This is a genomic window from Enterobacter sp. MF024 (assembly GCF_005843915.1).
In the GTDB taxonomy this organism is placed as follows: Bacteria; Pseudomonadota; Gammaproteobacteria; order Enterobacterales; family Enterobacteriaceae; genus Enterobacter; species Enterobacter barmai.
In genome coordinates this window covers 1-114,124 of record NZ_VCBB01000009.1, presented here as the reverse complement: position 1 = coordinate 114,124, position 114,124 = coordinate 1, and the positions used below count along the sequence as shown (strand labels likewise).

Sequence of the window (114,124 nt, the reverse complement as noted above, 5' to 3'; positions counted from 1 at the left end):
CCGCTTCTTTCAGCACCTCTTCTTTCAGTCGCGTCACACGCATCAGTGAACGGAAGTCGTGGTTGGCCAGCAGATCCAGATGTTCGCTGATGATAAGCCGGGCCTCTTCCAGCCACGGGGTCTCTTTCACAAACTGCGAAAGCTGAATCAGCAGACAATCGCGCAAATCGCGCGCCGCGACGCCGATTGGGTCGAAACGCTGCACGCGTTTCAGAACCGCTTCGACCTCTTCAAGCTCAATCTCATCGTCGCCAATGCTCTCCAGGATGTCGTCCAGCGACACGGTCAAATAGCCGGTCTCATCGACGGCATCCACAATGGAGGTGGCAATGGCGCGATCGGTATCGGAAAACGGCGTCAGCTCCACCTGCCACATCAGGTAATCCTGCAGCGACTGGGTGGTTTCACCCTGATACACCGGTAACTCGTCATCCTGATAGTCTGCCCGCGTGCCGGATGGGGTTCCGGCGGTGTAGATCTCATCCCAGCTGGCATCGAGCGGGAGTTCGTCAGGCATCTCTTTCTGCTCTAACGCATCAACCGTGTCGAGGGTTTCGTTATCCTGGGTTTGCTGAGTTTCTACCTCGTCGTGAAGATCGGTTTGCTCGAGCAGGGGGTTACTGTCCAGCGCTTGCTGGAGCTCCTGCTGAAGTTCCAGCGTCGACAGCTGCAACAGACGAATGGCCTGTTGTAACTGCGGCGTCATGGCCAGCTGTTGGCTGAGCCTTAATTGCAAACCTTGCTTCATGTTCAGAGCATTTTTCTCCGTTTACGCGAGACTTAGCTTCTACCCTATCAGAGTCTGAAGTCTTCCCCAAGGTACACGCGCTTAACATGATCGTCTTCGAGGATCTGCTGCGGGGTACCGTGGGCGATAAGATGGCCCTGGCTGACGATATAAGCACGCTCACACACCGCCAGCGTTTCGCGCACGTTGTGGTCGGTGATAAGAACGCCAAGACCACTGTCCCGCAGATGCTCAATAATACGTTTGATATCAATAACCGAAATAGGGTCAACGCCCGCAAAAGGTTCATCGAGCAGAATAAATTTCGGATTGGCTGCCAGCGCGCGGGCAATTTCCACACGGCGGCGTTCACCACCGGAAAGCGCCTGACCCAGGCTGTCGCGCAGATGCTCGATATGGAACTCTTCCATCAGCTCGTTGGCGCGATCCTGACGCTGCTCAGAGGTCAAATCATCGCGGATCTGCAGTACGGCCATCAGGTTGTCGTAAACGCTCAGACGGCGAAAAATCGAGGCTTCCTGCGGCAGATAGCCGATGCCGCGACGCGCACGCGCGTGCAGGGGCAGCAGGCTGATATCTTCATCATCAATGATGATGTTACCCGCATCGCGCGGCACAATGCCCACAACCATGTAAAACGTGGTGGTTTTACCCGCACCGTTAGGACCCAACAGGCCGACAATCTCGCCGGAGTTAACGGTCAAACTGACATCTTCCACTACGCGGCGGCCCTTATAGGCTTTGGCGAGATTCTTTGCAGTTAATGTTGCCATAACGAATTAGTTACTCTTTTTCTGTGCCGGGGCCTGAGTGCTGTTTTTGTCCTGCAGCTGCGATGGAACCAGTACGGTAGTCACGCGTTTGCCTTTTTCACTGAAGGCCTGCATTTTTTGTTCTTTAACCAGGTAAGTGATCTTGTCGCCCGTGATGTTGCTGTCGAGCTGCTCCAGGTACGCATTACCGGTAAGAATCACAAAATCTTTCGCCAGCTCGTAGTGCATCTGGGAAGCGTGGCCTTTCACCGGCTTACCGTTATCCTGCATCTGGTAGAAGGTGGCCGGGTTGCCATAGCCATCGATAATCTCTTTTCCGTCCTCACCGCCAGGACGCGTCACCACGACTTTATCGGCGTTGATTTTGATGGTGCCCTGAGTCACGACCACATTGCCGGTAAAGGTCACCACGTTGCCCTGCATATCGAGTGATTGCGTGTCAGATTCGATATGGATCGGCTGCTCGGTATCACCCGTCACAGCAAGCGCAGGAAGGCTGAGGGCCAGCAGCGCGCCGGCTATAACACTATTAAGGCTGAGTTTGTTTGCTTGGAATTTCATAGGAGGTTCTAACCTTTTCAATCAGCTCTGCGTTCTTGCTGCGTAAGTTCCCGCGCATTCTCAGACCGCTGGAATTAAATGTTGTGCCGTATAACGTAACCAGATCCTGCGAGGTTACATCCTGCGTCACAAGGTTTATCTGTGCGTTATCGGTTGTGATTTTGCGCAGCTGCGAATCGGCGGTCAGCGCATTCACTTCAACATGACCATACAGATAAAGCATACGGTCATTCGTCAGTTTTGCCCGGTCTGATTTAATCGACCATGTCGGGATCTTATTGGTATCAAACGTGGTCATCACCGGTTGGGTAAACCACGAGACGCCCTGTTCGGAAAAATACTCAACGTGCTGAGCGATAAGGCGGTAATTCAGCGCCCCTTCGGGGCTGTAAACGACGGTATCGCTGTGATCGCTTTTATACGTCGGATCGTTCGTGTTGACCGTCGGCGCTTGTTCGTCGTCCCGGTCAGCGAGATTCACGCCAATCAGTACCAGTGCGACAAGCGTTAGCAGAATAATAACCCAACGTCTGGTTTTACTCATATCGATTGCCCTTTGGCCTCATCAAGCTTACCTTGCGCCAGCAGCAACAGGTCGCAGACTTCTCGTACTGCGCCACGGCCACCGTTGATACGGGTGACATAGTCAGCGCGCGGGATCAAAAGCGGATGGGCATCGGCCACGGCGATGCTGAGTCCCACTTCTGCCATTACTGGCCAGTCAATAAGATCGTCTCCGACATAGGCGATATTTTCCGGCGCAATGGCAAGTTTACCAAGTAAGTCCCTGAAAGCGACCATCTTATCGGATTGCCCCTGATAGAGATGTGTAATGCCCAGCGTTTCGCACCGATCTTCTACCAGTTTAGCCTTACGTCCGGTAATGATGGCAACTTCTATGCCAGACGTCAGGGCACAGCGAATGCCGTAGCCATCACGTACGTTGAACGCTTTCAGCTCTTCGCCATCATTGCCCATATAAACCAGACCATCAGAGAGCACGCCATCCACATCCAGGACCAGCAGGCGAATCTTTTCAGCCTGCGACATCATTTGCGCACTTACCGGGCCATAACAGGTTGCAAGGGAGGCACCCGTATTAATCATTGTCTTATCCTTCATTACACTACGCCTGCGCGCAGAAGATCATGCATATGTACCACACCCAGCAACTGGTCGCCATCTGCAACCATAACGGAGGTGATATGGCGGGACTGCATCAGGTTCAGCACTTCGACGGCAAGCGTGCCGGAACGCACCCGAATGCCGCCTGTGGTCATGACATCGGCGATACCCAGCTTGCGGACATCCACGCCCATATCAAATACCCGACGCAAATCCCCGTCGGTGAAGATCCCGTCAATCTTCCACTGGTCATTGCAGATGACGGTCATGCCCAGGTTTTTGCGGGTAATTTCCAGCAGCGCATCGCGCAGGGAGGCATCTTTACTGACGTGCGGAATTTCATCGCCAGTATGCATGATGTCATTCACGCGCAGCAGCAATTTACGCCCCAGCGCACCGCCCGGGTGGGAGAGGGCGAAATCTTCAGCGGTAAAGCCGCGCGCTTCAAGCAGGGCGACGGCCAGCGCATCACCCATGACCAGCGCGGCAGTGGTGCTGGAGGTCGGCGCCAGCCCCAGGGGGCAGGCTTCTTTTGGGACTTTGACGCACAGGTGAATATCCGCGGCGCGCGCCATGCTGCTCTCGGGGCGGCTGGTGATGCAGATCAGCGGGACCTGCAGGCGCTTTAGCACCGGGATCAGCGCCAGGATCTCATTCGATTCGCCCGAGTTGGATAACGCAATGACGATATCCTGGGATGAAACCATGCCCAGATCGCCGTGCGCCGCTTCGCCAGGGTGAACGAAAAACGCGGTCGTACCGGTACTGGCGAAGGTAGCGGCCATTTTACGGCCAATGTGGCCGGATTTGCCCATCCCCATCACCACGACTTTACCGGTGCAGTGGAAAAGTTTCTCACACGCCAGGCTAAAGTCATGATTAATATATTGATCTAACTGCGCCAGACCTTCACGTTCAATCTCCAGAACCTGTTTTCCTGCTTTCTGAAAGTCAAAACCCGGCTGCAATTCTATTTGCGACATAATGCGTTTCCGTTTACCCAGAGAGAAGCGGCGAGAGCCAGTACAGCATCGCCATCCATACGACAAATCCCACCGTCAGCAGCGCGCCAGCACCCTGACCAATCTGCCTTTTTCGCCGCCAGCAGAGCAGGGCGAAGATTGCGCTGACGACCACCATTACCCCGTAGTCTCGGCTGAACGCGAGCGGATTGAACGCGCCAGGGGCAATCAGGGCAGGCAGGCCAAGCACAATGGCAATATTGAAAATATTGGCGCCGATGATATTGCCAATCGCCATGTCGTCCTCGCCCTTACGCGCCCCGGCGATAGCCGTCGCGAGTTCGGGGAGACTGGTGCCAATGGCAATCACCGTCAGGCCGATAGTCAATTCGCTCATGGCGAAATAGTTGGCCAGCACCGTGGCGTTATCAACAATCATCTGCGTCGCCATGGGCATGATGATTAATGCCACGCCCAGCCAGAGCAGCGCGACGGGTAAATTTCCCTCACGCGGCAACTCTGCTACCTGTTCGCGGGTTAAGGTGTCACTGCCTTGCTTTTCTGCCGCCCGGGCAAGCTTGACGATATACAACAGCCAGATGACCGCCAGCGCCAGCAAGAAAATGCCGTCGCTAAAGGTTAACTGCCCGTCATATAACACGTAACCCGCCAGCAGGCTGACAATTAACATTAGCGGCAATTCACGCCGCAGAACATCAGAATGCACGCGAAATGGATGCAGTAGCGCAGCAAGGCCCAGGATGAGCAAAATGTTGACGATATTGGAGCCAATAGCCGTTCCCACGGCAAGATCGACCTGATCGTGCATCGAGGCGGCGGCAGAGACAATGATCTCCGGCAGGGAGGTGCCGACGCTGACCACCGTCATCCCAATAATTAGCGGGGGAACGCCCAATAAACGACAGAGTATTGATGCGGAGAACACCAGACGGTCGGCACTGTAGACCACCAAAAGTAAACCAATTATTAACAGTGCCGTTGCAAGAAGCATCAAAAGTCCTTTCTTCAGGTATACTCGCCGGTCCACCGAGAAAAAAATCTCTGCCGCTGCATACTGTCTGTGGGCGTAACGAATTCCTAATTTTGACTTTATGCGCTGTAAAAGTAAAACAAATGCCAGCTTTCGCTTACCCCCAGAGGTAATATTCTGTAAAAATGTTGGGTTTGCGGCGAAATCAGGCATCAAGCCGATCCTGAACCGGCAACAGAAAGGAAATGTACATGAGCCTGAATGAGGCGAATTTAGTCGATGTCCGTGGCGTCAGCTTCACGCGCAGCAGCCGGGTCATTTTTGACAATATCTCTCTCACCGTGCCACGCGGTAAAATTACCGCCATCATGGGCCCGTCCGGCATTGGTAAAACGACATTATTGCGCCTGATTGGTGGTCAGATCCCGCCAGCGCAGGGCGAAATCCTCTTTGATGGCGAAAATATCCCGGCGATGTCGCGCTCGCGCCTTTATACCGTGCGTAAACGCATGAGCATGCTGTTTCAGTCCGGCGCGCTATTTACTGACATGAACGTCTTCGATAATGTCGCCTACCCGCTGCGTGAACATACGCACCTGCCGCCGGAGCTGTTAAAAAGCACCGTCATGATGAAGCTCGAGGCCGTAGGTCTGCGCGGCGCGGCGAAACTGATGCCTTCCGAACTCTCTGGCGGGATGGCCCGTCGTGCGGCCCTGGCGCGCGCCATTGCGCTGGAACCCGATTTGATCATGTTCGACGAGCCGTTCGTCGGGCAAGATCCCATCACCATGGGCGTGCTGGTCAAACTGATCTCTGAGCTGAACAGCGCGCTGGGTGTAACCTGTATCGTAGTCTCTCACGACGTACCCGAAGTGCTGAGCATTGCCGACTACGCCTATATCGTAGCGGATAAGAAAATAGTGGCGCACGGTAGCGCCCAGTCATTGCAGACCAACAGCGATGCGCGAGTCCGTCAGTTCCTTGACGGCATTGCAGATGGCCCGGTGCCGTTCCGTTATCCGGCGGGTGATTATCATAAAGATTTATTGGGAATAGGGAGTTAAGCCACTCATGCTGTTAAATGCGTTGGCCGCTCTCGGACACCGTGGCATAAAAACCATCAGGACGTTCGGGCGTGCCGGGTTGATGTTATTCAATGCGCTGGTCGGGAAACCGGAATTCCGCAAACATGCCCCTTTGCTGGTACGCCAGCTGTATAATGTCGGCGTGCTGTCGATGCTCATTATCATTGTTTCCGGGGTCTTCATCGGCATGGTGCTGGGGCTGCAGGGCTATCTGGTTCTCACCACCTACAGCGCGGAAACCAGCCTCGGTATGCTGGTGGCGCTCTCCCTGCTGCGCGAGCTGGGGCCGGTGGTCGCTGCGCTGCTGTTCGCAGGGCGTGCCGGTTCGGCGCTGACGGCGGAAATCGGCCTGATGCGGGCCACCGAGCAGCTCTCCAGTATGGAGATGATGGCCGTGGATCCGCTGCGCCGGGTGATCTCACCGCGCTTCTGGGCGGGCATGATCTCCCTGCCGTTGTTGACTATCCTCTTTGTCGCGGTCGGGATCTGGGGCGGCTCGATGGTGGGCGTCCAGTGGAAAGGGATTGATGCCGGTTTCTTCTGGTCAGCAATGCAGGGTGCCGTTGACTGGCGTCTGGATCTGGTTAACTGCCTGATTAAAAGCGCGGTATTTGCCGTGACGATCACCTGGATTGCGCTGTTCAACGGCTACGATGCGATCCCGACGTCTGCCGGTATCAGCCGTGCAACCACTCGCACCGTTGTTCATTCGTCGCTGGCCATACTGGCACTGGATTTTGTGCTCACCGCACTGATGTTTGGGAAATGAGTTCATGCAAACGAAAAAAGTAGAAATTTGGGTAGGCGTATTTGTATTGCTGGCACTGCTGGCAGCGCTGTTTTTAAGCTTTAAAGTGGCCGATGTGACGACCATCCGTACCGAGCCGACATACCGCGTTTATGCCACTTTCGATAATATCGGTGGCCTGAAGAGCCGTTCACCGGTGCGTATTGGCGGGGTGGTAGTAGGGCGCGTTGCCGATATCACGCTGGATGAGAAAACCTACCTGCCGCGCGTCGCGCTGGATATCGAAGAGCGCTACAACCATATCCCGGATACCAGCTCCCTTTCTATCCGTACATCCGGCCTGTTAGGTGAACAATATCTGGCCCTGAACATCGGTTTTGAAGATCCCGAGCTGGGAACGACTATCCTGAAAGACGGTGGAATCATTCAGGATACGAAATCAGCCATGGTGCTGGAAGATATGATTGGTCAGTTCCTTTACAACAGTAACAGTAAAGGGGGTGACGAGAATCAGGCTGCGCAAACCCCTGCGCAGAGTGACATTACGCCGCCTGTTGGCACGACGAATTCATCTCAGGAGAAGTAATTCATGATTAAACGACTGTTAATGGTTGCCATGTTGATGATTGCCCCTCTGACTGCAGCTAACGCAGCCGATCAGAGCAATCCTTATCAACAGATGAATGAGGCAGCAAAGAAAACCTTCGATCGCCTCAAAAACGAGCAGCCTAAGATCCGTTCCAACCCCGATTACCTGCGTGACGTGGTCGATCAGGAGCTGCTGCCGTATGTGCAGGTGAAATATGCCGGTGCACTGGTGCTGGGCCGTTACTACAAAGACGCCACGCCAGCACAGCGTGAAGCCTATTTCACTGCATTCCGTGAATATCTGAAGCAGGCTTACGGCCAGGCACTGGCGATGTACCACGGCCAGACGTATCAGATCGCGCCGGAACAGCCGCTGGGTTCCGCTACTATCCTGCCTATCCGTGTGACCATCGTCGATCCGAACGGTCGTCCGCCAGTGCGTCTGGATTTCCAGTGGCGTAAGAACACCCAGACCGGTAACTGGCAGGCATACGACATGATTGCAGAAGGCGTCAGCATGATTACCACCAAGCAGAACGAATGGAGCGATCTGCTGCGTACCAAGGGTATCGATGGTCTGACTGCACAGCTGAACAGCATCGCACGTCAGAAAATTACCCTGGAAGGGAACAAGTAATATGTCGCAGCTGAGCTGGACCCGTGAGGGTGAGACGTTACTCCTCTCAGGCGAGCTGGATCAGGATTATCTGAATCCTCTCTGGGATGCGCGTGAAGATGCCATGAAGGGTGTTTCCCGTATCGACCTGAGCGGTATCTCTCGCGTGGATACGGCGGGTGTGGCGCTGCTGGTTCACCTGGTGTCAACGGGCAAGCGGCAGGGCGCACAGGTGACGCTTTCGGGCGTCAGCGACAACGTCGTCACGCTGGCCCAGCTCTATAATCTGCCGGAAGACGTATTGCCTCGCTAATTTTTTCAGTACGTTACTATCAAAAGCCCTGACAGTTTCATCGTCGGGGCTTTTTGCTTGTTTAAGACCGCGTCACTTTGCTCTAAGATGTTGGGCTTGTTTTCACTACCAGATGATATAGAACCCATGGAAAATCATGAAATCCAGACAGTGCTGATGAACGCACTCGCCCTTCAGGAAGCCCACGTCTCCGGCGACGGCAGCCATTTTCAGGTTATTGCTGTGGGTGAGATTTTTGACGGCATGAGCCGCGTGAAGAAGCAGCAGGCTGTCTATGCGCCGCTGATGGAATATATCGCGGATAATCGTATCCATGCCCTGTCGATCAAAGCGTTCACCCCGACTGAGTGGGCACGCGATCGCAAACTAAACGGTTTTTGAGCTGAGGGTGGTTTGCCCGCAGCACGGTTGAATTCATACAGAGAGTAATCACATGGACAAATTTCGTGTTCAGGGGCCAACGCGCCTCCAGGGCGAAGTCACAATTTCCGGCGCCAAAAACGCCGCGCTGCCAATCCTCTTCGCCGCACTGCTCGCGGAAGAGCCGGTAGAGATCCAGAACGTACCCAAGCTGAAAGACATTGATACCACCATGAAGCTGCTCGGCCAGCTGGGTACCAAGGTTGAGCGTAATGGATCCGTGTGGATCGATGCCAGCAACGTGAACAATTTCTCTGCGCCGTACGACCTGGTGAAGACTATGCGCGCCTCTATCTGGGCGCTGGGTCCGCTGGTGGCACGTTTTGGCCAGGGTCAGGTCTCTCTGCCGGGCGGTTGCGCTATTGGCGCGCGTCCGGTCGATCTGCACATTTTTGGCCTGGAGAAGCTGGGCGCAGAAATTAAGCTGGAAGAGGGCTACGTTAAGGCGTCCGTGAACGGCCGTCTGAAGGGCGCGCACATCGTGATGGACAAGATAAGCGTTGGCGCTACCGTCACCATCATGTCTGCGGCCACGCTGGCTGAAGGTACCACCATCATCGAGAACGCCGCGCGCGAGCCGGAGATCGTGGATACCGCAAACTTCCTGAACACGCTCGGAGCGAAGATCACCGGCCAGGGCACCGACCGTATCACCATTGAAGGCGTTGCACGCCTGGGTGGCGGCGTGTATCGCGTCCTGCCTGACCGTATCGAAACCGGGACCTTCCTGGTCGCTGCAGCTATCTCCGGCGGTAAAATCGTCTGCCGTAACGCCCAGCCTGATACTCTTGATGCGGTTCTGGCCAAGCTGCGTGAAGCGGGTGCCGATGTTGAAACCGGCGAAGACTGGATCAGCCTGGATATGCACGGTAAGCGTCCGAAGGCCGTCAACGTGCGTACTTCTCCGCATCCGGCATTCCCAACCGATATGCAGGCGCAGTTCACTCTGCTGAACCTGGTGGCGGAAGGGACGGGTGTGATCACCGAAACGATCTTTGAAAACCGCTTTATGCACGTGCCGGAACTGATCCGTATGGGCGCGCACGCTGAGATCGAAAGCAACACCGTGATTTGTCATGGCGTTGAAAAACTGTCCGGTGCTCAGGTGATGGCAACGGATCTGCGTGCATCTGCGAGCCTGGTGCTGGCGGGTTGTATTGCGGAAGGTACTACGCTGGTGGATCGTATTTATCACATCGATCGCGGCTATGAACGCATCGAAGATAAACTGCGCGCACTGGGTGCCAACATTGAGCGTGTGAAGGGCGAGTAATCGTCCTGGCAGCCCCCTGCCGTATCGACCGGGGGGTTGCTATTCCCGTCTAACAGAGCGTCACTCCTGGCGCTCTTTGTCTTCTCTTTTCTGCCGCATCATGCGCGTTCTGTCGACAAATTCGTGGGTGAGCGGATCGTGGTAGCGCGATGGCCAGATGATCCAGGGGTCGGTGCCGAGTGCCGTGGCAATGATCAGTTCTCCCTTCGGCCAGGGACGCGTCAGCGCATTAGCCAGGGTAGAAGAACTAAGCCCATTTCGGCGGGATTCTGCAGCCAGTGATGTTCCCTTTTTACGCAGCGCGGCGATAATATCAGCCGAGTGCCAGTCGGTAAATTTCTTATCCATTCAGCAATCCCTCTGTTCTGGTATGAGTACGTCATTTCCTCTTAAATGACAGTGTTACTATACCTACTTCGAACATCGGTTCTAAAAAGTTCGCATTACACGAAGCCACATTCGGATTTTGCCAGGGCTTTATTCATGCGGTCTGTAAGCGAATTATTTAACAATTTACCGGAATAAGATTTGGAACTTATTAGAACTCTCTTTTCACGTAAAAGAGAGTTCATGGGTAATTATCGATCGCGCTGAACAGCGATATGCGCGAGGCCAATCAGGGCATCTCGCCATGGACTGTCAGGGATAACCTGAAGGGCGGCAATGGCTTTATCAGCCTCTTCCTCTGCACGCTGGCGCGTCCACTCCAGAGAACCACAGGTTGCCATTGCTTCCAGTACAGGTTCCAGAAGGTGTCTGCCGTTTCCTTGCTCAATGGCTTCGCGGATGAGCTTTGCCTGCTCAGGGGTGCCGTTACGCATGGCATGCAGCAGCGGCAGCGTCGGTTTACCTTCGTTGAGGTCATCACCAACGTTTTTGCCGAGCGTCTCGCCATCGGCGCTGTAGTCGAGCAGATCGTCAATCAGCTGGAAGGCGGTGCCAAGGTAGCGCCCGTAATCCTGCAGCCCACGTTCCTGCTCGTCAGTACAGCCAGCAAGAATACCGGAGCACTGCGCAGCGGCCTCGAACAGACGCGCGGTTTTGCTGTAGATCACCCGCATGTAGTTCTCTTCGGTGATGTCCGGATCGTTGACGTTCATCAGCTGCAGAACTTCGCCTTCCGCGATAACGTTCACCGCTTTGGACATCACTTCAAGGATCTTCAACGATCCCAGGCTGGTCATCATCTGGAAGGCACGCGTATAGATAAAATCGCCTACCAACACGCTGGCGGCATTACCAAACGCGGCGTTGGCGGTGGCCTTGCCACGACGCATGTCGGACTCATCGACGACGTCATCATGCAGCAACGTGGCGGTATGAATAAATTCGATCAGCGCCGCGATCGTGACGTGGGCATTGTCCTGATAGCCGACCGCGCGAGCGGCCAGCACAGCGATCATCGGACGGATGCGTTTGCCCCCGCCGCTGACGATGTAATAGCCCAACTGATTGATTAGGGAAACGTCAGAATCGAGCTGTTCCAGGATTGCTGCATTCACACCCGCCATATCTTGCGCGGTTAACTCATTGATTTTTTCTAAATTCATCGCAAAAGCCGGGCTTGTAGTCCTGTTTACCACATATCAAATGGGCTAACGAAGGGTTCGGTTTATCAATAGTAGCGCTGATTGTACTGAAAAAACGCGGCAGATAAACGTTACCGTACGCGTTGTGTTTTTTTTCTTCATGTATTGACTGTAGCACTTGTCAAAGGCTCGCGTTTTGCGTAATATTCGCGCCCTATTGTGAATATTTATAGCGCACTCTGAATCACACGAGGATGTGCGCGGAAGCGGAGTTTATATGTACGCGGTTTTCCAAAGTGGTGGTAAACAACACCGAGTAAGCGAAGGTCAGACCGTTCGCCTGGAAAAGCTGGACATCGCAACTGGCGAATCTGTTGAATTCGCTGAAGTTCTGATGATCGCAAACGGTGAAGAAGTCAAAATCGGCGTTCCTTTCGTTGATGGCGGCGTTATCAAAGCTGAAGTTGTTGCTCATGGTCGTGGCGAGAAAGTTAAAATCGTTAAGTTTCGTCGTCGTAAACACTACCGTAAGCAGCAGGGCCACCGTCAGTGGTTCACTGATGTGAAAATTACTGGCATCAGCGCCTAAGACCTGAGGAGAGATTTAAATGGCACATAAAAAGGCTGGCGGCTCCACACGTAACGGTCGCGATTCAGAAGCTAAACGCCTTGGCGTTAAGCGTTTCGGTGGCGAAACCGTTCTGGCGGGTAGCATCATCGTTCGTCAGCGTGGCACCAAATTCCACGCTGGTAACAACGTAGGTTGCGGTCGTGACCACACTCTGTTTGCTAAAGCAGACGGTAAAGTGAAATTTGAAGTTAAAGGCCCGAACAACCGTAAATACATCAGCATTGTTGCTGAGTAAGGTTTTCTCGGTCCGGTAACGGATTAAAGCCCCGCAACCTGTTGCGGGGCTTTTTACATTGGAAACCCGGTAATTTTTTCTGTAGGGAAAACGGGCATGAAGCAGCAGGCCGGCATTGGTATTCTTTTGGCGCTCACGACCGCAATGTGCTGGGGTGCGCTGCCAATTGCAATGAAGCAGGTACTGGAAGTGATGGAGCCGCCAACGGTGGTGTTCTACCGCTTCCTGATGGCCGGCATTGGGTTGGGGATTATCCTGGCGATAAAAGGTAAGCTTCCCCCTCTGCGCATCTTTCGTAAGCCACGCTGGCTGGTAATGCTGGCGATTGCGACGGGCGGCCTGTTTGGCAACTTCATTTTGTTCAGCTCTTCCCTGCAGTACCTCAGTCCCACGGCCTCGCAGGTTATTGGTCAGCTTTCACCGGTAGGCATGATGGTTGCCAGCGTCTTCATCCTTAAAGAGAAGATGCGCGGCACGCAGATTATCGGGGCGCTGATGCTTCTCTGCGGTCTGGTGTTGTTCTTCAATACCAGCCTGATAGAAATTTTTACCCGTCTGACGGATTACACCTGGGGTGTGATTTTCGGCGTGGGTGCGGCGGCGGTGTGGGTGAGTTATGGCGTCGCGCAAAAGGTGTTATTGCGCCGTCTGGCGTCACAGCAGATCCTGTTTTTGCTGTACACTTTATGTACAATTGCACTGTTGCCGCTGGCGAAGCCGGGTGTGATTACCCAGCTTAGCGACTGGCAGCTGGCGTGTCTGATCTTCTGTGGTCTTAACACGTTAGTGGGCTATGGTGCCCTGGCAGAAGCGATGGCGCGCTGGCAGGCAGCGCAGGTGAGCGCGCTGATTACCCTGACGCCACTGTTTACACTGTTATTTTCAGATTTATTATCAATGGCCTGGCCCGATTTCTTCGTCAAACCGATGTTAAACCTGTTGGCTTATCTCGGTGCGTTTGTCGTGGTTGCGGGCGCGATGTATTCCGCCATTGGTCATCGTCTTTGGGGACGTTGGCGCAAAAGTGAAGCGGTCGTAGTGTCCCCCGCTCAGGCGAATGATTTACGGAGAGTAAAATGAAGTTTGTTGATGAAGCAACGATCCTGGTCGTGGCAGGTGATGGCGGTAATGGTTGCGTTAGCTTCCGCCGTGAAAAATACATTCCGCGTGGCGGCCCTGACGGCGGCGACGGCGGTGACGGCGGTGACGTATGGCTTGAAGCTGACGAGAACCTCAACACCCTGATCGATTATCGTTTTGAAAAATCTTTCCGTGCTGAGCGTGGCCAGAACGGCCAGAGTCGTGACTGTACCGGTAAACGTGGTAAAGACGTTACGGTTAAAGTTCCTGTCGGTACGCGCGTCATCGATCAGGGCACTGGCGAAACCATGGGTGACATGACCAAACACGGTCAGCGCCTGATGGTTGCTAAAGGCGGCTGGCACGGTCTGGGCAATACCCGTTTCAAATCTTCCGTTAACCGTACTCCGCGTCAGAAAACGATGGGTACGCCGGGTGACAAGCGCGATCTGCAGCTGGAGCTGATGCTGCTGGCTGACGTCGGTATGCTGGGGATGCCGAATGCGGGTAAATCTACCTTCATCCGCGCCGTCTCTGCAGCTAAACCGAAAGTGGCTGACTATCCGTTTACGACCCTGGTACCAAGCCTCGGCGTGGTGCGTATGGACAACGAGAAGAGCTTCGTGGTGGCCGACATCCCGGGCCTGATCGAAGGCGCTGCCGAAGGGGCGGGCTTAGGTATTCGCTTCCTGAAGCACCTTGAGCGTTGCCGCGTTCTGCTGCATCTCATCGATATCGATCCGATCGACGGTTCCGATCCGGTAGAAAACGCCCGTATCATTATTGGCGAGCTGGAAAAATACAGCGATAAACTGGCTGCCAAGCCGCGCTGGCTGGTCTTCAACAAGATTGACCTGATGGACAAAGCTGAAGCCGAAGCGAAGGCGAAAGCCATTGCTGAAGCGATGGGCTGGGAAGATAAGTACTATCTCATCTCTGCGGCAAGCCAGATGGGCGTAAAAGACCTGTGCTGGGATGTGATGACCTTTATCATCGAGAACCCGGTTACCCAGGCAGAAGAAGCGAAACAACCTGAAAAAGTCGAATTCATGTGGGATGACTACCACCGCGAGCAGCTCGAAGAGCAGGCGGAAGCAGAAGACGACGAAGACTGGGATGACGACTGGGATGAAGACGACGAAGAAGGCGTCGAGTTCATCTATAAGCGTTAAGACGGTCATGAGCCCCCTTATCAAGGGGGCTTTTTTTTAGTTCAGTTTTTCCGGTAGCCAGCAGGCGACAATTAATCCACCTTCAGGTCGATTCTCCAGCGTCAGCCTGCCGCGGTGCAGCTGCACGATACGCTGAACAATGCTCAATCCCAGTCCGCTACCGCCATAGCGTTGATCGATACGACGGAACGGCTCGGTAATTGACTGGCGATGGGCTTCCTCAATGCCAGGCCCCTGATCGCAGACACTCACCCACGTACCGCCGTCGACTTCCTGCATTCCCACTTCAATGGTGGTTCCTGCCGGGCTGTATCGCACCGCATTTTCCAGCAAATTGCGCAGCATCAGTCGCAGCAAGGTGGCGTCACCCTGCACGCTCTGCGGGCCCGCCTGCGGCCAGATGAGGGTATGGCTTTTCGCCTCATTCTCCAGCGCCAGCGGTGCAAAAATCGCTTCACTCCAGTTAACCGTGTCGTAGTGCCCACTGGCCAGAGCCTGGCCTGCGCGGGCGAGCATCAGCAACTGCTCCACGGTATGCATCAACTGGTCGATGCGGGCAACCAGCGTCGTCGCCTGAGGCGAGCCTGACTGCGCCATCAGTTCCAGATGCAGGCGTATGCCCGCCAATGGCGTGCGCAGCTCGTGCGCGGCGTCAGCGGTGAACAGACGCTCTTGCTGAATGGTTTGATCCAGCCGGGCAAGGAGTTGATTTAATGAGGTGGTGACGGCACCAATCTCTTCCATGTCGGAGTACATCGGCAGCGGGGTGAGATTGTCGGCAGATCGGTTTGCCAGGCTGGTGCGTAGCTGATTGAGCGGACGGGTGATCCAGCTGACGGCCCAGAAGGAGAACAGCAGCGTAAAGCCGACCATCACCAGCGAAGGGACCAGCAACGAGGCGATCGCCTCCCGGATCTCTTTCTCGACATGCTGATTACGGGCTTTTGCGGAGAGCGTCTCGCTCACCAGGAAGCTGATCTGCTCCCGGCTCTCATGCCACAGCCAGATGACGCTGACCAGTTGAAAGAACAGCAGAATGACTGCCAACAGCACCATCAGACGACGGCGCATGCTGTTCATTTTTGACTCTCAAGGCGATATCCCACGCCGCGCACCGTTTTGATCCGGTCTTTACCCAGCTTACGCCGCAGATTATGGATATGCACCTCCAGCGTGTTGGAGCCCGGATCGTCCTGCCAGGAGTAGATATCCTGCTGTAAGGTTTCCCGGTGGACGGTCTGTCCGGTACGCATGATCAGCCGCGTCAGCAGGGCGAACTCTTTCGGGGTGACTTCAACCGGCCGGGAGTGCTGTAAAACCTGCTGCGTTTGCAGATTCAGCGTGAGATCGCCATCGCTGAGCAGGTTGTCACTGTGCCCCTGATAGCGGCGTATCAACGCTCTGGCGCGCGCCTGAAGTTCTGCCAGCGCAAAGGGCTTAACCAGATAATCGTCGGCGCCGGAGTCCAGGCCGTTAATCCGGTCTTCCAGCGCGTCGCGGGCGGTCAGGATCAGTACGGGATTATCAAATCCCCGACGGCGCCACTGGCTCAGCAGGGTCGCTCCGTCTTTATCCGGCAGGCCAAGATCGAGGATCACCAGGCTGTACTCGCCGCTCTGGATAAGACCATCAGCCTCGGCGGCGGTGCCCGCACAATCAAGCGTGTAGCCCTCGGCCGAGAGCGCCAGGGCCAGCCCTTCCTGTAGCAGCAGATCGTCTTCAACAATGAGTAATTTCATCGCTAGTTATTCTGATAAATGTCCTTGTAAAGCCGGCTTTCAAAGCGCACCAGCGGGATACGGCGGTTACGTTGGTCAGCAGGTTCAACCGCATAGCCAGAAAGGTACTGCACGAATGCCATTCGCTGTCCGCTGGCGGTGGTGATAAACCCGGCCAGGTTATACACCCCTTGCAGGGAACCCGTTTTGGCAGAGACTTTGCCATCGACGCCCGCAGCGTGCAGGCCCGCACGGTACTGCAGGGAGCCGTCATAACCGGCAAGCGGCAGCATTGAGATGAAGTTTAGTTCAGTGTCGTGCTGAGCAATGTACTGTAGCACCTGCATCATGGTGGCAGGGGAGATCAGGTTATGACGCGACAGACCTGAACCATCCACCGCGATGGTATTGCCGAGATCGATGCCGGCCTGCTGGCGGAGGATCTGACGCACCGCATCTGAACCGGCACGCCAGGTGCCAGGTACGCCGAAGCGGGCATGGCCAATCATACGAAATACGGTATCGGCGATCATGTTGTCCGATTTTTTCAGCATGATTTTGAGCAGATCGTGCAGCGGTGCCGATTGCTTACTGGCAATCACGGTGCCGGGCTCGTTGCTCTGCGTCTGGCGCAGCAGGGTACCGCTGTAGGTAATGTTGGCCTGCTTCAGCTCATCTTTGAGGATCGCCCCCGCATAGCTTGCGCCGTCCTGAATAGCGAAGGCCAGCGGCAGCGGATCGGCACGCTGGGACAGGCAACCGGTCAGGGTAAAGCGGTTCAGATCGCCCGGGACTACATCCAGTTCGCAGTACTGCGCTTCCGGTGAGCCTTTCGCCAGCGTACGCACCTGGCTGAACATGTTGACCGGATAGTAAGACGCCACCCGAATAAAGGCTAAATCGTTGGGTTTTGGTGCGCTGTACAACGAAATGGAGAAGCAGTTGCGATCGACAATCGCTGCCGCAGGCGGGGCGCTGAAGCACTGGGTCATATCATTCCACGGCCAGCCGGGCGCTTTATCATGGCTGGCGAAAATGGACGTATCAATGAGCACATTACCTTCAATGCGCTGGACGCCAGACTTCTTCAACACGGCGACCATGTTGCGAATATCCTGACGCTTAAAGGTCGGATCGCCGCCAAAGCGGGCGATAAGATCGCCTTTCAGTACGCCACTCTCGATGTTGCCTTTGCTTTCAAGCGTGGTCGTGAAACGAAAATCAGGTCCCAGCTGCAGCAGGGCAGCCAGCGCCGTGATCACCTTTTGCGTACTGGCGGGCAGAGCCATCTGCTGGCTGTGATAATCAATTTCAGGCGCCTGGGCCCCCACCTTTTGCACGACCAGAGCAAGATTGGCGCCATCGGGCAGCTGATTAATATACTCGTCGACGTTCGCTGCCTGGACAGTGAACGCTATAGTGGTGGTCAATCCGATGATAAATCTGGAAAATCGCATAATCTCGCGCTAACAACCCGGAAACAAACCGCCATACTACGGCCCAACGCCCTGTAAAGTAAACGATGACCCATACTGAACTTCGCGGTAAAATGCGTATCAAATTGAAAAATTGCTGCTGACCTGGGAGTTTGCTTCCGGGTCAGTTTTCTTTTGCTTCTGACCTGTGCCAGGCTGTGATGCCTGCGGGGCCAGTCGTCGGGTCGGTTACCCGTACCCAACAGGAATGTCAAAGAGGTATAACAAATGCAAGCTATTCCGATGACCTTACGTGGCGCTGAAAAACTGCGTGAAGAACTGGATTTCCTGAAATCTGTTCGCCGCCCTGAAATCATTGCTGCGATCGCTGATGCGCGTGAGCATGGCGATCTGAAAGAGAATGCTGAGTATCACGCTGCGCGTGAACAGCAGGGGTTCTGCGAAGGGCGTATTAAAGATATCGAAGCCAAGCTGTCGAATGCACAGGTGATTGATATCACAAAAATGCCAAATAACGGGCGTGTGATTTTTGGTTCAACCGTCACCGTGATCAATCTGGATACCGATGAAGAGGTCTCCTACCGCATCGTGGGTGATGACGAAGCTGACTTTAAGCAGAATCTGATCTCGGTAAACTCACCAATCGCACGCGGCCTGGTGGGTAAAGAGCAGGACGATGTTGTCACCATCCGCACCCCAGGTGGCGAAGTGGAATTCGAAATTACCAAGGTTGATTACCTGTAATTCGCATCCACGGGCAGATGTTGATACATTGTAAAGATAGGAAAAAGGCCGCATAGCGGCCTTTTATCAACTCAAGGAGCATGGCATTTTGCTCACCTGCTAAAGAAAAACCCCTCGTTTTACACAGTAACTGTGTTCAATTCAGGATAATCTTAGCGTGGCAGCGAGATTTTACGCTCTTTAGATGGGCGGTAGAGCACCAGCGTTTTACCGATGACCTGTACATTACAGGCGCCGGTCTCGCGCACGATTGCTTCCACGATCAAGGTCTTGGTGTCTCTGTCTTCAGAGGCAATTTTCACCTTGATTAATTCGTGGTGCTCCAGCGCTTGTTCAATCTCGGCCAGTACCCCTTCGGTCAAACCATTGTTGCCAAGCATAACTACAGGCTTGAGCGGATGTGCCAGACCTTTAAGGTGCTGTTTTTGTTTAGTACTCAGATTCATCGTATATTTTTGCTTACGTTGGGATTGAAAACGGTTCATTCTACCGCCATCTCCCTAATATCGCCAAATTGCTGAGTGGAAATTTACACCACAGGCTACGATGAACCAGGACGGAAAGTTAAATGACAGGTAAAAAGCGTTCTGCTAGCTCGAGCCGCTGGCTCCAGGAACACTTTAGCGATAAATATGTTCAACAGGCACAGAAAAAGGGGTTACGTTCCCGTGCCTGGTTTAAACTTGATGAAATACAGCAAAGTGACAAACTCTTTAAGCCGGGGATGACGATTGTCGACCTCGGTGCAGCGCCCGGTGGATGGTCGCAGTATGCGGTAACACAAATCGGCGGAACTGGCCGAATTATCGCCTGCGATCTTTTACCTATGGATCCCATCGTTGGTGTGGACTTCCTTCAGGGCGATTTTCGTGATGAATTAGTACTGAAAGCGTTACTTGAACGGGTAGGTGACAGTAAAGTTCAGGTTGTCATGTCCGATATGGCGCCAAATATGTGCGGAACACCGGCGGTGGATATCCCTCGCTCCATGTATCTGGTAGAACTGGCGTTAGAAATGTGTCGTGATGTATTAGCGCCGGGTGGTAGTTTTTTAGTGAAGGTGTTCCAGGGCGAAGGTTTCGAGGAGTATCTGAAGGAAATTCGCTCCCTGTTTACGAAGGTTAAAGTTCGTAAGCCGGACTCTTCGCGTGCGCGTTCACGTGAAGTGTATATTGTAGCGACCGGGCGAAAATGATAGCCGGTGAATTTCAGGCGAAAGTTTGAAATAAATCGGATACAGAGTATCCTGACGCTGTTTTTAACACAGTTGTAATAAGAGGTTAATCCCTTGAGTGACATGGCGAAAAACCTAATACTCTGGCTGGTCATTGCCGTTGTGCTGATGTCAGTATTCCAGAGCTTTGGGCCCAGCGAGTCTAATGGCCGCAAGGTGGACTACTCTACCTTCCTGCAAGAGGTCAACCAGGATCAGGTTCGCGAAGCGCGTATCAACGGACGTGAGATCAACGTTACCAAGAAAGATAGTAACCGTTACACGACTTACATTCCGGTGAACGATCCTAAGCTGCTTGATAACCTTCTGACTAAAAACGTCAAGGTGGTCGGTGAGCCGCCGGAAGAGCCAAGCCTGCTGGCTTCTATCTTCATTTCCTGGTTCCCGATGCTGCTGCTTATCGGCGTCTGGATCTTCTTTATGCGTCAGATGCAGGGCGGCGGTGGCAAAGGCGCCATGTCGTTCGGTAAGAGCAAGGCGCGTATGTTGACGGAAGACCAGATCAAAACCACTTTTGCTGACGTGGCAGGTTGCGACGAAGCAAAAGAAGAGGTAGGTGAACTGGTCGAGTACCTGCGCGAGCCGAGCCGCTTCCAGAAACTGGGCGGTAAGATCCCGAAAGGCGTCCTGATGGTCGGCCCTCCGGGTACCGGTAAAACCCTGCTGGCGAAAGCCATCGCAGGTGAAGCGAAGGTGCCATTCTTTACCATTTCAGGTTCTGACTTCGTGGAAATGTTCGTGGGTGTCGGTGCATCTCGTGTGCGTGACATGTTCGAACAGGCCAAGAAAGCGGCACCGTGCATCATCTTTATCGATGAAATCGACGCCGTAGGCCGCCAGCGTGGCGCGGGTCTGGGTGGCGGTCACGATGAACGTGAACAGACGCTGAACCAGATGCTGGTTGAGATGGATGGCTTCGAAGGTAACGAAGGTATCATCGTTATCGCGGCGACTAACCGTCCGGACGTTCTTGACCCTGCGCTGCTGCGTCCAGGCCGTTTTGACCGTCAGGTTGTAGTGGGTCTGCCAGACGTTCGTGGTCGTGAGCAGATCCTGAAAGTGCATATGCGTCGCGTACCGCTGTCTCCGGACATCGATGCGGCAATCATTGCGCGCGGTACACCGGGCTTCTCCGGTGCCGATCTGGCTAACCTGGTGAACGAAGCTGCGCTGTTTGCTGCCCGCGGCAACAAGCGTGTGGTTTCCATGGTGGAGTTCGAGAAAGCGAAAGACAAAATCATGATGGGTGCGGAACGTCGCTCCATGGTGATGACGGAAGCGCAGAAAGAGTCCACGGCTTACCACGAAGCAGGTCATGCGATTATCGGTCGCCTGGTACCGGAACACGATCCGGTGCATAAAGTGACGATTATCCCTCGTGGCCGTGCGCTTGGCGTGACGTTCTTCCTGCCGGAAGGCGATGCTATCAGCGCCAGCCGCCAGAAACTGGAAAGCCAGATTTCGACCCTTTACGGCGGTCGTCTGGCAGAAGAGATTATCTACGGTGTGGAACATGTTTCGACCGGTGCGTCTAACGACATTAAAGTCGCGACAAACCTGGCGCGTAACATGGTGACCCAGTGGGGCTTCTCCGACAAACTTGGTCCGCTGCTGTATGCGGAAGAAGAAGGCGAAGTGTTCCTCGGCCGCAGCGTGGCGAAAGCGAAACATATGTCCGATGAAACAGCACGTATCATCGACCAGGAAGTGAAAGCGCTGATTGAACGTAACTACGGTCGCGCCCGTCAGATCCTGAATGACAATATGGATATCCTGCACGCCATGAAAGATGCGCTCATGAAATATGAGACCATCGATGCGCCGCAGATCGACGACCTGATGGCACGCCGTGATGTTCGTCCACCGGCGGGCTGGGAAGATCCAGGCGCTTCCAACAACTCTGACAACAACGGTACGCCACGTGCGCCGCGTCCGGTCGATGAACCGCGTACGCCGAACCCGGGCAACACCATGTCAGAACAGTTGGGCGACAAATAAGTCACCGCTGTAAATGAAGTTCTCTTTACCTGAAACCCTGGGGCTTGCCCCGGGGTTTTTCTTGTCTGCTTAACCAAAAAATCAGGGACTTGCCATGAAACTCTTCGCCCAGGATTCTTATCTCGATCTTTCTCATCCGCATGTGATGGGGATCCTGAACGTCACGCCAGACTCTTTTTCAGATGGCGGCACGCATAACTCGCTTATTGATGCGGTCAGGCATGCGAATCTGATGATAAATGCCGGCGCGACGATTATCGATGTAGGTGGAGAGTCGACGCGTCCAGGGGCGGCGGATGTCAGCGTTGATGAGGAGTTGTCGCGCGTCATTCCGGTGGTGGAGGCAATTGCCCAGCGTTTCGAAGTCTGGATCTCGGTAGATACTTCAAAGCCAGAGGTGATCCGCGAATCGGCCAGAGTGGGTGCTCACATAATTAATGACATTCGCTCCCTCACCGAACCCGGCGCGCTTGAGGCGGCTGCCGAGACCGGGTTGCCGGTCTGCCTGATGCATATGCAGGGTCAGCCGAAAACCATGCAGGATGCACCGAAATACAGTGACGTGTTTGCAGACGTGAACCGCTACTTCAAAGAGCATATTGCGCGCTGTGAACGTGCCGGTATCGCAAAAGAGAAATTGCTGCTCGACCCGGGCTTCGGTTTCGGTAAAAATCTCTCTCATAACTACGAACTTCTTGCTCGCTTATCTGAGTTTCACCATTTTGGCCTGCCGCTGCTGGTCGGAATGTCGAGAAAATCCATGATAGGGCAACTGCTTAATGTTGGGCCATCAGAGCGCCTGAGTGGTAGTCTGGCCTGTGCGGTGATTGCAGCGATGCAGGGAGCAAATATAATTCGCGTTCATGACGTAAAAGAAACAGCAGAAGCCATGCGAGTGGTGGAAGCCACACTGGCAGCTAAGGAAAACTCCCGCTATGAGTAATCGTAAATTTTTTGGTACCGACGGCATTCGTGGACGCGTGGGCGATGCGCCAATTACGCCTGAGTTTGTGCTGAAGTTAGGCTGGGCGGCTGGCAAGGTGCTGGCAAGCCACGGCTCGCGCAAAATCATTATCGGTAAAGACACCCGTATTTCCGGCTATATGCTCGAATCTGCGCTGGAAGCGGGTCTGTCAGCTGCCGGGCTGTCGGCCTCTTTCACCGGCCCAATGCCAACGCCGGCAGTTGCTTACCTCACCCGCGCTTTCCGTGCGGAAGCGGGCATTGTTATCTCTGCGTCGCATAACCCGTTCTACGATAACGGTATCAAATTCTTCTCCATTGACGGCACCAAGCTGCCGGATGATGTTGAAGAAGCGATTGAAGCGGAAATGGAAAAAGAGCTTACCTGCGTTGACTCCGCTGAGCTGGGTAAAGCCAGCCGTATCGTCGATGCTGCGGGTCGCTACATTGAATTCTGCAAAGGTACCTTCCCGAACGAGCTGAGCCTGGGTCATCTGAAAATTGTGGTCGATTGCGCGAACGGTGCCACCTACCACATCGCGCCTAATGTGTTCCGTGAGCTGGGCGCGCAGGTTGTGGCTATCGGTTGCGAACCAAACGGGCTGAACATCAATGCCGAAGTGGGCGCAACGGATGTCCGCGCCCTGCAGGCGCGCGTGCTGGCAGAAAAGGCCGATCTGGGTATCGCTTACGACGGCGACGGCGACCGCGTCATCATGGTCGACCACGAAGGCAATAAAGTCGACGGCGATCAGATCCTCTATATCATTGCCCGCGAAGGTCTGCGCCAGGGGCAACTGCGCGGCGGCGCCGTCGGTACCCTGATGAGCAACATGGGCCTCGAGCTGGCGCTCAAGCAGCTGGGCATCCCGTTTGTGCGCGCGAAAGTGGGCGATCGCTACGTACTGGAAAAACTTCAGGAGAAAGGCTGGCGCATTGGGGCCGAAAACTCCGGCCACGTGATCCTGCTCGACAAAACCACTACCGGTGACGGTATTGTCGCAAGCCTGCAGGTAGTAGCGGCGATGGTGCGTAACCATATGTCCCTGCACGATCTGTGCAGTGGTATGAAAATGTTCCCGCAGATCCTGGTTAACGTCCGCTTTACCGCAGGTAAGGGCGACCCGCTGGAAAACGAGAATGTGAAGGCGGTAATGGCCGAGGTGGAAGCGGCGCTGGGCTCCCGTGGGCGCGTCCTGCTGCGTAAGTCAGGTACAGAACCGCTGATCCGCGTAATGGTGGAAGGGGAAGACGAAGCGCAGGTCACCGAATTTGCCCATCGTATCGCTGATGCGGTCAAAGCAGCGTAAATCCGGTTAAGTGCTTAAAAAGGCGGCCTGTGCCGCCTTTGTTTTGTACAGTTGTGGCGGTTTTGCTGTTTTTTTCCGCACTTGATACAATGAGCCGAAATTGCCCTTGCGAAGGTCATTCGCTTTGGTTAGTATTCACACCCGCTTCAGTGGGAAAGCAAATTTCCTGCTTATTGGTTGAAGCATTGGTATGCGGCAAATCCGCAAGGAACAGGTTGATTATGTACGAAGCTCTTTTGGTAGTTTTCCTTATTGTAGCCATCGCTCTGGTAGCGCTGATCATGCTGCAGCAAGGTAAAGGCGCTGATATGGGGGCCTCCTTTGGAGCAGGCGCTTCTGGTACGCTGTTCGGTTCAAGTGGTTCTGGTAACTTCATGACCCGCGCAACGGCGATTCTGGCAACGCTGTTTTTCATCATCAGTCTGGCGCTTGGCAATATCAATAGCAACAAGATCAACAAAGGAAGCGAGTGGGACAATCTGAGCGCGCCAGCGAAATCTGAGCAGACTCAGCCAGCTGCACCGGCTAAGCCGACCAGCGATATCCCGCAGTAAGAGAAGTATCCGTGCTGAGGTGGTGGAATTGGTAGACACGCTACCTTGAGGTGGTAGTGCCCTAACGGGCTTGTGGGTTCGAGTCCCATCCTCAGTACCAATATTCCGAAAGAAAGACGTCGAAAGACGTCTTTTTTTTCGTCTGAAGTTTATGGTTTTGTCCGGCGGCGCGATGCTTGCCGGGCCTACGAAAACAGAAATAGCAGACATTAAAAAAGGCGCCCTCAGGCGCCTTTTGTCTTTGTTAATTCGCGATTACTTTTCCAGATTCTCAACCTGCGGCAGACCATTGCCGGTGGATACGGAAAGCAGACCGTTCTCGGTATAGGTGAACAGCTTGGCGCGAGTATCGGTGATATCCAGGTTACGCATGGTCAGTTGACCAATACGATCGTCCGGAGAGAAGACGGACTCGCCTTTTTCCATGGTCAGACGTTCTGCCTGGTAGGTCAGGTTGTCAGAGACGGTATTCAGGATCGAGTAGTCGTTGCCGCGACGCAGTTCCAGGGTCACTTCACCGGTAATGGCGCTTGCCACCCAACGCTGGAGGGCATCACGCAGCATCAGCGCCTGCGGGTCGAACCAACGGCCCTGATACAGCAGTTTACCCAACTGACGACCGTGAGAGTGATACTGCTCGATGGTATCTTCGTTATGGATACCGGTCAGCAGGCGCTCGTAAGCGATGTGCAGCAGCGCCATCCCCGGAGCTTCGTAGATGCCACGGCTTTTCGCTTCAATGATACGGTTTTCAATCTGATCGCTCATACCCAGGCCGTGACGGCCGCCGATGCGGTTAGCTTCCAGCATCAGCTCCACGTCGTCAGAGAAGGTCTGGCCGTTCAGGGCAACCGGGTGGCCGCGCTCGAAACGTACGGTCACTTCTTCTGCCTGGATTTTGACGTTTTCGTCCCAGAACTTCACGCCCATGATCGGGTTCACGATCTTCACGCTGGAGTTCAGGAACTCGAGGTCTTTTGCTTCGTGCGTGGCACCCAGCATGTTGGAGTCGGTGGAGTAGGCTTTCTCGACTGACATTTTGTAGTCAAAGCCACAGGCGATCATAAATTCAGACATTTCGTGACGGCCGCCGAGTTCATCGATGAAGTCAGTATCCAGCCACGGCTTGTAGATCTGCAGTTCAGCGTTGGTCAGCAGACCGTAACGGTAGAAACGTTCGATGTCGTTGCCTTTATAGGTACTGCCATCGCCCCAGATGTTAACACCATCTTCTTTCATGGCGGCAACCAGCATGGTGCCGGTAACTGCGCGGCCGAGCGGAGTGGTGTTGAAATAGGTCAGGCCACCGGTGGTGTTGTGGAAAGCACCGCACTGAATGGCAGCGATACCTTCGGCAACCAGCTGCTTACGGCAGTCAATCAGGCGAGCATTCTCTGCACCATACTCCATGGCACGACGAGGGATCGCGTCATAATCGTCCTCATCCGGCTGACCCAGGTTCGCAGTATATGCATACGGAACCGCTCCCTTCTGGCGCATCCACAGCAGTGCAGCGCTGGTATCCAGGCCGCCTGAAAAAGCGATGCCAATACGTTGTCCTTGCGGAAGATGCTTGAGAATCGTCGTCATAAAATAAAACCCTGCTTGATTGACTGATGAGTGATCGCTTCACCCTAAAATGCATTTTTATGCAGAATAAGTGAGTTTTCATTTAATCATCTTTTGGCAAGTACCGAAAGAGATTCGTGTATTTTTTGTAAAAATTTCCCGTCTGAATCGCTGCGGTTCACAGGGTTGACAGGGGGCCTACGCTATCAATATACTGTATGCCGATTTTACGTCCCGTCCTCGGTACCAAATCCCAGCATTATTTGCATTTTTTACCCACAGCGAGTAGAATTTGCCACGTTTCAGGCGCGGGGTGGAGCAGCCTGGTAGCTCGTCGGGCTCATAACCCGAAGGTCGTCGGTTCAAATCCGGCCCCCGCAACCACTTTCCTATAAAGTCCTTTTTCAAATATACTGTGAAGACTTAGCGCCTTCGTAGCTGGATTTGAAAAAATTCTTTTTGAAAGTGCTCCAGGCCACAGTTGTGGCTATAGGGTTCAGTTATCTAAAGCCCCGATTTATCGGGGTTTTTTGTTATCTGACTACAGAATAACTGGGCTTTATGCCCTTTTTTTACGTCTTGGGGGTGGGCTTGTCCACATTAGACCAAAAATTAACAGAGATGATTAAAGCGCCAGTCGAAGCACTGGGCTACGAACTGGTCGGCATCGAATTCATTCGCAGCCGTACATCCACGCTGCGCATCTATATTGATAGTGAAGATGGCATCAATGTTGATGATTGTGCTGATGTTAGCCACCAGGTGAGTGCGGTTCTTGATGTTGAAGATCCTATTACCGTCGCCTATAACCTGGAAGTTTCCTCGCCTGGTCTGCATCGCCCGCTGTTCACTGCTGAACACTACACGCACTACATTGGTGAAGAAGCGGCTATCGTTCTGCGCATGGCTGTACAAAACCGCCGTAAATGGCAGGGCGTTATTAAGGCCGTTGATGGTGAGATGATCACAGTAACAGTCGAAGGCAAAGATGAAGTGTTCGCGCTGAGTAATATCCAGAAGGCGAACCTGGTTCCCCACTTTTAACAGTCTGGATGAGGTGAAAAGCCCGCGATGAACAAAGAAATTTTGGCTGTTGTTGAAGCCGTCTCCAACGAAAAATCACTGCCGCGCGAGAAGATTTTTGAAGCGCTGGAAAGTGCACTGGCTACGGCAACCAAGAAAAAATACGAACAAGAGATTGATGTTCGCGTAAGCATCGATCGTAAGAGCGGCGATTTCGATACTTTCCGTCGTTGGGTTATCGTTGAAGAAGTGACTCAGCCAACGAAAGAGATCACTCTGGAAGCGGCACGTTTCGAAGATGAGAGCCTGAACGTTGACGATTACGTTGAAGATCAGATCGAATCCGTCACCTTCGACCGTATCACCACCCAGACTGCTAAACAGGTTATCGTCCAGAAAGTACGTGAAGCTGAGCGCGCTATGGTCGTTGACCAGTTCCGCGATCAGGAAGGCGAAATCGTCACTGGTGTGGTGAAAAAAGTTAACCGCGACAACATCTCTCTGGAGATCAAATCTGAAGGGCTGGCCGGTAACGCTGAAGCCGTTATCCTGCGTGAAGACATGCTGCCGCGTGAAAACTTCCGTCCGGGCGACCGTATCCGCGGCGTTCTGTACGCTGTGCGTCCAGAAGCGCGTGGTGCTCAGCTGTTCGTGACCCGTTCTAAACCTGAAATGCTGATCGAACTGTTCCGCATTGAAGTGCCAGAAATTGGCGAAGAAGTGATCGAGATTAAAGCCGCTGCCCGCGATCCGGGTTCTCGTGCGAAAATTGCGGTGAAAACCAACGACAAGCGTATCGATCCGGTCGGTGCTTGCGTCGGTATGCGTGGCGCGCGTGTTCAGGCCGTTTCGACTGAACTCGGTGGCGAGCGTATTGATATCGTTCTGTGGGACGACAACCCGGCGCAGTTCGTGATTAACGCGATGGCTCCGGCTGACGTTGCCTCTATCGTTGTAGACGAAGACAAGCACACCATGGATATCGCCGTCGAAGCAGGTAACCTGGCACAGGCTATCGGCCGTAACGGTCAGAACGTCCGTCTGGCTTCGCAGCTGAGCGGCTGGGAACTCAACGTAATGACTGTTGACGACCTGCAGGCTAAGCACCAGGCTGAAGCCCATGCAGCTATTGATACCTTCACTAAATACCTGGACATTGACGAAGACTTCGCCACCGTTCTGGTTGAAGAAGGTTTCTCAACGCTGGAAGAACTGGCCTACGTGCCAATGAAAGAACTGCTGGAAATTGACGGTCTGGACGAAGCAACCGTTGAAGCCCTGCGTGACCGCGCTAAAAACGCACTGACCACCCTGGCACTGGCTCAGGAAGAAAGCCTTGGTGATAACAAGCCGGCTGATGACCTGCTGAATCTGGAAGGTCTTGATCGTGCGATCGCGTTCAAGCTGGCTGCCCGTGGTGTTTGTACGCTGGAAGATCTCGCTGAACAAGGCGTTGATGACCTGGCTGATATCGACGGTTTAACCGACGAGAAAGCCGGCGAGCTCATCATGGCCGCACGTAATATCTGCTGGTTCGGCGACGAAGCGTAATAAACTGTAGCAGGAAGGAACAGCATGACTGATGTAACTGTAAAAACGCTGGCTGCTGAGATTCAGACTTCCGTGGACCGCCTGGTACAGCAATTTGCTGATGCAGGGATCCCTAAGTCTGCTGATGACTCAGTGACCGCGCAAGAAAAACAAACCTTATTATCGCACCTGAACCGTGAGCACGGCTCAGCGCCTGATAAACTGACGTTACAGCGTAAAACGCGTAGTACGTTAAATGTTCCAGGTACCGGTGGAAAAAGCAAATCGGTACAAATCGAAGTCCGCAAGACGCGCACCTTTGTAAAACGTGATCCGCAAGAGGCTGAACGCCTTGCAGCGGAAGAGCAGGCACAGCGTGAAGCGGAAGAACAAGCTCAGCGTGAGGCGGAATTAGCCGCCAAACGTGAGGCAGAATTAAAAGCTGAACGTGAGGCCGCAGAAAAAGCGAAGCGCGATGCCAGTGATAAAGCGAAGCGTGACGCGGCGGAAAAAGACAAAGTGAGCAATCAACAGACTGACGAAATGACCAAAACAGCCCAGACGGAAAAAGCCCGTCGTGAAAATGAAGCTGCCGAACTGAAGCGTAAAGCGGAAGAAGAAGCACGCCGTAAGCTGGAAGAAGACGCACGTCGTGTTGCTGAAGAAGCGCGCCGTATGGCAGAAGAAAACGAGAAGAACGGCGTGAATACCGCTGAACCGTCTGAAGACAACAGCGATTACCACGTAACTACTTCTCAGCACGCGCGTCAGGCAGAAGACGAAAACGACCGTGAGGTTGAAGGTGGCCGTGGCCGTACCCGCACCGCATCCAAAACTGCGCGTCCTCAGAAGAAAGGCAACAAGCACGCTGAATCCAAAGCCGATCGCGAAGAAGCGCGTGCAGCGGGTCGCGGTGGTAAAGGTGGCAAGCGTAAAGGTTCCGCGCTGCAGCAGGGCTTCCAGAAGCCAGCTCAGGCCGTTAACCGTGACGTTATCATCGGCGAAACCATCACCGTTGGCGATCTGGCGAACAAGATGGCCGTTAAAGGCTCTCAGGTCATCAAAGCAATGATGAAGCTGGGCGCTATGGCGACCATCAACCAGGTCATCGACCAGGAAACCGCACAGCTGGTTGCCGAAGAGATGGGCCACAAAGTTATCCTGCGTCGTGAAAACGAGCTGGAAGAAGCGGTAATGAGCGACCGTGACACTGGCGCAGCAGCTGAGCCGCGTGCTCCAGTTGTGACCATCATGGGTCACGTTGACCACGGTAAAACCTCTCTGCTGGACTACATTCGTTCCACCAAAGTCGCCTCTGGCGAAGCAGGCGGCATTACCCAGCACATCGGTGCATACCATGTAGAAACCGATAACGGGATGATCACCTTCCTGGATACCCCGGGCCACGCCGCGTTTACCTCTATGCGTGCTCGTGGTGCTCAGGCAACGGATATCGTTGTTCTGGTGGTTGCGGCAGACGATGGCGTGATGCCACAGACCATCGAAGCTATCCAGCACGCGAAAGCGGCGCAGGTGCCTCTGGTTGTTGCTGTGAACAAAATCGATAAGCCAGAAGCGGACATGGATCGCGTTAAAAACGAACTGTCCCAGTACGGTGTTATGCCGGAAGAGTGGGGCGGTGAGTCTCAGTTCATCCCGGTTTCTGCAAAAGTCGGTACCGGTATCGATGACCTGCTGAACGCAATCCTGCTGCAGGCTGAAGTTCTGGAGCTGAAAGCGATTCGCAACGGTATGGCGAGCGGCGCGGTAATTGAATCCTTCCTGGATAAAGGCCGTGGCCCGGTGGCTACCGTTCTGGTCCGTGAAGGTACCCTGAACAAAGGCGACATCGTTCTGTGTGGCTTCGAATATGGCCGTGTTCGTGCAATGCGTGACGAACTGGGTCGTGAAGTGCTGGAAGCGGGTCCATCCATTCCTGTGGAAATCCTCGGTCTGTCCGGTGTTCCGGCTGCCGGTGATGAAGTGACCGTTGTTCGTGACGAGAAGAAAGCGCGTGAAGTTGCGCTGTACCGTCAGGGCAAATTCCGTGAAGTTAAACTGGCTCGTCAGCAGAAATCTAAACTCGAGAACATGTTCGCCAACATGACCGAAGGCGAAGTTCACGAAGTGAACGTCGTTCTGAAGGCAGACGTTCAGGGTTCTGTGGAAGCGATCTCCGACTCTTTACTGAAACTGTCTACCGACGAAGTGAAAGTGAAGATCATCGGTTCCGGCGTAGGTGGTATCACCGAAACCGACGCAACCCTGGCAGCAGCGTCCAACGCAATTCTGGTTGGCTTCAACGTTCGTGCCGATGCTTCTGCGCGTCGCGTGATCGAAGCGGAAAGCCTGGATCTGCGTTACTACTCCGTCATCTATCACCTGATCGACGAAGTGAAAGCAGCGATGAGCGGTATGCTGTCTCCGGAACTGAAACAGCAGATCATCGGTCTGGCTGAAGTTCGTGACGTGTTCAAATCACCGAAATTCGGTGCGATCGCGGGCTGTATGGTTACCGAAGGTAACATCAAGCGTCACAACCCAATCCGCGTATTGCGTGACAACGTGGTTATCTACGAAGGCGAGCTGGAATCCCTGCGCCGCTTCAAAGATGACGTTAACGAAGTCCGTAACGGTATGGAATGTGGTATCGGCGTGAAGAACTACAACGACGTTCGCGTTGGCGATATGATCGAAGTGTTCGAGATCATCGAAATTCAGCGTACCATCGCGTAATCTTTGTGGGCTTTTGGGCCGCAACTGCGTAGGCCGGGTAAGCGAAGCGCCACCCGGCAATAATTTTAAAAAGGGGCTTTAGCCCCTTTTTTGTCTGGAGAATTTATTATGGCGAAAGAATTTGGTCGCCCTCAGCGCGTAGCGCAGGAAATGCAAAAAGAGATCGCAATCATCCTGCAGCGCGAAATTAAAGACCCACGTCTGGGCATGATGACCACCGTATCCGGTGTCGAAGTCTCCCGCGATCTTGCCTATGCCAAAGTGTTTGTCACCTTCCTGAACGATCAGGATGAAGCGGCGGTTAAGCTGGGTATCAAAGCACTGCAGGATGCATCCGGTTTTATCCGTTCCCTGTTGGGCAAAGCTATGCGTCTGCGTATCGTGCCGGAACTGACCTTCTTCTACGACAACTCACTGGTTGAAGGGATGCGCATGTCCAACCTGGTCACCAGCGTGGTGAAGCAGGATGATGAGCGTCGTGTGAACCCGGACGATAAAAAGGAGGACTGATGAGTCGTCCTCGTCGTCGCGGTCGCGACGTGCACGGCGTGCTGCTGCTGGATAAACCTCAGGGGGCTTCCAGCAACGACGTGCTGCAAAAAGTAAAACGTCTCTACAATGCTAACCGTGCTGGACATACCGGTGCGCTGGATCCGCTGGCGACCGGTATGCTGCCGATTTGCCTGGGTGAAGCGACGAAGTTTTCCCAGTATCTGCTGGATTCGGACAAACGCTACCGCGTGATTGCAAAGCTGGGCCAGCGTACGGACACCTCCGATGCGGATGGTCAGGTTGTTGAAGAGCGTCCGGTGACGTTCAGCGCTGAGCAGCTTGAGGCTGCGCTGGAGAGCTTCCGTGGCGATACCCAGCAGGTGCCGTCAATGTATTCGGCGCTGAAGTACCAGGGCAAAAAGCTCTATGAGTATGCGCGTCAGGGGATTGAAGTACCTCGCGAGGCCCGTCCGATTACGGTGTATGAGCTGCTGTTCATCCGTCACGAAGGTGATGAGCTGGAGCTGGAAGTGCACTGCTCAAAAGGCACCTACATCCGCACCATCATCGACGATCTGGGTGAAAAGTTGGGCTGTGGCGCACACGTCATTTATCTGCGTCGTCTGGCGGTCAGCAAATACCCGGCTGAGCGGATGGTGACGCTGGAGCAGCTGCAGGCGCTGGTAGATCAGGCGCAGGCGCAGGACGCTGAAGTCGCGGATTTGCTGGACCCTTTACTGATGCCGATGGACAGTCCTGCTTCGGACTATCCGGTGGTGAATCTGCCGTTAACCTCCTCCGTTTACTTTAAAAATGGCAACCCGGTGCGTACGGCGAGTGTGCCTGCGCAGGGGCTGGTACGCGTAACGGAAGGGGATGAGAACACCTTTATCGGTATGGGTGAAATCGACGACGAAGGTCGCGTCGCACCACGTCGTCTGGTGGTTGAATATCCGGCATAAGCTGACGCCTCACCTTGCGATAAGCAGGGGAGGCGGGTAGAATATTGCGGCTTAACGTCTGGAAAATTGTTTAACAATTGACATGCGTTATACATGGGAAAGCTGAATTAGAGATCGGCTTCCTTTCATTCTTTATATTTTGGAGTTTTAAAATGTCTCTAAGCGTTGAAGCTAAAGCTAAAATCGTTTCTGAGTTTGGTCGTGATGCTAACGACAGCGGTTCTACCGAAGTTCAGGTTGCACTGCTGACTGCACAGATTAACCACCTGCAGGGTCACTTTGCAGAGCACAAAAAAGATCACCACAGCCGTCGTGGTCTGCTGCGTATGGTTTCTCAGCGTCGTAAACTGCTCGACTACCTGAAACGTAAAGATGTTGCACGCTACACCGCGCTGATCGAGCGTCTGGGTCTGCGTCGCTAAGTCTTGCGAGTTTCAGAAAAGGGGGCCTTATGGCCCCTTTTTTCAACCAGACCGCAGCAATTCACTGGAAACTAATGTATTGTTGCTATAAATGATCTTCATTGCAGAGGTTCGCGCGGCTAATGAGAGGCTTCACCCATGAGGGTGTCGGTTGTCATTAGTCGCGAGGATGCGAAGAAGGTCCGGTAAAAGTCAGCACGCCTCTGGTGTGCTGTCATTCATTTAAGAAAGGACAGAATCTTGCTGAATCCGATTGTTCGTAAATTCCAGTACGGTCAACATACCGTTACGCTGGAAACCGGCATGATGGCGCGTCAGGCTACTGCTGCCGTTATGGTAAGCATGGATGACACCGCGGTATTCGTAACCGTAGTTGGCCAGAAAAAAGCAAAACCAGGTCAGGACTTCTTCCCACTGACCGTAAACTACCAGGAGCGTACCTACGCTGCCGGTAAAATCCCGGGTGGTTTCTTCCGTCGTGAAGGCCGTCCAAGCGAAGGCGAAACCCTGATTGCGCGTCTGATTGACCGCCCGGTTCGTCCGCTGTTCCCGGAAGGCTTCGTGAACGAAGTCCAGGTTATCGCCACCGTTGTTTCCGTTAACCCACAGGTTAACCCGGACATCGTTGCGATGATCGGCGCATCTGCAGCCCTGTCCCTGTCTGGTATTCCATTCAACGGTCCTATCGGTGCTGCGCGCGTTGGTTACATCAACGACCAGTACGTTCTGAACCCAACTCAGGACGAGCTGAAAGAGAGCAAGCTGGACCTGGTAGTTGCCGGTACAGAAGCTGCGGTACTGATGGTTGAATCCGAAGCAGAACTGCTGAGCGAAGACCAGATGCTGGGCGCTGTGGTATTTGGCCACGACCAGCAGCAGATCGTTATCCAGAACATCAACGACCTGGTGAAAGAAGCCGGTAAACCACGTTGGGACTGGCAGCCAGAAGCAGTAAACGACGCGCTGAATGCACGCGTTGCAGCCCTGGCAGAAGCACGTCTGAGCGATGCTTACCGCATCACCGACAAGCAGGAACGTTATGCTCAGGTTGACGTCATCAAATCTGAAACCATCGCTACGCTGGTTGCAGAAGATGAATCCCTGGACGCTAACGAGCTGAGCGAAATTCTGCACGCTATTGAGAAAAACGTTGTTCGTAGCCGCGTTCTGGCAGGCGAGCCGCGTATTGATGGTCGTGAAAAAGACATGATCCGTGGTCTGGATGTGCGTACTGGCGTTCTGCCACGTACTCACGGTTCCGCACTGTTCACCCGTGGTGAAACGCAGGCGCTGGTTACCGCGACCCTGGGTACTGCCCGTGACGCACAGAACATCGATGAACTGATGGGCGAGCGCACTGACAGCTTCCTGTTCCACTACAACTTCCCTCCGTACTCCGTAGGTGAAACCGGTATGGTTGGCTCGCCGAAGCGTCGTGAAATTGGTCACGGTCGTCTGGCGAAGCGCGGCGTACTGGCTGTAATGCCAGATGATGATAAATTCCCGTACACCGTTCGCGTGGTTTCAGAAATCACCGAATCTAACGGTTCTTCTTCCATGGCTTCCGTGTGTGGTGCTTCTCTGGCACTGATGGACGCGGGTGTTCCTGTGAAAGCAGCCGTTGCGGGTATCGCGATGGGTCTGGTGAAAGAAGGCGACAACTACGTTGTTCTGTCTGACATCCTGGGCGACGAAGATCACCTGGGTGATATGGACTTCAAAGTTGCGGGTTCCCGCGAAGGTATCTCTGCCCTGCAGATGGATATCAAAATTGAAGGCATCACCAAAGAGATCATGCATGCTGCGCTGAACCAGGCGAAAGGTGCACGTCTGCACATCCTGAGCGTAATGGAACAGGCGATTAATGCGCCGCGTGGCGACATTTCTCAGTTCGCACCACGTATCCACACCATCAAGATCAGCCCGGACAAGATCAAAGACGTTATCGGTAAAGGCGGTTCTGTTATCCGTGCTCTGACCGAAGAGACCGGCACCACCATCGAAATCGAAGATGACGGTACTGTGAAGATCGCAGCGACCGACGGCGAGAAAGCGAAATTCGCTATTCGTCGTATCGAAGAGATCACTGCAGAGATCGAAGTGGGCCGTATCTACAGCGGTAAAGTGACCCGTATCGTTGACTTTGGCGCATTCGTTGCCATCGGTGGCGGTAAAGAAGGTCTGGTTCACATCTCTCAGATCGCTGACAAGCGCGTTGAGAAAGTGACCGATTACCTGCAGATGGGTCAGGAAGTTCCGGTTAAAGTTCTGGAAGTTGACCGCCAGGGCCGTATCCGTCTGAGCATTAAAGAAGCGACCGAGCAATCCTCTGCCGCTGCGCCGGAAGCTCCGGCAGCAGAACAGGGCGAGTAAGGTTGCCTTTTGCCCTCCGCGCAAGCGGGGGGCTTGTTATCAGGCAGGACGCCTTGTTGAGCCGCCGGGGGACAGGACGTTCATCCAATAGTTGTCTTCGGGAGTGGGAAATGAAGCCTTTTCTGCGCTGGTGTTTCGTTGCGACAGCTTTGACGCTGGCAGGATGCAGCAACTCTGCCTGGCGTAAAAGTGAAGTCCTCGCAGTGCCACTGCAACCGACTTTGCAGCAGGAAGTGATTCTGGCACGCATGGAACAAATTCTTGCCAGTCGGGCTTTAACCGATGACGAACGCGCACAGCTTTTATATGAGCGCGGAGTGTTGTATGATAGTCTCGGTCTGAGGGCACTGGCGCGAAATGATTTTTCACAAGCGTTGGCGATCCGACCGGATATGCCTGAAGTATTCAATTACTTAGGCATTTATTTAACGCAGGCAGGCAATTTTGATGCTGCCTATGAAGCGTTTGATTCTGTACTTGAGCTTGATCCAACTTACAACTACGCGCACTTGAATCGCGGGATCGCCCTGTATTACGGCGGTCGTGACAAGTTAGCGCAAGATGATCTGCTGGCGTTTTATCAAGACGATCCTAACGATCCTTTCCGTAGCCTGTGGCTTTTCATTGTTGAGCAGAAGCTCGACGAAAAGCAGGCTAAAGACGCGTTAAAGCAACGCTTCGAAAAATCGGACAAGGAACAGTGGGGATGGAATATTGTCGAGTTCTACCTGGGCAACATCAGCGAAGCAACGCTGATGGAAAGGCTCAAGGCAGACGCAACGGATAACACCTCGCTCGCTGAGCATCTCAGTGAAACCAACTTCTATTTAGGTAAGTACTACCTAAGTCTGGGGGATATGGACAGCGCCACGGCACTGTTCAAATTAGCGGTCGCTAATAACGTACACAACTACGTTGAGCACCGTTATGCATTGTTGGAATTATCGCTCTTGGGCCAGGAGCATGACGACCTGGCAGAATCGGACCAGCAATAGCTGACGACATAAACATCAGCCCGTAATCATTTTTTTGATTGCCATCATCTTAACGGGTGAGGGCGTTGTTGTTCGTCAATACACCTACTTTGAGCCGGTTCACACTTTTAATGAAAATTACCGAAAATTTTCACGACGAGTTATGTAGACTGGCCGCCATTGACATTGAGGCACTCGTACTACATGGCTGAATTCGAAACCACTTTTGCAGATCTGGGCCTGAAGGCTCCTATCCTTGAAGCCCTTAACGATCTGGGTTACGAAAAACCATCTCCGATCCAGGCAGAATGTATCCCACATCTGCTCTCTGGTCGTGACGTGCTGGGCATGGCCCAGACTGGTAGCGGTAAAACTGCAGCATTCTCGCTGCCGCTGCTTAACAACATCGATCCGGACCTGCGCGCACCGCAGATCCTTGTACTGGCTCCGACCCGTGAACTGGCTGTTCAGGTTGCGGAAGCTATGACTGAATTCTCTAAACATATGCGTGGCGTAAACGTGGTTGCCCTGTACGGCGGCCAGCGTTACGACGTGCAGTTACGCGCCCTGCGTCAGGGCCCACAGATCGTCGTCGGTACGCCGGGTCGTCTGCTGGATCACCTGAAGCGCGGTACGCTGGATCTCTCTAAACTGAGCGGTCTGGTTCTGGATGAAGCTGACGAAATGCTCCGCATGGGCTTCATCGAAGACGTAGAAACGATTATGGCGCAGATCCCGGAAGGTCATCAGACCGCTCTGTTCTCTGCAACCATGCCGGAAGCGATCCGTCGCATTACCCGCCGCTTCATGAAAGAGCCGCAGGAAGTGCGCATCCAGTCCAGCGTGACTACTCGCCCGGATATCAGCCAGAGCTACTGGTCTGTATACGGCATGCGTAAAAACGAAGCGCTGGTGCGTTTCCTGGAAGCAGAAGATTTTGATGCGGCGATCATCTTCGTTCGTACCAAAAATGCGACCCTGGAAGTGGCTGAAGCCCTGGAACGTAGTGGCTACAACAGCGCCGCGCTGAACGGCGACATGAACCAGGCCCTGCGTGAGCAGACTCTGGAGCGTCTGAAAGACGGTCGTCTGGATATCCTGATTGCAACCGACGTGGCAGCACGTGGTCTGGACGTAGAACGTATCAGCCTGGTTGTTAACTACGACATCCCAATGGACTCCGAGTCTTACGTTCACCGTATCGGCCGTACCGGTCGTGCAGGTCGTGCGGGCCGTGCGCTGCTGTTCGTTGAGAACCGCGAGCGTCGTCTGCTGCGTAACATCGAACGCACCATGAAACTGACCATTCCAGAAGCTGACCTGCCAAACGCAGATCTGCTGGGCAAACGCCGTCTGGAAAAATTCGCCGCTAAAGTACAGCAGCAGCTGGAAAGCAGCGATCTGGATCAGTACCGTGCGCTGCTGGCGCAGATTCAGCCGACCGCCGAAGGCGAAGAGCTGGATGTCGAAACGCTGGCCGCTGCACTGCTGAAGATGGCGCAGGGCGAACGTTCTCTGATCGTACCGCCAGATGCACCGATGCGTCCTAAGCGTGAATTCCGTGACCGTGACGATCGTTTCGAACGTCGTGGCGACCGTAACGATCGTGGCCCACGTGGCGACCGTCCAGAGCGTGGTGGTGAAGACCGTCCACGTCGCGAACGTCGTGATGCTGGCGAAATGGAACTGTACCGCATTGAAGTGGGCCGTGATGATGGTGTTGAAGTTCGTCATATCGTTGGCGCGATCGCTAACGAAGGCGACATCAGCAGCCGTTACATCGGTAACATCAAGCTGTTCGGTACTCACTCTACCATCGAGCTGCCAAAAGGCATGCCGGGCGAGGTTCTGCAGCACTTTACCCGTACCCGCATCCTGAACAAGCCGATGAACATGCAGCTGCTGGGTGATGCTCAGCCGCGTCCGGACCGTGGTCCGCGTCGTGATGGCGATCGTCCTGCTGGCCGTGGTTTCGGCGGTGAGCGTCGTGAAGGCGGTCGTGGTCCTCGTCGTGAAGGCGCTGCACCGGGTGCAGGTCGTTTCAGCGGTGAGCGTCGCGAAAGCCGTGGCCCACGCCGCGAAGATGGCCCAAGCCGTCGCCGTGACGCGTAAGCCTTACGCTTCAGTCGTAAAGTAAAATATACAGCCCCGATATTCTTATCGGGGCTTTTTTTTATTCCCTTTGTACTATTGTACTGGTACAGTGCAGCACATTAAAATGCAGGTCCCAAATTATTGACTGGAGAAAAGGCTGTATGGCGACACTAACCACCACCCAAACGTCACCCTCACTGCTCGGCGGTGTGGTGATTATCGGCGGCACCATCATAGGCGCGGGGATGTTCTCTCTGCCGGTGGTCATGTCCGGGGCGTGGTTCTTCTGGTCGCTGGCAGCGCTGGTCTTCACCTGGTTCTGCATGCTGCACTCCGGCCTGATGATCCTTGAGGCTAACCTCAACTACCGCATTGGTTCGAGCTTCGACACCATCACCCGCGACCTGCTGGGCAAACGCTGGAATGTCGTCAACGGCATCTCCATTGCCTTCGTGCTTTATATCCTGACCTACGCCTATATCTCGGCGAGCGGTTCGATTCTGCATCACACCTTCTCAGAGATGTCGCTGGATGTGCCGGCGCGCGTGGCGGGGTTGTGCTTTGCCCTTGGCGTGGCGTTTATCGTCTGGATGAGCACCAAAGCGGTGAGCCGGATGACGGCCATTGTGCTGGGCGCGAAGGTCATCACCTTTTTCCTGACCTTTGGCAGCCTGCTGGGACACGTTACGCCAGCGACCCTGTTTAACGTGGCACAGAGCAACACCTCATACTCCCCGTATCTGCTGATGACCCTGCCGTTCTGTCTGGCCTCGTTTGGCTACCACGGCAACGTCCCAAGCCTGATGAAGTATTACGGCAAAGATCCGCGCACCATCACCCGCTGCCTGGTCTATGGCACGCTGCTGGCGCTGGGGCTGTATGTGATTTGGCTACTGGGGACAATGGGCAACATCCCACGTCCGGAATTCATCGGCATTGCGCAGAAGGGCGGTAACATTGATGTGCTGGTGCAGGCGCTGAGCGGGGTGCTGAACAGCCGTAGCCTGGATCTGCTGCTGGTGATCTTCTCCAACTTCGCCGTGGCGAGCTCATTCCTCGGCGTGACCCTGGGCCTGTTTGACTATCTGGCCGACCTGTGTGGTTTTGATGATTCAGCCCTGGGCCGTCTGAAAACCGCGCTGCTGACCTTCCTGCCGCCGGTGATCGGTGGCCTGCTGTGGCCAAACGGTTTCCTGTATGCCATTGGCTATGCCGGGCTGGCGGCGACCGTCTGGGCGGCGATTGTCCCGGCGCTGCTGGCACGCAAATCACGTAAGCGCTTCGGTAGCCCAAAATTCCGCGTCTGGGGCGGTAAGCCGATGATTGCGCTGATTCTGGTGTTCGGCATTGGCAACGCAGTGGTCCACGTGCTGTCGAGCTTTAATCTGTTGCCTGTTTACCAGTAAACACATTGCCCGGTGGCGCTTCGCTTACCGGGCCTACATGGAGCGCGTAGGCCGGATAAGGCGAAGCCGCCATCCGGCAAAAAGGCTACCCCACCAACTCTTCTTTCACCTGCATTGCCAGATCGAACGAATGCAGGCGCGCCTGATGATCGAAAATCTGCCCGTTCGCCATGATCTCATCGGCCTGCGTCTCGCGCAGCACCGCTTCAAGCCCGTGACGCACCTTCGCTTTGTCCCCCACCAGCGACATGCTTAACGCCTGCTGGACGCCATACTGCTCTGAGGCCGACCACAGCTGATGGATATTCTCCACCGGTGGTGGTAGCTGCCCCGTCTCGCCGCGACGCAGCTTCATAAAGGCCTGCTGCATGGAGGTAAACAGGAATTCCGCATCGCGATTGCTGTCGGCCGCAATGATGTTGATGCACACCATCGCGTACGGTTTTTCCAGACGCGCCGAGGGCTTAAAGTTGGTGCGATAAAGATGCAGCGCCTGATGCAGCATGTCCGGCGCAAAGTGTGAGGCGAAAGCAAACGGCAGGCCCAGCTGTGCGGCCAGCTGCGCGCTGTAGAGGCTGGAGCCTAAAAGCCAGACCGGGATCTGCTCGCCGTAGCCCGGCACCGGACGCACCTGAGGGTTCGGGTCGTGGGCGTCAAACCAGTCCACCAGCTCTGCCACGTCGCGCGGGAAGTTATCGATATCCCCGCTCATATGGCGACGCAACGCGCGCATGGTCGGCTGATCGCTGCCCGGCGCACGGCCCAGACCCAAATCGATGCGGCCCGGGTAAAGGGTGTTGAGGGTGCCAAACTGCTCGGCAATCACCAGCGGGGAGTGGTTAGGCAACATCACGCCGCCAGAGCCTAAATGCAGCGTGGTGGTATTCGCCGCCAGATAGCCGAGCAGCACCGAGGTGGCCGCACTGGCGATACCGACCATATTGTGATGCTCCGCCAGCCAGTAGCGATGGTAGCCGCGCTGTTCAGCCAGGCGGGCGAGATCAAGAGAGTGTGAAAAGGCTTCCCGTGCCGAGGAGCCTTCAGGGATCGGCGCCAGGTCCAGCACCGAAAACGGAATGGATTTATCAGTCATAACAGCTCACTTTGTCGACGGTGAATCTTTAATAGTGCATTAAAATTTCACAGTCATTGTTAACAAAGTGAGCTTTTTTTAGTCCTGCAGCTCCAGCCCGGCCAGACGTCGCCAGTAGCCGTTACATTCGTTGTTCGCAGTCAGCGGCAGCGGGGCAGTACCATTTTCATTGGCGCGGAAGGCGTCAATCATCGCAAAGGTGTCAGTGCCCAGCGGCGACAGACGCACCATATCTACCAGCCCTTTCATCGAAGCCAGCTCGTTGCCGAGGTTGTAAACGTAGCCGCTCATGGTCTGAATACCGTTCAGGACAAACACCTGCTGGTTCTCCTGGGACAGCATGCTGCGCCCGTTCGGGTATTTGATGCAGCAGGTTTCGCACTCGTCTTTCGGCAGATCCTCTGAACGCGCGGTAAAGCAGCGGGCGGAGTAGGCCAGCGGCAGATGCCCGTAGCTGAGCACCTCCACCTCGAACTGATTGCGGATCCCCAGCTCGTCACACTGCGCCAGAATGTTCACCAGCCAGTCGCGGGAAAGCTCCACCGGCATGCACCAGCGCGTCATGCCCTGTTTGAGCAGCAGGCGCAGGGTCACGGCGTTGTAGCAGTTCAGCGCATGCCCGGCGACAAATGGCAGCTTGCGCTCGGCGCACAGGTTCACTACGCCCAAATCGCTCGCTTCCAGCAGAAATTCGCCGTTGTCCACGTAGCGCTTCAGCTCGTTCAGTTCCGATGAGGCCTGCACCAGCGCCAGCGTTGACAGCACCACCTGCTTGCCGCTGTCGGCCAGGGTTTTCGCCATCTCCAGCCAGTCGCCCACTTTGGTGGCACGACGCTTACTGCACACCGCCTCGCCGAGGTAAATCACATCGGCCTGGCTGGTTGCCGCCTGCTGATAGAAGTCTTCCAGCGTCTCTTTTGACCAGTAGTAGAGCACCGGTCCTAATGAATATTTCATGCTTTATCTCACTGCCATTTACGGTGATACGCACCCAGCGTGGTTTGCGTGCCTTCGGACATCGCGCCGAGGGTCTCCATCCACGCCGTTTGCGGGGCATAGTTCTGCGGGTTTGCCATGCAACGGTCGATCGCCTGACGCCACACTTTTGCCACCTGGCTGACGTACGCCGGGCTGCGCTGGCGGCCTTCGATTTTCACCGATGCGATGTTGGCGGCCAGCAGCTCCGGCAGCAACTCGAGGGTGTTGAGGCTGGTGGGCTCCTCCAGGGCATGATAGCGCTCGCCATCCACCAGATAGCGGCCTTTGCACAGGGTTGGATAGCCGGCGTTTTCACCGTCCTGATAGCGGTCGATCAGCACCTCGTTCAGACGCGATTCCAGCCCCTGCGGCGTCTGCTGCCAGCGCACGTAGCGCGCAGGGGAGCAGGCACCCACCGTATTGGGGGATTCGCCGGTGAGATAAGAGGAGAGGTAGCAGCGCCCTTCAGCCATAATGCACAGGCTGCCAAAGGCAAAAACCTCCAGCGGAACTGGCGTGACCCGCGCGAGTTGCTTAACCTGATGAATAGAGAGCACGCGCGGCAGCACCACGCGCGACACGTCGAAATGACGATGGTAAAAACGAATGGCCTCTTCGTTGGTGGCTGAGGCCTGCACGGAGACATGGCGCTCAATGTGCGGATAGCGTTCCGCGGCGTACTCCAGCATGGCGAGATCCGCCAGAATCAGCGCGTCGGCACCCAGCTGGGCCGCCATATCCACCGCGCGCTGCCAGCGTTGATAGCCGTCGGGGTGGGCAAAGGTATTAATAGCGATATGCAGCTTGCGGCGGTGTTGGTGTACGAAGCTCACCGCTTCCTGCAGCTTTTTCTCGGTAAAATTGAGACCAGCGAAGTGACGGGCATTGGTATCGTCCTTCAGCCCGATATAGACCGCATCGGCGCCGTTTTCGATGGCCGCCTTAAGCGCCGGTAAGTTCCCGGCAGGGCAGAGCAGCTCCATAATTTATCCTGACGTTCGCAGCCCCACGGGGATGCAAAATTGTTATCGAACAGGGATTTTAGTTAACCATCCGGCGACAATTTTTGATTTAAGGCAGCTAATGGCGTATTGATGGCACCAATAATGGGTTACATCGAAAGTCGGTTTGTTGATTTACGCCGCTATACCGACGACTGGATATGGCAAAATATCAGGACTATAGATATCAGGGAGTATTGCTCGTGCTGGATAAACTGCGTTCACGTCTCGTACAATTTGGCCCGTCGCTGCTGAGCGTGCCGGTTAAGCTGGCCCCCTTTGCGCTGAAGCGCCAGGTGCTGGAGCAGATGCTAAGCTGGCAATTCCGCCAGGCGCTGGCGGATGGCGAGCTGGAATTTCTGGAAGGGCGCTGGTTAAGTATCGAGGTGCGGGACATTGGTCTGCGCTGGTACACCTCCGTTGAAAATGAGCAGCTGGTGGTGCGCGAATCCGCTGAGGCGGACGTCAGCTTCAGCGCTGACGCCAGCGACCTGCTGATGATCGCGGCACGCAAGCAGGATCCTGACACGCTCTTCTTCCAGCGTCGTCTGGTGATTGAAGGCGATACCGAGTTAGGTCTGTATGTCAAAAACCTGATGGATGCGATTGAACTGGAACAGATGCCGAAGACGCTGCGTGTAGCGCTGATGCAACTAGCCGATTTTGTCGAGGCGGGTCTGAAAACGCCGCCGGAAAGTAAACACACTTCTGTAGGTGAGCCATGTTGATTCGAGTAGAAATTGGGATCGATGCCCCGGGTATTGATGCCTTATTACGCCGGTCGTTCGAAAGTGAGGCTGAAGCGCAACTGGTTCGCGATCTTCGTGAAGACGGCCTGATTACGCTGGGCCTGGTCGCCACCGATGATGAAGGGCAGGTTATCGGCTATGTCGCCTTCAGCCCGGTCATCGTGCAGGGTGAAGATCTGCAGTGGGTTGGCATGGCACCGCTGGCGGTGGATGAAAACTATCGTGGACAAGGTCTGGCGCGCCAGCTGGTTTACGAAGGACTGGATTCACTCAATGAGTTCGGCTATGCCGCCGTGGTAACGCTGGGCGATCCGGAATTCTACAGCCGTCTGGGCTTCGAGAAAGCGGCGCACTACGATTTGCGCTGCCGCTGGCCGGGCACCGAGTCGGCGTTCCAGCTCCACCGTCTTGCCGACGACGCGCTTAACGGCGTCAGCGGCCTGGTGGATTACCACGACCACTTTAATCGCTTTTAATCAGCGACGTTTGCAGGCTCTCACGTAGCGCCTCAAACGACCCGTCTCCGCTGACGAGGCGCTCTTTCTGGCGCTTCGTCAGCTGTTTTATGCGGTACTCCAGCCGGAGCGCCAGCGAGCGATCCCCGACGATCGCGGAAAACGCCAGCGTCAGCTCCCCTTTGCCACGTAACGCCTTCGCCCCTTTTCCCGTTTGATGTTGCAGGAAGCGGCGCGGCACATCGGTTGTGATGCCCGTATAGAGCGCATTATCAGCGGTTCGAACCAGATAGAGAAACCAGCACACGGTGACAGATTCAGTATGTTAAGGTGAACGCACCTTAGCATGAGAGAGAAGCGAAATGGAAACTCTGGCCGCCATCAATCGCTGGCTGGCGAAGCAGCACGTGGTCACCTGGTGTGTGCATCATGACGATGAGCTGTGGTGCGCCAACGCCTTTTACTATTACGATCCGCAGCGCGTCGCGTTTTACGTGTTAAGCGAAGATAAAACCCGTCACGCGCAGATGACAGGCCAGCAGGCGAAGGTCGCAGGCACGGTCAACGGCCAGCCCAAAACCGTGGCGTTGATCCGCGGTCTGCAGTTCAAAGGAGAGATCCGTCGTCTGGAAGGGGAGGAAAGCGACGCGACGCGTAAACACTACATTCGCCGCTTTCCGGTTGCCGCCGCGATGTCAGCCCCGGTCTGGGAAATCCGTCTGGATGAACTGAAGTTCACTGACAACACGCTGGGCTTTGGTAAAAAACTTCACTGGCTACGCGCCGAGCAGGCGTAATGCCTCGCGGTTAAAGGCGGGCAGATCGTCCGGCGTCCGGCTGGTAACCAGCTGATCCTTATCGACCACCACTTCCTGATCGAAGAATTCGGCCCCGGCGTTTTTCAGATCGATAACGATCGGTTTCACGGCGGTGAGCTTACGCCCGCGCACAACCTCAGCGCTGATCAGCAGCTGTGGGCCGTGGCAGATGGCAAACACCGGTTTCCCGCTGGAGACAAAATCGCGGGTAAAGGTAACGAAACGATCGTCGCCGCGCAGGGAGTCCGGGGAGTGGCCACCCGGCAGCAGCAGGGCGTCAAAGTCCGACGGACTCACCTCATCGATGGTTTTATCGATGGTGACGCTGGCTTCGCCCTTATGGCCTTTTACCGTTTTGCCCGCTTCTTTCTCGATTGTAATCACCTCGTGTCCCGCTTTACGAAACGCCTCGGCGGGCGAGGTAAATTCTGAATCTTCAAACTCGTCGGTGATCAAGACCGCAATTTTCTTGCTCATGCTTCCTCCGTTGTTTTGGCTTCAGACAGCTTTTTCTCAGCTTGTGGTAAATACTTAACGTTCAGACCACTAAGTGTGGTAGAGCAGCGTGAAATCGCATACGGACTAATCTGCAAAGGAGGAGTAATGAGTCAGGTTTTAATTACCGGCGCGACCGGCCTGGTGGGCGGACACCTGCTGCGTATGCTCATCCAGGAGCGGAAAATTAACTATATCGCCGCCCCGACGCGTCGTCCGCTTGGGGATATCGAAGGGGTGTTTAATCCTCACGATCCACAGCTGACCGATGCCCTGGCGCAGGTCCAGGATCCGGTCGATACCGTCTTTTGCTGTCTGGGCACCACCCGGCGTGAGGCGGGCAGCAAAGAGGCCTTTATTCATGCCGATTACACCCTGGTGGTGGACACGGCGCTGACCGGGAAACGGCTCGGGGCGAAGCATCTGCTGGTGGTGAGCGCCATGGGTGCCAACGCGCACTCGCCGTTCTTCTACAACAAGGTAAAAGGCAAAATGGAAGAGGCGCTGATCGCCCAGAAGTGGGAGCGGCTGACCATCGTGCGCCCGTCAATGCTGCTTGGCGAGCGGGAAAAGCATCGCTTCAGCGAGTCGCTGTTTGCGCCGCTGTTTAGCTTTTTGCCTGGTAACTGGAAGTCTGTCGAAGCGCGGGATGTGGCGGAGGTGATGCTGCAGGAGGCGCTCAGCGCGTCACCGGCTGGGGTTAACATTATTCCCTCAGCGAAGATCAGGGAGAGGGCAAAGGGAGAGGGATAACAGCCCCCTGCCGATGGCAGGGGGCGGGGGAGCTTACTTGATGTAGGTAAAGGCGGTGGTGACGTGTTTCACGCCGCTCACCCGGCTGGCGATATCCGCCGCCGCTTTGCCTTCGCGATCGGTCACCAGGCCGAGCAGGAACACTTCGCCGTTCTCGGTAGTCACCTTCACGTTAGAGGATTTCACCTGATCGCTGCCCAGCAGCTGGGAGCGCACTTTGGTGGTGATCCAGGTGTCGTTTGAGGCCTCGCCCAGGCCAATCGGCTGGCCCTGACGCACTTCGTTAAACACTTCGGTCGCGCCGTCTACGCCCATTGCGATCTGCTTCGCGCGGGAGGCAAGTTCGGTATTCGGTGCCTGTCCGGCCAGCAGAACTTTGCCCTGATAAGCCGTGACGTTAATGCGCGCTTCTTTCTTAATCTGTTGGTCTTTGGACAATGCGCTGTTCACGCGCAGTTCCAGGGTGCTGTCATCCACCTGTGTGCCCACGGTACGCGGGTCAGTCGCGGCCTTGGTGCTCACAGCGGCGGTACCCACTACCGCTGCAGCGACACATCCCTGAAGCAGCAGCGCAGAAATAAGGACTGCGAGGGGCGAAAGTGCCTTCATGTATACTCCTTAATCATCCTGGTGAGGGAAAAGCGTGTTATCGATCAGATCGCATAAACAGTTCACCGTCAGCATGTGCATCTCCTGAATGCGCGCGCTGCGGTGGGAAGGAATACGGATCTCAACATCATGCGGACCCAACAGCCCCGCCAGTTCGCCGCCATCGTAGCCGGTCAGCGCCACGATGGTCATATCGCGGGTCACCGCCGCTTCAACGGCTTTGACGATGTCGCGGCTGTTGCCGCGCGTGGAGATCGCCAGCAATACATCACCGGCATGCCCTAACGCGCGCACCTGTTTGGCGTAGATCTCATCATGAAGACGATCGTTGGCAATCGCCGTTAAGACCACGTTATCGGTGTTGAGTGCAATGGCAGGTAAACTTGGACGCTCTGTCTCAAAACGATTGATCATACTGGCAGCAAAATGCTGTGCGTTGGCGGCTGAGGTGCCGTTGCCACAACAGAGGATTTTGTTGCCGTTAAGCAGGGACTGAACCAGGGTCATCGCCGCGCGGGAGATGGCGTCCGGCAGCGCTTCTGCTGCTGCAATCTGAGTCTGAATGCTTTCCGTGAAGCAAACCTTAATTCTTTCGAGCACGGTATCCCTTAACGATCTGATTTACGCGTCTGCGCCGAAGGCGTTTTTGAACCATTCGATGGCGTTTCCGGTGAAGGCTACCACATCGAACCGGCAATCCACAGTGTCAAAGCTGCCATTATGCCGGGCAAGCCACAACTGGGCGGTGTGTAATAATTTATGTTGCTTGGCCCGGGTCACGCTGGCGGCGGCACCGCCGTAACGGGATGACTGGCGGTAACGCACCTCAATGAAGACGATAGCCGGGCCATCCTGCATGATAAGGTCAATTTCGCCGCCGCGTCCGCGGACGTTGGCGGCGATAAAGCGCAGTCCTTTGCTCTCAAGCCAGCGACGCGCCTGTAATTCACGCGCGTCGCCGGTCTGTTTGCGGGTTAACTGGCCGGAACGATCTGCCCCTGCTGGTATTTGAGCCATGATAACTTCCTGTTAATCACGCAGTCCTGGGTGGCGGTGAGATCGCCGGTGTTGCCGTTAAGGGTAAAGCCCGGCACCTGGCGCATCTGGGTGAAATGGTTCGCCAGCGCCCAGGCATCCACGCCCATGGCATACAGGCGCGCCAGGGAGTAGTCGTTACGCACGCTGCTGAGCGCCTGCTGCATCAGCTCAGGATTCGCCCCGGCGAGCATCGGGATTTCGCTGTACTGCAGCCCTTCCATTTCGAGACGGAAGTCCGGACCGGCGGTGCCCTGCGCGCTGCGGGAGCTGGCATACAGCGACACGCCCGCCTGGCTGCCGTTACGCATGGCGATCATCGGTTTGATAAAGGCGATCTCTTCCGGGGTGGCGACGATGTAGGCCGCATCCACGTTTCCGCCGCCGCTAATCTGCGCATCCGTTGGCGGTGCCGGAATGGTCAGGCCGCCGATGGTCACGCCCTGCTGCTGTGGCAGGCTGGCCGTAACCGGGCTGCCGCTGAGGGCAATACCCGCTCCGCCGTTAACGCCCGCGCGAAGTTCTGAGGTTGAGCCAAATTTCTGCTGCAGAACGATGCCGCCGCCCAGCTGTTGCCACTCCTGGGCAAAGGCGGTAGCAACGCGATCGCCCAGTTGGCTACGCGGGGTCAGCAGCAGGGGAGCCTGCTTACCCTGCTCATGGATATGGCGCGCCGCATCGCGAGCTTCGTCTTCCGGTGACAGGGCGAAGTAGCAGACGTTCGGGCGATTCTGCACCTGCTCCGGCTGGTTCAGCGCCAGCACGTTCAGCGGGGTGTTACTTCTCACCAGCTCTTCTACGTTATTTTTCAGCAGCGGGCCGACCACGATGCTGGCCCCATCCTGCTGCACCTGATTCAGCACCTGATCGAGCGGCTGGGTGCTGGTGTCATACACTTTTATCTCGGCAGACGGATTAGCCGTGGCCTGTGGCTGGGCGACGGGCTGAGTTGTGTCTGTCGTCGCCGGAGTCTGTACCGGCTCCTGCACGCTGCTTTCCGGCGCGGCGACAGGCTGCGGAGTGGCAGGTGCCTGAACCGGGTTCTGCATTGTGCCTTCCGGCGCGGCGACAGGCTGGGCGGTGGTCAGATCGGTGGTTTCAGCGGCGGACGGGCTCACCACATCGCCGGCGTTAGCCGCCTGGGCGACCTGGGCGGGAACCGCGCTGCCCGCGACGGCGGCGGTACCGTTTCTCGCGGCTTCAAAACCTTGCTGGATAGTGCGGCCAAAGACGGCGGCCTGGCCACCTAACGGCAGCAGCAGGGCGATTTTGCTGGTGGAGGCAGGCTTGAAGTTCTGCACGTTAACCAGCTGCGTGGGCAGCATGGTGGCACCCGGATTGTTCGGGTAGCGGGTCTGCCAGTCTTTGATCCCGGCTTTCAGCATGTTCGGATCGTTGCGGTTATCGAACCAGACGCGCTGCAGATCCAGCCAGCCCTGGAGGACATTTTCGTCAGCGTTGATCACCAGCGCATTGGCCTGATCCGGATTCATGGCAGAGAGCGTCTGCCAGGTGGCGTCGATATTTTTCTGTTTTTCCGCAGCGGAGAGCAGCGGCTCCTGGGCAATCAGCGCCCGCAGCAGCGTCAGGGAAGGGCGCCCCTGTTCCGCGGCGATACCGGCCTGCCAGAAACGCGCCTGCTGGTTTTTATCCAGCGTACCGATGTCGATACTGCCGAGGATCTTTTTCGCGCCGGCAGCGTCGTTCTGGGCAATTTTCAGCTCGGCGGCCAGCAGCGACTGCTCGCGGCGCTGGGTATCGTTCAAATCCTGCGGCAGCTGGTTAAAGAGATCGGCGGCGTGCTGGGTTTTACCTTCTTTAAGCAGTGCACGAATGGCGAGTAATTGCCAGTTGATCCGGGTATCATTCGAGCTCTGCTCCATCTGGTGCAGATAGAAGCCGGAGTCAGCCTGCGCTGTACCCTCCATATGGGCAGCACTTTGATCGGGCGCCTGTGTGCCACAGCCTGCAAAGAACAGGGCTGCCAGCACCAGCGGAAGGCTGCGCGCGACTTTATTATGAAGAAACGTTAAGGGTACCATACTGTATCCAGTGATATTTTTTACGCAATGCTCAATATTAAATCGGCAATACGGATGAAACAATGAAACAACACGAAACGGCAGATAATTCTCAGGGTCAGCTTTATATTGTACCTACTCCTATCGGGAATTTATCTGATATTACCCAACGTGCCCTCACCGTCTTGCAGAGCGTTGATCTTATTGCGGCTGAAGATACCCGCCATACTGGCCTGCTGCTGCAACATTTCGCCATCAACGCCCGAATGTTTGCTCTGCACGATCATAACGAGCAGCAAAAAGCGGCCATGCTGGTGGCGAAGCTGAAAGAGGGGCAGAGCATCGCCCTGGTGTCCGATGCCGGAACGCCGCTGATTAACGACCCGGGTTATCACCTGGTGCGCACCTGCCGCGAGGCGGGCATCCGTGTGGTGCCGTTGCCGGGGCCGTGCGCCGCCATTGCCGCCCTGAGCGCGGCGGGCCTGCCGTCGGATCGCTTCTGCTACGAAGGCTTCCTGCCCGCTAAATCCAAGGGCCGTCGCGACGTGCTCAAGGCGCTGGAAGCCGAGCCGCGCACGCTGATCTTCTACGAATCCACCCACCGTCTGCTGGAGAGCCTGGAAGACATGGTCGCCGTCTGGGGCGAAGCGCGTTACGTGGTCCTGGCCCGCGAGCTGACCAAAACCTGGGAGACTATTCACGGCCTGCCGGTGGGCGAGCTGCTGGCATGGGTAAAAGAGGACGAAAACCGCCGCAAGGGCGAGATGGTGCTGATTGTCGAAGGGCACAAAGCCGAGGAGGACGCCCTGCCTGCCGATGCCCTGCGCACCCTCGCGCTGCTGCAGGCCGAACTGCCGCTGAAGAAAGCGGCGGCGCTGGCGGCGGAGATCCACGGCGTGAAAAAGAATGCGCTGTATAAGTACGCCCTGGAGCAGCAGGGGGAGTAAGTGGCTTTGCCGGGTGGCGCTGCGCTTACCCGGCCTACAGAATAATCGTAGGCCCGATAAGCGAAGCGCCATCGGGCATTTTCACCGCGCGCAGTTAAACCACAATGAGCTCAACTGACGTTTGTTTCAGGTTCTTCAGCTCTTTCTCACCGATCCCTTCGTCGGTAATCACGCAGTCAATCTTCTCCATCGGCAGCACCTGGTTAAACCCGCGACGGTTGAATTTGCTCGCGTCCAGCACCGCAACTACCTTATGCGCGGCTGCCGCCATTACGCTGCTGATCGAATAGCCTTCGTTGAAGGTGGTGATACCGTTGGTGGTGTCGATCCCGTCGGCGCCGACAAACATCAGGTCGGCGCTGATGCCTGCCAGCGAGCGTTCGGCGATGGTGCCATGCATGGAGTGAGTCTTGTGGCGCACCGTGCCGCCGCACACCACCAGGGTGATGTCTTTATTGTCGGAGAGCGCAAAGGCGGCGGGCAGGCTGTTGGTGATCACCGTAATATTGGCCTTCTTCGCCAGCGCTTCAGCGATCAGCATGGTGGTGCTGCCGCTGTCTAAAATCACCGTCATCCCCTCTTCAATCATTGCCACGGCGGCAAGGGCGATGCGTTTTTTCGGGTCGCTGGCGAGGCTGTAGCGATCTTCCAGCAGCACCTCCTGGCTTTCGTTCTCGGCCAGATTGCTGCCCGGCCTGGCGGCCCCCCCGTGAAAGCGGGTCACCAGACCTTTCTCTTCCAGCAGACGCAGATCGGCGCGGATGGTCACCTCGGAGATGCCAAAAGAATTCGAAAGGTCGAGCACCAATACGCTGCCGTTGGTATTCACCAGATCGACGATTTTGTTCCTTCGCTCAAATGAGTTCATTTTGTTTTGCCTGATTATTAACTCGCTCCAGTTTAATCGAAGGGATGCGAAAGTTGAACGCTAGCGTTCGAAAGTAAATGTGAGCCAGCTCCGGTTGCTGGCTCGTGGGCTCAATCCAGCCGTAGCAGGATTTTGCCCTGCATCGGGGATCCATTCAGTGCCTGAATGGCGCTGGCAAAACTTTCGCTGTTGCCGGTATGGGCGATCAGGGGCGCGAGCTGCAATTTTTTCTCGTTGAGAAGACGGGCCGCGGTTTCCCACTCTTCACCCGGCCAGGGCGCGGAGTAGTTCATCCAGCTGCCCAGCAGGGTCAGCTCTTTACGCAGGATCCTGCCGAAGGTTGCGGAGGAGAGCGTCAGGTCGTGATGCAGGGTGCCCACCAGCGCCACCTGGGCGCGGGGCCCGGCAATGTCGATAGCAAGGGCGACGGTTTGCGGCGTACCGGCCGTCTCCAGCACCAGCTGATCGAAACGGGTGTCGTGAAGGGCTGCCAGTATCTCTTCCGCGCTCAGGGTTTTGCTGTTGTAGACCTGCGTCGCCCCCAGGGCTGTCGCCAGCGCCAGCTTGTCGTCATTGATATCAATGGCGGTAACGCTTGCCGCACCTAACGCCAGGGCGCACTGCATGGCCAGCAGGCCAATGGTGCCCGCCCCGACGATGATAACGTTTTTACCTTCGCAGCCCTGGGCAAGATGGAACGCATGCAGCCCCACGGTGATGGGCTCGATAAACGCCCCGTCCTCTATGGTCATCTCTGCGGGCAGGCGGAACAGGTTGGCGCGCTTCACCACGATATACTCCGCGTTGCCCCCCTCGCTGCGGGAGCCGACAAACTGATACTGCTTACAGAGCGAGAAGAAGCCTTTTTCACACTCCGGACAGGTAAAGCAGGGCAGCAGCGGCACGCAGGCCACCGCATCGCCAGCCTGCAAATCGTTAACCCCAGTACCGCAGGCTTCAACATAGCCGCTAAATTCATGGCCCAGGGTGATGGGGTAGTAGTGCGCTCCTTTGGCAAAAATACGCGGGATGTCCGACCCGCAAAGCCCCGAGCAGACGACGCGCACCAGCACGTCGTCCTCAGCCTGAATGTGCGGGACAGGGCGCTCTTCTACGCGCACGCGCCCCTCAGCATGAATTACCACTGATTTCATGATTCACTCCAGAAAAAAGAGGGGAGCAGCGCTCCCCGGATATTAAGAAGCCGTCTGGCTCTGTAGCGCCCGTGCTTTTTCGGCCGCCGTAAAGGCCCGGGCGCGACGCCAGGTGAGCAGCACGCCGCTGGTGTAGATGGCGCCAATCACCACGAATCCCACGACGTTTTGCCAGGTGAAGAGCTGGATCAGCAGCCAGGTGACGGGCGAGCCGCCCTGGTCCATGGAGGCCACCATCCCGCCCGCTTTCAGCGCCCCGGCATTCTCCGCAAGCTGCGTGTGCAGGCCGATGGTCTGGGTGGCGATCCACAGGGTGATGCCCATGATGATGACGCCTGAGATCAGGGTGCGGAACAGGTTGCCCTGATGCACCGCCACGGCCATGGCGACGAAGAAGCCGATGGTCGCGAGGTCGCCAAACGGCAGGACCTGGTTACCCGGCACCAGCACCGCAATCAGGATGGTGAGCGGGATAAAGATCAGGCTGGCGGAGACCACCGAGGTGTGCCCCAGCAGCAGCGCCGGATCGAGGCCGATCAGGAACTCCCGGCCGCCAAACTTCGCCTGCAGACGTTTACGGGCATGTTTGGCAATCGGCGTTAGACCATCCATGATGGGCTTGATGACGCGCGGCATCAGCAGCATCACGGCGGCGGTTTTCACCGCCAGCTGCAGGACGTTTTTCGCGTCGTATCCCGCCAGCAGGCCGATGACCAGCCCCATCACGAACCCGACGGTGACCGGCTCACCAAACGGGCCAAAGCGTTTTTGCACATCGTCGGCGCTGAAGTGAATGTTCCTGAGCCCCGGGATCTTCTCGATAAGGGTGTCGACCAGCACCGCGATGGGGCCAAGGTAAGCGGATGACCCGTGCGGAATGGCGATCCCGTCGAGACCAAAGAAGTCCCGCGTGTCCTTCGCAAACCAGTCGCCCAGCTTGTAGACAAAGGCCGCGTGAACCACCACGCCGAGAATGCCGAGCCAGTAAGAGCCGGTCGCCAGGTGCAGCATCGCCCCGGTAAAGGTCATGTGCCAGATGTTCCAGATATCGACGTTCACCACGCGGGTCATGCGGGTGACCAGCATCAGCACGTTAACGCCAATCGCCACCGGGATCGCCACCAGCGCAATCTGCGAGGCCCAGGTCATGGGGGATGAGCCCGGCCAGCCGACGTCCACAACGTGAAGATTGATCTGGAACTGCTCGGCCATCGCTTTGGCCGCCGGGCCGATGGAGTCGAGCATCAGGCCGATAACCAGCCCGATCCCGACAAAGCCAATCCCGATATGCAGGCCGGATTTAAAGCAGTCGCCCAGCTTCATCCCCAGCAGCTTCGAGAAGATGATGATGACGATGGGCAGCATGACCGTCGGCCCAAGATCGAGGATATACCGCATGATTTCGGTAAACATGATCTTATCCCTCGAGGATGGTCAGGTTTTTTTGCTGCAGGGCTTCAATGCCGACGCCCGACACAAACGGCATGCCGTGGACCACCGGGATGTCGCCAAAGGTGCGATTGACTTTCGCGGTGGTGCAGATCAGATCCGCCCCGTCCATATAGGTCTCAATTTCGGTGACCCGGCACTGGACCAGATCCAGCGTGATGTTGTGGGCTTCACACAGCTCTTTGATCTCTTCTGCGGCCATGGTGGAGGTCGCGACGGCACCGCCACAGGCAACGATAACTTTGCGTTTCATAGGGTACTCCTTCTTATTATCAGTATGTTATGAGGCCTGCTTGCAGGGTTCCGCCATCATGATGGCCTCTTCAAACAGCGCCCCCAGTTGGTGATCCGGCGCGTTAAGCAGCGCTTCCAGCGTGGTTGGGTTTTGCAGCTCACTAAATAACCGGCGCAGGAGAACGAGCTGCGCCGCAGGGTTTTCAACGATCAGGGCGATAATCAGCGACACGGCGATCTCTGCATCGTCGTCCGCCTGTTGAAAATTCACCGGCTTGTCCGGTCGAATCAGGTAGATAGCCGGTTCTTTTGCATGTACCGCCTCACAGTGCGGGATCGCCACGGCATGTTTTTCAAGGGCGATGCCGGTCGGGAATACCGCTTCCCGTTCTACCAGCGCGGCGGGGTAGGTGGCATGCACCACCCCTTTCGCCAGCATCTCCTCGCCAATATGGGCCAGCGCCTGCTGGCAGGTGGCAAAATCAATGCCGGTACGGACAAACAGTTTGCTCATAGCGTCTCCGGGGTTCCATGGGCGTCAGGGGCGCAGCCGTAGCGGTACGCGCGTAACACGTCCTGTATTTTGTCGATGACAAGATCCTGTGGCGTCGTGGCGATAGTGCGGGCCGTGACGCGTTCGAACTGCACGGGCAGATACTGGCTGATCAGCCCCAGCGGCAAAGTCTGGGTGCCGAGATTCGCGAGCAGTTTCTCCACGCTCTGACGGATACGCGGGTGCGGCCAGTAGTAGCGAATGCGGTCGGACAGGCTAAAGTGAATGTCCACCATCGCCTGGCTCCAGGTCGGGCGATAGTATTTTTTCCAGTAATCCGGCTCGTTGAGCATCACCTCGTCGATCACCTCCAGCACCCGGCTGCGGTTTTCCGGGGCGATCAGCGCCGCTTCCATCTGCGCCAGGGCAAAAATCGCCTCGCGCAGGGCGAAGGTGAGGGCCGGGCCGACCTTCAGGATCGCAAAGTGATCCCGCACCAACTCCCGGTAGGCCTGACGGGACTGATAATCGGTAGAGTGAGCTTCATAGACCATCGGCGTCTGGCGGATCCAGCCCGAGAGCGCTTTGGCGGCCTGCGGCTGATAGTGGATGATCTGGGTATGGTCGAACTCCACGCCGGGCTGTACCACGATGGCAATCACCCGCGTCATCGCCTCATCCAGCCCCAGGGCGTGGAACGCGGTCTGGTGCGTTTCAAGAGTGCGGGCGGCGTCTTCTACGCGGGTGACGTGCACGCTGTCGATGCTGCTGACCTCCCCGCCCGGCACCGGCACTTCGGTGCCAATCACGTAGGTCAGCGCCGCCTTCTGCGCGTCGGTGGCGGTCTCTTCCGCCGCCCGGCACAGCCGCGCCGCACGCTGCGCCACCACCACCGGATCTAACGGCACCGGATCGTCGGCGCAGGACATCGACGCGTCGAGATGGATTTTGCTGAAGCCCGCGGCCACATAAGCCTTAATCAGCGCGACGGCTTTCTCCATCGCCGTCTCTGCGGGCTCGTTCTGCCAGCAGTTGGGGCCCAGATGGTCGCCGCCGAGGATCAACCGCTGCTGCGGGAACCCGACTTTTTCGGCGATGTTGAGCACAAAATCGCGGAAATCAGCCGGTTTCATGCCGGTATAGCCGCCGTACTGATTCACCTGATTGGACGTGGCTTCAATCAGCACGCTGTTGTCAGTGTCCAGATCGAAGCGCAGGGCCGCCTCGATCACCAGCGGGTGCGCTGAGCAGACTGAACAGATGCCGAGATGCTCTCCCGCCTTGTGGCGGGCAATAATATTTTTCACCGTTTCCTCCGGTTCGCGTGGTTTACAGTTTGCCTTCGCAGCCACAGTCGTTAATGACTTTGCGCACCACCTCTTTCATGGCGGCTTTGGCGGGGATCATGTAGTGACGGGGATCGCTGGCCTCGGGGTGTTCGGCCAGCCAGGTTTTCAGGGCGTCGGAAAAGGCAATTTTCAGCTCGGTGGCGACGTTCACTTTGCAGATGCCGAGATCGATTGCCCGGCGGATATCAGCGGCTGAAAGGCCAGAGGCACCGTGCAGCACCAGCGGCACCTCCACCTGACTGCGGATCTCCGCCAGGCGCTCAAAATCGAGTTTTGGCGTGGCGGTATAGAGGCCGTGGGCGGTGCCGATGGCGACCGCGAGAGAGTCGATACCGGTCAGCGCCACGAACTCGCGGGCCTGCTGCGGATGGGTGTAGAGGGCGTCTTTGCTGTCGACCACCAGGTCATCTTCCTGCCCGCCCAGACGGCCCAGCTCCGCCTCCACGCTGACGTCATACCGGTGGCAGTAGTCGGTGACCTGCTTTACCAGCGCCACGTTGTCGGCAAAGGGCAGGTGCGAGCCGTCGATCATCGCCGAGCGCACACCGGCCTGCACTTTCTGTGCAATATCATCGAGCGTTTCGTGATGATCGAGGTGGATCGCCAGCGGCTGGTTCCAGGTTTTTGCCAGCGCGTCAGCGATGGCTACGATGTTGCCGATCCCGGCGTAGCTGAAGGTGCCGGGCGTACCGGCGACGATCAGCGGCGAGCGCATCTCGGCCGCTGTCTCGACAACCACCTGCAGCGTTTCGAGGTTATGAATATTGAAAGCCGGCACCGCATAACCTTCCCGCTGGGCTTTGGTGAGCATCGCTTTGGTCGAAATGATGTACATCCTTCCTCCGAAACCTTTCGTTTGTTTTCTTCGAAAGAAGATATAGTGTTTCGGAATGCTTTTTTGTGATTGATATCGTAAAAACGAAAGAAGCGAAAGTGAAAGGAAGGTTGCGAAAGAACGAAAGGCAAAAAAAAAGCATGGCCGAAGCCATGCTAAAGTGAGGTTTACTGCAAAACTCAGGTCACCGGTGCCGGGTTGAATACCGCCAGCTGGTTATGTAATCCCCATTGATCGGAGAACGTCTTCTTACGTCCACTCGCCACGTCGAGGATGAAGTGGAACAGCTTCCAGCCCACGTCCTCAATGCTCTCTTCCCCGGTGGCGATGGTGCCCGCGTTAATATCCATCAGATCGAACCAGCGATTAGCCAGCTCGGTGCGGGTTGCCATTTTGATCACCGGAACCGCCATCAGGCCGTACGGCGTGCCGCGCCCGGTGGTGAACACCTGAACGGTGATCCCGGAGGCCACCTGCTGGGTGCCGCAGACGAAATCGCTGGCAGGCGTGGCGGCGTAGATCAGGCCGCGTTTGGTTGGACGCTGGCCCGGGGAGAGCACCTCAACGATGGCGCTCTGGCCCGATTTGGCGATAGAGCCCAGCGCTTTTTCCACCACGTTCGCCAGGCCGCCTTTCTTGTTGCCCGGAGAGGGGTTGGCGCTGCGGTCGGTTTTACCCATATCGAGATAGTTATCGTACCAGGCCATCTCTTCCAGCAGGCGTTTACCCACCTCTTCGTTGATGGCGCGTGGCGTCAGTAGGTGGATCGCATCGCGCACTTCGGTCACTTCGGAGAACATCACCGTGGCGCCGCAGCGCACCAGCAGGTCCGAGGCATAGCCCACGGCCGGGTTAGCGGTCACGCCGGAGAAGGCGTCGCTGCCCCCGCACTGCATGCCTACCACCAGCTCGGAAGCCGGGCAGGTTTCACGCTTGCGCTGATTGAGTTTTGTCAGATGGCGCTCCGCGACCTGCAGAATGTCATCCACCATGGAGCGGAAGCCGACGTGCTGCTCGTCCTGCAGACGCACGATGCTGGCGCTGTCGACAGGAATGGCCTGGGTATCTTCGGTCCCCTGCAGCAGTTTCTCAGGCACGAGTTTTTCGCAGCCGAGGCCGACCACCATCACTTCACCGCCAAAGTTCGGGTTCAGGGCGATATTGTGGACGGTACGGATCGGCACGATGGCCGCCGGGGCGTTGATCGCCACGCCGCAGCCGTAAAGGTGGTTCAGACCCACCACGCCGTCGACGTTCGGGTATTTTGGCAGCAGATCGCGCTCGATGATCTTCACCACGAAATCGACCACCCCCGCCACGCAGTGCACGCTGGTGCTGATGCCAAGCAGGTTTTTGGTGCCCACGCTGCCGTCCGCATTGCGATAGCCTTCAAAGGTGTATCCTTCCAGGGCTGGCATTGGCTCCGGTACGCGGGTTGCCAGCGGCAGGGTATTCAGCGGCGGGGCTTCCGGCAGGGCGACCAGCGATTCATCAATCCAGCTGCCCTGCGGGATCGCCCGCACGGCATAGCCGATGACTTCGCCGTAACGCACGATTTCGCCCTGCGCCGGGATATCGACCAGCGCCACTTTATGGCCCTGCGGAATATGCTCGATCAGCTCAAGCCCGTCCGGGAAACGCGTTCCGGCTTTTAACCCCTGATCGTTAACAATAATCGCCACGTTATCGGTGTCGTGCACCTTAATATAAAACGCGGTCGGCGACGTTTGTCGAATTTCAATGTCGGCCATTGTCCAGTATTCTCCAGCGAGTGGGGGATAATTAATGGGTAAAAGAGTACGTCTATTTTCTTGTTATAGGAAATAAAGACTCTGCTCAGTGGAATAAAGAATGTCAGGCGCTGGAAATTAATAATGTGATCGCGATCACTCATTTTTGACCTTCGCCTGCGCATAAGGGGGGCAATGGTGAAATCTGTGCATCAGCGCCCAGGGGGTTGTGCATATGCTCAAAATAATATTCATCACGCCGCCGATAATTGAGCGTTGCCACAATGCGCGGTGCAGGGCGCTTGATTATACTCATTAACGCTTTCATGGATTCGGTTAATTAACCGTGATTACCTGTTATTAGCAAAATAATCAGGAATGCCTCGCTCTAAAAATAATAAAAACACTTTCATTGATGTACCAGAGGAAATAAATATGTTGCTGGATACTACCGTTGAAACAAAAAAGGGTGCCCCTACCCGTTATTTAATATTGCTCATTATCTTTATTGTTACCGCAGTCAATTACGCTGACCGCGCCACGCTCTCTATTGCCGGAACGGAAGTCGCCAAAGAGCTCCAGTTAAGCGCCGTGTCGATGGGCTACATCTTCTCCGCCTTCGGCTGGGCCTACCTGCTGATGCAGATCCCCGGCGGCTGGCTGCTGGATAAGTTCGGTTCGAAAAAGGTTTATACCTACAGCCTGTTCTTCTGGTCGCTGTTCACCTTCCTGCAGGGCTTTGTGGATCTCTTCCCGCTGGCGTGGGCAGGCGTTTCAATGTTCTTTATGCGCTTTATGCTCGGCTTCTCCGAGGCACCGTCCTTCCCGGCTAACGCCCGCATCGTGGCGGCCTGGTTCCCGACCAAAGAGCGCGGTACCGCATCGGCGATTTTTAACTCCGCCCAGTATTTCTCGCTGGCGCTGTTCTCCCCACTGCTCGGCTGGCTGACCTTCGCCTGGGGCTGGGAACATGTCTTTACCGTGATGGGCGTGATTGGCTTTGTGCTGACCGGCCTGTGGGTGAAGCTGATTCACAACCCAACCGACCACCCACGCATGAGCGCTGAGGAGCTGAAGTTCATCAAGGACGGCGGCGCGGTGGTCGACATGGACCACAAAAAGCCGGGCGACAAAGCGGCCAGCGGTCCGAAGCTGCATTACATCAAACAGTTATTGTCCAACCGCATGATGCTGGGCGTGTTTTTCGGGCAATACTTTATCAACACCATCACCTGGTTCTTCCTCACCTGGTTCCCGATTTACCTGGTGCAGGAGAAGGGGATGTCGATTCTGAAGGTGGGTCTGGTGGCCTCCATCCCGGCGCTGTGCGGTTTTGCCGGTGGCGTACTGGGCGGCGTCTTCTCGGATCACCTGATTAAGAAAGGGAAGTCGATTACCCTGGCGCGTAAGCTGCCGATTGTGCTGGGTATGCTGCTGGCCTCCTCAATCATTCTGTGCAACTACACCAACAACACCGCGCTGGTGGTAGGGCTGATGGCGCTGGCCTTCTTCGGTAAAGGGTTTGGCGCTCTGGGCTGGCCGGTTATTTCCGATACCGCGCCAAAAGAGATTGTCGGCCTGTGCGGTGGTGTGTTTAACGTCTTTGGCAACGTAGCGTCAATCGTCACTCCGCTGGTGATTGGCTATCTGGTCAGTGAACTGCATTCGTTCAACGCGGCCCTGGTATTCGTCGGGTGTTCGGCGCTGATGGCGATGTTCTGCTACCTGTTCGTAGTGGGTGACATCAAACGTATGGAATTGCAGAAATAAGCAAAGGTATAAGCGATGAGTAACGATATTTTCCCGAACAAATTTAAAGCGGCCCTCGCGGCGCATCAGATTCAGATCGGCTGCTGGTCCGCGCTGGCAAGCCCAATCAGCACCGAAGTGCTGGGGCTGGCAGGTTTTGACTGGCTGGTGCTGGACGGTGAACATGCGCCGAACGACGTCACCACGTTTATCCCGCAGCTGATGGCGCTGAAAGGCAGCCACAGCGCGCCGGTTGTGCGCGTCCCGACCAACGAGCCGGTGATTATCAAGCGCCTGCTGGATATTGGTTTCTACAACTTCCTGATCCCGTTTGTGGAGAACGTCGAAGAGGCGGTGCAGGCGGTGGCCTCTACCCGCTATCCGCCGGAGGGTATTCGCGGCGTGTCGGTCTCCCATCGCGCCAATATGTTTGGCACCGTGCCGGACTACCTGGCCCAGTCGAACAAGAACATCACTATCCTGGTACAGATTGAGAGCCAGCAGGGCGTGGACAACGTCGATGCGATTGCCGCCACTGATGGCGTAGATGGCATCTTCGTCGGCCCAAGCGATCTGGCGGCGGCCTTTGGCCACCTGGGTAACGCTAATCATCCGGAAGTGCAGCGCGCCATTCAGCACATCTTTGCCCGCGCCAAAGCGCACGGGAAGCCGTCCGGTATTCTGGCGCCGGTTGAGGCCGATGCCCGCCGTTACCTGGAATGGGGCGCGACCTTTGTTGCCGTTGGCAGCGATCTTGGCGTGTTCCGCTCCGCCACCCAGAAGTTAGCTGATTCCTTCAAGAAATAACCACCACCACTGAATAAAGAGAGACGCAAATATGACACTGAAAGTTGGTTTTATTGGCCTGGGTATCATGGGTAAACCAATGAGTAAAAACCTCATCAAAGCAGGTTACTCACTGGTGGTTGCAGACCGTAACCCGGAAGCCATTGCCGACGTGATTGCCGCAGGCGCAGAAACCGCCGCCACGGCAAAAGCCATTGCCGAGCAGTGCGATGTGATCATCACCATGCTGCCAAACTCCCCGCACGTCAAAGAGGTGGCGCTGGGTGAAGGCGGCATCATCGAAGGGGCCAAACCGGGCACCGTGGTGATCGACATGAGCTCCATCGCACCGCTGGCCAGCCGTGAAATCAGCGAAGCGTTGAAAGCGAAGGGCATCGACATGCTGGATGCGCCGGTCAGCGGCGGCGAGCCGAAAGCCATCGACGGTACCCTCTCGGTGATGGTGGGCGGCGATAAGGCGATTTTCGACAAGTACTACGACCTGCTGAAAGCGATGGCCGGTTCTGTGGTGCATACCGGTGAGATTGGCGCGGGTAACGTAACCAAGCTGGCAAACCAGGTGATTGTGGCCCTGAACATTGCGGCGATGTCCGAAGCGCTGACCCTGGCGACCAAAGCGGGCGTGAACCCGGATCTGGTTTATCAGGCCATTCGCGGCGGCCTGGCGGGCAGCACCGTACTGGATGCCAAAGCGCCAATGGTGATGGATCGTAACTTCAAGCCGGGCTTCCGTATCGATCTGCACATCAAGGATCTGGCCAACGCGCTGGACACGTCTCACGGCGTGGGCGCGCAGCTGCCTCTGACCGCGGCGGTGATGGAGATGATGCAGGCCTTGCGTGCCGACGGGCTGGGGACGGCGGACCACAGCGCCATCGCCTGCTATTACGAAAAACTGGCGAAAGTGGAAGTCACTCGCTAACAAAGACGGGCGCGGGAACGCGCCCGCTATTTTTGCCTTAAGCGGTAACAGGCTATAACTATGAAAATCGTAATCGCCCCTGACTCTTACAAAGAAAGCCTGTCTGCCACCGAGGTAGCGCGGGCGATAGAAAAAGGCTTTCGGGAGATCTTTCCCGATGCAGAGTATGTTTCGGTTCCCGTGGCGGATGGCGGGGAGGGAACGGTTGAAGCGATGATTGCCGCCACCAACGGCACAATGCAGCACGCAGTTGTGACGGGCCCACTGGGCGAAAGCGTCAATGCCTGCTGGGGGATCTCCGGCGATGGCGTGACGGCATTTATCGAGATGGCGTCTGCCAGCGGTCTGGCACTGGTTCCACCGGCACAGCGCAACCCGTTAATCACCACCACCCGCGGGACGGGGGAGCTGATCCTCGCGGCACTGGATAAAGGCGCGCGCAATATCATTATCGGGATTGGCGGCAGCGCGACCAACGACGGCGGCGCGGGAATGGTTCAGGCCCTCGGCGCAAAACTGACGGATGCCAACGGCACCGAGATCGGCCACGGCGGCGGCAGCCTGATGGCGCTGAACAACATTGATATTTCGGCTCTCGATCCGCGCCTTAAATCCTGCGCGATCCGCGTGGCCTGCGACGTGAGCAATCCGCTGATCGGCGAGCAGGGCGCATCCCGCATCTTCGGCCCGCAGAAAGGGGCGACAGAAGCCAACATCCTGGAGCTCGACAACAATCTTTCCCACTACGCAGACGTGATTAACGCCTCGCTGCGTATTGATGTCAAAAATGTCCCTGGCGCAGGCGCGGCAGGCGGTATGGGCGCCGCACTGATGGCGTTTCTCGGTGCGGAGCTGAAAAGCGGCATTGAAATCGTCACCCAGGCGCTCAATCTCGAAGAGCATATTCACGACTGTACCTGGGTGGTGACCGGTGAAGGGCGCCTGGACAGTCAAAGTATTCACGGCAAGGTGCCGGTGGGCGTGGCGCGCGTCGCCAGCAAATATCGCAAGCCGGTGATCGGCATTGCCGGCAGCCTGACCACGGATGTCGGCATTGTGCATCAGTACGGCATCGACGCGGTGTTCAGCGTCCTGACCAGCATCAGCACCCTGGAGGAGGCGTTCCGCGGCGCGTTTGACAATATTTATCGCGCCTCGCGCAATATTGCCGCCACCCTGCAGGTGGGGATGCGCACGGAAGGGTGACAGCGGCGTACAAACCCTCTATACTGCGCGCCGAAGCTGACCAGACAGTCGCCGCTTCGTCGTCGTCCCTTTCGGGGGAGACGGGCGGAGGGGAGGAAAGTCCGGGCTCCATAGGGCAGGGTGCCAGGTAACGCCTGGGGGGGAAACCCACGACCAGTGCAACAGAGAGCAAACCGCCGATGGCCCACGCAAGTGGGATCAGGTAAGGGTGAAAGGGTGCGGTAAGAGCGCACCGCGCGGCTGGTAACAGTCCGTGGCACGGTAAACTCCACCCGGAGCAAGGCCAAATAGGGGTTCACATGGTACGGCCCGTACTGAACCCGGGTAGGCTGCTTGAGCCAGTGAGCGATTGCTGGCCTAGATGAATGACTGTCCACGACAGAACCCGGCTTATCGGTCAGCTTCAACTCTTTATAAAACCCCGCTTCGGCGGGGTTTTTGCTTTGTAGCTGGCAGGAGTTACTTCGTCATTTCAATTTTTGGTGGCTGCCAGGTGCCATCAAGAATGGCTTTTTCACCCCAGTAGGCGCGGATATAGAGTGAGAAAACTCCGTCAGGCGCCGGAAGCCAGTTATTCACTTTTGCCTCACCCGGATTGGTTTTACTCACATACAGCGTCAGCGAACCATCGGCGTTATATTTGAGGTTTTGATTTTTTGTCCCCAGCGAATAACGATTCAGTTCGTTCGGGCTGAACAGATGCTTACTGTTGTACAGCGTCAATGACCAGAATCCCTTAACAGGCGGAAGACCCCCTTGCGGGAATGTCACCGTGTAATCATGATCGCCTGAAAGCTGGCTGCCGTTACCCGCATTGTCCGTGTAGAAATATTGGGTTTCATCAGGCTTATTATCGAACATATTCGATTTTGACGTCCCGGTACGGTTGTAATAATCGACCCCGAACTGGGCATTATTCTTCGAACGGTTCCAGCCGTTGCCCGCCGGTACGCCATTATTTTTCCATTTAAAGAAATCGGCGATGACGGTTTTATCCGTTTGAACTGCGGCTTCGTCCATCCATTTACGAATTTGCGGATCCTTTTTACCGGCCTCAACCAGATGACGATACTGGGTATACATGGCCTCTTCACCCGGCAGTGGCGGAACTTTATTCAACACGTTAGCAAACTGGTCAAAGAATTTTTCTGGAACAACCCACCGGGTTTCACCGGAATTTGGATCCGGTTTATCACCAATCGCCGGGATTGTAGAGTATTCATATGACTTCATTTTGCCTGTGAATTCGCTGAGCGGGTACGTCATCACCTCTTTGATGGGGGCCTGAATTGCGGCGCGATCGTCTGGGGTATCATCCATCTGAATGCGCGGGATAACGTTCGCCATCTCAGTGGATGAATGTATTACGCCTTCGAAGCCTTTTGGCGTCTCCCCTTTCCAGTTAGGCCCAACCAAAAGGTAAAAGCCCGGTTTGGTCCCGTAGGGTTTGCCCACATTACCAATCTGATTCGTACGCGCGTCATAGATAGCATAGACCCAGAAGCGCTCGCCAAAATCAGGAACCTGAATGACCGCCGGCTCTTTATCCAGTTCAAAGAAGCCCAGGCCGTAAGCCACATCCTGGTTTGGACAGGTCACAAAGGTCTCCTGCGGCTTGATATAGTCGGTCAGCATGCTCAACTGACCCATCGGCGCGACGGGTACCATGCCGCCATTCAGCGCAGGATACGGCGCTTTGGTGATCGTCTCGCGACGGTTAAACTGGTTTACCATCGGCCAGCCCCAGATATAGGCTTGCTGCGCGATGGCTTTGACATAAGATTCCGGCATCGTCACTTCTGCCGGTGTGGTTGCCAGTTCATCAAACTTTGTCGCCTGAGGAATGGTTAAAGGAGCGGACTGTGCCGTTACGCCAGCGCTGAATATCAGGGCGATCGCTACTGTCAGATATTTAAGTTTCATAATTGAACACCTTACTTATTTGTTTGTACCAGGTCGTCAGGGGCCCGGATATCGTCATTAAAATTCAATTAAGCAATGGGTTAAGGTCGATAATGAGCACGCCTCACTTTTGTCAAAGAAAGGCATAGCGGCGCTCTCGTTTTTAACAATAAAAACGGTTAAGGTATTTGAATGCGTGTTGCTTAATCTGGTTTATTAGTTTACGCGCATTTTTTGTTTGCGATAGTCCATGCCGGGACTTATGCCGAAATTGACGCCCGGTGTTGCCCTGAGGACTATAATGTCAATTTGCATTATTACTAACGGAGAGTTCGATGCAGTTTGTCTTTGAAAAAATTCATGAGCACTACCGGACTCTTGACCTTAATAAGCACCAGGAGGACGTTATTGCTTGTGCAAAAACTTTTTCACTCAACGCAAATGAACCACTTATTATAGAGCCAGGTTCAATTTATTATGTTTCGGAAGGCGTCTTATCAATCGCAATGGATGAAGATCCCAGAATCATTGGCACTACTATCGAATTTATGCCCGTCGGCCTACTGGAGTGGATGTGCCCGGTCATCTCCTTCAACTATATGACGCTTACTTCTGCAACAATATTACAAATAAGTGTGGATGATTTTGAACGGATATTTTACGACACATCTAAGAGTTATATGAAAGAGCTGACGACAATTCTTTCCTATATGCTCATTGTGGCTTTAGATGTTCATGTCGAGAGAAGAACAGATTCTGGCTATCACACTATCAAAGCCATGTTACGGCGCTATCTTTACCGAAGAAGCGTGAATGCCAAGGAAAATGAGGGGATTGCGAACTTTATCATTCGCAGAACCAATCTCTCCAGAAGTTATGTTTTTCGGGTGCTTGCAGAATTAAAGGAAGGGCAATATATCACCGTTAAAAAAGGGAAACTGATTTCAATCGACAGGACCCTGCCACATGATTTTTAGTACTGGCAACTATCAGGCGTAAGGCTCGTAAGATCCCTGTGCTTACATACAAAATTGTTTATATACTTCCTCACAGATCCTCATCCGTAATTGAAAAATACTCCCCGGGTTCTTCCCTGACAGATAATTAAGGATTGTGAGATGAAAAAGATTTTCCGTATCGCGCTGCTGACGGCATCGCTGACAGGCTTTGCTGGCGTGGCACAGGCGGCAGAGGTGACAACTGCGCCGCAGCCTGCCCAGGATCCTGTCGTTCAGCAATTGAAACTCAGCAGTGAGCAGACCGCGAAGATTAAGGCTCTGCACCAGCAGCTGGAAGAAAACGTCAATAAGATCCCGACCAACGACGTGAAAAATGGCACGCTGATCGACGTGATCCAGTCTGGTAAATGGGATGAGAAAGCGGTGAAGGGCCAGCTGGCTGCGATCGGCCACATTGAGGAGCAGGCGCGTTACTATCGCGTGAAATATTACTTCGATGTGAGCCAGGTTCTGACTCCGGAACAGCGCGCCGAGGTACGCTCACAGATCGCCCAGGCCATGAGCCAGTAAGCCATTCGTGCAGGCCGGGTAAGCATGCGCAAACCCGGCAGCATGGACTCAGACAGGCAAATCAATCAGCAGCGCACGCAAAGGCGTGTCGGCTACCAAGGTGATATTCGCCTCGTCGCGGATAAACGCCCCATCCCCGCAGGTTAACGCTTCACGCTCCTCTGCTGGGGTCTGCGCATGTACCGTGCCGTGAATAGATTGCAGGTAGGCGCGCGGGCCGTGCAGCTGAAAACTCAGACGCTCCCCTTTATCCAGCTCGATATGGTGCAGCCACACCTGCTGGCGAAGTTGCAGGCTGCCTGAACTGCCATCCGGCGAGGCCAGCAGCTGCTGTTTCGCATCCAGCAGGTCGATCTTCTGTAGCAGCGGGTTTTCCCGCTCCGGGCAGGCATCCAGCCACAGCTGCAGACGCGTCAACGTCTTGTCTTTGCTGAGGTTATGTTCGCTATAGCTGATGCCGGGCTGGGTGGCTATCAGCAATGCTTCACCGGCTTTCGCCTGGACATGGTTGCCCTCGCTGTCGCGGTACTCTGCTTCGCCTTCAAGGATCAGGTTCAGGATATCCACTTTTGGATAGGTACGCGGCTGGAACGAGGCCCCCGGTGCGAGAACTTCCTGGTTCAGTACACGCAAAGAGGCATAGCCCAGCAGTTTCGGGTCAAAGTAGTGTCCAAAGGAAAAGGTGTAGCGGGCCTGCAGCCAACCGAAATCGGCTTGTCCGCACTGTTTAGCTGTTCTTGTCGTAATCATAAAACTTGACCTCTCTTTACACTAAAACAATGGTAAAGGTATGGACGCTGCATTGTTAGCCAGATATTCTGCCCGGTATGTTCAAATTTCCTGAATGAGAACGCCATGGCTAAAGAGAGAGCATTGACCCTTGAAGCGCTGCGCGTGATGGACGCCATCGATCGTCGCGGTAGCTTCGCTGCAGCAGCAGATGAACTGGGGCGCGTGCCATCTGCCCTGAGCTACACCATGCAGAAGCTGGAAGAAGAGCTGGATGTGGTGCTGTTTGACCGTTCCGGTCACCGAACAAAATTCACTAACGTCGGGCGAATGCTGCTGGAGCGCGGGCGCGTGTTGCTGGAAGCGGCGGATAAGCTGACCACCGACGCCGAAGCGCTGGCCCGCGGCTGGGAAACGCACCTGACGCTGGTCACCGAAGCGCTGGTACCTACTGCGGCACTCTACCCGCTGGTGGAGCGTCTGGCGGATAAAGCCAATACCCAGCTTTCCATTATCACCGAAGTGCTTGCCGGGGCGTGGGAGCGTCTGGAGCAGGGCCGGGCGGATATTGTGATTGCGCCGGACATGCACTTCCGCTCTTCGTCGGAGATCAATTCCCGCAAGCTCTATACCGTAATGAACGTGTACGTTGCCGCGCCGGATCACCCGATTCATCAGGAGCCCGAGCCGCTGTCTGAAGTAACCCGCGTTAAATACCGCGGCGTGGCGGTGGCCGATACCGCCCGCGAGCGTCCGGTGTTAACCGTTCAGCTGCTTGATAAGCAGCCGCGCCTCACCGTCAGTACGCTGGAAGATAAGCGTCAGGCGCTGCTGGCCGGATTGGGCGTGGCCACCATGCCGTATCCGTTTGTCGAAAAAGATATTGCCGAAGGGCGTCTGCGGGTTGTCAGCCCGGAGTACACAAGCGAAGTGGATATCATTATGGCGTGGCGTCGTGACAGCATGGGCGAAGCCAAATCCTGGTGTCTGCGCGAGATCCAGAAACTCTTTACCCAGAAGTAACCTGTTGGCCCGGCAAGCATAGCGCCACCGGGCAACCTGTCATTTGTTCAGCAGTGGATCCGGCCCAAAGCGGTTTTCACCTTCCGTACCGCGCTGGCAGTTGAAGATCACAATGATCAACCAGCCGATAATCGGAATGAGCGCCAGCAGCAGCCACCACGCCGTCCGGTCGGTATCATGCAGCCGGCGAAACAGCACGGCCCATGAGGGCAGCAGCACCAGCAAGCCATACAGGGTGGTCAGAATGCCTTCGCCGCCAGCCCGTTCCCAGCCCAGCATCTTGTCGATCAGCCCCAGCACGCAAATCAGAATGAAGTTCACCAGGGTGAACATCCAGAACTCTTTGCGCCGGGCGCGACCTTTAAACCCAATATAATTCCGCAGTACTTTCAGATACCAGTCCATGTTTTTGACCTCAATAGCAATTAATCACTTGTTTTTTAAGCGATCCACTAAAGCATAGACGGGAATAAAGGGGTGTAAAGGGCGCCGGAATAGCGCCCCTGAGGCTTAGCCGAAGCGGACGTCGCGCCCGTGCGGTTCGTTCAGATCCTGCCACGGGCCAATGGAAATAATGCCCGTCGGATTGATGGTTTTATGGCTGCGATAGTAGTGGTTACGGATGTGGTCAAAATCCACCGTCTCCGCGATCCCCGGCATCTGATAAATGTCGCGCAGGAAACCGTACAGGTTGAGGTAATCGCTGATCCGGTGTTTGTCGCACTTAAAATGGGTGACGTAAACCGGGTCAAAGCGCACCAGCGTGGTCCACAGACGAATATCCGCTTCGGTCAGCTGGTTGCCGGTCAGATAGCGGTGCTGGCCCAGGATCTGCTCCAGACGCTCCAGCGACTTAAAGACGTTAGTCACGGCTTCATCATAGGCTTCCTGACTGGTGGCAAAACCGGCCTTATAGACGCCGTTATTGACGTTGTCGTAGATCCAGCTATTCAGGTCATCAATCTTATCGCGCAGCGCAGGCGGATAATAATCGCCCGCCCGGGCTCCGTGGGCATCAAACGCGGTGTTAAACATGCGGATGATTTCGGCGGACTCATTGCTGACGATGGTCTGATTTTTCTTGTCCCACAGTACCGGAACGGTAACGCGGCCGGTGTAGTGCGGATCGGCGCGCAGGTAGAGCTGGTAAAGAAAATCATGGTGATAGAGCGAGTCGCCGCTGGCCGCCGGGAAGTCATCGCCAAAGGTCCAGCCGTTCTCCAGCATCAGCGGATGCACCACCGAGACGGGGATCAGCGAGTCCAGCCCCTTCAGGGCGCGGACGATCAGGGTACGGTGCGCCCACGGACAGGCCAGAGAAACATAGAGGTGATAACGATCTTTCTCGGCCGCAAAGCCGCCTTCGCCGCTCGGGCCAGGCGCACCGTCGGCGGTGAGCCAGTTACGGAAGGCCGAAACAGAACGTTTGAAACGTCCCCCGGTTGATTTGGTGTCATACCAGGTATCCTGCCAGACGCCGTCTACGAGTTGTCCCATTTATTCCTCCTTAGATAGCAAAAGCGAGGAGAGATCTCCTCGCTTTTTGATTCAGTATAGCGTGCTTACCACTTCTTATTCAGGACGCGGTCGATACTGAACGCACCCGGACCGGTGATAGCCAGCAGCAGGTAACCGCCCGCGATGGTCAGGTTTTTCATGAACATCAGAGAGTTCACGCCTTCCGCAAAGTTGCTGTGGAACAGGAACGCGGTCAGAAGAGTGAAGCCTGCGGTGAACAGCGCGGTCGTACGGGTCAGGAAACCGAACAGGATTGCCAGACCACCACCCAGTTCAAGCAGAATGGTCAACGGCAGCAGGAACCCCGGAACGCCCATTGCTTCCATATACTGCTGGGTACCGGCATAACCACCGATTTTGCCCCAGCCTGCAGTAATAAATAGGATTGGCATCAGAACGCGCGCTACCAGTACACCAACATCTTCTAATTTTTTCATCTTACTCTCCAGGGAACCATTTGGGCTGTGAAACCTATTTAATGTGCAAAATCGGGCGGATGCCGCGGTCTCGCTGTCGATGGAGAGAATCATAAACGGGGCGAATGCCGATTGTTAGCAAGGAAAACTGTCAATCTTTATCAAAGATATTGAGCAAGCAGAGGGGGAGGGGATAAAAATAAAGCGCCCTCAGGCGCTTTACGAGTGGAGCAGGCTAAACGTCAGTGCGTTTCGGATTTGCGAAGCTGTTGCTGGGTAAGTGTGGTTTTAACCAGCTTCCAGGCGCTCCAGATACCAAAGCCACGACGCGCCCAGCGGATCAGCCTGTTCGGATGGCGGACAGCTTTCACCGCCAGGATACTGCTCCCTACCAGCGCCCAGGCGCGCAGGTTGAGGAACATCGTCCATCCGCGATCGTAACTGTGCGTCGCTTCCAGCCAGTCACGGCTGCCGGCCGACAGATCCAGCCTTTGCTGCTGGATCTGGCTCAGCAAAAATGCTTTTTCTCGCTCACGTTCCGATCGGCTTCTGCTCACTTTTTGTCATCCTCCAGCAACGACCGATCGTTGGCCAGTTCCTTACGGGTATGATGTAACAGGGTGGAGTGGCGCACTTTGCGCATCGTCCATATTCCCCCAATCAGGGCGGCAAGCAGCAGCACCACGGTGGTGCCAATCATCACATTAAGACGATACTGCGGATCGACTGCCCAGATAATCAATACCATCAGGCTCATCAGGCCAAAGGCGGCGAAGAGCATGGTCAACCCCAACATCAGTAGCAGCTGGAAGAGGTTAGCTTTCTCTTCTTCCAGTTCAACCACTGCCAACCGGATTCGCGTCTCAGCGATGCCGACAAGTGTGGTTAAAATCCGCTGTCCGATACCGAGGACGTTTTTTGCGGGCCCTTGTGGTTGACGTGAATCTTCCATAATTAACGTCGCGTAAGCAGCATGCCGATGACAACGCCCACCGCAGCACCAATGCCTACGCCGGCCCAAGGATTCTCACGCACGTACTCATCAGCGCGCGCGGCGGCCTCACGGGTCTGTTTTGCCAGCACGTCGCTGGTTTCACCCAGGCGATAGCGGCTCTCGTGCAGGGCCTTCTCCGCTTTATTGCGCAGTTTGCTCAGCTCTTCTTTCGACTTGTCGCTTGAGGAGCTCAGCACCTCTTCCAGGGTATCCGCCAGGGACTTCAGTTCAGCGCGTAAATGGTCTGACGTGGTATCTTTTGACATGATTCTCTCCTGTTACGATGTCCATTAGATCAGTAGTCGCGAGACTCAAGCGCTTTCAGTTCGTTCTGCGCTTCTTGCAGTTTATGCTCACGTTTGGCAACTTTATCCGCATCGCCTTTCTCTTTTGCTTCCGTCAGATCCCGACGGCGTTCAGCAATCTCCTCTTTCTGCTCGTCAATCTTGCGCTGATGATCGGCGCGCAATTTGCTGTCGGAGCAGTTAGCTTTGACTTCGCTCAGAGCTTTTTTCAATCCATTGATTCTGCTCTGATTGTTATGCTTTTCAGCGTAACTGATCTCGCGTTGGATATCCTGTTCCTTCTCCTGACAAAGAGATGAAGCGAACGATGCTGTGCTCAAAGAAAAAAGGGCGAGGCCCAGGGCGATGCGGTATTTCATTGTTGAAACCTTCCATTGTTTTCGACATAACCTGCGGGAATGTCGATTTCCAGGGTCGTGCGGAGTACGAATGAGAGGTGCTCCGCGTACTTAAGCATAGTAAGTAAACGGTGATATCACCAAAGTGAGTGAAAAGATTCAGAATAGTGGAAATTTAACCTAACAGGCGCGACGTATCTCGCAGACGCGTCAGCCATGCTGCCGTCTGACTGTTGTCATCCTGCTGAGCAATGATGTAGCCATGCGGCAGGCTGCGATCGAGCACCTTCTTCGCGGCAGCGCTCTCTACGCTGGAGTCGAAGGTGATCAGCAGCACGTCGTTCTGCGGAGTAATGCTTTTGAACTGAATGCCGTTGGCATCCAGATGATGCCAGATGGAGAAACCATCCGGCATGCTGACGCCCTGACTGACGGCGCGGATAGCAAGCGTCGACTCCTGCTTTTGCAGAGCAGACCAGGCCAGCAAGAGCGCGCTGAACATCACCAGCGCGATCATGGCATAAGAGAGACGACGCAGTGACGCGTTTGAACTGGCCATTACGTTAGCCCTGACTTCCATGTTTTTTCTTCCAGAGAACAACCAGCGAACCAATCAGACCGAACACCAGCAGCACAACCGGCAGCAGCATCAGGCAGGACATCAATTGATCTTCATACTTCAGGAACACCGGCGTCTTGCCGAGCAGATACCCAAGCGTGGTGAGGATCAGCACCCACAGCAGGCCGCTCATCCAGTTAAAGAACTGGAAACGCGCGCTGCTAAGACCGGAAAGACCGGCAATCGTTGGCAAAAGGGTGCGGACAAAGGCGATAAAGCGGCCGACCAGCAGCGCAGAGAGCCCGTGCTTGTGGAACAGGTGATGCGCCCGCTGGTGATAGTGCGCCGGTAAATGCGACAGCCAGTTCTGCACGATGCGCGTATTGCCAAGCCATCGCCCCTGGATATAGCTCAACCAGCAGCCGAGGCTGGCCGCGATAGTCAGCAGCAGCACGGTTTGCGGAAACTGCATTGCCCCTTTTGCACAGAGCACGCCAACCAGCACCAGCAGACTATCGCCTGGCAGGAAAGCGGCCGGCAGCAGACCGTTTTCAAGAAACAGAATCATAAACAGGACAAAATAGAGCATGCCAATCATGGAAGGATTGGCCAGCGTTTCGAAATCCTGAGCCCATAAGGCATTAAGTAGTTGGGTCAAAAGTTCCATTCAGTGTTCCTGGAAATCGGTTAACGACGCACCTGTCAACCGGGTCAAACAGCACGGCGACATTTTTTATGATTTCATTATGGTCGCTCGCGGACACAGTGTGTGGCCAGAACTGTTCCCTGTTAAATGGCTAGGTAAGCAAGCACTAACTAACAAGCTAAACGGCAATTTGCATCTAATTGTAACAAACCCCAATGGGATCCGTCACAGAAATTGCGTATGTCGAAGAGTGATTTTGTCTTAACCCAGGGAGAGGACGCGAGGCTATTTACAAAGGCTGACACTATAGATGTTTACTTACCCACCGGGTGCGGAAGGCGCAGCGAAGCGCCTGCCAGAGGAAGAAGGAAACTATTTTGCGTGACTGACGGCGCTATCGAGGTGAACGACCGGATTCTCAGCAAAAAGATAGCGGTCGGCATTAAATTCGAAGTCATCACTGGTTTCATTGAACAGCATCTGTTTGGTGTTCTCGAGATGTTGCCACATCGCCAGTTTTGCCGCATGCGGGTCTTTACGAATCAGCGCTTTAAGAATTTGGTCATGATCGTCGCACCAGTTATCCACGGTACGGGAATCGATGTGATCGTGCAGTTTTTTCCAGTACGGGTTATGAACGCGCTGAGTCCACATTTTTTCCACGATTGCAGCCAGGGCGGTATTCTGCGTCGCTAAAGCCACCTGAACGTGAAACTGCAGGTCCCATTCGGAATCGCGGAAGCATTTCTCTTTGCGCGCGTTATCCTGGATCTCCATCAGCTTCATGATGTCCTGCTTGGTCACCTGGGTCGCCGCAAACTCGGCGATATTGCTCTCGATAAGCTGACGAGCCTGGAGCAGCTCGAACGGGCCGTAGTTAGCAAATTCCAGATTTTCGTCCGGGGCCGGGGAGTGTTTTGCCTGGCTGGAGATCACATGAATGCCGGACCCTTTACGCACCTCAACATAGCCTTCCACTTCCAGCATGATAATGGCTTCCCGAACCACGGTGCGGCTGACGCTTTTTTCATCAGCAATAAAGCGCTCGGCAGGCAATTTGTCACCCACCAGATAAACGCCTTGCTCGATGCGAGTTTTCAGCTCAGCGGCAAGTTGCTGATAAAGACGACGGGGTTCGTTGATTTCCATATGCGCTCCAGGCAGGGTACGGCGAATTATTTGTTATACCACTTTTACCCATTTGTCTCCAGATTTGGCTCGCAAAAAAGCCGCCCGGAAGCGGCTTTTTGGTTGTATGGCGGCAATAAATCTAACTCTGCGTCGCCGGCCTTCCGAGGGACTCTTTCTGCAGCTCTTCAGCGGATTTGCTTTTCAGCACCGTCCAGATAAGCACCGCGCCCATCAGGTCGAAGACAGCCAGAACCGCGAACAGCGGGCTAAAGCCGATGGTGTCAGCCAGCGCACCGACGACCAGGGCAAACAGGGTGCTTGCGGTCCAGGCAGCCATCCCGGTCAGGCCGTTCGCTGTCGCCACTTCATTACGACCGAACACGTCGGAAGAGAGGGTGATCAGCGCACCGGACAGGGACTGGTGAGCAAAACCACCGACGCACAACAGGGCAATAGCAATATACGGGCTGGTGAACAGGCCGATCATGCCCGGGCCAATCATCAGCAGGGCGCCCATGGTGACAACCATTTTACGGGAGACAATCAGGTTCACGCCAAACCAGCGCTGGAACAGCGGTGGCAGGTAGCCGCCGACGATACAGCCCAGGTCTGCGAACAGCATTGGCATCCAGGCGAACATGGCGATCTCTTTCAGGTTAAAGCCGTACACTTTAAACATGAACAGCGGGATCCAGGCGTTGAAGGTCCCCCATGCTGGCTCAGCCAGGAAACGCGGCAGGGCGATACCCCAGAACTGACGGGTGCCGAGGATCTGCAGCACGGACATTTTCTTGCCGTTATTGGTCTGGTGCTGGGATTCCTGGCCGTTAATGATGTAGTCGCGTTCTTCGTCAGAGAGCTTCTTCTGATCGCGCGGGTGTTTGTAGAAGATGAGCCAGGACATCGCCCAGGCGAAGCTCAGCACGCCGGAGAGAATAAACGCCAGCTGCCAGCTGTGCATCACGATAGCCCATACCACCAGCGGCGGAGCAATCATCGCGCCAATAGAGGAACCCACGTTGAAGTAGCCTACCGCAATGGAACGCTCTTTCGCCGGGAACCACTCGGAGGCCGCTTTCAGGCCCGCCGGGATCATCGCAGCTTCAGCTGCACCGACCGCGCCACGTGCCAGCGCCAGGCCACCCCAGCTCCCTGCCAGCGCGGTTGCGCCGCAGAAGATTGCCCAGGTGACGGCAAACACCGCGTAGCCAACTTTAGTCCCCAGGATATCCAGCACGTAGCCCGCTACCGGCTGCATGATGGTATAAGCCGCGGAATAGGCCGCGATGATATAGGAGTATTGCTGTGTGGAGATGTGCAGCTCTTCCATCAGCGTTGGCGCAGCCGCCGCTATGGTGTTACGCGTCAGGTAGCCCAGCACGGTGCCAAGCGTCACCAGTGCGATCATGTACCAACGTAACCCTTTAATTTTACGCATGTAAAACCTCATCGTTATGTTATTGCCGCACCGGAGTACGGGCATCTCTACGCATGGCGTGAGATGTTTTTAACGGGAGGGCGTAACCGGAAATACTCCCGGTACGGCCCGAACCTTGCCATAAGTAACTTGCATAATTCGGTATCCTTACCGCTGAGTCCGACGCCTGAGGCACCGGTAATGCATTCCGTCGGCTTATAATTTGCGACGGCAGAACGATAACTTGTCATACAACTTTAAAAGGTGAGTGACATCACAAAAGTGTCAATAATTGTAAGGGTAATGTCGAGGCTCTGTCAGGCCAGAGCTGGCGCGGGGTTAGGCGTTATTTAACACTTTAGATGTAGATTATTTGTCGACGTTTATTGATCTAACTCACGAAAAAATCATCGGCCTCTGGAAATTGGTGTGATAACTTTGCAGCATCTAAACATTGCTTTCTGACGTGCCCGTTAAGAGGATAACGACATGACTCCGTTTATGACTGAAGATTTCCTGTTAGATACTGAATTCGCCCGCCGCCTGTACCATGATTACGCGAAAGACCAGCCGATTTTCGACTACCACTGCCACCTTCCGCCGCAGCAGGTTGCCGAAAATTACCGTTTCAAAAACCTGTATGACATCTGGCTGAAAGGTGACCACTATAAGTGGCGCGCCATGCGCACCAACGGCGTAGCGGAACGCCTGTGTACCGGCGATGCGTCCGACCGTGAAAAATTCGACGCCTGGGCCGCGACCGTGCCGCACACCATCGGTAACCCGCTGTACCACTGGACCCACCTGGAGCTGCGCCGTCCGTTTGGCATCACCGGCAAGCTGCTCTCGCCGTCCACGGCGGATGAGATCTGGAACGAATGCAACGAGCTGCTGGCCCAGGACAAATTCTCTGCCCGCGGCATCATGAAACAGATGAATGTGAAGATGGTCGGCACCACCGACGATCCGATTGACTCCCTGGAGCATCACGCCGTTGTCGCCAAAGACGCCTCTTTTGACGTCAAAGTGCTGCCAAGCTGGCGCCCGGATAAAGCCTTCAACATTGAGCAGGCGACCTTTGCCGACTACATGGCGAAACTGGCCGAAGTCTCCGACACCGAGATCCGCCGCTTCAGCGATCTGCAGGCTGCGCTGACCAAACGTCTGGACCACTTTGCGGCTCACGGCTGTAAGGTTTCTGACCATGCGCTGGACGTAGTGCTGTTTGCCGACGCCAACGAAGGCGAGCTGGACAGCATTCTGGCGCGTCGTCTGGCGGGTGAAAGCCTGAGCGAGCACGAAGTGGCGCAGTTTAAAACTGCGGTACTGGTCTGGCTGGCGGCCGAATATGCCCGTCGCGGCTGGGTGCAGCAGTACCACATCGGCGCGCTGCGCAATAACAACCAGCGTCAGTTCAAACTGCTGGGCGCCGACGTCGGTTTCGACTCCATCAACGACCGTCCGCTGGCGGAAGAGCTGTCAAAACTGCTGAGCAAACAGAACGAAGAGAACCTGCTGCCAAAAACCATTCTTTACTGCCTGAACCCGCGCGATAACGAAGTGCTGGGCACCATGATCGGCAACTTCCAGGGCGAAGGGATGCCGGGCAAGATGCAGTTCGGTTCCGGCTGGTGGTTCAACGATCAGAAAGACGGCATGGAGCGTCAGATGACACAGCTGGCGCAGCTTGGTCTGCTGAGCCGCTTTGTCGGGATGCTGACCGACAGCCGCAGCTTCCTTTCTTATACTCGCCACGAATACTTCCGCCGCATTCTGTGCCAGATGATTGGCCGCTGGGTCACCGCGGGCGAAGCGCCGGCCGATATACAGCTGCTGGGCGAAATGGTGAGAAACATCTGCTTTAACAACGCGCGCGACTACTTCGCTATTGAACTGAACTAAGGCCGTCTGAGGTTGATATGCAATACATCAAAATCCATTCGCTGGACAACGTTGCGGTCGCGCTGGCCGACCTGAGCGAAGGGCTGGACGTGACGTTTGGTAACCAGACCGTCACGCTGCGCCAGGACATGGCGCGCGGGCACAAATTTGCCCTGCAGCCCATTGCCAAAGGGGAGAACGTTGTTAAATACGGTCTGCCTATTGGCCATGCGCTGGCGGATATCGCGGCGGGTGAATTCATTCACTCCCACAATACCCGCACCAATCTGAGCGATCTGGATGAGTACAGCTATCAACCTGAGTTGCAGGCTGAGAGCAGCCAGGCGGCAGATCGTGACGTCCAGATCTACCGCCGCGCCAGCGGTGAGGTGGGGATTCGCAATGAACTGTGGATCCTGCCCACCGTCGGCTGCGTTAACGGCATCGCCCGTCAGATCCAGAGCCGTTTCCTGAAAGAGACCAATGAAGCAGAAGGCACCGACGGCGTGTTCCTCTTCAGCCACACCTACGGCTGTTCCCAGCTGGGTGACGACCACATCAACACCCGTACCATGCTGCAAAACATGGTCCGCCACCCGAACGCCGGGGCGGTGCTGGTGATCGGCCTCGGCTGTGAGAACAACCAGGTGGATGCCTTCCGTGAAACGCTGGGCGATTTCGATCCTTCCCGCGTTCACTTTATGGTGTGCCAGCATCAGGACGACGAAGTGGAAGCCGGTCTGGAACACCTGCATCAGCTGTATGAGGTGATGCGCCACGACCAGCGCGAGGCGGGCAAGCTGAGCGAGCTGAAGTTTGGTCTGGAGTGCGGCGGTTCGGACGGCCTGTCCGGCATCACCGCGAACCCGATGCTGGGCCAGTTCTCCGATTACGTCATCGGCAACGGCGGCACTACCGTGCTGACCGAAGTGCCGGAGATGTTCGGTGCCGAGCGCATTCTGATGAGCCACTGCCGCGATGAAGCGACCTTTGAAAAAACCGTCACCATGGTGAACGACTTCAAGCAGTACTTTATCGCCCACAACCAGCCGATTTACGAGAACCCATCCCCGGGCAACAAGGCGGGCGGGATCACCACGCTGGAAGAGAAATCCCTCGGCTGTACCCAGAAAGCGGGTGCCAGCCAGGTGGTGGATGTTCTGCGCTACGGCGAGCGGTTGAACACGCCGGGCCTGAACCTGTTAAGCGCGCCGGGCAACGACGCCGTCGCCACCAGCGCCCTGGCGGGTGCGGGCTGCCATATGGTGCTGTTCAGCACCGGTCGCGGTACGCCGTACGGCGGCTTTGTGCCAACGGTGAAAATCGCCACCAACAGCGAGCTGGCGGCGAAGAAAAAGCACTGGATTGATTTCGATGCCGGTCAGCTGATCCACGGCAAAGCGATGCCGCAGCTGTTAACGGAATTCGTGGATGTGATTGTGGATATCGCCAACGGCAAGCAGGCCTGCAACGAGAAAAACGACTTCCGCGAGCTGGCGATCTTTAAGAGTGGTGTGACGCTGTAAGCGGTGCGGCCTGATGCCCTCACCCTGACCCTCTCCCACGCGGAGAGGGCACAAACACTAAAAACGGCAACCTCAGGGTTGCCGTTTTGCTTTTATCCTGTAGGCCCGGTAAGGCGTAGCCGCCACCGGGCTTTTTTATTAATTACGTAAGGCGTTCTTAGCCAGACGCGCGTCTTCAGCCTGACAGGCCGCAGCGGTAAACAGCACGTCGGTGGAGGAGTTCAGCGCGGTTTCGCAGGAGTCCTGCAGCACGCCAATGATGAAGCCCACCGCCACAACCTGCATCGCCACTTCGTTCGGGATGCCGAACATATTACAGGCCAGCGGGATCAGCAGCAGAGAACCACCCGCCACACCCGATGCGCCACAGGCACACAGCGAGGCCACGACGCTCAGCAGCAGCGCGGTTGGCAGATCGACCGGCACACCCAGAGTATGTACGGCGGCCAGGGTCAGCACGGTGATGGTGATCGCCGCGCCCGCCATGTTCACCGTCGCACCCAGCGGGATGGAGACGGAATAGGTATCACGATCCAGGTTCAGCTTCTCGGCCAGGGCCATGTTCACCGGAATGTTCGCCGCGGAACTGCGGGTGAAGAAGGCGTAGACGCCGCTCTCACGCAGGCAGGTCAGCACCAGCGGATACGGGTTACGGCGGATCTGCCAGAACACCAGCAGCGGGTTGATCACCAGCGCCACCAGCAGCATGCAGCCCACCAGCACCACCAGCAGCTGGGCATAGCCCCACAGGGTTTCAAAACCGGTGGTCGCCAGGGTGGAGGAGACCAGACCGAAGATACCGATCGGCGCAAAGCGAATAACCACTTTCACCATAAAAGTCACGGCGTTGGAAACGTCATTCACCAGATTTTTAGTGGTGTCGTTACCGTGGCGCAGGGCAAAGCCCAGTCCAACGGCCCACACCAGAATGCCGATGTAGTTGGCATTCAGCAGGGCGTCAATCGGGTTAGAGACCATGCTCAGCAGCAGGCCGCGAAGCACTTCCACGATGCCCGATGGCGGGGTGATATCGCCTGCGGCAGAGGTGAGATGCAGCGTGGACGGGAACAGGAAGCTAAAGACTACCGCCGTCAGCGCGGCAGAGAAGGTGCCCAGCAGATAAAGGAACAGAATAGGGCGAATGTTGGTTTTTTGTCCGTGTTGGTGGTTGGCAATGGAGGCCATCACCAGCATCAGCACCAGGACCGGTGCGACGGCCTTTAACGCGCCAACGAACAGGGTGCCGAGCAGGCCGGTGGCGATGGCGGCGGGTTTAGAGACCAGGGCCAGTAAAATACCCAGCACCAGACCTACCAGTATTTGTTTAACGAGGCTGCCCTGCGCCAGGCGCGCGAGCAGACCAGGGGATTGCATGGTCATAAAAATTCCTTCAGTGAGATTGCGTTCCGTCCCGGAGATGCTCTGAGGCACTTATATTCCGGTTAGAGGTGTGTGTTTGTCAGGATGAGTATATTGAATGCGCGAAGCCTGGGAAGAGCAAAATGCTGGAATTTACGTGTTGCGTCATATTTTTTAACTGTGCGTTTACATTTTTGCTGAGTGGTTCGCTTAAACCCCTCTGCGCAAGGTAGTGCCGGGTGGCGCTACGCTTACCCGGCCTACAAAACCGTAGGCCCGGCAAGCATAGCGCCGCCGGGCGATTGTTACCCGAGCTGCCGTTTCTTATCGTTCTGGTGATTCACCCAGGCGTTGATGACCAGAGTCAGAACCAGGATACCAAACACCACGCCCAGCGAGATGGCGATCGGGATATGGTAGAAATCGACAATCATCATCTTGATACCGATAAACACCAGGATCACCGACAGACCGTACTTCAGCATTGAGAAGCGCTCCGCCACGCCCGCCAGCAGGAAGTACATGGCACGCAGGCCAAGGATCGCAAACAGGTTTGAGGTCAGGACGATGAACGGGTCAGTGGTCACCGCGAAAATCGCCGGAATACTGTCGACCGCAAAGATCACGTCGCTCAGCTCCACCATGATCAGCACCAGCAGCAGCGGCGTGGCGAACAGCAGGCCGTTCTTACGCACGAAGAAGTGCTCGTTTTCGATGGTGTCGGTCATGCGCAGATGGCCGCGCAGCCAGCGCACCAGCGGCTTTTCGCCAATACCGGTTTCATCTTCTTTCGCCAGCGCCATCTTCACGCCCGTAAACAGCAGGAAGGCACCGAAGACGTACAACAGCCATTCGAACTGGGTAATCAGCCAGCTACCGGCGAAGATCATGATGGTACGCAGCACGATCGCGCCCAGCACGCCATACACCAGCACCCGACGCTGCAACGCTGCAGGTACCGCAAAATAGCTGAACAGCATCAGCCAGACGAAGACGTTATCCACCGCCAGGGCTTTTTCGATCAGATAACCCGTCAGGAACGCCAGCGCCTGGGGATCGGCCACCGCGCGGCCTTGCGTAACGGAGAGATACCACCAGAAGGCGGCACAGAAGAGCAGGGAGAGCGTGACCCACACCAGCGACCAGGCGGCCGCCTGCTTCATGGTCATGCCATGTGCGCCGCGTCGACCCTGCAAGAAGAGGTCGATCGCCAACATGATGACCACCACGACTGCGAATCCACCCCACAGCAGCGGAGTACCGACAGTATTCATACAATTTTCCTTCCACAAAAAAAAACGACTAACGTCAGAAGACGATAGTCGTTGCTTTTTTTGTGCATAGACCTCGCCTTCCGGCAAGGTCTCACTTACAACAAGAAAGGAATACGCTCATCGTATTCCTTTTTCGTTGCCCGGCGACCGGATGCGGTATTACACGCATCGTAATGACGATCCACCGACCAGGAAGTTACTCCCCTTTGCAGGTAACAAAATATGTCAGGTCATTGGTTTCGTCAATGACCTGCACTGATTCATTACACAGCTTTACGCGGTAACTTCTGCGTTAAGGCCGTCCGCCGGGAAAACCACCCCCGTCTGGCGACGGATTTCGGTTTGCAGCTTCGCAGTGGTACGGCTCACCGCAAGGCCCGGATGGTTAACTTCCTGGGTTTCGACCAGACGCGCGAACACCTCTGCCTCATAAAGCATAGTGTTGATATGCTGAGGCTGCGTCAGCTCCTGAGGCTTGCCGCCGCGCGGCACGAAGCTCAGCTTCTGGCACTCGGAGATCTTCTCGATAACCAGCGCGCCGTTCTCGCCCTGGATTTCGCTCGGCAGCACCGAGTCACTCACTTTGGAGTGCTGCAGCGTCACGCTGAAATCGCCGTAATCCAGCACCACCAGACCGTGGGCATCGACGCCGCTTTCCAGCAGGCTGGCGGTTGCCTGAACCCGGTGCGGCTCGCCCCAAAGCGCCACCGCCGAGGCCAGGCAGTAGAAACCGATATCCATAATCGAGCCGTTAGAGAACTGCGGATTAAAGGTGTTTGGGTTCTCGCCGTCCAGATAGCGCTGGTAGCGTGACGAATACTGACAGTAGTTGATGAAGGCTTTGCGGACGCGGCCCACTTTCGACAGCGACTGCTGCAGCAGCAGGAAATTCGGCAGGCTGGCGGTTTTGAACGCTTCGAACAGCACCACCTGATTTTCCCGCGCAAGGGCAATGGCGGCTTCAACTTCATCGATATTCGAGGCCAGCGGCTTCTCGCAGATCACATGCTTTTTATGGCTGAGGAACAGCTTCGTTTGCGGGAAGTGCAGGGAGTTGGGGCTGGCAATATAAACCGCGTCAATGGCATCGCTCTGCGCCATCTCCTCCAGCGAGGTAAACAGATGTTCGACGAGGTAGTCGTTCGCAAAGGTCTGCGCCTGTTCAAGGCTGCGGGAATAGACTGCGGTAAGTTTATATTTGCCGGTCTCATGGGCGGCATCGACGAACTGACGGGTGATCCAGTTCGTCCCAATGACTGCGAAACGTATCATAAACGTTCACGAACTCCGTTAAGGGAACCTGATGCCACTGTAGCATGTCATGATGACAAATCGAGTGCGCTAATTCTCATTACTCTTTAACGATAAATGCGTCAGCCACAGCCGGGTATCAAACTCCAGCTGGTGGTACTGCGGCTCCATATGGCAGCACAGGGAGTAGAACGCTTTGTCGTGCTCTTTCTCTTTCAGGTGCGCCAGCTCATGCACCACGATCATGCGCAGGAAGGCTTCCGGCGCGTTGCGAAACACGGTTGCCACGCGGATCTCGGCCTTGGCCTTGAGCTTGCCGCCCTGCACGCGCGAGATGGCAGTGTGCAGGCCGAGCGCGTTCTTCAGAACGTGGATCTTGTTGTCGTACATCACCTTATTGATGGGCGGCGCGCTGCGTAAATACCGGTTTTTCATATCCTGCGTATACTGCCAGAGGGCTTTATCGGTGGCGAAATCGTGGGTGCCCGGATAGCGTTTTTCCAGTACCGCCCCCAGCTTTTGCTCGGCAATTAAGGTGCGGACCTGGGAAAGCAGATGCTCCGGGTAGCCCTGGAGGTAAGTCAGCTGGTTCATCAAAACCCCAAAATAATTTGAAAACGGGTATACTCACGCACCCTTTTCAGGGATAACGCCGAAATTTTACCACTCAGGAGGGCCGATGAGCCACTTAGACAACGGTTTCCGTTCACTCGACTTAAAACGTTTCCCGGAAACGGACGACGTTAACCCGCTTCAGGCGTGGGAAGCGGCGGATGAATATCTGCTGCAGCAGTTGGATGACACTGAAATCAGCGGCCCGGTTCTGATCCTGAATGATGCTTTTGGCGCCTTGGGTTGCGCACTGGCCGAACATACGCCTTACAGCATCGGGGATTCATACCTGAGCGAGCTGGCGACGCGCGAGAACCTGCGTCACAACGACATCGCCGAATCCAGCGTCAAGTTCCTCGACAGCACCGCGGACTACCCGCAGGCGCCGGGCGTGGTGCTGATCAAAGTGCCGAAAACAATGGCGCTGCTGGAGCAGCAGCTCCGTGCGCTGCGCAAGGTGGTGACGCCAGAGACGCGCATTATCGCCGGGGCCAAAGCGCGTGATATCCATACCTCCACGCTGGAACTGTTCGAGAAAGTGCTGGGGCCAACCACCACTACGCTGGCGTGGAAAAAAGCGCGCCTGATCAACTGTACTTTCACGGCACCCGAGCTGGCCGACGCGCCGGAGACCCTGAGCTGGAAGCTGGAAGGCACCGACTGGACCATCCATAACCACGCGAACGTCTTCTCCCGTACCGGGCTGGATATCGGCGCGCGCTTCTTTATCGAGCATCTGCCGGAAAATCTGGAAGGGGAGATCGTCGATCTCGGCTGTGGTAACGGGGTGATCGGTCTGACGCTGCTGGCGAAGAACCCGGAAGCCAGCGTGGTCTTCAGCGATGAGTCGCCGATGGCGGTGGCCTCCAGCCGTCTCAACGTGGAAACCAACATGCCGGAAGCGCTGGATCGCTGCGAGTTTATGATCAACAACGCGCTGTCGGGCGTGGAGCCGTTCCGCTTCAACGCGGTGCTGTGCAACCCGCCGTTCCACCAGAAACACGCCCTGACGGATAACGTCGCCTGGGAGATGTTCCACCACGCGCGCCGCTGCCTGAAAATCAACGGTGAGCTGTACATCGTGGCTAACCGTCATCTGGACTACTTTCACAAGCTGAAGAAGATCTTCGGTAACTGCACCACCGTGGCGACCAACAACAAGTTCGTGGTGTTGAAGGCGGTTAAGCTGGGTCGCCGTCGTTAAGATTGTTGTGCGGCCTGATGCCCGGTGGCGCTTCGCTTACCGGGCCTACGGTCTTGTAGGCCGGGCAAGCGCAGCGCCGCCCGGCAATGTTCTAGATCTCCAACGCTAATTTCGTCCCCTGGGCAATCGCCCGCCGCGCATCGAGCTCCATCGCCACGTCGCACCCGCCAATCAAATGCACCGTTTTGCCCGCCTCGCGCAGCGGCTCCGCCAGATCGCGCTTCGGCTCCTGCCCGGCACACAAAATCACATTATCCACGCGCAACAGCTGCGGTTCACCGCCGATCAGCACATGCAATCCTTCGTCGTCGATCTTCTGGTAACTCACCGCCGGGATCATCTTCACGCCGCGGGCGAGAAGGGTGGCGCGGTGGATCCAGCCGGTGGTTTTACCCAGCCCTTCGCCCGGCTTGCTGGCCTTGCGCTGCAGCATCACGATCTGGCGCGGGCTTTTCGGCAGTTGCGGTCCTTCCGGGCGCAAACCGCCCACCTGGTTCAGGCTGGTGTCGATGCCCCATTCCGCGCAGAACTCCGCGATATTCTGGCTAGTGGCCTCGCCCGCCTGGCTCAGGTACATGGCGGTATCAAAGCCGATCCCGCCGCAGCCGATAATCGCCACGCGATCTCCCACCGGCGCCTTGTCGCGCAGCACGTCGAGATAGCTCAGCACTTTCGGGTGTGAGACGCCCTCGATCTCAGGCGTTCGCGGGGCGATCCCGCTGGCGAGGATCGTCTCGTCAAAGTCGAGCAGATCTTCCGCGCCCACCCACTGGTTGAGCCGCAGATCCACGCCGGTAATGTCGATCATCCGCCGGTAGTAGCGCAGCGTCTCGTAGAACTCCTCTTTGCCGGGGATCTGTTTGGCGATATTAAACTGCCCGCCGATCTCAGGGAGCGCGTCAAACAGCGTCACGCTGTGGCCGCGCGACGCGGCATTCACCGCAAACGCCAGCCCCGCCGGGCCTGCACCCACCACCGCCAGCCGCTTTTTATTCACAGCAGGCACGATCGGCATGCGGGTTTCGTGACAGGCGCGCGGGTTGACCAGGCAGGAGGTGACTTTGCCGACGAAAATCTGATCCAGGCAGGCCTGGTTGCAGCCAATACAGGTGTTGATCTCATCCGCCCGACCGCTCTGCGCTTTCGACAGCAGCTCGGCGTCGGCAAGGAACGGTCGCGCCATCGACACCATATCGGCATCGCCGCGTGAGATCACATCGTCTGCCACCTGAGGATCGTTAATGCGGTTGGTGGTCACCAGCGGGATCGACACCTTGCCCTTCAGCCTGCGGGTGACCCAGCTGAACGCCGCGCGCGGCACCGGGGTGGCGATGGTCGGGATGCGCGCCTCGTGCCAGCCGATCCCGGTGTTGATGATGGTTGCCCCTGCCGCCTCAATGGCCTGCGCCAGCTGGACGGTTTCGTCGAAGGTGCCGCCGCCCTCCACCAGGTCGAGCATCGACAGGCGGAAGATAATAATAAAATCGCTCCCGGCGCGCTCGCGCACGGCACGCACCACTTCGACGGCGAAGCGCATCCGACGAGCGTAGTCGCCGCCCCATTCGTCGTCGCGCTGGTTGGTGCGGGCGGCGAGGAATTCATTAATCAGATAGCCCTCGGAGCCCATCACCTCCACGCCGTCGTAGCCTGCTTCCCGCGCCAGCGCCGCGCAGCGGGCAAAGTCGTCGATCAGGGTCAGGATCTCATCGTGAGTCAGGGCATGGGGCTTAAAGCGGTTGATCGGAGCCTGGATCGCCGACGGGGCCACCGGGTTTGGCTGATAGCTGTAGCGCCCGGTATGCAGAATTTGCAGGGCGATTTTGCCGCCCTGCTGGTGGACGGCATCGGTGACGATCCGGTGGTGGGGCAGTTGCGCCGCATCGTTCAGCACCGCGCCGCCCTCCATCCCGACGCCGGAGGGGGCAGGGGCCACGCCGCCGGTGACGATCAGCGCCACGCCGTGACGGGCGCGCTCGGCGTAGAACGCGGCCAGCCGCTGTGCGCCGTCTGGCCGCTCCTCCAGCCCGGTATGCATCGAGCCCATTAACACGCGGTTTTTGAGCGTGGTGAACCCCAGATCGAGGGGGGCGAATAACGACGGGTAGCGGCTCATAGTCTCTTCCAGTGTAAAATTATTGTTATGTGGTCGGATGAGTTAGTAATTTAGCCAGCACGGAGTAAAAGGGAAAAGGGGAATGCGGTGATTGTGATGGGATTCAAAGATTACCCCTCACCCTAACCCTCTCCCCATAGGGGAGAGGGAACAGGCGGGTGCGGTCTTACAGAGTGGGCCCGGTCGGTATTTCTCCCTCTGACAGTCGGGTGCGGTCTTACAGAGTGGGCTCGGTCGGCATTTCTCCCTCGCCCCTTTGGGGAGAGGGCCGGGGTGAGGGGGATGTCCGCACCAGCCCCGGCGCCTGCCACATCGAAGTGGTCAGCCCGCTGTCCACCAGTCCGAGCTGATCGGCGTACACCGCCTGCCATTTCTGCATCATGCCGTCGTACAGCTCCCGGTGCGCCGGATTCGGGGTGAACTCCCGGCTCCATTTCACCAGCTTCTCCCCGGTGGCGGCCATATCGCTATACAGCCCGGCGCCGGTTCCGGCGGCAATAGCGCAGCCGAGCGCGGTAGCCTCTTTCACTTCCGGCACGCGCACCGGCAGGCCGGTGACATCGCTTAAGATCTGGCTCCACAGCGCCCCTTTCGCGCCGCCGCCGGCAAACACCAGGCCGTCAAAGACCACGCCGGAGAACTGCGAAATCTGCGCCAGGTTGCAGGCGGATACAATCGCCGCGTTCTCCTCCAGGGCGCGGAACAGGGTGGTCTTGTTGCATTTTTCCGGGTCGATGGAGAGGTTAATGAACGACGGCGCAGCGTGATACCACTGCTTAAAGTGCATGGCGTCGGAAAAAATTGGCATCACCCCGTGAGAGCCCGCCGGCACCCGGCTGGCCATCTCCTCCATCAGGGCGTAAGTGTCCATCCCCATCCGCTCGGCGATCAGTTTCTCTTCGGCGCAGAAGGCGTCGCGGAACCAGCGCATGGTCAGCCCGGTAAAGAAGCTGATCGATTCCGCCTGCGCCATGCCCGGGATCACGTGCGGGTTCACGCGGATGTTCATCTGCGGATCGGTGCGCACCTGCGGCAGGTTAACCACCTGCTGCCAGAAGGTCCCCCCCAGCACCGCAGTTTGCCCGGCACGCACCACGCCCAGTCCCAGACAGCCCAGCTGCACGTCGCCGCCGCCCATCACCACCGGGGTGCCTTCCCGCAGGCCCGACTGCTGCGCGGCTTCGTGGGTGACAGCGCCGAGCAGGGTACCGGTCTCTTTTACCGGGGAGAGAATATCGGCCCGCAGCCCGGCCATATCCAGCAGCGCTGGACGCCAGTCGCGGGAGAACAGATCTAACATGCCGGTGGTGCCCGCGTTGGAAGGGTCAACGGCAAGCTCGCCAGAGAGCTTCGCCGCCAGCCAGTCGCTGATCATGGTGATGGTTGCGGCTTTGCGGTAGATGTCCGGGCGATGGTGCGCCAGCCACAGCAGGCGCGGCATGGCGCTCAGGGCCAGGGTCTGGCCGGAGACGTCATAGACTTCGGATTCAAAACGGTAGTCGTGGATCTCTTTGAGTTCAGCCACTTCGCGGCTGGCGCGGGCATCGACGTTGGCGCAGGCCCAGATGGCTTCGCCGTTGCGGTCGTACAGGACAATCCCCTCGCGCATTGAGCAGCAGGCGACGGACTGGATATCCGCCGCGCCAAGGTGCGCCCGCTCCAGCGCCTGATGGATACACTGGCAGGCCAGCCGCCAGTTGGTGTCGAGATCGAACTCCATCGAGCCGGGGACGTTCTCCACGCTCAGGTGCTTCCACTCGGCCTGGCCGACGGCTATCTGGTTGCCCTGCAGATCGAAAATAACGGCGCGAACGCTGCCTGTCCCTGCATCTAACGCTAAAAGGTAACTCATGAGCTTGCCTCAATGTTAGCGCAGGGCCGGGCCTTAACTCGCCAGAGCCAGCACCGCGCGGGCTGTCGTCTCTTCCGTCACCAGGCCATTGATACGGTGACCCTTCAGTGCGGCATAAATCGCATCGGCTTTCTCTTCTCCTCCGGCGACGCCAACGATGGTGGGCAACTGCGCCAGTTCATCGAGGGTGACGCCCAGTAATTCACGGTGGATCTCCAGTTCAGGGACCCGTTCGCCCTCGGCATTAAGGAAATAGCCCAGAATGTCGCCCACCGCCCCCCGGCGGGCAAACATCAGCTGTTCCCCTTCGCTGATATAGCCGGAGCGCAATATGGTGGCATCCCGGCGCTGGTTCACGGCGCCAATCCCGACGACCGCCGCATCGGCGGCGGTGGCGGCGAGGATCACATCCCGCACGCTGGTTTCCCGTTTCAGGATCCCGGCCACTTCCGCAGACGACACCCGCAGCGGGGCGGGGATCATGCTGACGCTGCAGGCGGCATCCAGCTGGCCGATGCCGGTCATATAGGGCCCGACGCCGCCGGAAAGGGTCACCAGCCGCACCTGCTGGGAGCTGATAAAGCCGCTTAAGTGCTGAATACAGCTCATGGTGGTTTCACCAAATCCCACCGCCAGCAGCTGGCCGGGTTCCAGCACGCCCATTAACGACTGCGCGGCGCCAATGCCTAAGCGCACGCTCATCGCCGGGGTATTCAGCGCAGGCAGCACGCGCACCAGCTTCAGGCCAAAGCGCTGCTGAAGTTCGGTCTCCAGCCCCAGACATCCTTCGTAGCGGGAGTTAATCTGCACCCGGATCACCCCGGACTGTCGGCCCTTCTCCAGCAGACGCGAAATCTTGAGCCGCGGCAGACCCAGCCGCTCGCCGATATCGTTCTGCGTCAGGCCATCGTGGTAGTAGCACCACGCCACGCGCGCCACCAGTTCTTCTTCCGATAGCGCCAGTCCGGCAAATCGTCCCTCTTCGGCAACGCGTTTCTCGCCCATATTTGAACTCTTATCAAAATTTAGATCATATGTTCGCTTTGCCGCGGCTTGAATCTGTGAGCCACACGGCAAAACGGATATTCCGGAATGTTTCAGCTTTATCGGGATCCTATCGATAAAACTGTGATCCCTGCACGGTTGTAAATATAGTTCACCGTCTACGCTTTTGAACATTATTAATTTCAAAAATCATTTGTTCAATAGCGGAGCGATAATGACAGCACTTATCGAGGCGCGCGGGATCCAGAAGCAGTTCTCCGGCGTTCCAGTATTGAAAAACATTGATTTCACTCTGCTTGCAGGTCAGGTGCACGCCCTGATGGGCGGCAACGGGGCCGGGAAATCCACGCTGATGAAGATTGTCGCCGGGGTCGAAACACCCGACAGCGGTGAACTTTCTATTGCCGGCCGTCCTTTTGCTCGTCTCAAACCGGGTCAGGCGCATGCACTTGGCATCTACCTGGTGCCGCAGGAGCCGATGCTGTTTCCCAACCTCAGCGTGCGCGAGAACATTCTCTTCCGCCTGCCGCGCGGCCAGGCCACCGCCCAGCGTCTGGCCGAGAAGCTGGCGCAACTTCAGTGCCAGCTCAATTTAGATGCCGCCGCCAGCACTCTGGAGGTGGCGGATCAGCAGATGGTGGAGATCCTGCGCGGGCTGATGCGCGAGGCGAAGATATTGATCCTCGATGAACCCACCGCCTCGCTGACGCCGGGGGAGACGGAGCGCCTGTTCCGCCAGATCCGCGCACTTCAGGGGACGGGCGTCGGGATTGTCTTTATCTCCCACAAACTGCCCGAGATCCGCCAGCTCGCCAGCCACGTCTCGGTGATGCGCGACGGGGCCATCGTGCTGAGCGGCGAAACCGCAGACTACGACGACAACGCGCTGATCGCCGCCATGACCCCGGTCAGCCGTGACAGGAGCTTAAGCGACACGCAAAAGCTGTGGCTGGCGCTGCCGGGCAATCGCCGCACTCAGGCCCAGGATTTCCCGGTGCTGCGGGTGGAGGCGCTCACCGGGGAGGGGTTTATCGACCTGAGCCTGGAGATCTACGCCGGGGAGATTGTCGGCCTCGCCGGATTGGTGGGCTCCGGGCGCACCGAGTTCGCCGAAACGCTGTACGGCCTGCGCCCGCCTCGTGGCGGGAAGATCTGGCTCGAGAACCAGCAGATCGATAAAGATCCGGTCAGCGCCCGGCTGGAGAAGGGGCTGGTCTATCTCCCGGAAGACCGGCAGGTGTCCGGCCTGTTCCTGGATGCACCGGTTCGCTGGAACACGGTGGCGCTGAACGAACCCTCCCTCTGGCAGCAGCGCAAACGCGAGGCGGCGGTGGTGGAGCGTTATCACCGGGCGCTGGGGATCAAACTCAATAGCCCCGATCAGACCGTGCGCACCCTGTCGGGGGGTAATCAGCAGAAGGTGCTGCTGGCGCGCTGTCTGGAAGCCAATCCGCTGCTGCTGATCGTCGATGAACCGACCCGCGGGGTGGACGTCTCCGCCCGGGCCGATATCTACCAGCTGATTAAAAGCGTGGCGGCGCAAAACGTGGCGGTGCTGATGATCTCCAGCGACATGGACGAGTTCCCGGGTCTCGCGGATCGGGTGCTGGTGATGCATCAGGGGGTGCTCAGCGGGGAACTGCCGCGCCACGCCGTCAGCCTCGATCGCATGATGGCCCTGGCCTTCGGAGGGCAGGCATGAAAACACTTCTGAAAAACCGCGAGCTCAGCGCGCTGCTGGCGATCCTCGCCCTGTTTGTGGTGCTGGTGGCGCTCAACCCGGCCTACCTCAGTTTGCAGACCCTGGGGATGATCTTCGCCAGCTCGCAGATTCTGATCCTGCTGGCCCTCGGGGCCGGGCTGGTGATGCTTACCCGCAATATCGACGTGTCGGTCGGTTCCATTGTCGGGCTGTGCGCCATTGCCGTGGGCGTGGCGCTGAACAACGGCTACGGCCTGCCGGTGGCGATCCTGTTTGCGCTGGCTATCGGCGCGCTGGCCGGGGCCTTCAACGGCCTGCTGGTGGTGGGGCTGCGCATTCCGGCGATTGTCGCCACCCTCGGCACGCTGGGACTCTATCGCGGGGCGATGCTGCTCTGGACCGACGGGAAGTGGATCGAGGGCCTGCCGGTGAGCCTGAAATCCCTGTCGGAGCCGGTGGCGCTCGGGATATCCCCGCTGGGGATGGTGGTGCTGGCCTTCGCCGCCGTTGGGGCCTGGACACTGTCGCGCACCGCCTTTGGCCGGGACTTTTACGCCGTCGGGGATAACCTCGCCGCCGCCCGTCAGCTGGGCGTGGCGGTCAACCGCACCCGGATGGCGGCCTTTACCCTAAACGGCGTGCTGGCGGCCTGCGCCGGGATCGTCTTTGCCGCGCAGATCGGCTTCGTGCCGAACCAGACCGGCAGCGGGCTGGAGATGAAAGCCATCGCCGCCTGCGTGCTGGGGGGCATCTCCCTGCTCGGCGGCACCGGCACCTTAATCGGCGCCCTGCTGGGGGCCTTCTTCCTGACCCAGATCGACACCGTGCTGGTGCTGTTCCGCCTACCGGCCTGGTGGAACGACTTTATCGCCGGGCTGGTGCTGCTGGGGGTGTTGGTGCTCGACGGACGGCTGCGCCAGGCGCTGGCGCGTCATCAGCGGGCGCTGAAGTACAGTCGATTCCAGCCGGGAAACAAAGGGGGAAAGCACGTCACCCCGTTTCCCAAACGCAAAAAAGAGGTGGCGTAAATGAAGCTTAACTGGGAGTGGGCGCTGCTGCTGTTACTGGTGCTGGAGATCCTGCTGTTCGGCACCCTCAATCCGCGGATGCTCGACATCAACATGCTGCTGTTCAGCACCAGCGACTTTATCTGCATCGGCATCGTGGCCCTGCCGCTGACATTAGTGATCATCAGCGGCGGGATCGACATCTCGCTCGGCTCCACCATTGGCCTGTGCGCCATCGCGCTGGGGGTGATGATGCAGTCCGGCGTGCCGATGGTGGCGGCGATCCCGCTCACCCTGCTGCTCGGGCTGCTGTGCGGGCTGTTTAACGCGGCGTTGATTCACTACACCGGGATCAGCCCGCTGGTGATCACCCTCGGCACGCTCTACCTGTACGGCGGCGGGGCGCTGCTGCTCTCGGGCATGGCCGGGGCCACCGGGTATGAAGGCATTGGCGGCTTCCCGGAGAGCTTCACGGCCTTTGCCAACCTCACCGTGCTGGGGCTGCCGATCCCGCTGGTGCTGTTCGCGGTGATTACCTTCTTCTTCTGGCTTATTACCCATCGCGGGCGCTTTGGCCGACATCTGTTTCTGATTGGGCAGAACCCGCGTGCGGCGCGCTATGCGGCGCTGTCGGTCAACGGCATGCCTTACGCGCTGTATGGCCTGGTGGGGATAGCCTCGGCAATTGCCGCCCTGGTGATGGTCTCCTATTTCGGCTCGGCGCGCTCCGATTTAGGGCGCGATCTGCTGATGCCGGCGCTCACCGCCGCGGTGCTGGGTGGGGCGAATATTTATGGCGGTTCAGGTTCGGTATTAGGTACTGCGCTGGCGGCATTGCTGGTGGGGTATCTGCAACAGGGGTTACAGATGGTCGGCATCCCCAACCAGGTGTCGAGCGCGCTGTCAGGGGCGCTGTTGGTTGTGGTGGTGATGGGACGTTCACTGAGTCTGCACCGTGAATGGGTGCGATCTCTCTTCACAAAACTACCCGGAGCGTAAGATGAAAATAAAACTGATGGTGCTGGCAGTGGCGTTAAGCGTGGCAACGGCCCAGGCGGCGGATCGCATCGCGTTTATCCCGAAACTGGTGGGCGTCGGCTTCTTTACCAGCGGCGGCAACGGCGCGAAAGAGGCGGGTAAAGCGCTGGGAACGGACGTCACCTACGATGGCCCAACCGAGCCGAGCGTCTCCGGGCAGGTGCAGCTGATCAATAACTTCGTCAACCAGGGCTACAACGCCATTATCGTCTCGGCGGTGTCGCCGGACGGGCTCTGCCCGGCGCTGAAGCGCGCCATGCAGCGCGGGGTGAAAGTGCTGACCTGGGACTCCGACACCAAACCGGAGTGCCGCAGCATCTACATCAACCAGGGCACCCCGGAACAACTCGGCGGCCTGCTGGTGGAGATGGCTTCGAAGCAGGTGACCAAACCGGATGCCAAAGTGGCGTTCTTCTACTCCAGCCCCACCGTCACCGACCAGAACCAGTGGGTGAAAGAGGCGAAAGCCAAAATCGCCAAAGATCATCCCCAGTGGCAGATCGTCACCACCCAGTTTGGCTATAACGACGCCACTAAATCCCTGCAGACCGCCGAAGGGATCTTAAAAGCCTATCCGGATCTGGATGCGATCATCGCCCCGGACGCCAACGCCCTGCCAGCGGCCGCCCAGGCGGCAGAAAACCTGAAGCGTGAAGGGGTGGCGATTGTCGGCTTCAGCACGCCAAACGTGATGCGTCCGTACGTGGAGCGCGGGACGGTAAAAGCCTTTGGCCTGTGGGACGTGGTACAGCAGGGCAAAATTGCGGTCAATGTCGCCGATCGTTTGCTGAAAAAAGGCGATCTTAACGTGGGCGACAGCGTGGAGATCAAAGATATCGGCGCCCTGAAGGTCGAGCCGAACAGCGTGCAGGGCTATCAGTATGAAGCGAAAGGCAACGGCATCGTGCTGCTGCCCGAGCGGGTGGTGTTCACCAAAGAGAACATCAACAACTACGACTTCTGACGGGAGAGAACATGGCTGATTTAGACGACATCAAAGAGGGTAAGAACTTTGGCATCGACCGACCGCAGCAGAACGTGCCTTTCACCCTGAAAGGGTGCGGGGCGCTGGACTGGGGGATGCAGTCCCGCATGGCGCGGATCTTCAACCCCAACAGCAACCGCACGGTGATGCTGGCCTTCGATCACGGCTATTTCCAGGGGCCGACCACCGGGCTTGAGCGTATCGATCTCTCCATCGCGCCGCTGTTCGGTGAAACCGACGTGCTGATGTGTACCCGCGGGATCCTCAGGAGCACCGTGCTGCCCGCCACCAATAAACCGGTGGTGCTGCGCGCCTCCGGGGGCAACTCGATGCTCGGCGAGCTCTCCAATGAGTGCGTGGCGGTAGCGATGGAGGATGCCCTGCGCCTCAACGTCTGCGCGGTGGCGGCGCAGGTCTATATCGGCAGCGAGTATGAGCATCAGTCGATCAACAACATCATCAAGCTGGTGGATGCAGGCAGTCGCTACGGCATGCCGACCCTGGCGGTGACCGGGGTGGGCAAAGAGATGGCCCGGGATGCGCGCTACTTCTCCCTCGCCAGCCGTATCGCCGCCGAAATGGGGGCCCAGTTCGTCAAAACCTATTTTGTGGAAGAGGGATTCGAAAAAGTGACCGCCAGCTGCCCGGTGCCGATTGTGATCGCCGGGGGGAAAAAGCTGCCGGAGCAGGAGGCGCTGGAGATGTGCTTCCGCGCCATCGACCAGGGCGCGTCGGGCGTCGATATGGGACGCAATATCTTCCAGTCCAGCGCGCCGCTGTCGATGCTGAAGGCGGTGAAGAAAGTGGTACACGAGAAGATGAGCGCCCGCGAGGCGTATCAGTTCTGGCAGGAAGAAAAACAGGGAGAAGGGCAATGAACGTGACGTTAGTGGAGATCAACATTAAGCCGGATAAGGTGGATGAGTTTTTGCAGGTGTTTCGCGCCAACCACGAAGGAGCGATCCAGGAGCCGGGCAATTTGCGCTTCGACGTGCTGCAGGATCCGCGGGTGAAAACCCGGTTCTTTATCTACGAAGCCTATAAGGATGAAGAGGCGGTGGCGGCGCATAAAAAGACCCCGCACTATCTGGCATGCGTGGAACAGCTTGAGGATTTGATGTCGGAGCCGCGTAAAAAACGGTGTTTCGTCGGGTTGATGCCGGAGTAGGGGTTGTGCGTGCCCGGTGGCGCTGCGCTTACCGGGCCTGTGGGATTGTGCGGTCTGTTGCCCGGTGGCGCTTCGCTTACCGGGCCTACAAAGGCCACAATGTTCGGGTTTTGTAGGCCGGGCAAGCGCAGCGCCGCCCGGCGTTTTTCAGGCCAGCTCCAGCAGCTGCACCTGCGCCGTTGCCCCCGGCATCAATTTTTGCAGATGGCTGACCAGCTCATCCCCCGCCGCCTCCAGCGCCGTTAACGGCATCTCGGGCAGGCTTTCAAGAATAAACCACATGGTCTGCGCCTTGCTATCCAGGCGGGTACGCACCCCTTGTCGCCAGTTCCAGCGGCGGCAGGTCACCCCCAGGTCATCGCGCCAGATAACCTCTCCCGCATCGGGATGTTCCACGCTCGGCTGCCCCTCTTTGAAGGTATCAAAAGGTTCGCTGCCGTCGGCCAGCGTCAGGCGCGGGGCCCCGGTATACGCGGCGAGATTCTCCCCGCCCACCGGAATGGCGTAGCGGATGCTGATGGCATTGTAGATATCCACCACCGGATCGAGCGGCGGCAATGTGCCGTCTTTCAGGACCCGCTTGCGCAGGGCGCTGGCGGAGCAGGGCGTGCGTTTCGGTTTGGCGCCAAAGGCCTTGAACACCTCATCCCAGGCGGCGAGATGGGCATCGGCCCAGGCCACGTCATCATTTAATACCTGCTGGCAGGCCTGGGCTAACACCGCAGGCGCAACCTCCGGCGCGGTAATCGGCGCAGCTTCAACCACAATGCTCAGTGCGCGGAACCCCGGTACGATCCCGGCAAAGCGCGGGTCTATTGACGGCGTGAGAAGGGACATAAATAATCCTGTATTGACTGTTTTATACCATGGTAATGACCAATGACTGATAAAGTCAATATAATGACTGCAACGGGTGCCGATGTCGCCCAGGTAAGCCTGGCGGTGGCAAACCGTATCCGCAACTGGCGGAAAGAGAAAAAGCTGTCGCTGGATGAGCTGTCGCGCCGGGCCTGCGTCAGCAAAGGGATGCTGGTGGAGATCGAGAAAGGGGCGGCTAACCCCAGCATTGCGATCCTCTGCAAACTGGCGGCGGCGCTGGGGATCTCGGTGGCAGACATCGTTAACGTCGCCAGCGAGCCGCAGGTGCACATTATCGAAGAAGCGGCGATCCCGGTGCTCTGGCAGGGTGAGAAGGGCGGCAGCGCCCGACTGCTGGCGGGCACCACCGGCCCGGACATGATTGAGCTCTGGCGCTGGGAGATGCAGCCGGGAGAAAGCTTCAGCTCGCCAGGCCATCCGGCAGGGACGTTTGAACTGCTCCACGTGGAGGCGGGCGTATTAACCCTGAAGGTGGAGGAGAGCGTTAATCAGGTGATTGCCGGTGCGTCGGCGGTGGCGAAAACCGACGCGGCGCATAGCTATGCGAACGACGGGGAGAGCGTGCTGCGGTTCACCATGACCGTGGCGGAGTTTCACCGGTAACATTTGACATGCCGGGGGCGCTACGCTTGCCCGGCCTACAAAAACCAACGTCGTTGTGGCAGTTGTAGGCCCGGTAAGCGAAGCGCCACCGGGCAACAACAGGCACAGACTCGTAGGCCGGGCAAGCATCGCGCCGCCCGGCGTTTTTTACGCTTCAGTCACGCTCACCCGCAGCGCTGCCAGCGCCTTGCGGGCCGCTTTCAGCACCAGCTCACACTGCTCAATGGTCAGCGTCAGCGGCGGTTCGATGCGGATCGTTTTCGAGTTGTTCAGCGTGCCTGCAACCAGCACCCGCTGGCGGAACATCTCGCTCGCGAAGCTGTAGCCGGTTTCGTTATCGACAAACTCAATCGCCATCAGCATCCCTTTACCGCGCGCATCCTGCACCAGGTCCGGGTACTCACGCCCGAGCTGGCGGAAGCCGTCCAGCAGCATGTCGCCTTTCTGCTCCGCCTGGGCGGGCAGGTTCTGCTCCAGCAGCACGTTGATGGTCGCCAGCGCCGCGGCACAGGCCAGCGGGTTGCCGCCAAAGGTGGTGGTGTGTAGAAAAGGGTTGTCGAACAGCACCGAGAACACCTCTTCGGTGGCGACCGTGGCGCCAATCGGCATCACGCCGCCGCCCAGCGCTTTGGCGAGACACAGGATGTCCGGCTGCACGTTCTCATGCTCGCAGGCGAACATCTTGCCGGTGCGGCCCATGCCGGTCTGCACTTCGTCCAGGATCAGCAGCGCGCCAAACTCATCGCACAGTTGACGCACCGCAGGCAGGTAGCCCTGCGGTGGCAGGATCACGCCCCCTTCGCCCTGGATAGGCTCGAGGATCACCGCCGCCACGTCATCGCCGGTTTTACGGCATTCGCTCAGCATGGTGCGCATGGCGTTGATATCGCCGAACGGCACATGGCGGAAGCCCGGCAGCAGCGGCATAAAGGGTTTGCGGAAGGTGGATTTCGCCGTGGCAGAGAGGGCCCCCAGCGACTTGCCGTGGAAAGCACCGCTGGTGGCGATAAAGGTGAATTTCCCGCGCGGCGACTGGTACGCTTTGGCGAGTTTGATCGCCGCTTCGACCGATTCCGTGCCGCTGTTACAGAAGAAGCTGTATTTCAGTTTCCCCGGCGTCAGTGCCGCCAGCGTTTTTGCCAGCATCGCCCGTAAAGGGTCAAGCAGTTCCTGGCTATGAAGGGGTTGTTTTGCAAGCTGATTTTGTACGGCGGAAACCACTACTGGATTACGGTGCCCCACGTTGAAAATACCAAATCCACCCAGGCAATCTATAAACTCCTGTCCCTGGGTGTCGACAAGCGTATTCAGACTTCCTGCTTGCCACTCTACGGCTCCGTAATCCCCGCCTGCAGTAACAGATTTTCTGTATTCCAAAAACCCGGGATTTACATGCTCTTTGAAGTAATCAATCACCTCGCGGTTAAGTTGTTTCATCTCCTCATGATCAAGCGTTCGCTTCTCAATGAGATTCAGGGCGTGCGCGGTACAGGCAAGGGCCGACGCGCTGGAAGGTAACCTGTTCAAAATATGCTCCCGGGTATGGCGTATCACATGATACTGGATTAAGTATTGCAGGCTTTACGCCACATCCGGGGACTTAACAAAAATCGGGATAAACGCCAGGTTAAAATAATGTTACACAATATTTAATCATGCAAAACGGCAGCATGGCCGCTGCGACATGGAACTTTCAGATGCAGAGATGCCCGCTGGCAGTGCATTTGCCCTGTTTTAGGGCGGATATAGGCTGTATTGGGGGCAGACAGGGATCCTCCTTCAGGAGTAGTTGCGAATTGAAATCATTAGATATCAATAAATTAAAAAAACACACAAAAAATGCGGTTTAGTTGCGTTTTGCGATCTCAGGCATGTTTAACATCTAAAGATATGTTCGTTACCGCCGTAAAATATTTACGCCACAAAAATAACATTCAAGTAACCTGCAAGGGATGCCTATGTCGCCTCAACCGTTTGTCACGCAGTGTGAATATCCGCTGCAAGATGACACCACCCTGATGTCCACCACCGATCTGCACAGCTACATTACCCAGGCCAATGACACCTTTGTTCAGGTGAGTGGCTACACGCTGGCCGAACTCGTCGGGCAACCGCACAACCTCGTTCGCCACCCGGACATGCCAAAAGCGGCCTTTGCCGACATGTGGTCCACCCTGCAACAGGGTGAGCCCTGGAGCGGCATCGTCAAAAACCGCCGTAAAAATGGCGATCACTACTGGGTGCGCGCCAATGCGGTGCCGATGGTGCGCAACGGCCAGACTACCGGGTATATGTCCATTCGCGTGAAGGCCACGCCGGAGGAGATTGCCGCCGTGGAGCCGCTGTATAAAGCCCTGAACGAAGGGCGCAGCAAAAAGCGGGTGCATAAGGGGCTGGTGGTTGCCAGAGGCTGGGCCGGTAAACTCCCGGCGATGCCGCTGCGCTGGCGGGTGCGCAGCGTGATGACGGCGCTGTTTGCCGTGCTGGCTGCGACCCTGTTCGCCACCGGGGCGGGCTGGGCGGCACTGGGCGCCAGCGCGCTGGTGATGCTGCTGGGAACCCTGCTGTTTGAACAGCAGATCGTGCGTCCGGTTGAAAACGTGGCGCGCCAGGCGCTGAAGGTGGCGACGGGCGAGCGCAACAGCGTGGAGCACCTTAACCGCAGCGACGAGCTGGGGCTGACCCTGCGGGCGGTCGGGCAGCTCGGCCTGATGTGCCGCTGGCTGATCAACGACGTCTCAAGCCAGGTGGTTAACGTGCGCGACGGCAGCGACCAGCTGGCGCGGGGCAACGACGACCTCAACGATCGCACGCACCAGACCGTCTCCAACGTGAAGCAGACCGTCGAGACCATGAACCAGCTGGCGATGACCGTGCAGAGCAACACCCGAACCGCCGTCGATGCCGATAAGCTCTCTATCGCCGCCAGCGACGCCGCCACCGAAGGCGGACACGCGATGCAGACGGTGGTCAAAACCATGGACGAGATTGCCGACAGCACCCAGCGTATCGGCTCCATCACCAAGCTGATTAACGACATCGCCTTCCAGACCAATATTCTGGCGCTGAATGCGGCGGTAGAAGCGGCCAGGGCAGGGGAGCAGGGCAAAGGCTTCGCGGTGGTGGCCGGGGAAGTGCGTCATCTGGCCAGCCGCAGCGCCAACGCCGCCAACGATATCCGCAAGCTGATCGACGCCAGCGCCAGCAAAGTGCTGTCCGGCTCCGAGCAGGTTCATGCCGCCGGACGCACCATGGATGACATCGTCGAGAAAGTGCAGAACGTCACCCGACTGATCGCCGAGATCAGCCAGTCCACCTCCGAGCAGGCATCCGGCCTGTCGGAGCTGACCCGGGCGGTCGCTGAACTGGATTCGATTACCCAGAAAAACGCGGCGCTGGTCGAAACCAGCGCGCAGGTGTCGGCGATGGTGAAGCATCGGGCGAAACGTCTGGAAGATGCGGTCACCGTCCTGCACTGAGTCAGTCGTGTTCCAAAAAAGCCGTTTGCTCTGCGAGGAGCAAACGGCTTTTTATTTATGAGCTGTATTTCTTTTTATCGTTAGTTGTTAATTGAATATTAAATAACTAAAAAAAATCGCCTCAGTTTATTCTTCCTGCCTGAGTCTGTTTTCCCTAATGCGGTGTCAAAAAAGCCTGTTCTGGTGGTCGCGTAACGATCGATGAGCCAAAATTAATAGCCTGCGCCTATCTATTGGTGTGGTTATGAAATAAAAAAGCGATCAAAGTCATAAAGTTAGCGATGAAGTTACCGATAACGCTGATCGTCTGAGAAATAATCACATCGATGGAGTAAATATGTTCTTACATGACGTAAAAATCGGCACGAAATTATTTCTGGCGTTTGGATTCTTTATTGTCCTGATGGGGATAAGTGCGAGTTTATCCCTGATGAGCCTTAACCGGGCAAATAACGGGATGCAATCCATCATCACCAGCGATTATCCCACCACGGTAAAAGCCAACCAGTTAATCGAAAACTTCCAGGAATTTATTAGCACTCAACAGCTGATGCTGCTGGACGACCAGGGCAAGTACACGGCGCAATCAGAGCAGCATCTGAAAGAGATCAGCGAGCGTATCACCCTGATCCTGGGTGAGCTGAACACGGCCCTGCAGGATGCTAAATCCCAGCAGGTTCTGAGCGATATCCGCGGGGTCCGCCAGCAGTATCTCGACTCCCGCTACCGCATCCTGCAGGCGGTGCAGAGCAACGATCGGGCCGGGGCGATTCAGGAGATGATGACCAACACCCTCACCCTGCAGCAGGCCTATAAGGCGAAGGTGCAGGAGCTGATTGCGATCCAGGACACCGAGATGCAGCGCGCGGGCGTGGAGGTGGACGGCGATTTCAAAAGCAACCGCCTGCTGCTGATCCTCATCACCCTGTTCAGCGTGGCGGTGGGCAGCCTGATGGGGTGGTTTATCGTGCGCTCGATTACCCGTCCGCTGGGCGAGGCGGTGGATTTTGCCCAGGCCATTGCCGAGGGCGATCTGACCCGCAGCATGGCCTCCCACGGGAAAGACGAAACCGGCCAGCTGCTGACGGCGCTGATGGAGATGAAAGTTCGTCTGCTGGAGATTGTTCAGCAGGTGCAGACCGGCTCGGAGAGTATCTCCAGCGCTGCGGCGCAGATTGTGGCGGGCAACCAGGATCTGGCTGCGCGAACCGAAGAGCAGGCCAGCTCCGTTGAGCAAACGGCGGCGTCGATGGAGCAGATCACCGCGACGGTGAAAAACACCGCGTCACATACCGGGGAAGCGACGACCCTCTCGGCCGATGCGGCCCGGGTGGTGAAAAACAACGGCGAGATGATGCTGCAGGTCACCAGCAAAATGCGCCTGATCAACGAGACCTCCAACCGGATGTCCGACATCATCAACCTGATCGACTCCATTGCCTTCCAGACCAACATTCTGGCGCTCAACGCGGCGGTAGAAGCGGCCCGTGCGGGTGAGCATGGTCGCGGCTTTGCGGTGGTGGCCGGTGAGGTTCGCCAGCTGGCGCAGAAAAGCGCTACTTCGGCTAGCGAAATTCGCCAGCTGATTGAGAGCTCAACCAGCCAGACGCAGGACGGGATGGCGCTGGTGGAAAAAGCCAGCGGGCTGATCAATGGCATGGTGGGGAACGTGCAGGAGATGGACGTCATCCTGCGCGAAATTCGTCAGGCGAGTCACGAGCAGACGGAAGGCATTTCGCAGATCAACAGCGCCATTGGCCTGATTGATGCCACCACCCAGCAGAACTCCGCGCTGGTGGAAGAGTCCGTGGCGGCGGCATCCTCCCTTAACGATCAGGCGATGAACCTGAAAGAGCTGGTGAAGGTGTTCCGCGTTAGCGGGGAAGCCATCGCTTAATCCAGCTGATTGATCTCCAGCGACGCGCGGTCAATAACCGCAATAATCTGTTTAAGCTGCGCGTCGCTCAATCCTTCCTGATTGACCTTCAAATCCAGCACCGCTTTAAAATTGTCGAGTGCCCGCTTCATCTGCGGGTTTTTACGCAGCTGGAAGCCCACGCAGCGTGCTTTGATGCGCGCCTGGATGTTCTCAAGCTGTTCCAGGTTCTCATCCAACCAGCGCTGCCCGGCTACGGTGATGGCAATCTGTTTGCGCCCGTTCTCTTCTTCGGTGAAGGTGATGAACTGCTGATCCTGCAGGAAATCCAGCGTGGGATAAATCACCCCAGGGCTCGGCGTGTAGTTTCCCTGGGTCATGCTTTCAATGTCTTTAATCAGCTCATAACCGTGGCTGGCATTGCGGGTCAGAAGGTCCAGAATCACCAGCCTTAACTCACCGTGACCAAAAAAGCGCTGACGGCGTCCGCCGCCTTCGTGTGCCTGTCGCATAGGGTTTTCCTTTAATTTGATATATCTAATTTATATCTAAATTAGTTTTAGATGCAATCTAAAACATCTTGCATTTTTGTTTATTAGCAATCATTATCATTTAACTTTCATTTTCGATATATCGTTTTCACATCACGAAGGCAAATTATGACTACTACCCGCTACCCACAACGTGTCCGCAACGACCTGCGTTTTCGCGAGCTGAACGTGCTCCGCGTTGAGCGCGTCAGTGCCGGTTTTCAGCGCATCGTGTTAGGCGGCGAGGCGCTGGAGGGCTTCAGCTCCCGCGGCTTCGACGACCATTCCAAAGTCTTTTTCCCGCAACCGGGCACGACCTTTGTGCCGCCGGTGGTGACGGACGAGGGCGTTAACTGGGGCGACGGCGTGCGTCCGCAGGCGCGGGATTACACTCCGCTGTATGACGCGGCCCGTCACGAGCTGGCGCTCGACTTCTTTATCCACGACGGCGGGGTGGCAAGCCAGTGGGCGGTAGAGGCAAAGCCGGGGGATACGCTCTCCATCGGCGGCCCGCGCGGTTCCCTGGTGGTGCCGGAAGATTACGCCTGGCAGCTCTACGTCTGCGATGAGTCAGGAATGCCCGCCCTGCGCCGCCGTCTCGAGGCGCTGCGCGCCCTGCCGGTGCGCCCGGAAGTGCATGCCGTGGTGACCGTCGGGGATGCCGCCTGTCAGGACTATCTGGCGCACCTGAGCGAGTTCAACATCACCTGGGTGGTGGGGCATAACGAGCAGGCGGTGGCGGATCGTCTGGCAGCGCTCAGCGTGCCGGGGCAGGATTACTTCATCTGGCTGACCGGGGAAGGGAAGGTGGTGAAAAACCTGAGTCGCCTGTTTGAAACCGACGCCATCGATCAGAAGCTGGTGCGTGCCAGCGCTTACTGGCACGCCAAATAGTCAGGCCACGTCGTCGAGCTGCGCTTCGCTGACCTGATGTTCCAGCGAGGCGCGCACCTCACGTAAGGCTTTCTCCTGCTGGGCAAAATAAGTTTCCATATTGCTCAGCGAGGAGACCAGCAGCCAGGACTCCTCTTTTTCCAGCTCCGCCAGTTCGCTCACCAGGGTGTCGATCTGTTCGCGCACCTGGGCCATCTTTTTGCGGATACGCGTCAGATCGTTCAGCCTGTCGCTGGCCATCAGCGGCTCCAGCCCCTGATGCAGGCGGGCCACCAGGGAGCGGATCGCCTTCACGTCGCCACGCTGCTTCGCCTGGTTCAGCTGCACCATCATGGCGTTCGCCTCTTCTTTCAGCTCATCCGCCACCAGATCCGGATGACAGAGCTTGCTCGCCTGACGCCAGAGCCGTTTTAACTCGTTCTGATCCTCTTCTGAGAGATCCTGGCCCTTGCGCAGGCGGATCTCCGCCTCGTGCTGCTGTTCGCGGTATTTTTCATACTCGTCGTTGGCTTCATCCCGCGCCTGGCGGGCGGGCTCCTCTTCCCGGGTTAAGCCGGTTTCCAGCTCCTGGGCTTCGGCCAGCAGGTTGGCAATCAGGTTGCTTTGCTGCTGAAGATGCTTGCGCGCGGCGGTGGCCTGCACCGAGTCGGCGGGCAGATCGCGCCAGTGTTGGGTCAGGGTGGTCAGCACCTCCACCGCCTGGGCAACGTACTGCTGGCAGCGGCGATAGTCCGCTTCCCGACGGCGGGTTTCCGCCTGCTGGCGGCGCAGATTGAGCTCTGCCAGGGTTTTGCGCAGGGCGAGGATCTGGCTCATCAACGGGCCGAGGCGGGTGAGGTAGAGGTCGTTAAATTCATCCAGCTGCTGGACGCGGGCGTTGCGGCGATCGATTAAATCACGCAGGCGCTCCTCCAGCGCCTTCAGCTCCAGCTTGCTGGCGGCAAGCTGCGGGTCGCGCCACGGGGCGACGGCGCGCTGGCTCTGTAACCAGCTGGCGATAGCGGTTAACGCCGCGGTGTAGTTTTTCTGCTCAAGCGCCACGACGATCGCCCGAAGCTCATCGTCAAAGGCTTCGCTTTTTAACCGTGCCAGCTGGCTCTCGATGATGTCGTCATCTTCAAGCTCAATGGCGTTTTTAATGATTTCCAGCCGTTTGATCGGTGTGCTCATGATGCTTTTCGCTTTGGCGCTTAAGTATTTGAGTTAAGGATAGTTGTCAGGAAAACAACAGGGAATAATACACATGTCTGATGAATGGCGCGACGACGACGTGCGTTAAATTTGCGCGGGCGCATTTCGCATTCATTTCCTGAATAAATTCCTAAAAGAGCAAAAAAAGTCTGAAAAAAACCCTGTCGACCTTTTACGTGCATTTACACAGGTTACTTTTTGACATATTTTGCTCCTTTTTTGTACGCCAGTCTGAAAACGGACAGAAGGCAGGGATGTAGTGAAGGTAAGGATGACCAGATTAACAGGGCTTTTTGTCACTCTCATTTTATGGCCACTCGGTAGCGTCCACGCGGCGTTGCTGTCGCCAGCGGATCGCAGCGCCGTTCAACAGCAGCAACAGCAGCTGCTGGATCAAAACCAGCGCCAGCGCGACGAGCTGGAACGCAGCACGGTCCTGCCCGCGGCCTCTTCATCCCCCGTACAACCTGCCGCTGGCGGCCCCTGTTTTGTTATCAACCAGATCGTGCTGGACGGTGCCACTGCCATGCCGGACGTTGCCGAGCGCCGCCTTACCGCGCCCTGGCGCAACCAGTGCCTGAATATGGCGGGCCTCAGCGCCCTGACGCACGCGGTCTCCGACTGGTATATCAGCCGGGGGTACATCACCAGCCGCGCCTTTCTGACCGAGCAGGATCTGAGCCGTGGCACGCTGCATATCGCGGTGCTGGAAGGCAAGCTCGAGCAGATCCGCCTGGAAGGGGTGCCGGAGCGGACGCTGGATATGACCTTCCCCGGACGGGTGGGCAAGATCCTTAACCTGCGCGATATCGAACAGGGGATGGAGCAGCTGAACCGGGTGCGTCAGACCCCGGTTCAGATTGAGATCCTGCCCGGCGAGCGCCAGGGATACTCGATCGTTAATCTCACCGCCGACCCGGAATTCCCGCTTAACGGCTCGATAAGCTTCGATAACAGCGGGCAAAAGAGCACCGGCACCGGCCAGCTCAGCGGCGCGCTCACCGGTAACAACCTGCTGGGGATCGCCGATAAGTGGTTTATCAGTGGCGGGCGCAGCAGCGATTTTTCCAGCAGTAAGGATGCGCAGAACTTTGCCGCAGGCGTCAGTGTGCCCTACGGCTATGGCCTGCTCGATTACAGCTACAGCTGGAGTAACTACCTCAGCACCATCGATAACAATGGCTATCGCTGGCGCTCGACCGGCGATAACGAAACCCACCGGCTGAACGGCTCCTGGGTGCTGTTCCGTAATGGCGATATCAAGACCAGCGCCGCGGTGGGCCTGACCCACCGTATCAACCATAACTACCTCGACGATGTCCTGCTCGCCACCAGCAGCCGCAAGCTCTCGAGCTTTTCGCTGGGCATTAACCACACGCAAAAAATCGCGACCGGCGTGGCGACCTTTAACCCGACCTTCACCCAGGGCGTGCCGTGGCTGGGGGCCGAGGATGACAACGACAAGCACGGCGATGTGCCAAAAGCGGAGTTTCGCAAATGGAGCCTGAACGCCAGCTATCAGCAACCGCTGGCCGACCGGCTATGGTGGCTCTCCAGCGCCTATTTTCAGTGGTCCCCCGACCGGCTCTACGGCAGCGAGCGCTTAACCCTCGGGGGCGAGACCTCGGTACGCGGCTTTAAGGAGCAGTATCTTTCCGGCGATAACGGCGGCTACTGGCGAAATGAGATCAACTATTCGCTCTTTACCCTGCCGTGGCTCGGGCAGATCGGCGCTCTGGCGGCGCTGGACGGCGGCTGGCTGAAAAAAGACGGTTTCGACCGCTACGCCTCCGGCACCCTGTGGGGCGCGGCGGTGGGGTTGAACAGCGTGAACCGCGTCTTCTCGAGCCAGTTGACGGCGGGCACACCGCTTGCGTATCCGGACTGGCTGGGGCCGGATCGTCTGAATATTTATTACCGCGTGTCGGTGGCGTTTTAAGGGACAGGGATAATGGACAAGGAACAGGTGAGTTTACCCCGGCGCGTACTCAGCGCCTTACTGAGCGTGCTGCTCGCCACGCAGCCGATGCTGCCCGCCGTGGCGGCAACGCTGACGCCAACCGGCAACACTCAGCAGGACAAGGCCGCTAACGGCGTGCCGGTGGTCAATATCGCCACCCCGAACGGCGCAGGCATATCGCATAACCAGTATCAGGATTACAACGTCGGTAAAGAGGGGCTCATCCTCAACAATGCCACCGGCAAGATGAATCAGACCCAGCTTGGCGGGCTGATTCAGGGCAACCCCAACCTGACGGCGGGCAGGGAAGCGACGGGCATTATCAACGAAGTCACCGGCACCAACCGGTCGCAGCTGCAGGGCTATACCGAAGTGGCGGGCAAAGCCGCCAACGTGATGGTCGCCAACCCCTACGGCATCACCTGTAACGGCTGTGGGTTCATCAACACCCCCAACGCGACGCTGACCACCGGCAAACCGGTGCTCGACGCCAGCGGCAAACTGCAGTCGCTGGACGTCAGCAAGGGCAGCATCCTGATTGAAGGCCAGGGCCTGGACGCAAGCCAGAGCGATGCGGTGTCGATCATCTCCCGAGCCACCGACATCAACGCCCAGCTGCACGCCAAATCCCTGACGGTGGTGGCAGGGGCGAACCGGGTTGCGGCCGATGGCAGCATCAGCGCCATCCCGGGCGAAGGCCCTGCGCCGAAAGTAGCGGTGGACACCGGGGCGCTGGGCGGAATGTACGCCAACCGTATTCGCCTGGTCTCCAGCGAAAAAGGGGTGGGCGTTAACCTCGGCAACCTGAATGCCCGCGAAGGGGATATCACCCTTGATGCCAGCGGCAGGTTGACGATGCATAACAGCCTGGCCAGCGGCGCGATTACCGCGAAGGGCGAAAGTATGGCGCTGACCGGCGACCATAAAGCCGGGGGCAACATTACCCTGAACAGCCAGAGCGAACTGGCGTTGCAGGATGGCTCGCTGAACAGCGACCGTGACCTCGTGCTCGACGCCAGGGGGACGCTGTCGCACGGTAATGCAAAACTGACCGCCGGGCAGGATGTCTCCCTCACGGCGCAACACCTCAGCCAGGACGCCCGCAGCGAAACGGATGCCGCCCGGCATATCAGCGTGACTGCCCGTGACAGCGCCACCCTCAACGGGCGCATGACGGCCGGGCAAAACCTGTCGCTCAATGCCACTACCCTGACGCATAACGGCGAGCTGGTGGCGGGGAATACGCTCTCTCTCAGCGCCGCCAGCCAGACGCTTAACGGAGCGATGAACGCCACCGGCGATCTCAGCGTGTCCGGACAGCAGATCGCCACCACCGGGGCCTCGCAAATTCAGGGCCGTAACCTGAGCATTACCGCCAGACAGGCAGATCTGAAGGGGACGCAGGCCGCCAGAGAGGCCCTGACCGTTAACGCCAGCGAGACGTTATCCCACAGCGGCAAAAGCAGCGCGAATACCCTGACCCTGAGCGCGCCGACGCTGGAAAACAGCGGCGTCGCCATCGCGTCAGCACTTAATACGCAGTCGCAGACGCTTATCAACGCCGGGCTGTTGCAGGGCGACACGTCCCTGCTGCTGAATACCGGGACGCTGGACAACCAGCACAACGGCACCCTTTACAGCGCCGCGAATCTGACCCTGGCTATCCCGAATATCACTAACCACGGCCTGATCGCCAGTGACGGTGCGCTGGCGGTTGCGGCCAGCACCCTCAGCGGCGAAGGGCTGTTACAGGGCACCGATGCGCTGACCCTTTCCGGAGATAACCTTTCCCAGGGAGCGGCGGGACGCTGGCTGACCGCAGGCTCGCTGGCGATCACCGCCGGACAGCTCGCTACCGCAGGCATCGTCCAGGGGCAGGATCTTAACGTTAATGCTGGCGACTGGCAGCATGATGGCTTCGCGCTTGCTGCAGGCCAGTTTGATACCCGCTTAACCGGCTCGCTGCTGAACAACGGCGACCTGATGAATCAGGGCAATCTGAGGTTCCACGTACCGCACCTAACCAACAACGGTAATCTGCTCGCCGCAGGCGACATGCAGTTGACGGGCGTGCGGCTCACCAACACCGCCACGCTGCAGGGGAATACCCTCAGCCTGACGCAGGGCAGCATCGACAATGCCGGAACAGTCATTGGCCTGAACGGACTGGGGCTGGAGACCACCGGCTCCCTGAACAACCGGGGAGATCTGTTGAGCCAGCAGGCCCTGACGGTGAACGCCCGGGACATCACCAACAGCGGCCGGTTGCAGGGGCAGAACCTCTCCCTTGCAGGCACAAATCTGACCAACAGCGGTGCCATCCAGAGTGCCCAGGATCTGGCGCTGACGTTAAGCGGCGACATGGCCGCCGTCACCGGCAGCAAAATTACTGCCCTGAACAGTGTCCGGATCAGTGGAAAAGCCCTCGACAACCAGGGGCTGTTGAGCGCGAAAAACCTGAATATTGACGGAGACTCGCTCAGCAACAGCGGGGAAATCAGCGGCGTCAGCGGACTTAATCTGCACCTGACAGGCGACCTGATGCAGGCAGGGAAAATGCTGAGCGGGGCAGGCCTTACCGTCCGGGCGGGCGACATCAGCAACAGCGGCCAGATGCAGGGGGATAACACCCGGCTTGATGCCCGCACGCTTAACAACGACGGACGTTTACAGGGCGACAGCGGCCTGACGCTTACGCTGCTGGATACGCTGACCAACCAGACCAACGGCGTCCTTCTCAGCCAGAATGCGCTCAGCGTGACCGCCCCAGTGGTGAGCAATAACGGTACGATTCAGGGGAAAGGAAACTCCACGCTTACCAGCATCACGCAGGTCCGCAATAACGGCAATATCCTCACCGGTGGCGACCTGACGCTCTCCACGGCGGATTACAACGGCGCGGGCTGGCTGCAGGCGACGAACCTGCTGATGAATGTGGCGAAGCTCGCTAACAGCGGCACGATGATGGCGACGCAACACGCCACCTATACCGGCAACAGCCTGACTAACGCCGGTACTCTGCAGGCGGCACAGCTGGTGGTGAATGCGCAGACGCTGACCAACAGCGGCACGCTGCTCGGCAACAGCAGCCTGACGCTGAACAGTGACAGTATCAGCAACGATAACGGGAACCTGTTCAGCGGGGGCGATCTGCTTACCGAAGCGGCCTCCCTCAGCGGCGTGGGCCAGATTGTGGCGCTCGGCAACCTGACGCTGAAGCTGGTAAACAGCTGGACGGCGCAGGGCGTGGTGGCGGCCAACGACCAGCTGACCATTACCAGCCAGGGCGACATCAGCAATGAGAGCACCCTGCAGGGCAACGGCATCACGCTGAACGCCGCGGGCAAGGTGACCAATAATGGCCTGATTACCGCAGGAGGCGGCACGACTTCGCTCTCCGGCAGTGAGATTGCCATGAACAGCAGCGGCTCGCTGCAGGCAGGCGGCGATGTCAGCCTGACCAGCCTGGGCGATATTACCCTTGATGGCTTTACCGGCACCGCCGGAAATATGGCGATCTCCGCCGCCGGGTCGGTGATCAATACCGCGCTGCTCTATGCCGGAAATAACCTGTCGCTGTTCGCGGATCGTATTGCGAACCTGCGGGGCGATATGCTGGCGGGCGAAGACCTGGTGATGCAGAAGGATGCCTCCGGGGCGGCGAATACAGAAATCATCAACATCTCGGGCAATATCGAAACCACGAAGGGGGATATCACGCTCAGAACCGGGCATCTGCTGAATACCCGCGATGGGCTGGCCGCCACGACCACAACCACCCAAAATCCTTCATCCATTGCCGGGTTGGGGAATGCGACCATCGATATCGACCTCTCTCAGCTGCCTGACGGCAGCTACGGGAAATATATCGCAAGGTATCCCGCGGAAATCTGTACCGGGGCCGTTAACACGCACTGTACGGTGAATAAAGGCAGTACCGCCTGGGGTATGCGAGCCGATCAGAACGAGCAAAAATTTGCCCTCAGCCAGACGGTGACCGCCGTTTCAGCTACTGGTGGTGTGGCTGGCATTCGCTCTGGCAACGATCTGTCCATTAACGCCGGTCGTCTTGAGAATAATGCCAGTGCGATCCTTGCCTCCGGTGATATTTTCCTGACGGGCAATACACTTTCCAGCCAGTCCTGGCAGAACTCAACCACCTCAGAATACTGGAAATATGTCTACCGGGGACAGGTGGGTTATGCAGACCCTGACAGCATCATTACCTCCAAAGTCGAAGGTAATATTGATATTGGAACAGTTATTCTGCCCGACCCGGTTTCGAAGAAGATTCGTTTTACGCTCGACGGGAAAACCACTGAAACTGAACTCGGCGACATTTACCGCGCAGTCATTCAGGCGGGCGGCATTGTCACCGCCAGGTTCGACAATGACATCAGCAACACAAACACCACGTCAAACGCGGGAACCATCAGCAATACCCTTGTTGCGCCGGACCTGAATACGCCATCAACACAGAGCATCGCAGGTGGCGCGAATCAGCAGTCACTGGCTGATGCCAGCACAACGGCCATCACCGCACCGGACTGGCAGAACGCTGCTGAGGGTCAGACAATTGCCGATGGCGTAAACCTCGTACCTGGCGGCCTTGAAGGCAATTATCCTCTGCCTTCCGGTAAGAACGGCTATTTTGTCACCTCTACCGATCCTGACAGCCCGTACCTCATCACCGTCAATCCGAAACTCGACGGGCTGGGGCAGCTCGATCCCTCCCTGTTTGGCGACCTGTGGAAGCTGCTGGGTGTCAATCCAGGCGCCGCCCCGCGTGAAACGGGCAGCCAGTATACCGACAGCAATCAGTTCCTGGGTTCCGCGTACATGCTCGACCGCCTTGGGCTGGATCCGGAGAAAAATTACCGCTTCCTTGGCGATGCCGCCTTTGATACGCGGTACGTCAGTAACTACGTGCTGAACCAGACCGGAACACGCTATATCAGCGGTCTGGGCTCCGATCTCGACCAGATGCGCTATCTGATGGATAAGGCCGCCGAAGCGCAAACCTCGCTGGGGCTGAAGTTCGGGGTGGCGCTGACGGCAGACCAGATAGCCACTCTCGACCACAGTATTCTGTGGTGGGAATCCGCCACCGTTAACGGCCAAACCGTGATGATCCCGAAGGTGTACCTGTCGCCAAAAGACGTCAGGGTGCAGAGCGGCAGCGTCATTTCCGGCAATAACGTGCAGCTGGCGGGCGGCAATGTCACCAACAGCGGAAGCTCGCTGCTGGCGCATAAGGGGCTGTCCATCGACAGCAGCAACAGCATCAACAACCTTAACGCCGGGCTTATCAGCGCAGGCGGCGGGCTGAACCTGAGCGCGCTGGGAGATATCAACAACATCAGTTCCACCCTCAGCGGTAAAACCCTGGGGCTGGAGAGTGTGACGGGCAGCATTAACAACATCACCCGCACGCAGACGTGGAATGTGGACGCGGGCCGCATGCGCTTAAGCGGTACGGATGTGGGCATCACCTCTTCCATTGCGGCAACGGACGGGCTGACGATGCGTGCCGGGCAGGATATCAATATCACCGGCGCCAGCGTGGCGGCGGGTGGCGGCCTCGGCATGGCGGCGGGCAACGATATTAATATCTCCGCGAATGAGATTAGCGAGAGCCGGTATGAGCGCAACAGCGCGACAACAGAGACGGCTTCCGTTACGCAGCAGCGCAGCACGCTGACGGCAGGGGGCGATCTGACCCTGCTCGCTGGCAACGATCTCAACGCGCGAGCCGCAGGGATCGCCGCCGAAGGGGATGTGGGCATCCGGGCCGGTCGCGATGTGAACCTGCTGGCAGAAGCCAGCACCGAAAGCGCCAGCAGCAAAACGAAGAAAAAAACCGCTGTCGATGAGTCCGTGCGTCAGCAAGGAACGGAGATCGCCAGCGGCGGCAACACGGTGATCGTCGCCGGGCGCGACATGAACGCGCAGGCGGCAGAGGTGACGGCGCAGGGCGATATCGGCGTGGCGGCGGGCCGCGATGTCAGTCTCACCACGGCCACCGAGAGCGACTACCGCTACCGGGAGAAAACCAAAACCAGCAGCGGGTTCCTGAGCAAAAAGACCACC

The 114,124-nt window shown here is 56.9% G+C and carries 109 protein-coding genes, 2 tRNA genes, 1 other RNA gene and 1 pseudogene (1 of these 113 cut by a window edge); 58 read left to right on the top strand and 55 right to left on the bottom strand.

Annotated features, from left to right (window positions below):
* The 7 genes in view from rpoN to FFB58_RS14955 are tightly spaced (at most 47 nt apart) and all read right to left on the bottom strand, a layout consistent with a single transcriptional unit that may run on beyond the window.
* Positions 1–748: the 5' portion of an RNA polymerase factor sigma-54 gene (gene rpoN, locus FFB58_RS14985; RefSeq protein WP_138370309.1), read on the bottom strand. Its footprint begins 686 nt before the window's first position; only the first 748 of its 1,434 coding nucleotides appear in the window; it begins with the start codon at positions 746–748; the stop codon falls past the left edge of the window.
* A gap of 47 nt (positions 749–795) precedes the next feature.
* The gene (lptB, locus tag FFB58_RS14980; protein ID WP_039031628.1) at positions 796–1,521 is read right to left on the bottom strand and encodes an LPS export ABC transporter ATP-binding protein; all 726 of its coding nucleotides are present in this window, start codon (positions 1,519–1,521) and stop codon (positions 796–798) included.
* A 6-nt stretch (positions 1,522–1,527) separates the two neighbouring features.
* Complete coding sequence (gene lptA, locus FFB58_RS14975; RefSeq protein WP_039031629.1) at positions 1,528–2,082, bottom strand: lipopolysaccharide ABC transporter substrate-binding protein LptA; 555 nt, start codon at positions 2,080–2,082, stop codon at positions 1,528–1,530.
* The gene (gene lptC / locus FFB58_RS14970; RefSeq protein WP_039031630.1) at positions 2,051–2,626 is read right to left on the bottom strand and encodes an LPS export ABC transporter periplasmic protein LptC; all 576 of its coding nucleotides are present in this window, start codon (positions 2,624–2,626) and stop codon (positions 2,051–2,053) included. Before lptC ends, lptA begins: the two co-directional genes overlap by 32 nt.
* A complete protein-coding gene (gene kdsC, locus FFB58_RS14965; RefSeq protein ID WP_138370308.1) occupies positions 2,623–3,189 on the bottom strand; it encodes a 3-deoxy-manno-octulosonate-8-phosphatase KdsC in 567 nt (188 codons plus the stop codon). Before kdsC ends, lptC begins: the two co-directional genes overlap by 4 nt.
* A gap of 14 nt (positions 3,190–3,203) precedes the next feature.
* Positions 3,204–4,190, bottom strand: a complete 987-nt coding sequence (gene kdsD, locus FFB58_RS14960) for an arabinose-5-phosphate isomerase KdsD (RefSeq protein ID WP_039031631.1) — start codon at positions 4,188–4,190, stop codon at positions 3,204–3,206.
* A 13-nt stretch (positions 4,191–4,203) separates the two neighbouring features.
* A complete protein-coding gene (locus FFB58_RS14955) occupies positions 4,204–5,181 on the bottom strand; it encodes a calcium/sodium antiporter (protein WP_039031632.1) in 978 nt (325 codons plus the stop codon).
* A gap of 230 nt (positions 5,182–5,411) precedes the next feature.
* Between FFB58_RS14955 and mlaF the strand changes: the two genes are divergently transcribed.
* From mlaF to murA, 7 genes are all read left to right on the top strand, one after another.
* Positions 5,412–6,224 (top strand): phospholipid ABC transporter ATP-binding protein MlaF, encoded by an 813-nt coding sequence (mlaF, locus tag FFB58_RS14950; protein ID WP_039031633.1) that lies wholly within the window; start codon positions 5,412–5,414, stop codon positions 6,222–6,224.
* A gap of 7 nt (positions 6,225–6,231) precedes the next feature.
* Positions 6,232–7,014, top strand: coding sequence for a lipid asymmetry maintenance ABC transporter permease subunit MlaE (mlaE, locus tag FFB58_RS14945; RefSeq protein WP_103824932.1), 783 nt, complete (start codon positions 6,232–6,234; stop codon positions 7,012–7,014).
* A 4-nt stretch (positions 7,015–7,018) separates the two neighbouring features.
* Complete coding sequence (mlaD, locus tag FFB58_RS14940) at positions 7,019–7,579, top strand: outer membrane lipid asymmetry maintenance protein MlaD (RefSeq protein WP_039031837.1); 561 nt, start codon at positions 7,019–7,021, stop codon at positions 7,577–7,579.
* A gap of 3 nt (positions 7,580–7,582) precedes the next feature.
* Positions 7,583–8,218: a phospholipid-binding protein MlaC gene (gene mlaC / locus FFB58_RS14935; protein WP_039031635.1), complete on the top strand. Its 636-nt coding sequence runs from the start codon at positions 7,583–7,585 to the stop codon at positions 8,216–8,218.
* A gap of 1 nt (position 8,219) precedes the next feature.
* Positions 8,220–8,510, top strand: a complete 291-nt coding sequence (gene mlaB, locus FFB58_RS14930) for a lipid asymmetry maintenance protein MlaB (RefSeq protein ID WP_039031636.1) — start codon at positions 8,220–8,222, stop codon at positions 8,508–8,510.
* A gap of 126 nt (positions 8,511–8,636) precedes the next feature.
* Positions 8,637–8,891 (top strand): BolA family iron metabolism protein IbaG, encoded by a 255-nt coding sequence (gene ibaG, locus FFB58_RS14925; protein WP_032614457.1) that lies wholly within the window; start codon positions 8,637–8,639, stop codon positions 8,889–8,891.
* Positions 8,892–8,943: 52 nt separating this feature from the next.
* Positions 8,944–10,203 (top strand): UDP-N-acetylglucosamine 1-carboxyvinyltransferase, encoded by a 1,260-nt coding sequence (murA, locus tag FFB58_RS14920; protein WP_138370307.1) that lies wholly within the window; start codon positions 8,944–8,946, stop codon positions 10,201–10,203.
* Between the two features lie 60 nt (positions 10,204–10,263).
* Here the strand turns inward: murA and sfsB are convergent, their stop codons facing one another.
* Both sfsB and ispB read right to left on the bottom strand, forming a co-directional pair.
* Positions 10,264–10,551 carry a DNA-binding transcriptional regulator SfsB gene (gene sfsB / locus FFB58_RS14915; protein WP_138370306.1) on the bottom strand — a complete coding sequence of 96 codons (288 nt, stop codon included), beginning with the start codon at positions 10,549–10,551 and terminating at the stop codon, positions 10,264–10,266.
* A gap of 230 nt (positions 10,552–10,781) precedes the next feature.
* Entirely contained in the window at positions 10,782–11,753 is a 972-nt protein-coding gene (gene ispB / locus FFB58_RS14910; RefSeq protein ID WP_039031639.1) for an octaprenyl diphosphate synthase, read from the bottom strand.
* Between the two features lie 256 nt (positions 11,754–12,009).
* On the opposite strand from ispB, the gene rplU reads away from it, so the two are divergent.
* From rplU to cgtA, 4 genes are all read left to right on the top strand, one after another.
* On the top strand, positions 12,010–12,321 hold the full coding sequence (rplU, locus tag FFB58_RS14905; RefSeq protein ID WP_003025032.1) for a 50S ribosomal protein L21: 312 nt from the start codon (positions 12,010–12,012) through the stop codon (positions 12,319–12,321).
* Positions 12,322–12,340: 19 nt separating this feature from the next.
* Positions 12,341–12,598 carry a 50S ribosomal protein L27 gene (gene rpmA, locus FFB58_RS14900; RefSeq protein WP_007673187.1) on the top strand — a complete coding sequence of 86 codons (258 nt, stop codon included), beginning with the start codon at positions 12,341–12,343 and terminating at the stop codon, positions 12,596–12,598.
* A 96-nt stretch (positions 12,599–12,694) separates the two neighbouring features.
* Positions 12,695–13,678: a DMT family transporter gene (locus FFB58_RS14895; RefSeq protein ID WP_039031640.1), complete on the top strand. Its 984-nt coding sequence runs from the start codon at positions 12,695–12,697 to the stop codon at positions 13,676–13,678.
* Positions 13,675–14,850 carry an Obg family GTPase CgtA gene (gene cgtA, locus FFB58_RS14890; protein WP_039031641.1) on the top strand — a complete coding sequence of 392 codons (1,176 nt, stop codon included), beginning with the start codon at positions 13,675–13,677 and terminating at the stop codon, positions 14,848–14,850. The genes FFB58_RS14895 and cgtA overlap by 4 nt, the downstream gene beginning before the upstream one ends.
* A gap of 36 nt (positions 14,851–14,886) precedes the next feature.
* Here the strand turns inward: cgtA and pmrB are convergent, their stop codons facing one another.
* Genes pmrB through dacB form a run of 3 tightly spaced genes read right to left on the bottom strand, consistent with a single transcriptional unit; the run spans position 14,887 to position 18,025 of the window.
* Complete coding sequence (gene pmrB, locus FFB58_RS14885) at positions 14,887–15,930, bottom strand: two-component system sensor histidine kinase PmrB (protein WP_138370305.1); 1,044 nt, start codon at positions 15,928–15,930, stop codon at positions 14,887–14,889.
* Positions 15,927–16,589, bottom strand: coding sequence for a two-component system response regulator PmrA (gene pmrA, locus FFB58_RS14880; RefSeq protein ID WP_039031643.1), 663 nt, complete (start codon positions 16,587–16,589; stop codon positions 15,927–15,929). Before pmrA ends, pmrB begins: the two co-directional genes overlap by 4 nt.
* A 2-nt stretch (positions 16,590–16,591) precedes the next feature.
* Positions 16,592–18,025, bottom strand: a complete 1,434-nt coding sequence (gene dacB, locus FFB58_RS14875; RefSeq protein WP_039031644.1) for a serine-type D-Ala-D-Ala carboxypeptidase — start codon at positions 18,023–18,025, stop codon at positions 16,592–16,594.
* 246 nt (positions 18,026–18,271) lie between these two features.
* Between dacB and greA the strand changes: the two genes are divergently transcribed.
* On the top strand, positions 18,272–18,748 hold the full coding sequence (greA, locus tag FFB58_RS14870; RefSeq protein ID WP_039031645.1) for a transcription elongation factor GreA: 477 nt from the start codon (positions 18,272–18,274) through the stop codon (positions 18,746–18,748).
* A 152-nt stretch (positions 18,749–18,900) separates the two neighbouring features.
* On the opposite strand, the gene yhbY is transcribed toward greA, so the two are convergent.
* Entirely contained in the window at positions 18,901–19,194 is a 294-nt protein-coding gene (gene yhbY, locus FFB58_RS14865; protein WP_032614629.1) for a ribosome assembly RNA-binding protein YhbY, read from the bottom strand.
* A gap of 122 nt (positions 19,195–19,316) precedes the next feature.
* On the opposite strand from yhbY, the gene rlmE reads away from it, so the two are divergent.
* The 6 genes from rlmE (at position 19,317) to FFB58_RS14835 (ending at position 24,907) form a co-directional block, all read left to right on the top strand.
* Positions 19,317–19,943 carry a 23S rRNA (uridine(2552)-2'-O)-methyltransferase RlmE gene (rlmE, locus tag FFB58_RS14860; protein WP_039031646.1) on the top strand — a complete coding sequence of 209 codons (627 nt, stop codon included), beginning with the start codon at positions 19,317–19,319 and terminating at the stop codon, positions 19,941–19,943.
* A 102-nt stretch (positions 19,944–20,045) separates the two neighbouring features.
* Complete coding sequence (gene ftsH / locus FFB58_RS14855; RefSeq protein WP_039031647.1) at positions 20,046–21,980, top strand: ATP-dependent zinc metalloprotease FtsH; 1,935 nt, start codon at positions 20,046–20,048, stop codon at positions 21,978–21,980.
* A 94-nt stretch (positions 21,981–22,074) separates the two neighbouring features.
* The gene (folP, locus tag FFB58_RS14850) at positions 22,075–22,923 is read left to right on the top strand and encodes a dihydropteroate synthase (protein WP_039031648.1); all 849 of its coding nucleotides are present in this window, start codon (positions 22,075–22,077) and stop codon (positions 22,921–22,923) included.
* Positions 22,916–24,253 carry a phosphoglucosamine mutase gene (glmM, locus tag FFB58_RS14845; protein ID WP_114385673.1) on the top strand — a complete coding sequence of 446 codons (1,338 nt, stop codon included), beginning with the start codon at positions 22,916–22,918 and terminating at the stop codon, positions 24,251–24,253. Before folP ends, glmM begins: the two co-directional genes overlap by 8 nt.
* Positions 24,254–24,474: 221 nt before the next feature.
* Positions 24,475–24,807 carry a preprotein translocase subunit SecG gene (gene secG / locus FFB58_RS14840; protein ID WP_039031650.1) on the top strand — a complete coding sequence of 111 codons (333 nt, stop codon included), beginning with the start codon at positions 24,475–24,477 and terminating at the stop codon, positions 24,805–24,807.
* 13 nt (positions 24,808–24,820) lie between these two features.
* Positions 24,821–24,907: transfer RNA gene (locus FFB58_RS14835), tRNA-Leu, on the top strand.
* 155 nt (positions 24,908–25,062) lie between these two features.
* On the opposite strand, the gene argG is transcribed toward FFB58_RS14835, so the two are convergent.
* Positions 25,063–26,397, bottom strand: coding sequence for an argininosuccinate synthase (argG, locus tag FFB58_RS14830; protein WP_039031651.1), 1,335 nt, complete (start codon positions 26,395–26,397; stop codon positions 25,063–25,065).
* A gap of 286 nt (positions 26,398–26,683) precedes the next feature.
* On the opposite strand from argG, the gene FFB58_RS14825 reads away from it, so the two are divergent.
* The 12 genes from FFB58_RS14825 (at position 26,684) to mtr (ending at position 40,388) form a co-directional block, all read left to right on the top strand.
* Positions 26,684–26,760, top strand: a tRNA-Met gene (locus FFB58_RS14825).
* A 207-nt stretch (positions 26,761–26,967) separates the two neighbouring features.
* The gene (rimP, locus tag FFB58_RS14820) at positions 26,968–27,420 is read left to right on the top strand and encodes a ribosome maturation factor RimP (RefSeq protein WP_032614627.1); all 453 of its coding nucleotides are present in this window, start codon (positions 26,968–26,970) and stop codon (positions 27,418–27,420) included.
* A 27-nt stretch (positions 27,421–27,447) separates the two neighbouring features.
* A complete protein-coding gene (gene nusA, locus FFB58_RS14815) occupies positions 27,448–28,950 on the top strand; it encodes a transcription termination factor NusA (RefSeq protein WP_039031652.1) in 1,503 nt (500 codons plus the stop codon).
* A gap of 24 nt (positions 28,951–28,974) precedes the next feature.
* Positions 28,975–31,665 (top strand): translation initiation factor IF-2, encoded by a 2,691-nt coding sequence (gene infB, locus FFB58_RS14810; protein WP_039031653.1) that lies wholly within the window; start codon positions 28,975–28,977, stop codon positions 31,663–31,665.
* A 108-nt stretch (positions 31,666–31,773) separates the two neighbouring features.
* On the top strand, positions 31,774–32,175 hold the full coding sequence (gene rbfA, locus FFB58_RS14805) for a 30S ribosome-binding factor RbfA (protein WP_039031654.1): 402 nt from the start codon (positions 31,774–31,776) through the stop codon (positions 32,173–32,175).
* Positions 32,175–33,119 carry a tRNA pseudouridine(55) synthase TruB gene (truB, locus tag FFB58_RS14800; RefSeq protein ID WP_138370304.1) on the top strand — a complete coding sequence of 315 codons (945 nt, stop codon included), beginning with the start codon at positions 32,175–32,177 and terminating at the stop codon, positions 33,117–33,119. The genes rbfA and truB overlap by 1 nt, the downstream gene beginning before the upstream one ends.
* A 152-nt stretch (positions 33,120–33,271) precedes the next feature.
* The gene (rpsO, locus tag FFB58_RS14795; RefSeq protein WP_032614416.1) at positions 33,272–33,541 is read left to right on the top strand and encodes a 30S ribosomal protein S15; all 270 of its coding nucleotides are present in this window, start codon (positions 33,272–33,274) and stop codon (positions 33,539–33,541) included.
* A gap of 240 nt (positions 33,542–33,781) precedes the next feature.
* The gene (pnp, locus tag FFB58_RS14790; protein WP_138370303.1) at positions 33,782–35,914 is read left to right on the top strand and encodes a polyribonucleotide nucleotidyltransferase; all 2,133 of its coding nucleotides are present in this window, start codon (positions 33,782–33,784) and stop codon (positions 35,912–35,914) included.
* Positions 35,915–36,024: 110 nt separating this feature from the next.
* A complete protein-coding gene (gene nlpI, locus FFB58_RS14785; RefSeq protein WP_039031657.1) occupies positions 36,025–36,909 on the top strand; it encodes a lipoprotein NlpI in 885 nt (294 codons plus the stop codon).
* 110 nt (positions 36,910–37,019) lie between these two features.
* Positions 37,020–37,100, top strand: coding sequence for a protein YrbN (gene yrbN, locus FFB58_RS23160; RefSeq protein ID WP_138370335.1), 81 nt, complete (start codon positions 37,020–37,022; stop codon positions 37,098–37,100).
* Complete coding sequence (locus FFB58_RS14775; RefSeq protein ID WP_039031658.1) at positions 37,093–39,000, top strand: DEAD/DEAH family ATP-dependent RNA helicase; 1,908 nt, start codon at positions 37,093–37,095, stop codon at positions 38,998–39,000. The genes yrbN and FFB58_RS14775 overlap by 8 nt, the downstream gene beginning before the upstream one ends.
* 143 nt (positions 39,001–39,143) lie before the next feature.
* Entirely contained in the window at positions 39,144–40,388 is a 1,245-nt protein-coding gene (mtr, locus tag FFB58_RS14770) for a tryptophan permease (protein WP_138370302.1), read from the top strand.
* Positions 40,389–40,473: 85 nt separating this feature from the next.
* On the opposite strand, the gene FFB58_RS14765 is transcribed toward mtr, so the two are convergent.
* From FFB58_RS14765 to FFB58_RS14755, 3 genes are all read right to left on the bottom strand, one after another.
* Complete coding sequence (locus tag FFB58_RS14765) at positions 40,474–41,481, bottom strand: luciferase-like monooxygenase (RefSeq protein ID WP_138370301.1); 1,008 nt, start codon at positions 41,479–41,481, stop codon at positions 40,474–40,476.
* Positions 41,482–41,559: 78 nt separating this feature from the next.
* Positions 41,560–42,438 carry a U32 family peptidase gene (locus tag FFB58_RS14760; protein WP_039031661.1) on the bottom strand — a complete coding sequence of 293 codons (879 nt, stop codon included), beginning with the start codon at positions 42,436–42,438 and terminating at the stop codon, positions 41,560–41,562.
* 8 nt (positions 42,439–42,446) lie between these two features.
* A complete protein-coding gene (locus FFB58_RS14755; protein WP_039031662.1) occupies positions 42,447–43,442 on the bottom strand; it encodes a peptidase U32 family protein in 996 nt (331 codons plus the stop codon).
* 221 nt (positions 43,443–43,663) lie between these two features.
* On the opposite strand from FFB58_RS14755, the gene FFB58_RS14750 reads away from it, so the two are divergent.
* Together FFB58_RS14750 and FFB58_RS14745 are read left to right on the top strand one after the other, a co-directional pair.
* Positions 43,664–44,188, top strand: a complete 525-nt coding sequence (locus FFB58_RS14750; RefSeq protein WP_138370300.1) for an SCP2 domain-containing protein — start codon at positions 43,664–43,666, stop codon at positions 44,186–44,188.
* Positions 44,182–44,685, top strand: coding sequence for an N-acetyltransferase (locus FFB58_RS14745; protein WP_039031664.1), 504 nt, complete (start codon positions 44,182–44,184; stop codon positions 44,683–44,685). The genes FFB58_RS14750 and FFB58_RS14745 overlap by 7 nt, the downstream gene beginning before the upstream one ends.
* Here FFB58_RS14745 and FFB58_RS14740 read toward each other — a convergent pair.
* Positions 44,672–45,012: pseudogene (locus FFB58_RS14740) on the bottom strand (GIY-YIG nuclease family protein). The gene FFB58_RS14745 and the pseudogene FFB58_RS14740 overlap by 14 nt on opposite strands.
* Before the next feature lie 14 nt (positions 45,013–45,026).
* On the opposite strand from FFB58_RS14740, the gene FFB58_RS14735 reads away from it, so the two are divergent.
* Positions 45,027–45,461, top strand: coding sequence for a YhbP family protein (locus tag FFB58_RS14735; RefSeq protein WP_138370299.1), 435 nt, complete (start codon positions 45,027–45,029; stop codon positions 45,459–45,461).
* Here the strand turns inward: FFB58_RS14735 and FFB58_RS14730 are convergent.
* Positions 45,441–45,959 (bottom strand): type 1 glutamine amidotransferase domain-containing protein, encoded by a 519-nt coding sequence (locus FFB58_RS14730; protein WP_039031667.1) that lies wholly within the window; start codon positions 45,957–45,959, stop codon positions 45,441–45,443. The two genes, FFB58_RS14735 and FFB58_RS14730, sit on opposite strands and share 21 nt — an antisense overlap.
* A gap of 126 nt (positions 45,960–46,085) precedes the next feature.
* On the opposite strand from FFB58_RS14730, the gene FFB58_RS14725 reads away from it, so the two are divergent.
* Positions 46,086–46,730, top strand: a complete 645-nt coding sequence (locus FFB58_RS14725; RefSeq protein WP_039031668.1) for an NAD(P)H-binding protein — start codon at positions 46,086–46,088, stop codon at positions 46,728–46,730.
* Between the two features lie 33 nt (positions 46,731–46,763).
* Here FFB58_RS14725 and dolP read toward each other — a convergent pair whose 3' ends face one another.
* Genes dolP through FFB58_RS14705 form a run of 4 tightly spaced genes read right to left on the bottom strand, consistent with a single transcriptional unit; the run spans position 46,764 to position 50,416 of the window.
* Positions 46,764–47,339 (bottom strand): division/outer membrane stress-associated lipid-binding lipoprotein, encoded by a 576-nt coding sequence (gene dolP, locus FFB58_RS14720; RefSeq protein ID WP_039031669.1) that lies wholly within the window; start codon positions 47,337–47,339, stop codon positions 46,764–46,766.
* A gap of 9 nt (positions 47,340–47,348) precedes the next feature.
* Complete coding sequence (diaA, locus tag FFB58_RS14715) at positions 47,349–47,939, bottom strand: DnaA initiator-associating protein DiaA (protein ID WP_032614385.1); 591 nt, start codon at positions 47,937–47,939, stop codon at positions 47,349–47,351.
* 21 nt (positions 47,940–47,960) lie between these two features.
* Positions 47,961–48,356, bottom strand: a complete 396-nt coding sequence (locus tag FFB58_RS14710) for a YraN family protein (RefSeq protein WP_039031670.1) — start codon at positions 48,354–48,356, stop codon at positions 47,961–47,963.
* A complete protein-coding gene (locus FFB58_RS14705) occupies positions 48,314–50,416 on the bottom strand; it encodes a penicillin-binding protein activator (RefSeq protein WP_138370298.1) in 2,103 nt (700 codons plus the stop codon). The genes FFB58_RS14710 and FFB58_RS14705 overlap by 43 nt, the downstream gene beginning before the upstream one ends.
* A gap of 62 nt (positions 50,417–50,478) precedes the next feature.
* On the opposite strand from FFB58_RS14705, the gene rsmI reads away from it, so the two are divergent.
* A complete protein-coding gene (gene rsmI / locus FFB58_RS14700; RefSeq protein ID WP_039031672.1) occupies positions 50,479–51,342 on the top strand; it encodes a 16S rRNA (cytidine(1402)-2'-O)-methyltransferase in 864 nt (287 codons plus the stop codon).
* A gap of 94 nt (positions 51,343–51,436) precedes the next feature.
* Here rsmI and FFB58_RS14695 read toward each other — a convergent pair whose 3' ends face one another.
* From FFB58_RS14695 to garD, 8 genes are all read right to left on the bottom strand, one after another.
* Positions 51,437–52,210 carry a DeoR/GlpR family DNA-binding transcription regulator gene (locus FFB58_RS14695; protein ID WP_138370297.1) on the bottom strand — a complete coding sequence of 258 codons (774 nt, stop codon included), beginning with the start codon at positions 52,208–52,210 and terminating at the stop codon, positions 51,437–51,439.
* Positions 52,211–52,320: 110 nt separating this feature from the next.
* Entirely contained in the window at positions 52,321–53,364 is a 1,044-nt protein-coding gene (gene gatD / locus FFB58_RS14690) for a galactitol-1-phosphate 5-dehydrogenase (RefSeq protein WP_138370296.1), read from the bottom strand.
* Positions 53,365–53,406: 42 nt separating this feature from the next.
* A complete protein-coding gene (locus tag FFB58_RS14685) occupies positions 53,407–54,777 on the bottom strand; it encodes a PTS galactitol transporter subunit IIC (protein WP_138370295.1) in 1,371 nt (456 codons plus the stop codon).
* A gap of 4 nt (positions 54,778–54,781) precedes the next feature.
* Positions 54,782–55,066, bottom strand: coding sequence for a PTS galactitol transporter subunit IIB (gene gatB, locus FFB58_RS14680; protein WP_138370294.1), 285 nt, complete (start codon positions 55,064–55,066; stop codon positions 54,782–54,784).
* Between the two features lie 27 nt (positions 55,067–55,093).
* Positions 55,094–55,561 carry a PTS galactitol transporter subunit IIA gene (gene gatA, locus FFB58_RS14675; RefSeq protein WP_138370293.1) on the bottom strand — a complete coding sequence of 156 codons (468 nt, stop codon included), beginning with the start codon at positions 55,559–55,561 and terminating at the stop codon, positions 55,094–55,096.
* Entirely contained in the window at positions 55,558–56,847 is a 1,290-nt protein-coding gene (gene gatZ, locus FFB58_RS14670) for a tagatose-bisphosphate aldolase subunit GatZ (RefSeq protein ID WP_138370292.1), read from the bottom strand. Before gatZ ends, gatA begins: the two co-directional genes overlap by 4 nt.
* 22 nt (positions 56,848–56,869) lie before the next feature.
* A complete protein-coding gene (locus FFB58_RS14665) occupies positions 56,870–57,724 on the bottom strand; it encodes a tagatose bisphosphate family class II aldolase (protein WP_138370291.1) in 855 nt (284 codons plus the stop codon).
* A 179-nt stretch (positions 57,725–57,903) separates the two neighbouring features.
* On the bottom strand, positions 57,904–59,475 hold the full coding sequence (gene garD, locus FFB58_RS14660; RefSeq protein ID WP_039031681.1) for a galactarate dehydratase: 1,572 nt from the start codon (positions 59,473–59,475) through the stop codon (positions 57,904–57,906).
* Between the two features lie 414 nt (positions 59,476–59,889).
* On the opposite strand from garD, the gene garP reads away from it, so the two are divergent.
* The 5 genes from garP (at position 59,890) to rnpB (ending at position 64,547) form a co-directional block, all read left to right on the top strand.
* Positions 59,890–61,224 carry a galactarate/glucarate/glycerate transporter GarP gene (garP, locus tag FFB58_RS14655; RefSeq protein WP_039031682.1) on the top strand — a complete coding sequence of 445 codons (1,335 nt, stop codon included), beginning with the start codon at positions 59,890–59,892 and terminating at the stop codon, positions 61,222–61,224.
* Between the two features lie 15 nt (positions 61,225–61,239).
* The gene (gene garL, locus FFB58_RS14650) at positions 61,240–62,010 is read left to right on the top strand and encodes a 2-dehydro-3-deoxyglucarate aldolase (protein ID WP_039031683.1); all 771 of its coding nucleotides are present in this window, start codon (positions 61,240–61,242) and stop codon (positions 62,008–62,010) included.
* A gap of 31 nt (positions 62,011–62,041) precedes the next feature.
* Entirely contained in the window at positions 62,042–62,932 is an 891-nt protein-coding gene (gene garR / locus FFB58_RS14645) for a 2-hydroxy-3-oxopropionate reductase (RefSeq protein WP_039031684.1), read from the top strand.
* 60 nt (positions 62,933–62,992) lie between these two features.
* Positions 62,993–64,138 (top strand): glycerate 2-kinase, encoded by a 1,146-nt coding sequence (gene garK, locus FFB58_RS14640; RefSeq protein WP_138370290.1) that lies wholly within the window; start codon positions 62,993–62,995, stop codon positions 64,136–64,138.
* A gap of 32 nt (positions 64,139–64,170) precedes the next feature.
* Positions 64,171–64,547, top strand: an RNA gene (rnpB, locus tag FFB58_RS14635) — RNase P RNA component class A.
* A gap of 50 nt (positions 64,548–64,597) precedes the next feature.
* Here rnpB and FFB58_RS14630 read toward each other — a convergent pair.
* The gene (locus tag FFB58_RS14630; RefSeq protein ID WP_138370289.1) at positions 64,598–66,061 is read right to left on the bottom strand and encodes a DUF1254 domain-containing protein; all 1,464 of its coding nucleotides are present in this window, start codon (positions 66,059–66,061) and stop codon (positions 64,598–64,600) included.
* 314 nt (positions 66,062–66,375) lie between these two features.
* On the opposite strand from FFB58_RS14630, the gene FFB58_RS14625 reads away from it, so the two are divergent.
* A complete protein-coding gene (locus FFB58_RS14625; RefSeq protein WP_138370288.1) occupies positions 66,376–67,017 on the top strand; it encodes a helix-turn-helix domain-containing protein in 642 nt (213 codons plus the stop codon).
* A gap of 141 nt (positions 67,018–67,158) precedes the next feature.
* Complete coding sequence (locus FFB58_RS14620; protein WP_039031686.1) at positions 67,159–67,569, top strand: Spy/CpxP family protein refolding chaperone; 411 nt, start codon at positions 67,159–67,161, stop codon at positions 67,567–67,569.
* Between the two features lie 48 nt (positions 67,570–67,617).
* Here the strand turns inward: FFB58_RS14620 and FFB58_RS14615 are convergent, their stop codons facing one another.
* Positions 67,618–68,319: a pirin family protein gene (locus FFB58_RS14615; protein ID WP_039031687.1), complete on the bottom strand. Its 702-nt coding sequence runs from the start codon at positions 68,317–68,319 to the stop codon at positions 67,618–67,620.
* A 105-nt stretch (positions 68,320–68,424) separates the two neighbouring features.
* Here FFB58_RS14615 and FFB58_RS14610 point away from each other — a divergent pair, with 105 nt between their 5' ends.
* On the top strand, positions 68,425–69,321 hold the full coding sequence (locus FFB58_RS14610; protein WP_039031688.1) for a LysR family transcriptional regulator: 897 nt from the start codon (positions 68,425–68,427) through the stop codon (positions 69,319–69,321).
* Between the two features lie 39 nt (positions 69,322–69,360).
* On the opposite strand, the gene FFB58_RS14605 is transcribed toward FFB58_RS14610, so the two are convergent.
* From FFB58_RS14605 to FFB58_RS14555, 11 genes are all read right to left on the bottom strand, one after another.
* A complete protein-coding gene (locus FFB58_RS14605) occupies positions 69,361–69,726 on the bottom strand; it encodes a DUF805 domain-containing protein (protein ID WP_039031689.1) in 366 nt (121 codons plus the stop codon).
* Positions 69,727–69,831: 105 nt separating this feature from the next.
* The gene (locus tag FFB58_RS14600; RefSeq protein WP_138370287.1) at positions 69,832–70,818 is read right to left on the bottom strand and encodes a glutathione S-transferase family protein; all 987 of its coding nucleotides are present in this window, start codon (positions 70,816–70,818) and stop codon (positions 69,832–69,834) included.
* 65 nt (positions 70,819–70,883) lie between these two features.
* On the bottom strand, positions 70,884–71,276 hold the full coding sequence (locus tag FFB58_RS14595; protein ID WP_176556488.1) for a DoxX family protein: 393 nt from the start codon (positions 71,274–71,276) through the stop codon (positions 70,884–70,886).
* A 221-nt stretch (positions 71,277–71,497) separates the two neighbouring features.
* On the bottom strand, positions 71,498–71,812 hold the full coding sequence (locus FFB58_RS14590; protein ID WP_039031692.1) for a YqjK-like family protein: 315 nt from the start codon (positions 71,810–71,812) through the stop codon (positions 71,498–71,500).
* Positions 71,809–72,207, bottom strand: coding sequence for a phage holin family protein (locus FFB58_RS14585; protein ID WP_039031693.1), 399 nt, complete (start codon positions 72,205–72,207; stop codon positions 71,809–71,811). Before FFB58_RS14585 ends, FFB58_RS14590 begins: the two co-directional genes overlap by 4 nt.
* Before the next feature lie 2 nt (positions 72,208–72,209).
* Positions 72,210–72,515: a YqjD family protein gene (locus FFB58_RS14580; RefSeq protein WP_039031694.1), complete on the bottom strand. Its 306-nt coding sequence runs from the start codon at positions 72,513–72,515 to the stop codon at positions 72,210–72,212.
* A gap of 29 nt (positions 72,516–72,544) precedes the next feature.
* Positions 72,545–72,913, bottom strand: a complete 369-nt coding sequence (locus FFB58_RS14575) for a DUF1090 domain-containing protein (RefSeq protein ID WP_039031695.1) — start codon at positions 72,911–72,913, stop codon at positions 72,545–72,547.
* 154 nt (positions 72,914–73,067) lie between these two features.
* Positions 73,068–73,451: an EnvZ/OmpR regulon moderator MzrA gene (gene mzrA, locus FFB58_RS14570; RefSeq protein WP_039031696.1), complete on the bottom strand. Its 384-nt coding sequence runs from the start codon at positions 73,449–73,451 to the stop codon at positions 73,068–73,070.
* A 4-nt stretch (positions 73,452–73,455) separates the two neighbouring features.
* Positions 73,456–74,118 carry a DedA family general envelope maintenance protein YqjA gene (gene yqjA, locus FFB58_RS14565; protein WP_039031697.1) on the bottom strand — a complete coding sequence of 221 codons (663 nt, stop codon included), beginning with the start codon at positions 74,116–74,118 and terminating at the stop codon, positions 73,456–73,458.
* 351 nt (positions 74,119–74,469) lie between these two features.
* The gene (gene exuR / locus FFB58_RS14560) at positions 74,470–75,246 is read right to left on the bottom strand and encodes a transcriptional regulator ExuR (RefSeq protein ID WP_138370285.1); all 777 of its coding nucleotides are present in this window, start codon (positions 75,244–75,246) and stop codon (positions 74,470–74,472) included.
* Between the two features lie 121 nt (positions 75,247–75,367).
* Positions 75,368–76,666 (bottom strand): MFS transporter, encoded by a 1,299-nt coding sequence (locus FFB58_RS14555; protein WP_039031699.1) that lies wholly within the window; start codon positions 76,664–76,666, stop codon positions 75,368–75,370.
* Positions 76,667–77,134: 468 nt separating this feature from the next.
* Here FFB58_RS14555 and uxaC point away from each other — a divergent pair, with 468 nt between their 5' ends.
* Positions 77,135–78,547 carry a glucuronate isomerase gene (gene uxaC, locus FFB58_RS14550; RefSeq protein WP_039031700.1) on the top strand — a complete coding sequence of 471 codons (1,413 nt, stop codon included), beginning with the start codon at positions 77,135–77,137 and terminating at the stop codon, positions 78,545–78,547.
* A 17-nt stretch (positions 78,548–78,564) separates the two neighbouring features.
* Positions 78,565–80,052, top strand: a complete 1,488-nt coding sequence (locus tag FFB58_RS14545; protein ID WP_039031701.1) for an altronate dehydratase family protein — start codon at positions 78,565–78,567, stop codon at positions 80,050–80,052.
* Positions 80,053–80,190: 138 nt separating this feature from the next.
* Here FFB58_RS14545 and sstT read toward each other — a convergent pair whose 3' ends face one another.
* The 4 genes from sstT to FFB58_RS14525 all read right to left on the bottom strand — a co-directional run bounded on the left by sstT (position 80,191) and on the right by FFB58_RS14525 (position 84,530).
* A complete protein-coding gene (sstT, locus tag FFB58_RS14540; protein WP_138370284.1) occupies positions 80,191–81,432 on the bottom strand; it encodes a serine/threonine transporter SstT in 1,242 nt (413 codons plus the stop codon).
* A 284-nt stretch (positions 81,433–81,716) separates the two neighbouring features.
* On the bottom strand, positions 81,717–82,685 hold the full coding sequence (locus FFB58_RS14535) for a TerC family protein (RefSeq protein ID WP_039031703.1): 969 nt from the start codon (positions 82,683–82,685) through the stop codon (positions 81,717–81,719).
* Between the two features lie 273 nt (positions 82,686–82,958).
* Positions 82,959–83,957, bottom strand: a complete 999-nt coding sequence (locus FFB58_RS14530; RefSeq protein WP_138370283.1) for a Gfo/Idh/MocA family oxidoreductase — start codon at positions 83,955–83,957, stop codon at positions 82,959–82,961.
* Positions 83,958–84,026: 69 nt separating this feature from the next.
* Positions 84,027–84,530: a M48 family metallopeptidase gene (locus tag FFB58_RS14525; protein WP_138370282.1), complete on the bottom strand. Its 504-nt coding sequence runs from the start codon at positions 84,528–84,530 to the stop codon at positions 84,027–84,029.
* An 85-nt stretch (positions 84,531–84,615) separates the two neighbouring features.
* Here FFB58_RS14525 and rlmG point away from each other — a divergent pair, with 85 nt between their 5' ends.
* Positions 84,616–85,752, top strand: a complete 1,137-nt coding sequence (gene rlmG, locus FFB58_RS14520; protein ID WP_138370281.1) for a 23S rRNA (guanine(1835)-N(2))-methyltransferase RlmG — start codon at positions 84,616–84,618, stop codon at positions 85,750–85,752.
* 91 nt (positions 85,753–85,843) lie between these two features.
* Here the strand turns inward: rlmG and FFB58_RS14515 are convergent, their stop codons facing one another.
* The 3 genes from FFB58_RS14515 to lsrR all read right to left on the bottom strand — a co-directional run bounded on the left by FFB58_RS14515 (position 85,844) and on the right by lsrR (position 90,722).
* Positions 85,844–87,865: an NADPH-dependent 2,4-dienoyl-CoA reductase gene (locus tag FFB58_RS14515; protein ID WP_138370280.1), complete on the bottom strand. Its 2,022-nt coding sequence runs from the start codon at positions 87,863–87,865 to the stop codon at positions 85,844–85,846.
* A gap of 217 nt (positions 87,866–88,082) precedes the next feature.
* Positions 88,083–89,717 (bottom strand): autoinducer-2 kinase, encoded by a 1,635-nt coding sequence (lsrK, locus tag FFB58_RS14510; protein ID WP_138370279.1) that lies wholly within the window; start codon positions 89,715–89,717, stop codon positions 88,083–88,085.
* A 33-nt stretch (positions 89,718–89,750) separates the two neighbouring features.
* Positions 89,751–90,722 carry a transcriptional regulator LsrR gene (lsrR, locus tag FFB58_RS14505; protein ID WP_138370278.1) on the bottom strand — a complete coding sequence of 324 codons (972 nt, stop codon included), beginning with the start codon at positions 90,720–90,722 and terminating at the stop codon, positions 89,751–89,753.
* A 214-nt stretch (positions 90,723–90,936) separates the two neighbouring features.
* Here lsrR and lsrA point away from each other — a divergent pair, with 214 nt between their 5' ends.
* The 6 genes from lsrA to lsrG are packed head-to-tail and all read left to right on the top strand — an operon-like array spanning position 90,937 to position 96,622.
* Entirely contained in the window at positions 90,937–92,424 is a 1,488-nt protein-coding gene (gene lsrA, locus FFB58_RS14500; protein WP_138370277.1) for an autoinducer 2 ABC transporter ATP-binding protein LsrA, read from the top strand.
* Positions 92,421–93,452 (top strand): autoinducer 2 ABC transporter permease LsrC, encoded by a 1,032-nt coding sequence (gene lsrC, locus FFB58_RS14495; protein WP_138370276.1) that lies wholly within the window; start codon positions 92,421–92,423, stop codon positions 93,450–93,452. Before lsrA ends, lsrC begins: the two co-directional genes overlap by 4 nt.
* Positions 93,453–94,430, top strand: coding sequence for an autoinducer 2 ABC transporter permease LsrD (gene lsrD / locus FFB58_RS14490; protein ID WP_039031711.1), 978 nt, complete (start codon positions 93,453–93,455; stop codon positions 94,428–94,430).
* 1 nt (position 94,431) lies between these two features.
* Positions 94,432–95,433, top strand: coding sequence for an autoinducer 2 ABC transporter substrate-binding protein LsrB (lsrB, locus tag FFB58_RS14485; RefSeq protein ID WP_039031712.1), 1,002 nt, complete (start codon positions 94,432–94,434; stop codon positions 95,431–95,433).
* Between the two features lie 11 nt (positions 95,434–95,444).
* On the top strand, positions 95,445–96,332 hold the full coding sequence (lsrF, locus tag FFB58_RS14480; protein WP_138370275.1) for a 3-hydroxy-5-phosphonooxypentane-2,4-dione thiolase: 888 nt from the start codon (positions 95,445–95,447) through the stop codon (positions 96,330–96,332).
* A complete protein-coding gene (gene lsrG / locus FFB58_RS14475) occupies positions 96,329–96,622 on the top strand; it encodes a (4S)-4-hydroxy-5-phosphonooxypentane-2,3-dione isomerase (RefSeq protein WP_039031714.1) in 294 nt (97 codons plus the stop codon). The genes lsrF and lsrG overlap by 4 nt, the downstream gene beginning before the upstream one ends.
* A gap of 147 nt (positions 96,623–96,769) precedes the next feature.
* Here the strand turns inward: lsrG and FFB58_RS14470 are convergent, their stop codons facing one another.
* A complete protein-coding gene (locus FFB58_RS14470; RefSeq protein ID WP_138370274.1) occupies positions 96,770–97,459 on the bottom strand; it encodes a B3/4 domain-containing protein in 690 nt (229 codons plus the stop codon).
* A gap of 42 nt (positions 97,460–97,501) precedes the next feature.
* On the opposite strand from FFB58_RS14470, the gene FFB58_RS14465 reads away from it, so the two are divergent.
* A complete protein-coding gene (locus FFB58_RS14465) occupies positions 97,502–98,104 on the top strand; it encodes a helix-turn-helix domain-containing protein (protein ID WP_138370273.1) in 603 nt (200 codons plus the stop codon).
* Positions 98,105–98,251: 147 nt separating this feature from the next.
* On the opposite strand, the gene ygjG is transcribed toward FFB58_RS14465, so the two are convergent.
* Positions 98,252–99,631, bottom strand: a complete 1,380-nt coding sequence (gene ygjG / locus FFB58_RS14460; RefSeq protein ID WP_171029964.1) for a putrescine aminotransferase — start codon at positions 99,629–99,631, stop codon at positions 98,252–98,254.
* A 431-nt stretch (positions 99,632–100,062) separates the two neighbouring features.
* Here ygjG and FFB58_RS14455 point away from each other — a divergent pair, with 431 nt between their 5' ends.
* Both FFB58_RS14455 and FFB58_RS14450 read left to right on the top strand, forming a co-directional pair.
* The gene (locus FFB58_RS14455) at positions 100,063–101,583 is read left to right on the top strand and encodes a PAS domain-containing methyl-accepting chemotaxis protein (protein ID WP_039031718.1); all 1,521 of its coding nucleotides are present in this window, start codon (positions 100,063–100,065) and stop codon (positions 101,581–101,583) included.
* Positions 101,584–101,920: 337 nt separating this feature from the next.
* Positions 101,921–103,480 carry a methyl-accepting chemotaxis protein gene (locus FFB58_RS14450; RefSeq protein WP_138370271.1) on the top strand — a complete coding sequence of 520 codons (1,560 nt, stop codon included), beginning with the start codon at positions 101,921–101,923 and terminating at the stop codon, positions 103,478–103,480.
* On the opposite strand, the gene FFB58_RS14445 is transcribed toward FFB58_RS14450, so the two are convergent.
* Entirely contained in the window at positions 103,477–103,971 is a 495-nt protein-coding gene (locus FFB58_RS14445; RefSeq protein WP_039031720.1) for a PadR family transcriptional regulator, read from the bottom strand. The two genes, FFB58_RS14450 and FFB58_RS14445, sit on opposite strands and share 4 nt — an antisense overlap.
* Positions 103,972–104,118: 147 nt before the next feature.
* Between FFB58_RS14445 and FFB58_RS14440 the strand changes: the two genes are divergently transcribed.
* Positions 104,119–104,883 (top strand): siderophore-interacting protein, encoded by a 765-nt coding sequence (locus FFB58_RS14440; RefSeq protein ID WP_138370270.1) that lies wholly within the window; start codon positions 104,119–104,121, stop codon positions 104,881–104,883.
* On the opposite strand, the gene FFB58_RS14435 is transcribed toward FFB58_RS14440, so the two are convergent.
* Complete coding sequence (locus FFB58_RS14435) at positions 104,884–106,053, bottom strand: DNA repair protein (protein ID WP_138370269.1); 1,170 nt, start codon at positions 106,051–106,053, stop codon at positions 104,884–104,886.
* A 292-nt stretch (positions 106,054–106,345) separates the two neighbouring features.
* Here FFB58_RS14435 and FFB58_RS14430 point away from each other — a divergent pair, with 292 nt between their 5' ends.
* Positions 106,346–108,013, top strand: coding sequence for a ShlB/FhaC/HecB family hemolysin secretion/activation protein (locus FFB58_RS14430; RefSeq protein WP_138370268.1), 1,668 nt, complete (start codon positions 106,346–106,348; stop codon positions 108,011–108,013).
* Between the two features lie 12 nt (positions 108,014–108,025).
* Positions 108,026–114,124, top strand: a 6,099-nt coding sequence (locus FFB58_RS14425; protein ID WP_138370267.1) for a filamentous hemagglutinin N-terminal domain-containing protein, incomplete at its 3' end; no start/stop codon positions are given.

Bases quoted from the DNA above. Each gene is read 5' to 3' on its own strand.
- lptB (WP_039031628.1), bottom strand. From the start codon at position 1,521: ATGGCAACATTAACTGCAAAGAATCTCGCCAAAGCCTATAAGGGCCGC.
- lptA (WP_039031629.1), bottom strand. From the start codon at position 2,082: ATGAAATTCCAAGCAAACAAACTCAGCCTTAATAGTGTTATAGCCGGC.
- lptC (WP_039031630.1), bottom strand. From the start codon at position 2,626: ATGAGTAAAACCAGACGTTGGGTTATTATTCTGCTAACGCTTGTCGCA.
- kdsC (WP_138370308.1), bottom strand. From the start codon at position 3,189: ATGATTAATACGGGTGCCTCCCTTGCAACCTGTTATGGCCCGGTAAGT.
- kdsD (WP_039031631.1), bottom strand. From the start codon at position 4,190: ATGTCGCAAATAGAATTGCAGCCGGGTTTTGACTTTCAGAAAGCAGGA.
- FFB58_RS14955 (WP_039031632.1), bottom strand. From the start codon at position 5,181: ATGCTTCTTGCAACGGCACTGTTAATAATTGGTTTACTTTTGGTGGTC.
- mlaF (WP_039031633.1), top strand. From the start codon at position 5,412: ATGAGCCTGAATGAGGCGAATTTAGTCGATGTCCGTGGCGTCAGCTTC.
- mlaE (WP_103824932.1), top strand. From the start codon at position 6,232: ATGCTGTTAAATGCGTTGGCCGCTCTCGGACACCGTGGCATAAAAACC.
- mlaD (WP_039031837.1), top strand. From the start codon at position 7,019: ATGCAAACGAAAAAAGTAGAAATTTGGGTAGGCGTATTTGTATTGCTG.
- mlaC (WP_039031635.1), top strand. From the start codon at position 7,583: ATGATTAAACGACTGTTAATGGTTGCCATGTTGATGATTGCCCCTCTG.
- mlaB (WP_039031636.1), top strand. From the start codon at position 8,220: ATGTCGCAGCTGAGCTGGACCCGTGAGGGTGAGACGTTACTCCTCTCA.
- ibaG (WP_032614457.1), top strand. From the start codon at position 8,637: ATGGAAAATCATGAAATCCAGACAGTGCTGATGAACGCACTCGCCCTT.
- murA (WP_138370307.1), top strand. From the start codon at position 8,944: ATGGACAAATTTCGTGTTCAGGGGCCAACGCGCCTCCAGGGCGAAGTC.
- sfsB (WP_138370306.1), bottom strand. From the start codon at position 10,551: ATGGATAAGAAATTTACCGACTGGCACTCGGCTGATATTATCGCCGCG.
- ispB (WP_039031639.1), bottom strand. From the start codon at position 11,753: ATGAATTTAGAAAAAATCAATGAGTTAACCGCGCAAGATATGGCGGGT.
- rplU (WP_003025032.1), top strand. From the start codon at position 12,010: ATGTACGCGGTTTTCCAAAGTGGTGGTAAACAACACCGAGTAAGCGAA.
- rpmA (WP_007673187.1), top strand. From the start codon at position 12,341: ATGGCACATAAAAAGGCTGGCGGCTCCACACGTAACGGTCGCGATTCA.
- FFB58_RS14895 (WP_039031640.1), top strand. From the start codon at position 12,695: ATGAAGCAGCAGGCCGGCATTGGTATTCTTTTGGCGCTCACGACCGCA.
- cgtA (WP_039031641.1), top strand. From the start codon at position 13,675: ATGAAGTTTGTTGATGAAGCAACGATCCTGGTCGTGGCAGGTGATGGC.
- pmrB (WP_138370305.1), bottom strand. From the start codon at position 15,930: ATGAACAGCATGCGCCGTCGTCTGATGGTGCTGTTGGCAGTCATTCTG.
- pmrA (WP_039031643.1), bottom strand. From the start codon at position 16,589: ATGAAATTACTCATTGTTGAAGACGATCTGCTGCTACAGGAAGGGCTG.
- dacB (WP_039031644.1), bottom strand. From the start codon at position 18,025: ATGCGATTTTCCAGATTTATCATCGGATTGACCACCACTATAGCGTTC.
- greA (WP_039031645.1), top strand. From the start codon at position 18,272: ATGCAAGCTATTCCGATGACCTTACGTGGCGCTGAAAAACTGCGTGAA.
- yhbY (WP_032614629.1), bottom strand. From the start codon at position 19,194: ATGAATCTGAGTACTAAACAAAAACAGCACCTTAAAGGTCTGGCACAT.
- rlmE (WP_039031646.1), top strand. From the start codon at position 19,317: ATGACAGGTAAAAAGCGTTCTGCTAGCTCGAGCCGCTGGCTCCAGGAA.
- ftsH (WP_039031647.1), top strand. From the start codon at position 20,046: ATGGCGAAAAACCTAATACTCTGGCTGGTCATTGCCGTTGTGCTGATG.
- folP (WP_039031648.1), top strand. From the start codon at position 22,075: ATGAAACTCTTCGCCCAGGATTCTTATCTCGATCTTTCTCATCCGCAT.
- glmM (WP_114385673.1), top strand. From the start codon at position 22,916: ATGAGTAATCGTAAATTTTTTGGTACCGACGGCATTCGTGGACGCGTG.
- secG (WP_039031650.1), top strand. From the start codon at position 24,475: ATGTACGAAGCTCTTTTGGTAGTTTTCCTTATTGTAGCCATCGCTCTG.
- argG (WP_039031651.1), bottom strand. From the start codon at position 26,397: ATGACGACGATTCTCAAGCATCTTCCGCAAGGACAACGTATTGGCATC.
- nusA (WP_039031652.1), top strand. From the start codon at position 27,448: ATGAACAAAGAAATTTTGGCTGTTGTTGAAGCCGTCTCCAACGAAAAA.
- infB (WP_039031653.1), top strand. From the start codon at position 28,975: ATGACTGATGTAACTGTAAAAACGCTGGCTGCTGAGATTCAGACTTCC.
- rbfA (WP_039031654.1), top strand. From the start codon at position 31,774: ATGGCGAAAGAATTTGGTCGCCCTCAGCGCGTAGCGCAGGAAATGCAA.
- truB (WP_138370304.1), top strand. From the start codon at position 32,175: ATGAGTCGTCCTCGTCGTCGCGGTCGCGACGTGCACGGCGTGCTGCTG.
- rpsO (WP_032614416.1), top strand. From the start codon at position 33,272: ATGTCTCTAAGCGTTGAAGCTAAAGCTAAAATCGTTTCTGAGTTTGGT.
- nlpI (WP_039031657.1), top strand. From the start codon at position 36,025: ATGAAGCCTTTTCTGCGCTGGTGTTTCGTTGCGACAGCTTTGACGCTG.
- yrbN (WP_138370335.1), top strand. From the start codon at position 37,020: ATGAAAATTACCGAAAATTTTCACGACGAGTTATGTAGACTGGCCGCC.
- FFB58_RS14775 (WP_039031658.1), top strand. From the start codon at position 37,093: ATGGCTGAATTCGAAACCACTTTTGCAGATCTGGGCCTGAAGGCTCCT.
- mtr (WP_138370302.1), top strand. From the start codon at position 39,144: ATGGCGACACTAACCACCACCCAAACGTCACCCTCACTGCTCGGCGGT.
- FFB58_RS14765 (WP_138370301.1), bottom strand. From the start codon at position 41,481: ATGACTGATAAATCCATTCCGTTTTCGGTGCTGGACCTGGCGCCGATC.
- FFB58_RS14760 (WP_039031661.1), bottom strand. From the start codon at position 42,438: ATGAAATATTCATTAGGACCGGTGCTCTACTACTGGTCAAAAGAGACG.
- FFB58_RS14755 (WP_039031662.1), bottom strand. From the start codon at position 43,442: ATGGAGCTGCTCTGCCCTGCCGGGAACTTACCGGCGCTTAAGGCGGCC.
- FFB58_RS14745 (WP_039031664.1), top strand. From the start codon at position 44,182: ATGTTGATTCGAGTAGAAATTGGGATCGATGCCCCGGGTATTGATGCC.
- FFB58_RS14735 (WP_138370299.1), top strand. From the start codon at position 45,027: ATGGAAACTCTGGCCGCCATCAATCGCTGGCTGGCGAAGCAGCACGTG.
- FFB58_RS14730 (WP_039031667.1), bottom strand. From the start codon at position 45,959: ATGAGCAAGAAAATTGCGGTCTTGATCACCGACGAGTTTGAAGATTCA.
- FFB58_RS14725 (WP_039031668.1), top strand. From the start codon at position 46,086: ATGAGTCAGGTTTTAATTACCGGCGCGACCGGCCTGGTGGGCGGACAC.
- dolP (WP_039031669.1), bottom strand. From the start codon at position 47,339: ATGAAGGCACTTTCGCCCCTCGCAGTCCTTATTTCTGCGCTGCTGCTT.
- FFB58_RS14710 (WP_039031670.1), bottom strand. From the start codon at position 48,356: ATGGCTCAAATACCAGCAGGGGCAGATCGTTCCGGCCAGTTAACCCGC.
- FFB58_RS14705 (WP_138370298.1), bottom strand. From the start codon at position 50,416: ATGGTACCCTTAACGTTTCTTCATAATAAAGTCGCGCGCAGCCTTCCG.
- rsmI (WP_039031672.1), top strand. From the start codon at position 50,479: ATGAAACAACACGAAACGGCAGATAATTCTCAGGGTCAGCTTTATATT.
- FFB58_RS14695 (WP_138370297.1), bottom strand. From the start codon at position 52,210: ATGAACTCATTTGAGCGAAGGAACAAAATCGTCGATCTGGTGAATACC.
- gatD (WP_138370296.1), bottom strand. From the start codon at position 53,364: ATGAAATCAGTGGTAATTCATGCTGAGGGGCGCGTGCGCGTAGAAGAG.
- FFB58_RS14685 (WP_138370295.1), bottom strand. From the start codon at position 54,777: ATGTTTACCGAAATCATGCGGTATATCCTCGATCTTGGGCCGACGGTC.
- gatB (WP_138370294.1), bottom strand. From the start codon at position 55,066: ATGAAACGCAAAGTTATCGTTGCCTGTGGCGGTGCCGTCGCGACCTCC.
- gatA (WP_138370293.1), bottom strand. From the start codon at position 55,561: ATGAGCAAACTGTTTGTCCGTACCGGCATTGATTTTGCCACCTGCCAG.
- FFB58_RS14665 (WP_138370291.1), bottom strand. From the start codon at position 57,724: ATGTACATCATTTCGACCAAAGCGATGCTCACCAAAGCCCAGCGGGAA.
- garD (WP_039031681.1), bottom strand. From the start codon at position 59,475: ATGGCCGACATTGAAATTCGACAAACGTCGCCGACCGCGTTTTATATT.
- garP (WP_039031682.1), top strand. From the start codon at position 59,890: ATGTTGCTGGATACTACCGTTGAAACAAAAAAGGGTGCCCCTACCCGT.
- garL (WP_039031683.1), top strand. From the start codon at position 61,240: ATGAGTAACGATATTTTCCCGAACAAATTTAAAGCGGCCCTCGCGGCG.
- garR (WP_039031684.1), top strand. From the start codon at position 62,042: ATGACACTGAAAGTTGGTTTTATTGGCCTGGGTATCATGGGTAAACCA.
- garK (WP_138370290.1), top strand. From the start codon at position 62,993: ATGAAAATCGTAATCGCCCCTGACTCTTACAAAGAAAGCCTGTCTGCC.
- FFB58_RS14630 (WP_138370289.1), bottom strand. From the start codon at position 66,061: ATGAAACTTAAATATCTGACAGTAGCGATCGCCCTGATATTCAGCGCT.
- FFB58_RS14625 (WP_138370288.1), top strand. From the start codon at position 66,376: ATGCAGTTTGTCTTTGAAAAAATTCATGAGCACTACCGGACTCTTGAC.
- FFB58_RS14620 (WP_039031686.1), top strand. From the start codon at position 67,159: ATGAAAAAGATTTTCCGTATCGCGCTGCTGACGGCATCGCTGACAGGC.
- FFB58_RS14615 (WP_039031687.1), bottom strand. From the start codon at position 68,319: ATGATTACGACAAGAACAGCTAAACAGTGCGGACAAGCCGATTTCGGT.
- FFB58_RS14610 (WP_039031688.1), top strand. From the start codon at position 68,425: ATGGCTAAAGAGAGAGCATTGACCCTTGAAGCGCTGCGCGTGATGGAC.
- FFB58_RS14605 (WP_039031689.1), bottom strand. From the start codon at position 69,726: ATGGACTGGTATCTGAAAGTACTGCGGAATTATATTGGGTTTAAAGGT.
- FFB58_RS14600 (WP_138370287.1), bottom strand. From the start codon at position 70,818: ATGGGACAACTCGTAGACGGCGTCTGGCAGGATACCTGGTATGACACC.
- FFB58_RS14595 (WP_176556488.1), bottom strand. From the start codon at position 71,276: ATGAAAAAATTAGAAGATGTTGGTGTACTGGTAGCGCGCGTTCTGATG.
- FFB58_RS14585 (WP_039031693.1), bottom strand. From the start codon at position 72,207: ATGGAAGATTCACGTCAACCACAAGGGCCCGCAAAAAACGTCCTCGGT.
- FFB58_RS14580 (WP_039031694.1), bottom strand. From the start codon at position 72,515: ATGTCAAAAGATACCACGTCAGACCATTTACGCGCTGAACTGAAGTCC.
- FFB58_RS14575 (WP_039031695.1), bottom strand. From the start codon at position 72,913: ATGAAATACCGCATCGCCCTGGGCCTCGCCCTTTTTTCTTTGAGCACA.
- mzrA (WP_039031696.1), bottom strand. From the start codon at position 73,451: ATGGCCAGTTCAAACGCGTCACTGCGTCGTCTCTCTTATGCCATGATC.
- yqjA (WP_039031697.1), bottom strand. From the start codon at position 74,118: ATGGAACTTTTGACCCAACTACTTAATGCCTTATGGGCTCAGGATTTC.
- exuR (WP_138370285.1), bottom strand. From the start codon at position 75,246: ATGGAAATCAACGAACCCCGTCGTCTTTATCAGCAACTTGCCGCTGAG.
- FFB58_RS14555 (WP_039031699.1), bottom strand. From the start codon at position 76,666: ATGCGTAAAATTAAAGGGTTACGTTGGTACATGATCGCACTGGTGACG.
- uxaC (WP_039031700.1), top strand. From the start codon at position 77,135: ATGACTCCGTTTATGACTGAAGATTTCCTGTTAGATACTGAATTCGCC.
- FFB58_RS14545 (WP_039031701.1), top strand. From the start codon at position 78,565: ATGCAATACATCAAAATCCATTCGCTGGACAACGTTGCGGTCGCGCTG.
- sstT (WP_138370284.1), bottom strand. From the start codon at position 81,432: ATGACCATGCAATCCCCTGGTCTGCTCGCGCGCCTGGCGCAGGGCAGC.
- FFB58_RS14535 (WP_039031703.1), bottom strand. From the start codon at position 82,685: ATGAATACTGTCGGTACTCCGCTGCTGTGGGGTGGATTCGCAGTCGTG.
- FFB58_RS14530 (WP_138370283.1), bottom strand. From the start codon at position 83,957: ATGATACGTTTCGCAGTCATTGGGACGAACTGGATCACCCGTCAGTTC.
- FFB58_RS14525 (WP_138370282.1), bottom strand. From the start codon at position 84,530: ATGAACCAGCTGACTTACCTCCAGGGCTACCCGGAGCATCTGCTTTCC.
- rlmG (WP_138370281.1), top strand. From the start codon at position 84,616: ATGAGCCACTTAGACAACGGTTTCCGTTCACTCGACTTAAAACGTTTC.
- FFB58_RS14515 (WP_138370280.1), bottom strand. From the start codon at position 87,865: ATGAGCCGCTACCCGTCGTTATTCGCCCCCCTCGATCTGGGGTTCACC.
- lsrK (WP_138370279.1), bottom strand. From the start codon at position 89,717: ATGAGTTACCTTTTAGCGTTAGATGCAGGGACAGGCAGCGTTCGCGCC.
- lsrR (WP_138370278.1), bottom strand. From the start codon at position 90,722: ATGGGCGAGAAACGCGTTGCCGAAGAGGGACGATTTGCCGGACTGGCG.
- lsrA (WP_138370277.1), top strand. From the start codon at position 90,937: ATGACAGCACTTATCGAGGCGCGCGGGATCCAGAAGCAGTTCTCCGGC.
- lsrC (WP_138370276.1), top strand. From the start codon at position 92,421: ATGAAAACACTTCTGAAAAACCGCGAGCTCAGCGCGCTGCTGGCGATC.
- lsrD (WP_039031711.1), top strand. From the start codon at position 93,453: ATGAAGCTTAACTGGGAGTGGGCGCTGCTGCTGTTACTGGTGCTGGAG.
- lsrB (WP_039031712.1), top strand. From the start codon at position 94,432: ATGAAAATAAAACTGATGGTGCTGGCAGTGGCGTTAAGCGTGGCAACG.
- lsrF (WP_138370275.1), top strand. From the start codon at position 95,445: ATGGCTGATTTAGACGACATCAAAGAGGGTAAGAACTTTGGCATCGAC.
- lsrG (WP_039031714.1), top strand. From the start codon at position 96,329: ATGAACGTGACGTTAGTGGAGATCAACATTAAGCCGGATAAGGTGGAT.
- FFB58_RS14470 (WP_138370274.1), bottom strand. From the start codon at position 97,459: ATGTCCCTTCTCACGCCGTCAATAGACCCGCGCTTTGCCGGGATCGTA.
- FFB58_RS14465 (WP_138370273.1), top strand. From the start codon at position 97,502: ATGACTGATAAAGTCAATATAATGACTGCAACGGGTGCCGATGTCGCC.
- FFB58_RS14455 (WP_039031718.1), top strand. From the start codon at position 100,063: ATGTCGCCTCAACCGTTTGTCACGCAGTGTGAATATCCGCTGCAAGAT.
- FFB58_RS14450 (WP_138370271.1), top strand. From the start codon at position 101,921: ATGTTCTTACATGACGTAAAAATCGGCACGAAATTATTTCTGGCGTTT.
- FFB58_RS14445 (WP_039031720.1), bottom strand. From the start codon at position 103,971: ATGCGACAGGCACACGAAGGCGGCGGACGCCGTCAGCGCTTTTTTGGT.
- FFB58_RS14440 (WP_138370270.1), top strand. From the start codon at position 104,119: ATGACTACTACCCGCTACCCACAACGTGTCCGCAACGACCTGCGTTTT.
- FFB58_RS14435 (WP_138370269.1), bottom strand. From the start codon at position 106,053: ATGAGCACACCGATCAAACGGCTGGAAATCATTAAAAACGCCATTGAG.
- FFB58_RS14430 (WP_138370268.1), top strand. From the start codon at position 106,346: ATGACCAGATTAACAGGGCTTTTTGTCACTCTCATTTTATGGCCACTC.